Origin of the sequence: Isoptericola sp. NPDC019571, from assembly GCF_044389385.1 — a bacterium.
GTDB lineage: Bacteria > Actinomycetota > Actinomycetes > Actinomycetales > Cellulomonadaceae > Isoptericola > Isoptericola nanjingensis.
This window is the reverse complement of record NZ_JBIRXZ010000012.1, coordinates 56,393-161,107: the sequence shown is the minus strand read 5'-3', so window position 1 is coordinate 161,107 and position 104,715 is coordinate 56,393. Positions and strand designations below refer to the sequence as shown.

Annotated in this window: 73 protein-coding genes (1 of these 73 running past the window's edge); 28 read left to right on the top strand and 45 right to left on the bottom strand. The window is 73.8% G+C overall.

What is annotated here, in order from left to right; translation table 11 throughout:
* Positions 1-156: 156 nt before the first annotated feature.
* The 7 genes from ACH443_RS19050 to ACH443_RS19020 form a co-directional block, all read right to left on the bottom strand.
* On the bottom strand, positions 157-825 hold the full coding sequence (locus ACH443_RS19050) for a response regulator transcription factor (protein ID WP_430591198.1): 669 nt from the start codon (positions 823-825) through the stop codon (positions 157-159).
* A gap of 41 nt (positions 826-866) precedes the next feature.
* Entirely contained in the window at positions 867-2,348 is a 1,482-nt protein-coding gene (locus ACH443_RS19045; protein ID WP_429767106.1) for a sensor histidine kinase, read from the bottom strand.
* Positions 2,349-2,439: 91 nt separating this feature from the next.
* Positions 2,440-3,978: an adenosylhomocysteinase gene (gene ahcY, locus ACH443_RS19040; protein ID WP_429767108.1), complete on the bottom strand. Its 1,539-nt coding sequence runs from the start codon at positions 3,976-3,978 to the stop codon at positions 2,440-2,442.
* Positions 3,979-4,156: 178 nt separating this feature from the next.
* Positions 4,157-4,789, bottom strand: a complete 633-nt coding sequence (locus ACH443_RS19035; protein WP_430591193.1) for a hypothetical protein — start codon at positions 4,787-4,789, stop codon at positions 4,157-4,159.
* Between the two features lie 223 nt (positions 4,790-5,012).
* Positions 5,013-5,915 carry a glycine betaine ABC transporter substrate-binding protein gene (locus ACH443_RS19030; RefSeq protein ID WP_429767112.1) on the bottom strand — a complete coding sequence of 301 codons (903 nt, stop codon included), beginning with the start codon at positions 5,913-5,915 and terminating at the stop codon, positions 5,013-5,015.
* A gap of 56 nt (positions 5,916-5,971) precedes the next feature.
* Positions 5,972-6,901, bottom strand: coding sequence for an ABC transporter permease (locus ACH443_RS19025; protein ID WP_429767114.1), 930 nt, complete (start codon positions 6,899-6,901; stop codon positions 5,972-5,974).
* Positions 6,901-8,172 carry a glycine betaine/L-proline ABC transporter ATP-binding protein gene (locus ACH443_RS19020; RefSeq protein ID WP_430557509.1) on the bottom strand — a complete coding sequence of 424 codons (1,272 nt, stop codon included), beginning with the start codon at positions 8,170-8,172 and terminating at the stop codon, positions 6,901-6,903. Before ACH443_RS19020 ends, ACH443_RS19025 begins: the two co-directional genes overlap by 1 nt.
* Positions 8,173-8,457: 285 nt before the next feature.
* On the opposite strand from ACH443_RS19020, the gene ACH443_RS19015 reads away from it, so the two are divergent.
* Together ACH443_RS19015 and ACH443_RS19010 are read left to right on the top strand one after the other, a co-directional pair.
* Positions 8,458-9,147, top strand: a complete 690-nt coding sequence (locus ACH443_RS19015) for a YoaK family protein (RefSeq protein WP_429767118.1) — start codon at positions 8,458-8,460, stop codon at positions 9,145-9,147.
* The gene (locus ACH443_RS19010) at positions 9,144-11,045 is read left to right on the top strand and encodes a gamma-glutamyltransferase family protein (protein WP_430591192.1); all 1,902 of its coding nucleotides are present in this window, start codon (positions 9,144-9,146) and stop codon (positions 11,043-11,045) included. Before ACH443_RS19015 ends, ACH443_RS19010 begins: the two co-directional genes overlap by 4 nt.
* Positions 11,046-11,114: 69 nt before the next feature.
* Here the strand turns inward: ACH443_RS19010 and ACH443_RS19005 are convergent, their stop codons facing one another.
* Together ACH443_RS19005 and ACH443_RS19000 are read right to left on the bottom strand one after the other, a co-directional pair.
* Entirely contained in the window at positions 11,115-13,166 is a 2,052-nt protein-coding gene (locus ACH443_RS19005; protein ID WP_430591191.1) for a hypothetical protein, read from the bottom strand.
* Between the two features lie 411 nt (positions 13,167-13,577).
* Positions 13,578-15,089, bottom strand: a complete 1,512-nt coding sequence (locus ACH443_RS19000) for a S8 family peptidase (protein ID WP_429764641.1) — start codon at positions 15,087-15,089, stop codon at positions 13,578-13,580.
* A 314-nt stretch (positions 15,090-15,403) separates the two neighbouring features.
* Between ACH443_RS19000 and glf (ACH443_RS18995) the strand changes: the two genes are divergently transcribed.
* From glf (ACH443_RS18995) to ACH443_RS18985, 3 genes are read left to right on the top strand one after another with little or no spacing between them, the layout of a single operon-like run.
* Positions 15,404-16,561, top strand: coding sequence for a UDP-galactopyranose mutase (glf, locus tag ACH443_RS18995; RefSeq protein WP_430591190.1), 1,158 nt, complete (start codon positions 15,404-15,406; stop codon positions 16,559-16,561).
* Entirely contained in the window at positions 16,558-18,519 is a 1,962-nt protein-coding gene (locus ACH443_RS18990; protein ID WP_429764639.1) for a glycosyltransferase, read from the top strand. Before glf (ACH443_RS18995) ends, ACH443_RS18990 begins: the two co-directional genes overlap by 4 nt.
* A 52-nt stretch (positions 18,520-18,571) precedes the next feature.
* On the top strand, positions 18,572-21,148 hold the full coding sequence (locus ACH443_RS18985; protein ID WP_430591189.1) for a polysaccharide pyruvyl transferase family protein: 2,577 nt from the start codon (positions 18,572-18,574) through the stop codon (positions 21,146-21,148).
* A 45-nt stretch (positions 21,149-21,193) separates the two neighbouring features.
* Here ACH443_RS18985 and ACH443_RS18980 read toward each other — a convergent pair whose 3' ends face one another.
* Entirely contained in the window at positions 21,194-23,311 is a 2,118-nt protein-coding gene (locus ACH443_RS18980; RefSeq protein WP_430591188.1) for an acyltransferase family protein, read from the bottom strand.
* A 447-nt stretch (positions 23,312-23,758) separates the two neighbouring features.
* Here ACH443_RS18980 and ACH443_RS18975 point away from each other — a divergent pair, with 447 nt between their 5' ends.
* The 4 genes from ACH443_RS18975 to ACH443_RS18960 are packed head-to-tail and all read left to right on the top strand — an operon-like array spanning position 23,759 to position 30,765.
* The gene (locus ACH443_RS18975) at positions 23,759-25,018 is read left to right on the top strand and encodes a nucleotide sugar dehydrogenase (protein WP_429764636.1); all 1,260 of its coding nucleotides are present in this window, start codon (positions 23,759-23,761) and stop codon (positions 25,016-25,018) included.
* A gap of 51 nt (positions 25,019-25,069) precedes the next feature.
* Positions 25,070-26,140, top strand: a complete 1,071-nt coding sequence (locus ACH443_RS18970; protein ID WP_429764635.1) for a class I SAM-dependent methyltransferase — start codon at positions 25,070-25,072, stop codon at positions 26,138-26,140.
* Between the two features lie 39 nt (positions 26,141-26,179).
* Positions 26,180-28,294, top strand: coding sequence for an acyltransferase family protein (locus tag ACH443_RS18965; protein ID WP_430591187.1), 2,115 nt, complete (start codon positions 26,180-26,182; stop codon positions 28,292-28,294).
* Positions 28,291-30,765, top strand: a complete 2,475-nt coding sequence (locus tag ACH443_RS18960; protein ID WP_430591186.1) for a glycosyltransferase family 2 protein — start codon at positions 28,291-28,293, stop codon at positions 30,763-30,765. Before ACH443_RS18965 ends, ACH443_RS18960 begins: the two co-directional genes overlap by 4 nt.
* Before the next feature lies 1 nt (position 30,766).
* Here the strand turns inward: ACH443_RS18960 and ACH443_RS18955 are convergent, their stop codons facing one another.
* From ACH443_RS18955 to ACH443_RS18925, 7 genes are all read right to left on the bottom strand, one after another.
* Complete coding sequence (locus ACH443_RS18955; RefSeq protein WP_430591185.1) at positions 30,767-31,123, bottom strand: hypothetical protein; 357 nt, start codon at positions 31,121-31,123, stop codon at positions 30,767-30,769.
* A 52-nt stretch (positions 31,124-31,175) separates the two neighbouring features.
* A complete protein-coding gene (locus tag ACH443_RS18950) occupies positions 31,176-33,389 on the bottom strand; it encodes a CDP-glycerol glycerophosphotransferase family protein (protein WP_430591184.1) in 2,214 nt (737 codons plus the stop codon).
* A 44-nt stretch (positions 33,390-33,433) separates the two neighbouring features.
* On the bottom strand, positions 33,434-35,518 hold the full coding sequence (locus ACH443_RS18945) for a CDP-glycerol glycerophosphotransferase family protein (protein WP_430591183.1): 2,085 nt from the start codon (positions 35,516-35,518) through the stop codon (positions 33,434-33,436).
* Positions 35,519-35,757: 239 nt separating this feature from the next.
* The gene (locus ACH443_RS18940; RefSeq protein ID WP_430591182.1) at positions 35,758-36,786 is read right to left on the bottom strand and encodes a sulfotransferase family 2 domain-containing protein; all 1,029 of its coding nucleotides are present in this window, start codon (positions 36,784-36,786) and stop codon (positions 35,758-35,760) included.
* A gap of 16 nt (positions 36,787-36,802) precedes the next feature.
* Positions 36,803-38,116 carry a sulfate adenylyltransferase subunit CysN gene (gene cysN / locus ACH443_RS18935; RefSeq protein ID WP_430591181.1) on the bottom strand — a complete coding sequence of 438 codons (1,314 nt, stop codon included), beginning with the start codon at positions 38,114-38,116 and terminating at the stop codon, positions 36,803-36,805.
* A 3-nt stretch (positions 38,117-38,119) separates the two neighbouring features.
* A complete protein-coding gene (gene cysD, locus ACH443_RS18930; protein ID WP_430546706.1) occupies positions 38,120-39,022 on the bottom strand; it encodes a sulfate adenylyltransferase subunit CysD in 903 nt (300 codons plus the stop codon).
* A complete protein-coding gene (locus ACH443_RS18925; protein WP_430591180.1) occupies positions 39,019-39,894 on the bottom strand; it encodes an inositol monophosphatase family protein in 876 nt (291 codons plus the stop codon). The genes cysD and ACH443_RS18925 overlap by 4 nt, the downstream gene beginning before the upstream one ends.
* A gap of 131 nt (positions 39,895-40,025) precedes the next feature.
* Here ACH443_RS18925 and ACH443_RS18920 point away from each other — a divergent pair, with 131 nt between their 5' ends.
* On the top strand, positions 40,026-41,018 hold the full coding sequence (locus ACH443_RS18920; protein WP_430591179.1) for a sulfite exporter TauE/SafE family protein: 993 nt from the start codon (positions 40,026-40,028) through the stop codon (positions 41,016-41,018).
* Positions 41,015-42,310 (top strand): adenylyl-sulfate kinase, encoded by a 1,296-nt coding sequence (gene cysC / locus ACH443_RS18915; protein WP_430591178.1) that lies wholly within the window; start codon positions 41,015-41,017, stop codon positions 42,308-42,310. Before ACH443_RS18920 ends, cysC begins: the two co-directional genes overlap by 4 nt.
* Before the next feature lie 37 nt (positions 42,311-42,347).
* Here the strand turns inward: cysC and ACH443_RS18910 are convergent, their stop codons facing one another.
* From ACH443_RS18910 to ACH443_RS18890, 5 genes are all read right to left on the bottom strand, one after another.
* Positions 42,348-44,969: a glycosyltransferase gene (locus ACH443_RS18910; RefSeq protein ID WP_430591177.1), complete on the bottom strand. Its 2,622-nt coding sequence runs from the start codon at positions 44,967-44,969 to the stop codon at positions 42,348-42,350.
* Entirely contained in the window at positions 44,962-50,058 is a 5,097-nt protein-coding gene (locus ACH443_RS18905; protein ID WP_430591176.1) for a CDP-glycerol:glycerophosphate glycerophosphotransferase, read from the bottom strand. Before ACH443_RS18905 ends, ACH443_RS18910 begins: the two co-directional genes overlap by 8 nt.
* A 14-nt stretch (positions 50,059-50,072) precedes the next feature.
* Positions 50,073-50,462, bottom strand: coding sequence for a hypothetical protein (locus tag ACH443_RS18900; RefSeq protein WP_430557530.1), 390 nt, complete (start codon positions 50,460-50,462; stop codon positions 50,073-50,075).
* 171 nt (positions 50,463-50,633) lie between these two features.
* Entirely contained in the window at positions 50,634-51,602 is a 969-nt protein-coding gene (locus ACH443_RS18895) for an ABC transporter ATP-binding protein (protein ID WP_429764620.1), read from the bottom strand.
* On the bottom strand, positions 51,595-52,593 hold the full coding sequence (locus ACH443_RS18890; protein ID WP_429764619.1) for an ABC transporter permease: 999 nt from the start codon (positions 52,591-52,593) through the stop codon (positions 51,595-51,597). The genes ACH443_RS18895 and ACH443_RS18890 overlap by 8 nt, the downstream gene beginning before the upstream one ends.
* A 174-nt stretch (positions 52,594-52,767) precedes the next feature.
* On the opposite strand from ACH443_RS18890, the gene ACH443_RS18885 reads away from it, so the two are divergent.
* A complete protein-coding gene (locus tag ACH443_RS18885) occupies positions 52,768-54,027 on the top strand; it encodes a CDP-glycerol glycerophosphotransferase family protein (RefSeq protein ID WP_429764618.1) in 1,260 nt (419 codons plus the stop codon).
* A 97-nt stretch (positions 54,028-54,124) separates the two neighbouring features.
* Here ACH443_RS18885 and ACH443_RS18880 read toward each other — a convergent pair whose 3' ends face one another.
* The 3 genes from ACH443_RS18880 to ACH443_RS18870 are packed head-to-tail and all read right to left on the bottom strand — an operon-like array spanning position 54,125 to position 57,653.
* A complete protein-coding gene (locus tag ACH443_RS18880) occupies positions 54,125-54,820 on the bottom strand; it encodes an NTP transferase domain-containing protein (RefSeq protein ID WP_429764617.1) in 696 nt (231 codons plus the stop codon).
* On the bottom strand, positions 54,817-56,115 hold the full coding sequence (locus ACH443_RS18875) for a CDP-glycerol glycerophosphotransferase family protein (RefSeq protein ID WP_429764616.1): 1,299 nt from the start codon (positions 56,113-56,115) through the stop codon (positions 54,817-54,819). The genes ACH443_RS18880 and ACH443_RS18875 overlap by 4 nt, the downstream gene beginning before the upstream one ends.
* 47 nt (positions 56,116-56,162) lie before the next feature.
* Positions 56,163-57,653, bottom strand: a complete 1,491-nt coding sequence (locus ACH443_RS18870) for a glycosyltransferase (protein WP_430556955.1) — start codon at positions 57,651-57,653, stop codon at positions 56,163-56,165.
* A 160-nt stretch (positions 57,654-57,813) separates the two neighbouring features.
* Between ACH443_RS18870 and ACH443_RS18865 the strand changes: the two genes are divergently transcribed.
* Both ACH443_RS18865 and ACH443_RS18860 read left to right on the top strand, forming a co-directional pair.
* On the top strand, positions 57,814-60,279 hold the full coding sequence (locus tag ACH443_RS18865; RefSeq protein WP_430591175.1) for a glycosyltransferase: 2,466 nt from the start codon (positions 57,814-57,816) through the stop codon (positions 60,277-60,279).
* A gap of 88 nt (positions 60,280-60,367) precedes the next feature.
* Complete coding sequence (locus tag ACH443_RS18860; RefSeq protein WP_430591174.1) at positions 60,368-61,489, top strand: acyltransferase family protein; 1,122 nt, start codon at positions 60,368-60,370, stop codon at positions 61,487-61,489.
* A 1-nt stretch (position 61,490) separates the two neighbouring features.
* On the opposite strand, the gene ACH443_RS18855 is transcribed toward ACH443_RS18860, so the two are convergent.
* Entirely contained in the window at positions 61,491-62,351 is an 861-nt protein-coding gene (locus tag ACH443_RS18855) for a TylF/MycF/NovP-related O-methyltransferase (RefSeq protein ID WP_430591173.1), read from the bottom strand.
* 124 nt (positions 62,352-62,475) lie between these two features.
* On the opposite strand from ACH443_RS18855, the gene ACH443_RS18850 reads away from it, so the two are divergent.
* Positions 62,476-63,492: a hypothetical protein gene (locus ACH443_RS18850; RefSeq protein ID WP_430591172.1), complete on the top strand. Its 1,017-nt coding sequence runs from the start codon at positions 62,476-62,478 to the stop codon at positions 63,490-63,492.
* Between the two features lie 131 nt (positions 63,493-63,623).
* A complete protein-coding gene (locus tag ACH443_RS18845) occupies positions 63,624-65,735 on the top strand; it encodes an acyltransferase family protein (RefSeq protein ID WP_430591171.1) in 2,112 nt (703 codons plus the stop codon).
* Positions 65,736-65,767: 32 nt separating this feature from the next.
* Here ACH443_RS18845 and glf (ACH443_RS18840) read toward each other — a convergent pair whose 3' ends face one another.
* The 4 genes from glf (ACH443_RS18840) to ACH443_RS18825 all read right to left on the bottom strand — a co-directional run bounded on the left by glf (ACH443_RS18840) (position 65,768) and on the right by ACH443_RS18825 (position 72,707).
* Positions 65,768-66,904, bottom strand: coding sequence for a UDP-galactopyranose mutase (gene glf, locus ACH443_RS18840; protein ID WP_429764609.1), 1,137 nt, complete (start codon positions 66,902-66,904; stop codon positions 65,768-65,770).
* A gap of 13 nt (positions 66,905-66,917) precedes the next feature.
* Positions 66,918-68,798, bottom strand: a complete 1,881-nt coding sequence (locus tag ACH443_RS18835) for a glycosyltransferase (protein ID WP_430591170.1) — start codon at positions 68,796-68,798, stop codon at positions 66,918-66,920.
* Positions 68,799-68,808: 10 nt separating this feature from the next.
* Positions 68,809-70,683 (bottom strand): glycosyltransferase, encoded by a 1,875-nt coding sequence (locus ACH443_RS18830; RefSeq protein ID WP_430591169.1) that lies wholly within the window; start codon positions 70,681-70,683, stop codon positions 68,809-68,811.
* A 62-nt stretch (positions 70,684-70,745) separates the two neighbouring features.
* On the bottom strand, positions 70,746-72,707 hold the full coding sequence (locus ACH443_RS18825; protein ID WP_429764606.1) for a peptidoglycan recognition protein family protein: 1,962 nt from the start codon (positions 72,705-72,707) through the stop codon (positions 70,746-70,748).
* Positions 72,708-72,899: 192 nt separating this feature from the next.
* Between ACH443_RS18825 and ACH443_RS18820 the strand changes: the two genes are divergently transcribed.
* Positions 72,900-74,270, top strand: a complete 1,371-nt coding sequence (locus tag ACH443_RS18820; RefSeq protein ID WP_430591168.1) for a SpoIID/LytB domain-containing protein — start codon at positions 72,900-72,902, stop codon at positions 74,268-74,270.
* A gap of 13 nt (positions 74,271-74,283) precedes the next feature.
* Here ACH443_RS18820 and ACH443_RS18815 read toward each other — a convergent pair whose 3' ends face one another.
* Positions 74,284-74,472, bottom strand: a complete 189-nt coding sequence (locus tag ACH443_RS18815) for a Trm112 family protein (protein ID WP_429764604.1) — start codon at positions 74,470-74,472, stop codon at positions 74,284-74,286.
* Positions 74,469-75,911, bottom strand: coding sequence for a phosphomannomutase/phosphoglucomutase (locus ACH443_RS18810; protein WP_429764603.1), 1,443 nt, complete (start codon positions 75,909-75,911; stop codon positions 74,469-74,471). Before ACH443_RS18810 ends, ACH443_RS18815 begins: the two co-directional genes overlap by 4 nt.
* A 104-nt stretch (positions 75,912-76,015) precedes the next feature.
* On the opposite strand from ACH443_RS18810, the gene manA reads away from it, so the two are divergent.
* Positions 76,016-77,224, top strand: a complete 1,209-nt coding sequence (gene manA, locus ACH443_RS18805; protein ID WP_430591167.1) for a mannose-6-phosphate isomerase, class I — start codon at positions 76,016-76,018, stop codon at positions 77,222-77,224.
* Positions 77,225-77,251: 27 nt separating this feature from the next.
* On the opposite strand, the gene ACH443_RS18800 is transcribed toward manA, so the two are convergent.
* Positions 77,252-77,608 (bottom strand): DUF3499 domain-containing protein, encoded by a 357-nt coding sequence (locus tag ACH443_RS18800; protein ID WP_429764601.1) that lies wholly within the window; start codon positions 77,606-77,608, stop codon positions 77,252-77,254.
* 174 nt (positions 77,609-77,782) lie between these two features.
* On the opposite strand from ACH443_RS18800, the gene ACH443_RS18795 reads away from it, so the two are divergent.
* Positions 77,783-78,259 (top strand): metallopeptidase family protein, encoded by a 477-nt coding sequence (locus ACH443_RS18795; protein ID WP_430591166.1) that lies wholly within the window; start codon positions 77,783-77,785, stop codon positions 78,257-78,259.
* A 10-nt stretch (positions 78,260-78,269) separates the two neighbouring features.
* Here the strand turns inward: ACH443_RS18795 and ACH443_RS18790 are convergent, their stop codons facing one another.
* The 3 genes from ACH443_RS18790 to ACH443_RS18780 form a co-directional block, all read right to left on the bottom strand.
* A complete protein-coding gene (locus tag ACH443_RS18790) occupies positions 78,270-79,940 on the bottom strand; it encodes a DUF5719 family protein (protein WP_430591165.1) in 1,671 nt (556 codons plus the stop codon).
* Positions 79,937-83,308: a glycosyltransferase gene (locus ACH443_RS18785; RefSeq protein WP_430591164.1), complete on the bottom strand. Its 3,372-nt coding sequence runs from the start codon at positions 83,306-83,308 to the stop codon at positions 79,937-79,939. Before ACH443_RS18785 ends, ACH443_RS18790 begins: the two co-directional genes overlap by 4 nt.
* Positions 83,309-83,396: 88 nt before the next feature.
* Positions 83,397-83,732, bottom strand: a complete 336-nt coding sequence (locus ACH443_RS18780; protein WP_429733639.1) for a WhiB family transcriptional regulator — start codon at positions 83,730-83,732, stop codon at positions 83,397-83,399.
* Positions 83,733-83,893: 161 nt separating this feature from the next.
* Between ACH443_RS18780 and ACH443_RS18775 the strand changes: the two genes are divergently transcribed.
* Positions 83,894-84,652: a TIGR03089 family protein gene (locus ACH443_RS18775; protein WP_430556941.1), complete on the top strand. Its 759-nt coding sequence runs from the start codon at positions 83,894-83,896 to the stop codon at positions 84,650-84,652.
* A gap of 31 nt (positions 84,653-84,683) precedes the next feature.
* On the opposite strand, the gene ACH443_RS18770 is transcribed toward ACH443_RS18775, so the two are convergent.
* The 5 genes from ACH443_RS18770 to ACH443_RS18750 form a co-directional block, all read right to left on the bottom strand.
* Positions 84,684-85,439: a class I SAM-dependent methyltransferase gene (locus ACH443_RS18770; protein WP_429764596.1), complete on the bottom strand. Its 756-nt coding sequence runs from the start codon at positions 85,437-85,439 to the stop codon at positions 84,684-84,686.
* Between the two features lie 140 nt (positions 85,440-85,579).
* Positions 85,580-86,620 carry a lysylphosphatidylglycerol synthase domain-containing protein gene (locus tag ACH443_RS18765; protein ID WP_430591163.1) on the bottom strand — a complete coding sequence of 347 codons (1,041 nt, stop codon included), beginning with the start codon at positions 86,618-86,620 and terminating at the stop codon, positions 85,580-85,582.
* Positions 86,617-87,765, bottom strand: coding sequence for a glycosyltransferase (locus tag ACH443_RS18760; RefSeq protein ID WP_430591162.1), 1,149 nt, complete (start codon positions 87,763-87,765; stop codon positions 86,617-86,619). The genes ACH443_RS18765 and ACH443_RS18760 overlap by 4 nt, the downstream gene beginning before the upstream one ends.
* Positions 87,762-88,769: a glycosyltransferase family 2 protein gene (locus tag ACH443_RS18755; protein WP_430591161.1), complete on the bottom strand. Its 1,008-nt coding sequence runs from the start codon at positions 88,767-88,769 to the stop codon at positions 87,762-87,764. The genes ACH443_RS18760 and ACH443_RS18755 overlap by 4 nt, the downstream gene beginning before the upstream one ends.
* Positions 88,766-90,457 carry a DUF2142 domain-containing protein gene (locus ACH443_RS18750; protein ID WP_430591160.1) on the bottom strand — a complete coding sequence of 564 codons (1,692 nt, stop codon included), beginning with the start codon at positions 90,455-90,457 and terminating at the stop codon, positions 88,766-88,768. Before ACH443_RS18750 ends, ACH443_RS18755 begins: the two co-directional genes overlap by 4 nt.
* Positions 90,458-90,594: 137 nt before the next feature.
* Here ACH443_RS18750 and ACH443_RS18745 point away from each other — a divergent pair, with 137 nt between their 5' ends.
* The 3 genes from ACH443_RS18745 (at position 90,595) to ACH443_RS18735 (ending at position 94,603) form a co-directional block, all read left to right on the top strand.
* Positions 90,595-91,971 carry an LCP family protein gene (locus ACH443_RS18745; protein ID WP_430591159.1) on the top strand — a complete coding sequence of 459 codons (1,377 nt, stop codon included), beginning with the start codon at positions 90,595-90,597 and terminating at the stop codon, positions 91,969-91,971.
* 13 nt (positions 91,972-91,984) lie between these two features.
* Positions 91,985-93,373, top strand: coding sequence for an LCP family protein (locus ACH443_RS18740; protein WP_430591158.1), 1,389 nt, complete (start codon positions 91,985-91,987; stop codon positions 93,371-93,373).
* A gap of 162 nt (positions 93,374-93,535) precedes the next feature.
* Positions 93,536-94,603 carry a TIGR00341 family protein gene (locus ACH443_RS18735; RefSeq protein ID WP_430591157.1) on the top strand — a complete coding sequence of 356 codons (1,068 nt, stop codon included), beginning with the start codon at positions 93,536-93,538 and terminating at the stop codon, positions 94,601-94,603.
* 27 nt (positions 94,604-94,630) lie between these two features.
* Here ACH443_RS18735 and purE read toward each other — a convergent pair whose 3' ends face one another.
* Genes purE through ACH443_RS18715 form a run of 4 tightly spaced genes read right to left on the bottom strand, consistent with a single transcriptional unit; the run spans position 94,631 to position 98,497 of the window.
* Positions 94,631-95,167, bottom strand: coding sequence for a 5-(carboxyamino)imidazole ribonucleotide mutase (gene purE / locus ACH443_RS18730; protein ID WP_430556935.1), 537 nt, complete (start codon positions 95,165-95,167; stop codon positions 94,631-94,633).
* Positions 95,164-96,420: a 5-(carboxyamino)imidazole ribonucleotide synthase gene (locus ACH443_RS18725; protein ID WP_430591156.1), complete on the bottom strand. Its 1,257-nt coding sequence runs from the start codon at positions 96,418-96,420 to the stop codon at positions 95,164-95,166. Before ACH443_RS18725 ends, purE begins: the two co-directional genes overlap by 4 nt.
* Before the next feature lie 25 nt (positions 96,421-96,445).
* A complete protein-coding gene (locus ACH443_RS18720; RefSeq protein WP_429764586.1) occupies positions 96,446-97,789 on the bottom strand; it encodes an ATP-binding protein in 1,344 nt (447 codons plus the stop codon).
* Between the two features lie 24 nt (positions 97,790-97,813).
* Entirely contained in the window at positions 97,814-98,497 is a 684-nt protein-coding gene (locus ACH443_RS18715; protein WP_079569979.1) for a response regulator transcription factor, read from the bottom strand.
* Positions 98,498-98,730: 233 nt separating this feature from the next.
* On the opposite strand from ACH443_RS18715, the gene ACH443_RS18710 reads away from it, so the two are divergent.
* From ACH443_RS18710 to ACH443_RS18690, 5 genes are all read left to right on the top strand, one after another.
* Positions 98,731-100,110, top strand: coding sequence for a sensor histidine kinase (locus ACH443_RS18710; RefSeq protein WP_429764585.1), 1,380 nt, complete (start codon positions 98,731-98,733; stop codon positions 100,108-100,110).
* Entirely contained in the window at positions 100,107-100,826 is a 720-nt protein-coding gene (locus ACH443_RS18705; RefSeq protein ID WP_430591155.1) for a response regulator, read from the top strand. The genes ACH443_RS18710 and ACH443_RS18705 overlap by 4 nt, the downstream gene beginning before the upstream one ends.
* 249 nt (positions 100,827-101,075) lie before the next feature.
* Positions 101,076-101,870, top strand: a complete 795-nt coding sequence (locus ACH443_RS18700) for an ABC transporter ATP-binding protein (protein WP_429764583.1) — start codon at positions 101,076-101,078, stop codon at positions 101,868-101,870.
* On the top strand, positions 101,867-104,503 hold the full coding sequence (locus ACH443_RS18695) for an ABC transporter permease (RefSeq protein ID WP_430591154.1): 2,637 nt from the start codon (positions 101,867-101,869) through the stop codon (positions 104,501-104,503). Before ACH443_RS18700 ends, ACH443_RS18695 begins: the two co-directional genes overlap by 4 nt.
* Before the next feature lie 57 nt (positions 104,504-104,560).
* On the top strand, positions 104,561-104,715 hold the beginning of the coding sequence (locus ACH443_RS18690) for an FtsK/SpoIIIE domain-containing protein (protein WP_430591153.1). Its footprint extends 4,573 nt past the window's final position; 155 of the gene's 4,728 nt are visible here — the first part of the coding sequence; its start codon is at positions 104,561-104,563; its stop codon lies off the right edge, out of view.

Sequence of the window (104,715 nt, the reverse complement as noted above, 5' to 3'; positions counted from 1 at the left end):
CCAGACCCTCGACTGGGCCAAGCCCGCCGAAGCACTCAACCGCCTACTCTTGGCAGCCTGACGACGCGTGTTGCGACGACCGCTTGAACCCGCCGACTCCTGACGTGTCAGGGCCACACGCACGACTCGCTGCGTGTGGCCCTGACAGGTCCTGGGTCAGGCGTCGACGCCCAGGTAGCGCAGGACGGCGAGCACGCGCCGGTGGTCGGCGGAGTCCTGCGGCAGGTCGAGCTTCGTGAAGATGGCGGCGACGTTCTTCTCCACCGCCCCGTACGACAGGTAGAGCTGCTCCGCGATGGCGCCGTTGGAGCGGCCCTGCGCCATGAGCTCCAGGACCTCCTTCTCGCGCGGCGTCAGGCGGGCCACGTCGTCCTCCGGCGAGCGGTGCGCGCCCATGAGCTGGCGCACCACCTCCGGGTCGAGCACCGTCTCCCCCGCCGCGACGCGGCCGAGCGCGGCGACGAAGTCCCCGACGTCGGCGACGCGGTCCTTGAGCAGGTAGCCGACGCCGCGCGGGTCGCCCTCGAGCAGCCGCGACGCGTAGCGTGTCTCGACCCACTGCGAGAACACGAGCACCGGCAGCCCGGGGTGCGCGGCGCGCAGCGCCTCGGCCGCACGCAGCCCCTCGTCCGTGTGGGACGGCGGCATGCGGATGTCGGCGACGAGGACGTCGGGCAGGGCGCCGGCGGCGGCGAGGGTCGTGACCTCGCGGACGAGGGCGTCGCCGTCGGGCACCGCCGCGACGACGTCGTGCCCACGGCGGGACAGGAGCGCGACGAGGCCGTCGCGCAGGATGGCGGAGTCCTCGGCGACGACGACGCGCAGCGGGCCCGAGCCGGTCGCCGGGCCGGTCGACGCCCCGGGCGTCATCGGCGGGACCCGGGGGCGGGCAGCGGGATGGTCACGGTGATCACCGTAGGCCCTCCCGCGGGGCTGACCACCCGGAGCGTGCCGTCGACGCCCGACAGCCGGTCCGTGAGCCCGGCGAGGCCGCTGCCCCTGCCCGACGGGTCGGGGGCACGCACCGCGGCGCCGCCCACGCCGTCGTCGTGCACGCGCAGCACGAGCGCACGCACGGCGGCCCCGGTCGCGGCGTCCGCGACGGGCTCGACGCCGGCCACGACGTCGACGCCGGTCGCCCGGGCGTGCTTGGTCGCGTTGGCGACCAGCTCGGCGACGGCGAAGTAGGAGATGGCGGTGACGCTGGGCGGGAGGTCCGCCCCGTCGAGCCCGACCGCGTGCACGCGCACCGGCAGGGCGGCGCGCGCGGCGAGCGTCTCGAGGGCGACGGCGAGGCCGGCGTCCAGGGCGGGCGGGCGGATGCCGCGGGCGAGCTCGCGCAGCTCGGCGAGCGTGTCCTTCGTGCTGGAGTGGGCCGTCTCCAGGACGGCGGCGAGCTCCGCGGTGTCGATGCCGTCCGTGCCGTCCGTGCCGTCGCGCAGCAGCTCGCGCGCCTCGCCGATCTGCATGGCGACGGCCACGAGGTGCGCCTGGGTGCCGTCGTGCAGGTCGCGCTCGATGCGGCGCAGGCGCTCGTCGGCGTCCTCGACGGTGACGGCGCGGGCGCGCTCGGCGTACGCCACCCGCAGGCTGGCCCGCGTGGGGCTGAGCAGCCCCTCAGCCAGCATCCGGAAGAGGCCGACGAACAGGGACTGCACCTGCGGCCACAGGTAGAACAGGATCAGGCCGACCGCCGCCAGCAGGAGCTGTCGGGCCGGCGTGTCGACGAACCAGTCCGTGCCGAAGGACGCGCCCCGGTGCCACGTGCCGTCGCCGGCCTGCTGCAGCGGCAGCCAGCGCGACCAGAACCAGTGCGTCATCCCGCCGAGCGCGACGGCGAGGAACACGGTGCTCACCACGAACGCCGCGATCGCCAGGGGGAACGTCACCACCATGTACAGCAGCCCGCGCCAGGCGGTCGCGTCGCCGAGCATCCCGCCGAGGCGCCGCCAGAATCCCTTCCGCGGCTGGCGCGGCGCGGGCTCGGCGATCTCGACGCCGAGGTAACGCACCGCCATCCGCCGGTAGACCGACGCCCAGCCGCGCGCACCGAGCAGCACGCCGCCCGCCACGAACAGGCCCACGACCGTCACCGCGACGCCCGCCATGAACGACACGGTGAACAGGGCGTACGCGAGCGCGAACGGCGCGAGCAGCAGCGCGAGCCACAGGAAGCCGTAGGCGCGCCAGGTCCGGCCGTCGAACGGCGCGAGGAGGAACGGCGGCGCCCCGTCCGACGTCGCCCGTGGGGACACCGCCGGACGCTCGGCGGGCTGCGTGGCCGGCGGCGGGGTCGGCGGGGTCGCGGGCGGCGGCACCTGGCCGTCGGTGGACGTCATGCTGGTCATGCTTCCAGGCTGCCGCCCGCGGCGCCGCGCCGACATCCGGCGTGCCACCCTGCGCACGGGGGCTGTCCCCCGTGCGCAGGGCGACGGGCCGTCAGTAGCGGTAGTGCTCCGGCTTGTACGGGCCCTCCACCGGCACGCCGAGGTACTCGGCCTGCTCCTTGCTCAGCTCGGTGAGCCGCACTCCGAGGGCGTCGAGGTGCAGGCGCGCGACCTTCTCGTCGAGCACCTTGGGCAGGCGGTACACCTGGCGCTCGTACTGCCGCTCCTCGGCCGGCCGGGCCATGTCGGCGAACAGCTCCATCTGGCCGATCACCTGGTTGGCGAACGAGTTCGACATGACGAACGACGGGTGCCCGGTCGCGTTGCCCAGGTTGAGCAGGCGCCCCTCCGACAGCACGATGATCGACCGCTCGGCGCGGCCGTCGCCGGCCGGCAGCGTCCACTCGTGCACCTGCGGCTTGATCTCGGTCTTCACGACGCCCGGGACGGCGGCGAGCCCGGCCATGTCGATCTCGTTGTCGAAGTGCCCGATGTTGCCGACGACGGCCTTGTCCTTCAGCGCGAGCATGTGCTCGACGCGCACGACGTCCTTGTTGCCCGTCGTGGTGATGACGAAGTCGGCCTCGCCGATCGTCTCGTCGAGCCGGGCGACCTGGAAGCCGTCCATCGCCGCCTGCAGCGCGCAGATCGGGTCCACCTCGGACACGATGACGCGCGCGCCCTGGCCGCGGAACGCCTCGGCCGCGCCCTTGCCGACGTCGCCGTAGCCGCACACGAAGGCGACCTTGCCGCCGATGAGGATGTCGGTGGCGCGGTTGATGCCGTCCGGCAGCGAGTGGCGGATGCCGTACTTGTTGTCGAACTTCGACTTGGTGACCGAGTCGTTGACGTTGATCGCCGGGAAGATCAGCTCCCCCGCCTCGGCGAGGTGGTAGAGCCGGTGCACGCCCGTCGTCGTCTCCTCGGTGACGCCGCCGATGCTCTGCGCGATCGTCGTCCAGCGCAGCGGGTCGGAGTCGAGCGCCCGGCGCAGCACGCCGCGCACCACGTTCATCTCGTGGGTGTGGTCCGGCTCGCCCGGCAGCGTGTCGGGCGGCACCACGCCGGCGCGCTCGTACTGCAGGCCGAGGTGCACCAGCATCGTGGCGTCGCCGCCGTCGTCGAGGATGAGGTTCGGGCCGCCCTGGCCGTTCTCCGCGCCGGGCCACACGAGGATCTGCTCCGTGCAGTCCCAGTACTCCTCGAGGCTCTCGCCCTTCCACGCGAAGACGGGGACGCCCTGCGGGTCCTCGGGGGTGCCGTGCGGGCCGACGACGATCGCCGCGGCCGCCTCGTCCTGCGTGCTGAAGATGTTGCAGCTGGCCCAGCGGACCTCGGCGCCGAGCGCGACGAGCGTCTCGATGAGGACGGCGGTCTGGACCGTCATGTGCAGGGAGCCGGCGATGCGGGCGCCCGCCAGCGGCTGCGCCTCGCCGTACTCGGCGCGCAACGCCATGAGGCCGGGCATCTCGTGCTCGGCGAGCCGGATCTGGTGCCGGCCGGCCTCCGCCAGCGCGAGCGAGCGCACCTTGTAGCGGCCGGGAGCCTCGTCGAAGCCGGTCGTGCCGGGTGCCTCAGCGGTCGTGGACATGGTCGCCCTCCTGGGGTCTGCGGTATGAGCCGTGTGCGCTGGGGGCTCCCGTCTGCGCGTGGCCCGCCGTCGGTCGTCGACATGGCGGGCCAGCACCCAGGGTAGACCGCGGCAGGTCCGGGACGCAGCGAGGCCGGCACCCGTCCGGGTGCCGGCCTCGCCTTCGTGTCGAGCTCCGTCAGCGCTTCGACGCGCGGTAACCCGCCTTGCGTGCGGCCGCCTCGGTCGTGAAGCACTCCTCAGGCTTGGTCTTCTTGTAGTACTGACCGCCCGGCACGTGATAGATCCAGTCCGTCGAGTGGGACGTGGTCCGGTTGCCCTTGATCGGCGCCCAGCTGGGGCAGTTGTACTCGCTCACCGGGGTCGTGCGCGACGGCTTCTTGCCCTGCTTGACGACGAGCTTCTGGGTGAGCTTCTTCGTCTTCGTGCCGGACCAGACCTTCTTCTTCGCCGACGTCAGCTTGTAGGTCTTGTAGGTGACCTTCGTCGTCACCGTGTACGTGCCGGCCCTGAGCGCCACGGACGTCTTGTTCTTGGCGACGTACCTGCCCCGCTGGGCCACCGTGAGCGTCTTGGTCTTCACCGAGACCTTCCCCTTGGCGGTGACGCTCGGCTTCACCGTCGCCTTCTTCTTGTAGGGCGCGGTCTTGGTGCCGATCTTCTTGACCGTCACGGACGTGGCGGTCGCCGCCGACGCCGACGGCGCGGACAGCGTCGCGGGGACGACGGCGAGCGGCGCGGCCAGCAGCGTCACGGCGGTGACGAGGGCGACGAGGCGTCCGCGACGACGCGCGGGCAGGGTCGGGTTCACAGGTGTCTCCAGGTGGGTGGCCCCGTTCCCGGGGCAAGGGTCCGCGATGCGATCCGCGGGCACGCCCTCTCGCCGGGCGGTGCGTCGGAATCGCGGGACAAGTATCCCCGAGCAAGCCCGCCGACCCGGCCGTCAGCGGCGGACTTCACCCATCGACGACGAGGCGCCCGCCCCCGACGAGTGTCGGGGGCGGGCGCCCACGGTCCGTGCGGGGCAGGCCCGCTCAGCTCTCCAGCGACGGCACGACGTCCGGGTACTCCTCCAGCCATGCCTCGACGCCGGCGGCCGGGTCGTCCGCGTTCTGGTTGACGACCTGGTCCTCCAGGGCGCCGTACTGCTCGTCGTCCAGCTTGATCTTGCTGATCCAGTCGGCGACCTCGGGGTTCTCCTCCGAGAAGCCCTCGGTGCCCAGGAAGTGCAGCCCCTCGGTCTCGCCGAGCGCGCCCTTCGGGTCCTCCAGGTCCTTCACCGGGAAGGCGGAGTTGGCCCAGAACGGACGCCACAGCGTGACGAGGATGTCCTCCTTCTTGTCCGTGGCCTTCTTGAGCTCCGTCAGCATCGCCTGCGTGGACGACTCCTTCAGGGTGTAGCCGGCCTCGTCGAGCCCGTACTCGGGGATGACCGAGTTCTTCGTGATGTCCGTGAGGCCGGCACCGGGCTCGATGCCGATGATCTCGCCGTTGAACGTGTCGGTGTTGGCCGCGAGCTCGTCGATCGAGTCGATGTCGGTGTACTCCGGCACCGCGAAGGTCAGCTTCGCGTTGTCGTAGTAGGTGTCCAGGTCCTCGATGTCGCCCTCGTACTGCTTCATGTACGAGGCGTGCGTCACCTCGGGCCAGGCGGACGGGTAGATGTCCACGTCGCCGTCGGCCAGGGCGGTGTAGAGGACGCCCGCGTCGCTGATCTCCTTGTGCTCGACGGTGTACCCCGCCTCCTGCAGCTTGGCGTCCAGCAGGTACGCGGTGCTCAGGCCGTCGGTCCACGAGGGGATGTAGCCGAGGGTGATGGTCTTGTCGTCGCCGCCGCTGCCGCCGTCGTCGCTGCCGCAGGCGGCCAGCGTGAGGCCGAGCGCCACGACGGACGTGAGCGCGACGCCCCGGCGGAGATGCTTGCGATGGGTGTTCATCTGAAGAGTTCCTTTCGTCGTCGGGGACGCGAGGCTCCCCGAAATCGGTTCTTCGGTCAGACGCCGGCGCCGACGGCGGACTCCGCCGCCTTCTTGCGGCTCGTGAGCTTCGTCAGGAGGGCCCTGCCGGTGGGCTGACCGATCGCGCCGGTCAGTCGGTCCAGGTAGATGGCCAGGATCACGACGGACAGCCCGGCCTCGAACCCGAGCGCCACGTCGATGCGCGAGATGGAGGTGACGACCTCCTGGCCGAGGCCGCCGGCCCCGACGAGCCCGGCGACGACCGCCATGGACAGCGAGAGCATGATCACCTGGTTGACGCCGGCCATGATCGTCGGCAGCCCCAGCGGCAGCTGGATGCCGCTGAGGATCTGACGCGACGTGCCGCCGAAGGCCTCGCCGGCCTCGACGGTCTCGCGGTCGACCTGCCGGATACCGAGCTCGGTGAGCCGCACCCCCGGCGGCAGCGCGAAGATGATCGTGGCGCAGACGCCGGGCGCGACGCCGATCCCGAAGAAGATGACCACGGGCACGAGGTAGACGAAGGCCGGCATCGTCTGCATGAAGTCGAGCACCGGTCGCACGACGGCGCTCACGGTGTCGTTCTGGGCCGCCAGGATGCCCACGGGCACGGCGATGATCAGGGCGATCAGCGTGGCGACGAGCACGAGGCTGAGCGTCTCCATCGCGGGTTCCCACATGTCCATGCTGATGATCAGCAGCGTGCCGACCAGCGTGAACAGCGCGAACGTCCAGGAGCGCACGAGCAGGGCCAGCACCGCGAAGATCACGGCCATCACCAGCGGCGGGGGTCCCAGCAGGATGCTCGAGATCAGGTCGACGAGGAACGTCAGCGCCGCGCTGATGCCGTCGAGCAGCCCTTCGAGGTTGTCGGTGATCCAGTCGACGGCGTCCGCGACGGCGTCACCGATGTGCAGGTCCGGCAGCGGGTTGCCGTCGGCGGCGGCGAGAAGCGTGGGGGACATCAGAGAGCTCCTGCCGTGTCGGGGGCGGACTGGCCGTCGGCGGGTCGTTCACCCGTGCCGTCGCCGTCTCGGCCGTCGCTCGGGACGGCGTCGACGCTGTCGGGTACGGAGAGCGCGCTGAGCAGCGTGACCCTCGGGATGACACCCTGCAGGCGGCCCTGCTCGTCGACGACCGCCAGCGGGGCGCGGCTCGAGGCCGCGTCCCCGAACAGCTCGATGAGCGGGGTCTCGGGCGTCACCCGGATGACCGGCTCCCCGCTCAGGGGCAGCCGGTCGGCGCCGGTCTTGACCGCGGCGGCGACGTCCTCCTCCCAGACGAAGCCCTCGAGCCGGCGGTTGCGCCCGGTCACGAGCAGGGCGGGGACCTGGTGCTCGCGCAACAGCTTGTGCGCGGCCTTCGGGCCGGTCTCCGCCCCGACGACGGCCACGGGCCGCTCCATGACGGCAGCGGCGGTGAGCACGCGGCTGCGGTCGACGTCGGCGACGAACTGCGCGACGTAGTCGGTGGCGGGCTCGTTGAGGATCTGCTCGGCCGTGCCGACCTGCACGATGCGACCGTCGCGCATCATGGCGATGCGGTCGCCGAGGCGCATGGCCTCGTTGAGGTCGTGGGTGATGAACAGGATGGTCTTGCCCAGCTCGGACTGGAGCTCCAGCAGCTGGTCCTGCATCTCCTTGCGGATCAGCGGGTCCAGGGCGCTGAACGCCTCGTCCATGAGCAGGACGTCGGTGCCCGAGGCGAGCGCGCGGGCCAGGCCGACGCGCTGGCGCATGCCGCCCGACAGCTCGGACGGCAGCGAGCCGCCCCAGCCGGCCAGGCCGACCATGCCGAGGGCTTCCTCGGCGCGCTGCTCGCGCTCGGCCTTGTTCACGCCCCGCAGCTGCAGCGGGTAGGCGGCGTTCTCGCCGACGGTCCGGTGCGGCAGCAGCGCGAAGTGCTGGAACACCATGCTGACCTTGGTGCGGCGGACCTCGCGGAGGCCGGCCTTGGACAGGTGCGTGACGTCCTGCCCGTCGATGCTGATGGATCCGGCGGTGGGCTCGAGGAGGCCGTTCACGGTGCGGATCAGGGTGGACTTGCCGGAGCCCGACAGTCCCATGACGACGAAGATCTCGCCGGGCGCGACGTCGAACGTGGCGTCGATGACCGCGGCGGTGAGGCCTTCCTTGCGCAGCTTGGCGCGATCGGCGCCTTCTTCCAACATGCGGACGCCACGCTGCGGGCGGCGTCCGAAGATCTTCGTCAAACCATTTGCCTGGATGGCTGACACAACTCTCCCGGGGTCGGGGACATGGCCTGCCCGGTGCGACGGCAACGCTCGTCGGCCGGGCGTGGGCGGCATCGGCACGGGATCGCACCGGCACGACACGGCCACACACTGTTCACGACGTTAGGCCATCTCCGGCACGGCTCTGTACGCGGCCCTGGCAAAACCCTCGTGATCTTTATCATGCTGTGACCAACAGGGCCGATGAGGCACGGATCCACCCCGGTGTCATCTGGAACTGTCCAGCGCCCCGGGCATCCACCCCGGACCGGTCGCTACGGTGACCTGGTGCCCTCGCTCCTCGGACCGCTCCGTCGTGACCGCGACCGCCTCCATCTCGCCCTCATGCTCGCCCTGACGTTCTCCACCGGGATCGCGGACGCCGTCGGCTATCTCGGCCTCGACCGGGTGTTCACCGGCAACATGACGGGCAACGTCGTCATCCTCGGGATGGCGCTCGCCGGAGGGGACGACCTCCCCGTCGCCGGGCCGCTGCTCGCGCTGGGCACGTTCATGGCCGGGGCGGCGCTGGCCGGCGTCGTGCTGCGGCCCGTGCAGGTGGGGTGGACGACCCGCACCACCGGGATGTTCGCGACCGTCGGCGCCCTGCTGGCGGCGATCACAGTGCTGCTCGCCGTCTCGGGAGACGACCTGCCGCACGCCGTGCAGCTCACCGTGACCGGGCTGCTGGCCCTCGCGATGGGCATGCAGGCGGCGACGGCGCGTCATCTGTCGGTCAAGGACGTCACGACGGTCGTCGTCACGTCGACCATCACCGGCCTGGCCGCCGACTCCCGCCTCGCCGGCGGGCACGGCACGAACTCCGGGCGGCGCATCGCCGCGATCGCCCTCATCTGCGCCGGTGCCGCCGCCGGCGCCCTGCTGCTGCAGGCCCACCTGGCGTGGGGCGTGGGCGTGAGCGCCGTGCTCACGCTCCTCGTCGCCGCTCTCGGACACACCACGGAGGACCCTCGATGACGTTCACTCCCCCGACCCCCCACCCCACGCGCCCGGACCTGCGCGGCACGTTCGGGATGGCCGCCTCCACGCACTGGCTGGCGAGCGCGAGCGCCCAGTCGGTGCTGGAGCGGGGCGGCACCGCGTTCGACGCGGCCGTCGCGGGCGCGTTCGTGCTGCACGTCGTCGAGCCGCACCTCAACGGCCCCGGCGGGGACATGACGGCGATCCTCGCGACGGCGGACGAGCCCGCGCGACCTCGGGTGCTGGTGGGTCAGGGCCCGGCGCCGGCCGGGGCGACGATCGCGCACTACCGCGACGCCGAGGGCCTGGACCTCGTGCCCGGCTCGGGCGCGCTGGCGGCCGCCGTGCCTGGCGCCGTCGACGCGTGGCTCCTGCTGCTGCGCGACCACGGCACGTGGACCGTGGCCGACGTCCTCGCCCCCGCGATCGGGTACGCGCGCGACGGCCACCCGGTGCTGGCCGCCGTGTGCCGGACGATCGAGGGCGTCGCCGGGCTCTTCCGCGAGCACTGGCCCACGTCGGCGGAGCGATGGCTGCCGGGCGGGCGCGCCCCGCGGCCCGGCGAGCTCCTCACCAACCCCGAGCTCGCGGCCGTGCTCGCGCGCCTCGTCGCCGCCGAGACCGACGCCGCCGCGGACGGTGCCGACCGGGCCGGCGCGGTGGACGCCGCCCGAGCCGCGTGGAGGGCCGTCGTCGGCGAGGCCGTCGAGGAGTTCGTGCGTACCCCGCACCGGCACGCCGACGGCCGCGACCACCCGGGGGTGCTGTCCGCGGCGGACGTCGCGGGGTTCGAGGCGTCGTTCGAGGACGCCACGACTATCGACTTCCGCGGGTACACCGTGGCCAAGACCGGGGCCTGGGGGCAGGGCCCCGCACTGCTGGAGGCGCTGCGCATCCTCGACGGGTTCGACGACGCGCGGCTCGACCCGTCGACCGAGCTCGGGGCGCACACGGTGCTCGAGGCGCTCAAGCTCGCCCTCGCCGACCGCGACACCTGGTACGGGGACGACGACCGCGGAGGCGGCGTGCCCCTCGACGTCCTGCTCTCCGCCGAGTACGCCGCCGCCCGCCGCGCCCTGATCGGCGAGCGCGCGTCCCACGACGTCCGTCCCGGCGACGTCGCGGGCCGCGACACCCCGGTGATGCCTCCCCTGCGCACGTCGTACGCCACGGACGTCCCGGCCGCGGCCCTGCCCGGCGCCCCGGCCGGCGGCCCCGCGGCCGGCGTCGGCGAGCCGACCGTCGTCGTCGGGGCGACCGCGCCCCTGAACGGCGACGGCCTCGAGACCGACGCCACGGGCGCGACCCGCGGCGACACGTGCCACCTGGACGTCGTCGACCGCTGGGGCAACATGATCAGCGCGACGCCGTCGGGCGGCTGGCTGCAGTCCTCCCCCACGGTGCCCGGACTCGGCTTCGCCCTGGGCACCCGGCTGCAGATGACGTGGCTGGACGAGGCGTCGCCGTCCGCGCTGACGCCCGGCCGCCGGCCGCGCACCACGCTCACCCCGACGCTCGTGCTGCGCGACGGCGAGCCCGTGCTCGCGTGCGGGTCGCCGGGCGGCGACCAGCAGGACCAATGGCAGCTCGCGTTCCTGCTGCGCGTGCTGGTGGGCGGGTACACGCCGCAGGAGGCGATCGACGCCCCGGCCCTGCACACGACGTCCGCGCCGGGCTCGTTCTGGCCGCGCACCTGGACGCCCGGCGGCGCCGTCGTCGAGGACCGCCTCGGCGCCGACGTCCTCGCCGGGCTGGCCGAGCGCGGCCACGTGCTCACGCTCGCGGGCGACTGGGCGCTCGGGCGCCTCAGCGCCGTGTCGCGCGACCCCGCCACCGGCGTGCTCGGCGCCGCGGCGAACCCCCGCGGCGCGCAGGGGTACGCCGCGGGCCGCTGACCCGGAGTGCCGACGAGGGCACGGTCCGTGCGCCACGGACCGTGCCCTCGCCCTCGGGTGCGAACGACGTCAGGCGCCGTCGACCCACTGGACGTAGTCCGAGTACCCCGACGAGTCGGTCAGGCGCCACGTGCCGCCGCTGACCGCACCGGACGGGATGACGGCATATGCCGTGAACGACGTGCACCCGCCGTCGTAGAGCTCCGACGTCCCCCAGATGTCGTCGTCGAAGAACTCGTCGCCCTCGTCGTAGACGACGCCGTTGCGGCCCACGTACTCGATGCCGAGGTCGAGCCAGGGCAGCGCGCTGTCGTCCCCGTAGTAGCAGACGGCCATCGGCGCGGAGACGATCTTCTTCGTGCTCGTCCACGTCGACGAAGCGCTCGAACCGATGACCGCGGACCAGTCCAGGGTCGAGAACGCGACGTTCGGCTTGTACGGATCACTGCGGGTGGAGTCGACCCAGAGCCACGCCGACTTGCTCGTGGCGGTGCCGGCGACGTTCTTCACGACGGCCCGGACCTGCGACCCGTCACGGTACGCGCGCGTCGTGAGCTTGAGGGTCGACGACGTCTTGCCCGCGAGGTTCGTCCACTTCTTGCCGTCGGCGGACGTCTGCCACTGGTACGTCAGGCGGCCGCCGGTGGCCTTGACGGTGAAGGTCGCGGTCTTCCCGGACGTCACCCACTGCTGCGCCGGGTTCCCGGTCACCCTGGGCGTGCTGACGCCCACGGGCCAGGCCACCGTGGCGGTGGCCGCGCTGGTCCGGGACGACGTCGCGTACCCCGAGCGGACGCCGGTGACGGTGACGGTGATCTTCTTGCCGTGCAGGGCCGACGTCAGCGTGAACGACGACCTCGTGGCGCCCTTGATGGCGGTGCCGTTCGCCTTCCACTGGTACTTCCACGACGTCGGTGCGGGGCTCCAGGTGCCCTTGCTGCTCACCTTGAGCGTGGAGCCGACGCGGACGGTCCCGGAGACCTGGGGCGCGGAGGTCCTGGAGTAGACGCGCAGCACGGTCGTGCCGGAGCTCGTCACGGTGCGCGTGGTGTAGCCGCTGCGGCTGCCCGTCACGGCGACGGTGAGCGTCCTGCCGGCGTACCTCGACGGGATCGTGTACGTGGAGCGCGTGGCGCCCGGGATCGACCGGCCGCTGATCTTCCACTGGTAGCGGTAGGTCGTCGCCCCGGGGTTCCACGTCCCGCGCGACACGGAGACCGTGCTGCCCGCCTTGACGGTGCCCTTGACGGTCGGCCTCGGCGCCGACAGCACCCCCGGCGCGACCTTCGTGCCGGCGCTCGTCCTCGTGACCGTGGTGTACCCGGTCTTCTTCCCGGTCACCTTGACGGTGAGGGTCCGGCCCTTGGCCGTCGACGGCAGCGTGTAACTCGACCCCGTGGCGCCCGAGACCTTCGTGCCGGACACGTACCACTGGTAGCCCAGCGTGGTCCCGGAGGTCCAGGTGCCCGGCTTGGAGGTGACCTTCGAGCCCACGCGCACGGTGCCGCTGATCGTGGGCGTCCCCGCGGACAGGCCGGCCGCGACGACGACGGCGGTCCGGTCCGACGTGAGCGTCCGGGACGTGTAGCCCTCCGCGGCGCCCGACACCGAGACCGCGATCGTCCTGCCCAGGTCGGCGGCCGTCAGGGTGTACGTCGGCTTCGTGGCCCCGCTGACGGGGTCGTGGCCCCGCCACCACTGGTACGTGAGGGTGGCCGCCGGCTCCCAGGAACCGGCCTTCGCGGTGAGGGTCTGCCCGTACCTCGCCGTCCCGCTGATCGTCGGGGCGTCGGTCACGAGCTCGCCCTCGGCCACCGTGCCGGCGGCGACGACCACGACCGACGCCGAGGTCGCGCCGTCGACGGCGCCCTCGGGAGCCGTGCCGGTGACCTCGACGCTGACCTGCTCGCCGACGGTCGCGGGCCCGAGCGTCAGCGTGGGCTCCGTGCCCTCCGCGACCAGGGAGTCGCCGGCGAACCAGCGGTAGGTGAAGGCGAGCCCGATCCCGGCCGGCGCCCACAGCTCCGGCCGCGGGTCGACCGCGACCTCCTCGCCGACCTGCAGCGTGCCGTCGACGAGGAGCTGCTCCGCCGCCGGGGCGACGACGTCCGTCGGGGCCACCGTGGTTCGTCCGCGGCCTCCGTCGCGACGACGGACGCCGAGGCCGGTGGTGCGACCAGGAGCGGTGTGACGACCAGAGCCAGGGCCGTGACGAGCGCCGCCGCGCGACCGCGACGTCGTCGCGCCGCCGGGTGGAGAGGTTCCACGGGTCCTCCGAGGATCAGCGGCCGGCGGAGCGGCCACGGAAGCACGGCCGTCGTGGCCACGACCGCTCAGGGCCGGTCGCCTCGTCGCGCGGGCGCGGTCCGGCGGTGCTGCACGTCAGTATGGGGAACCGCGAGGGACGTTCTACGACATATCCACCCAGGTCAGCGGTTTTCACCCGGCCGCACCGGGTGAAACTCCGTCGACGACGCAGGGCGGCCCGCAGCACGCTGCGGGCCACCCTCCCCCTGCGGTCGTCGTGCTCGGTCAGCCCAGCGTCACCGCGTCGAGGGCGTCGACGAGGCCGTCACCGAAGAAGCTGTTCTCCTCCGGCGTCCCGACGCACGTCGGCCCGACGGGCGTCGTCCCGCAGGGCCGGTCGTCCGCCTGGTCGCGCACGGCCTGCTCGAGCTGGGCGGGCGTCCAGTCCGGGTGCGCGGACTTCATGAGCGCGAGCACGCCCGCGACGTGCGGCGACGCCATGGACGTGCCGCTCTTGGTGTCCCACGTGCCGTTCAGCTCGGTCGAGACGATGGCGCTGCCCGGGGCGGCGACGTCGATCTTGCCGAGGCCGCGGTTGGAGAAGGAGCTCAGGGCTCCGGTGCTCGTGACGGACGAGACCGTCACGACCCCGTCCGCCTCGGTCGGGATGTCCTCGCAGCCCGAGTTGATGGTGCGGTCCACGGCCGTCGAGTCGTTGGGGCTCGACGTGTCGCGGGTGTTGTTCGCCAGGTCCGTGGACGCGTTGCCGGCCGCCGCGGCGTGCACGGCGCCCCGGTCGGTGGAGAAGTCGATCGCGCGGCGCACGGCCTCCTTCACCGCGGCCTGGTCGGGCTGGTCCTCACACCAGTACATGAACGGGTCGATGTAGTACGAGTTGTTGGTGACGTCCACGCCGTGCAGGCCCGCCCAGACGAAGCCGCAGACGGCGTACTCGGGGTAGATGAAGCCGTCGTCGTTGACGACCTTCACGGACGCCATCTTCACGCCCGGCGCGACGCCGACGATGCCCAGCCCGTTGTCGGCCGCCGCGATCGTCCCGGCCACGTGGGTGCCGTGGTCGGACGTCGTGGGCAGCCAGCCGGTGGCCGACGTGTCGGGGCGCCCCGCCGCGGTGCAGTTCACGGACGCCGCCGTGTCGACCTGCGTCGCGAGGTCGGGGTGCGTGGCGTCGATGCCGGAGTCGAGGACGCCGACCAGCACGTCCGGCGAGCCCGGGTTGATCTCGATCGCCCGGTCGGCCTTGATCATCGCCATGTCCCACTGGGTGGCCTCGCCCGGGTCCGGGACGGCCGTCGCGCCGGCGCCGTCCTCGACGACGGCACCGGGCTTCTTGGTGACCTTCGCCTTCCACGGGCCGCCCTTGGCACCCGGGACGTCGTCGGCGACGGCGGGCGTGCCCTCGCTCACCGGGACGGTCCGGGTGACGCCGACCGACTCGACGGCGTGCCCGCGCGCGAGGCGCACGACGTCGGCGCGGAAGTCCGCGCGTGCCGCGTGCGCGACCACGACGCCGATCTCGGGCCACGACTGGACGACGACGCCTCCCGCCGCCTCGACGGCCCGCTCCGCGAGACGCGTCTGGCCGGGGTTCGCGTGCTTGGCGTTGACGACGTAGGAGAAGGTCTGGCCGTCGGGGGTGGTCACCGGGACCGGCGTGGACGGCGGCTCGGCCGCGGTGCCGCCGGCGACGGCGGCGCTTCCGGCGCCGGCGATCAGGAGGGCCGTGGCGGCGCCGACGGCGACCAGACGCGCGCGATGGGTGGTGCGCAGGCTCATGGTGTCCCCTTCGAAGAGGTGCGGTCGCCTCGTTGCGACCGTCACCAGGTGACGGTAGAGCGCCCGGGCCCCCAGAGCCCGTCGAACGCACCGCCGGGTCGGCGTCGCGGGTTTTCTTGACGTCCGGGTAACGCCCGGGTGAACCCGGATGAACACTGTCCGATCATCAGGAGACGCCGTTCAATTCGGCACTTTTGCGGCCTGTCGTGCCCCTAATCTCGGATCCCGTGACCAGCCCGGCACGCACCCCGGTGGTCCTGCTTCTGCCGTGCATGTTCACGGCACCGATTTCGCATTCTTGAGGAGGTCGTCGTATGACGGACGCTGTCGTGGTGGGCTCGGGGTTCTTCGGCCTGACCGTTGCCGAGAGGCTCGCCGAACAGTACGGCGCGAACGTTCTCGTGATCGACCGGCGCCACCACGTCGGCGGCAACGCCTACAGCGCTCTGGAGCCCGAGACCGGCATCGAGGTCCACCAGTACGGCGCCCACCTGTTCCACACGTCGAACGAGCGGGTGTGGGAGTACGTCAACCGGTTCACGGCGTTCACGGGCTACGTGCACCGGGTGTACACGACGCACCGGGGCGAGGTGTTCCCGATGCCGATCAACCTGGGCACGATCAACCAGTTCTTCCGGTCGGCGCACGGCCCCGACGCGGCGCGGGCGCTCATCGCCGAGCTCGCGGGCGAGCTCGCGGGCAAGGACCCCGAGAACCTCGACGAGCAGGGCGTGTCGCTCATCGGGCGACCGCTGTACGAGGCGTTCATCCGCGACTACACCGCCAAGCAGTGGCAGACCGACCCCACCGAACTCCCCGCGTCGATCATCAAGCGGCTCCCCGTGCGCTACACGTACGACAACCGCTACTTCAACGACACGCACGAGGGCCTGCCGGTGGACGGGTACACCGCATGGCTCGAGCGGATGGCCGACCACCCGCGCATCGAGGTGCGGCTCGAGACGGACTTCTTCGACGAGGGGCAGCCGGTCAACAAGGCCGCGACCGTCGGCCAGGTGCCCGTCGTCTACACGGGCCCCGTCGACCGCTACTTCGAGTTCACCGAGGGCGAGCTGTCGTGGCGCACCCTGGACTTCGAGCAGGAGGTCCTGCCGGTCGGCGACTTCCAGGGCACCCCGGTCATGAACTACGCCGACCTGGACGTGCCCTATACGCGCACCCTCGAGTTCCGCCATTTCCACCCCGAACGCGACTACCAGCGCGAGAAGACCGTCGTCGTACGGGAGTACTCGCGTTTCGCCGAGCGCGGCGACGAGCCGTACTACCCGGTCAACACCTCGGCGGACCGCGATCGGCTGCAGCTGTACCGCAAGCACATGGAAGGCGAGAAGGACGTGTTCTTCGGCGGCCGACTGGGTACCTACCAGTACCTCGACATGCACATGGCGATCGGGTCCGCCCTCTCCATGGTCGACAACAAGCTCGGCGCGGTCTTCGGGGGTGCGGCGTGACTCTCCTGGCACAGCTCGAGACGGCCTCGGAGGCCGAGGTGTCCCGCCGCGTCGTGCACCAGGTGGTGCTGCCGCCGGACGCCGACCCGGACACGCTCCCGCTGTACGTGGACTTCACGATGGCGCGCGCCGCCGAGGAGGCGCACCCGGACGTCGCGCCCGCCGAGGCAGGAGCCGAGGTGCTGGGCCGCAGGTCGCTGCGCCTCGACCACGGCCGCGAGGCGTCGTTCGGCACCTACTTCGGCGCGTTCCCCGCCGGGTACTGGCGGCGCTGGACCGACGTCGCCGAGGTGCGGCTCAGCCTCCGGCTCTCGGGGCCCGCGACCGTCGCGGTGTACAAGTCGAACGCGCGGGGAAACCCGCAGCGGGTGCGGTTGATCCACAGCGTGGACGGCGTCGTCGACGTCGACCTGACGCTCGCGTCCTTCGGCGACGGCGGCTGGTACTGGTTCGACCTGTACGCCTCCGACGGCGCCGTGACCCTCGAGTCCGCGGAGTGGAGCGTCGACGGGTCGTACGCCCGCAAGCACGGCACGGCCTCCATCGCGATCACCACGTTCAACCGCCCCGACTACTGCGTCGCGCAGCTGCACGCGCTCGGCGGCGACGAGGGCCTCCAGGACGTGGTGGACCGGATCTACGTGGTCGACCAGGGCAGCAGGCTCGTCCAGGACCAGCCCGACTTCGCCGAGGCCGCGGCCCGGCTCGGCGGCCGCCTGTCGCTCGTGCGCCAGGGAAACCTCGGGGGCTCCGGCGGCTTCTCGCGCGGCATGGCGGAGACGCTGCAGGCCGGCGAGTCCGACTACGTGCTGCTGCTCGACGACGACGTCGTCTCGGAGCCCGAGGGCATCGCCCGCGCGGTCGCCTTCGGCGACTTCGCCCGGACGCCCACGATCGTGGGCGGCCACATGTTCTCGATGTTCGAGAAGTCGTGCCTGCACACCTTCGGCGAGCGGGTCAACCGCTACTCGTTCTGGTGGGGCAAGATCGAGAACACGTTCGACCGGCACGACTTCTCGCTGCACCCCCTGCGCACGACCCCGTGGCTGCACCAGCGCGTGGACGTCGACTACAACGGCTGGTGGATGTCGCTGATCCCGGTCGAGGCGCTGCGCACGGTGGGCCTGTCGCTCCCCGTGTTCATCAAGTGGGACGACGCCGAGTACAGCTTGCGCGCCACCGACCACGGCATCCCGACGGTCTCCCTCCCCGGGGCCGCGGTGTGGCACGTGCCGTGGGTCGACAAGGACGACGCGATCGACTGGCAGGCCTACTACCACCAGCGCAACCGGTGGCTCGCGGCCATGCTGCACTCGCCGTACCGCGGCGGCGGCGAGCTGCCGCGGGCGAGCTTCGTCGGCGACGTCAAGCACCTGCTGCAGCTGCAGTACTCGGCCGTCGAGCTGCGCCTGCGGGCCCTCGAGGACCTGCTCCAGGGCCCCGAGCACCTGCACGCGACGATCGGCTCCACGCTGCCCGAGGTGCGGGCGCTGCGGGCGCGGTTCCCCGACGCCGTGGTGGAGAAGGACCCGGGGGCCTTCCCGCTCACCCGGCGCCACCGCCCCTCCCGCCGGGGCAAGGTGCCGTCGGCTCCCGGAGGGAAGCCCCGCGCGCTCGCGTCGGCGCTGACCGGGATGGCCAAGCAGCTGCGCGCCGTGCGGCCGGAGGCGCTCGAGGTGCCCGAGGAGAGGGTCTCGACCACCGCCGCCCGGTGGTGGCGCCTGTCGCACCTCGACTCCGCGGTCGTCACGTCGGCCGACGGCACGGGCGCCTCGATGTACGTCCGCGACCCGAGGAAGTTCCGCGCCTACCTGGTCCGCAGCCTGCGGCTGCACCGGCAGCTGCGCAGCCAGTGGGCGCCGCTGAGCCGGCGGTACCGGAAGGCCATGCCGTCGTTCACCTCGGTCGACGAGTGGCGCGCGACGTTCGACACCCACGGTGTCGACGAGAACGAGTGAAGACACGATGCGGGCACCGCGCAGGCATCACGAGCAGGCAGGGACACAGCGCATGACGGATCCGGCGAAGAAGTACGACGTCGCCATCCTCGGATGGTGGTACGGCAAGAACTACGGTTCGATCCTCACCTACTACGGGCTCAACCGCGCCGTCGAGAGCCTCGGCCGCTCGGTCCTCATGGTGCACGAGCCGCTCGGCTACAACGGCTACCGGGTGCACTGGCCCACGGACATCGTCTCCATGGACTTCGCCCGTCGCGTCGGCTACGAGCACACCGATCAGGAGCACCACTCCGCGCTGCCGCGCCTGAACGACGTCGCACGCACCTTCGTCGTGGGCAGCGACCAGCTGTGGAACCCGCTGATCGGCCGGGTCAACGACGACCTGTTCCTGGACTTCGTCGCCCCGGAGAACCGCCGGGTGGCCTACGGCACGTCGTTCGGGAACCGCGGCACCGACAAGTTCAAGGTGCCGTTCGTCGCGAAGCACGCCGCGAACCTGCAGCAGTTCACCGCGATCTCGGTGCGCGAGGAGTACGCGATCGACACCGCGCGGGACGTCTTCGGCGCCAAGGCGGCGCTCGTCGTCGACCCTGTCTTCCTGCTGCCCGAGGAGCACTACGCCGGCCTCGCCGACAAGGCGACGGTGGCTCCCGGGGGCGAGTACCTCGCGGTCTTCTACCTCGACCCCAACCCGGAGAAGGTGTCCGTCGCGCGGGCGATCGCCGACAAGCTGGGCTTCGACAAGATCCTGGTGATCCCCAACCCCGACGAGGGGCGCGAGAAGGTGACGTCCCTGTTCGTGGACGAGCCGCGGGTCGAGGTCCTGGCCGAGGACGCCCCGGAGAACTTCCTGCGCGCGTACCGCGACGCCGGCTATGTCGTCACCGACAGCTACCACGGCTCGGCCTTCGCGGCGATCTTCGAGAAGCCCTTCTCGTCGATCTACAACACCAAGCGGGGCGCCGACCGGTTCAAGAACCTCATGGCGGCGATGGGTTTCGACGACCAGCGCCGCGTCCTGGAGTCCGACACCGCCGAGACGATCTCCGAGAACGAGTACGTCACCCGGGAGATCGACTTTACGAAGGCCCGCGAGTACATCGAGTCCGGCCGGGCCTCGTCGCTGGATTGGCTGAGGACGGCGCTGGACCCCGAGGCCGAGGGCTCCGCCGCGATCCGCCGCTTCCAGCGGTTCGCCCTGGACAACCCCGCGTTCAGCGCCAACGGCAAGGCCTGGCGCGTCTCGCGCAAGGCGCGCGGCACCCGGCTGAAGGTGGCCCGGGACGGCGCGGCGGTCGGCAACCACGCCTGGACCGCCCTGCCGGAGCCGCTGACGCCGGGCTCGGCGTACCAGCTGACGATCGACTGGACCCCCCGGACCGACGCGCCGGCCGTCAACCTCCACCTCCGCAACCCCGAGACCGGGCAGTTCCGCGCCGTCGGCAAGGTGAACGTCGCGCAGGGCTCGGGCACGGCGCGCCGGGACGCGGTCACCTTCACCGTCTCCGACCCGGGATTCTCCGAGATCATGCTGGGCGCGCTGCACTTCACCGGCCGCAACGCGGGCGCCGAGGTGCGTGGCATCGAGGTCGTGGAGGTGCCCGCAGCCGTCGCCGCCGCGGCACGGCGGAAGGCCTCGGGCAGGCCCCCTGCCAAGGGCTTCGCGGGTCAGGCCAGGGCGCTGGCGCTGGCGGACTACGAACGCCAGGTGCGTTCGTACGATCGCGCCCGCTCGGCGGACAGGATCTCGGGTGCCCGGGCGCGGATGATCTTCCACGCCCACGCGATCGAGAAGGGTCTGAGCCGGAGCAACTTCCGCGCGGGCTTCGGCAAGATCGCGGTCCCGGGGCTCGCCAAGGAGATGAACTCCTGGCTGGCGTCCGGGTTCAGCATCGACGACCCCTACCTGCAGAGCTCCGCGGCCGTGATGAAGACCTACTTCGAGCGGCACGCGGCGCTGCAGCACGACGTCTCCGCCTTCCGTCAGCTCTTCTCCGGCGCGGCGCAGGACCTCATCGACACCACCCGGCACCACGAGGGCGGTGTGCTGCCCGCCGAGCAGACGCGCGAGATCCGCCTCGAGACCGACGACTCGCGAGGCTTCCTCGACGTGGTCTACGGGCGGCGCAGCGTGCGGGAGTTCACCGACGAGCCCGTCAGCGACGCGGACGTCAGCAGGGCCGTGCAGATCGCGATGCAGTCGCCGTCGGTGTGCAACCGCCAGGCCGCCCGCGTGCACCAGTTCCAGGACCCGCAGGTCATCAGGTCGGTGCTGGACATCCAGGGCGGGTTCAACGGCTACGAGATGCCCCCGCGCCTGCTGCTGGTCACCGCCGACCTCGACGCCTTCCTCTTCGCCCCCGAGCGCAACCAGCCGTTCGTGGACGGCGGGCTGTTCATGATGTCGCTGCTCCTCGGCCTGACCCAGGTGGGCCTGGGGTCGTGCTCGCTCAACACCGCGATGGGGAGCGCGAAGGACGCCGCGATCCGCAAGATCATCGACGTCCCCGACAACGAGGTGTTCATCTCTTTCGTCGCGGTCGGCCACTACGACCAGCAGGTCCTGGTGCCGCGGTCGAAGCGGACCCACGTCCAGGACGTCCTCGTCCGGCACGCCGCCGGTTGAGTCCGCCGCCCCGCCGTCGGTCGAGCGACCCACGGCGGGGCGGCGTCAGCCTCCCGCGGTACGGAGCGCGGCGCGCACGCCGTCGGTGACCTCGGGGGTGAGGGTGCGGGCGAACGTCGCGGTGAGGTGACCGTGGTCGAAGTACGCGACGACCCCGCCGACGACGGGGTGGCAGACCTCGTCGTCGCACATGAGGTCGGTGACCTCGCGGACCGTCACCAGCCCGGAGTCGTCCGCACGCCCGGCCGCGGCGAGGGGGTCCGGCTCGAGCGCCTGCGACGGCGGCGCCCCGCAGGCGTCCCAGGACACGGGCCCGGCGGCGAGGCAGTCGGGGACGTCGTCCGGCATCGCGGGGGTGTCGCGCAGCACGAGCACGGGGATGCCGGCGTCGGTGAACGTGGACAGCGTGTCGGCGTAGGCGTCCTGCGCGGCGCCGGCCTGCTCGGGCTCCGGGACGCCCGCCAGGAGCTGGTTGGTGCGCGCCGACAGGACCACGAGGTCGTACCCGCCGTCGACGACCGAGTCGACCGCCCAGCGCGTGGTGTCGAGGCAGCCCTGCGCGTCACCGGCCGCGTCGTACTCCAGCAGCCGCTCGACGGGGTAGCAGGACGACTGGAGGTACGTGTCGACCTGCCAGTCCCCCGCGCCCTCCCCCGCCTCCAGGGCTGGAGCCCAGTGGCCCGCGTGCGAGTTGCCGAGCAGCGCGACCCGCACGGGGGCCCCGTCGGAGCCGTACGTGCAGCTGTTCCGGGTCGTGAACGGCGGGTCGTTCCAGCAGTCGTCCGCGTAGACGGCCGGCTTGTCCTGCGCGGCCGCCTCCGGCGGCGTGAGCAGGCCCTGGACGTCGCAGGACGGGTCGCGGGCGGCACCGGCCCCCGCGCACGCACCGGCGTCGGCGACCCGCGCGGGGGCGGACGCGACCGCCTCGCGCACCCGCTGGTCGGAGGCGGACGCCGCCGAGACGCCCCAGACCGCGGAGACACCGACGCACACCGCGAGCAGCCCGAACGTCGCGGCGCGCCGGCGCACCAGCACCGGCTGGCGGCGCAGCGGGTCCTCGACCCACCGCTTGGTCAGGGCGGCCAGCACCAGCGACGCCACCACGACGGCCACCAGCTCGACACCCCCCATCGCGCGGCCGAGCGCGTAGGGCACGACGACGATCAGCGGCCAGTGCCACAGGTACACGCTGTAGGAGACGTCGCCCAGCCACTGCACCGGGCGCAGAGCGAGCAGCCCGCCGGGCCCGCCGCGGGCGCCGTCGGCGGCCGCCGCGATCACCAAGGCCGTGCCCACCGTCGGCAGGGCGGCCGCGACGCCGGGGAACGGCGTCGTCCCGTCGAAGAGGACCACCGCCGCCACGACCGCTGCCAGCCCCGCCCACGCCGCCGCCGCCCGGACCGGAGCCGGCGGCTGCCACGGCCGCACCGTCACCGCCGCGGCGACGAGCCCGCCCAGCGCGAGCTCCCACAGCCGGGTCGTCGTGACGAAGTACGCCGCGGACGGGTTCGTCGCGGTCAGGTGCACCGACCACGCGAGCGACACGACGACGACCAGCCCGACGACCGCCGTCGGCAGCCACGCCGACAGCGACGCCGGACGGCCTGCGCCGCGCCGGCGCCACCGCACCGCGACCCACACGGTGAGTCCGATCAGCACCGGCCACAGCACGTAGAACTGCTCCTCGACCGACAACGACCAGTAGTGCTGCACGGGGGACGCCAGCTCCTCGGCGGCCAGGTAGTCCGTCGCCGACCGCGCCAGCGCCCAGTTCTCCACGTACAGCGCCGCGGCCGCGACCTCCCGCGCCACGCGGGCGTGCATCGTCGACGGCAGCCACAGCAGCGTCGCCGCCAAGGTGGCCACGAGCACCACCGTCGCCGCGGGGATGAGGCGACGCACCCGCCGTGCCCAGAACTCCAGCAGGTCGCCCACCCCGCGCACCGGCCGGCGCAGCAGGTGCGACGTGATGAGGAAGCCCGAGATGACGAAGAAGACGTCCACGCCCACGTAGCCGCCCGTCACCGTGCCCGGCAGCAGGTGGTAGACCAGCACCGCGCTCACCGCCAGCGCACGCAGGCCCTGCACGTCGGTGCGTACCTCGGTGCGCGTCGGCGTGCCCGCCGACGAGCCGGCGGGGACGGGCGGGGACAGGATGGTCACGCAGCGCTCCAGGATCGGGTCGGTCCCGACGCGACGGCTCGGGGCGTGGCGGCCCGACGGGCCGGCGCACACTCCCGCGGGGACCGCCTCGGAGAATAGCCCGCCGACCGGTGACGGGCGCAGTCGGGTCCGGTCGCGGGCACGGCGGGAACCGGGCCTTCACGACACGTCCCGGACGTCTCCACGCCATGTCCGGTCCACCGTCCCGCCGACCACGAGCGGTTCGTCCGCTTGGCGATGTTTCCCGGCGCACGGGGCCGGACGGGCGGTACCCGACGCCCCCGCGGAGGCGGGTATCCTCTCCAACGACATTCAGCCGTTCAGACGGCGTTCACCGGAGCTCCGCCCCCCCGCGGTCCCCCGGCGCACCTCTCACCGCCGTGGCCTGGTCCCGTTCGAGGATGCTTCCTCCCGGGCTCGACCACAGATCGAAAGGACCTGGGCCCCATGCCTCTCGACCTTGCCGTGATCGGCCTTGGTTATGTCGGACTGCCGCTCGCCCGGGAGGCGGTGCGTGCTGGCCTCCAGGTGCGCGGTTTCGACGTCACGACGCCGGTCGTGGACGCGCTCAACGAGGGGCGCTCGCACGTGGACGACATCTCGGACGCGGACGTGGCCTCGATGGTCGAGGCGGGGTTCCGCGCGACCGCCGACGTGGAGGACATCCGTGGTGCGGGCGCCGTGGTGATCTGCGTGCCGACGCCGCTGGGGCAGGACGGCGGGCCGGACCTGGGTGCGGTGATCGCGGCGACCCGCACGGTGGCGGGGGTGCTCGAGCCCGGCATGGTCGTGGTGCTGGAGTCGACGACGTACCCGGGCACCACGGAGGAGGTCCTCAAGCCGATCCTCGAGGAGAGCGGCCTGCGGTGCGGCGAGGACTTCCACCTGGCGTTCTCGCCCGAGCGGATCGACCCGGGCAACCCGACGTACGGCATGAAGAACACGCCGAAGGTCGTGGGCGGGCTGACCCCGGAGGCCACGGAGCGTGCCGCGGCGCTGTACTCGCGGTTCGTGGACACGGTCGTCGTCGCCAAGGGTGCGCGCGAGGCCGAGACGGCGAAGCTGCTGGAGAACACCTACCGGCACATCAACATCGCGCTGGTGAACGAGATGGCGCGGTTCTGCCACGAGCTGGGCATCGACCTGTGGGACGTGATCCGGCTGGCGAAGACCAAGCCGTTCGGGTTCCAGGCGTTCTACCCCGGCCCCGGCGTGGGTGGGCACTGCATCCCGATCGACCCGAACTACCTGAGCCACAACGTGCGCTCGCGTCTGGGCTACCCGTTCCGGTTCGTCGAGCTGGCGCAGGAGATCAACGCGACGATGCCGTCGTACGTGGTGCGGCGCGCCCAGGACATCCTCAACGAGGACGCGAAGGCGATGCGTGGCTCGCGGGTGCTGGTGCTGGGCGTGACGTACAAGCCGAACATCGCCGACCAGCGGGAGTCGCCCGCGGTCGCGGTCGCCCGGGCGTTGGTGGCCCAGGGCGCCGACCTGGTGTTCCACGACCCGCACGTCGCGCAGTGGCACGTCAACGGTGAGGTCCTGGACCGGGTCGCGGACCTCGACACGGCCATCCTCGACGCGGACCTGGTCATCCTGGTGCAGAACCACAGCGCCTACGATGTCGATGTACTGGCGGAGAAGTCGGTGCGCTTCTTCGACACGAAGGGCGCGACGACCCACCCCGACGCCATCCGGCTCTGACCGGCGGGCCGGAACGGACCGGCGCCGAACACCTGACGTCGAAGGAGCCCCATGCGCGCCCGAAGCCTCACGGCCCTCTCAGTGGTCGCCGTGGCAGCAGTCGTGGGCGTCGTCGCCGCCCTCCTGGGCAGCGCCGACGTCGCGCTGGCGGTTCTCGTCGCGCTGGTCGGCGGGGTCGCGGGGGTCGCGGTACTGACCTACCGGCGGGCCGGGACGGCATCCGCTCGCGCGCAGGCTGCCGAGCAACAGCTTCGTGAGCTCCGCAAGGAGCTTGCGCGCGAGCGCAAGGTCACCACGTCGGCGACCGCGCAGCTCCGTCGCCAGGTGGCACGCACCGACACGTCGGTCGCGCGGTGGCGCTCCGACCTCGAGGCGACGGTGCGCGCCGACGTCGTGCCGCCGCTGGGCGAGGTCTCCGCCAGGCTCGACGGTCTGGACGGCGACGTCCGGCACCTCCGGCGACGGGTCGAGAACGTCCGGAGCCTGGTCCATGCGGCGCGGCCGGGGACCCTGCTCACCCAGATGCAGGCGCTCGATCAGCTCCGGTCCAAGTTCGACGTCTCCGGCCCGCTCCCCGACGTCGGGGGCTGGGCCCTCGATCCGACCGCGCTCGTCTGGCTCGTCGACGAGATCGAGCGTCGGCGTCCCGAGCACGTCGTCGAGTGCGGGAGCGGCACCTCCACCTTCTGGATCGCCATGGCCCTGCGCCAGAACGGCCGCGGCCGGGTCACCGCGCTCGACCACCTGGAGGGGTACGCCGCGCGAACCAGGTCGTCCCTCGAGCGGCACGGGCTGTCCGAGGTGGCCGAGGTCCGTCACGCACCTCTGGTGACGACGTCGACCCCGCGTGGCGAGTTCCCCTGGTACGACGTCGACCCCGCGACCCTCGGGGCGATCGACCTGCTCGTCGTCGACGGACCGCCCGAGGCGACCGGCCCGCTCGCCCGCTATCCCGCGCTCCCCGTGCTGCACGGGGCGCTGCTCCCCGACTCTCACGTCCTGGTCGACGACGTGCACCGCGAGGACGAGAGGAAGGCGATCGAGCACTGGCTCGAGGATCTGCCCCGCCTCCGGCGCGCCGAATACAGGAACGATGTCTCCGAGGTGCTGACCTATGAGTAACCTCGGCTGCCCGCCCGCCCCCTGCACGAAAGCCTTCGAATGACCGTCGACTCGCGCGCCGTCCCGGACGTCTCGGCCTCCGCCGAGACCTCCGGCGCTGCTCCGCGCGCCACGCGCTTCCGCCCCGACGTGGAGGGACTCCGCGCGATCGCGATCGGGAGCGTGCTGCTCTATCACGCCGGGATCGTCTTCATCCCCGGCGGCTTCATCGGCGTGGACGTCTTCTTCGTCATCTCCGGATTCCTCATCACGGGCCAGCTCGTGCGCGAGCTGGAGCGGAGCGGCCGGGTGTCCATGATCCGCTTCTACGCCCGCCGAGCACGACGGCTCCTGCCCGCCGCGGCGCTCGTCCTGGCCGTCACCGCCGCCCTGGTGTTCTTCGTGGGCAGCATCGTCGACCGCCGGGTCTTCGGCGGCGACATCGTCGCGGCCGCCGCCTACGTGGAGAACTGGCGTCTCGCAGGTCGCGCCGTCGACTACCTGGCGGAGGGCGTCAGCGTCTCGCCGGTGCAGCACTTCTGGTCGCTGTCCGTCGAGGAGCAGTTCTACATCGTCTGGCCGCTCCTGCTCGTCGTCGTGGCCTTCCTGGCGCGGCGGTTCCACTGGCCCGCGCGGATCGTGATGGCCGCCGGCCTGTGCCTGATCGTGGTCCCGTCGTTCGTCTGGTCCGTCATGATGTCCACCTCGAGCCCGGCCAACGCGTTCTTCGTGACCACGACCCGGCTCTGGGAGCTCGGGATCGGCGGTCTCGTGGCCGTCGGCGTCGCGATCTGGCCCCGCGTGCCGCGAGCCGTCGCTCTGGTCCTCGGCTGGGGCGGTATCGCGGCCATCGTCGCGGGCGCGCTGCTCCTCGACGAGACGGCCGTCTGGCCCGGCTCCCTGGCGCTCGTCCCGGTCCTCGGCACCGCGGCAGTGATCATCGCCGGGGCGAGCAGCTCGGCCCCCGGGTTCCTCGGCAACAAGCTCATGGTGTGGCTCGGCGGCCTGTCCTACTCGCTGTACCTCTGGCACTGGCCGCTGCTCATCGCCGCCACCTGGGTGTGGGGCGAGCTCGGCCAGAAGCGCGGGCTGCTCATCGTGGTGCTCGCCGTCATCCCCGCGTGGCTGTCGTACAAGCTCGTCGAGAACCCCGTGCGGCGGATCGCCCAGGAGCGCTGGTCGCCCCGGATGACCCTTTCGGTCGGGCTCAACCTGACCGCCCTCACCGTGATCGCCGGGCTCCTCCTCATGAGCGGCACCCCCACGAGCGCCCCGGCGAACGCCAGCGTCGAGGGCAAGGGCGCGCAGAGCCTCGAGATGAAGGACGGCGAGGCGACCGGGATCCCGAACCCCGACACGGTCGAGAGCTTCACCCCGCTCCCCCAGGACGCCGCCGCCGACAAGCCCGACGCCTACGACCGCGGCTGCCAGGTGGACCAGAAGGTCGCCGTCCCCAAGCCCTGCGCCTACGGCGACCGGGAGGGCAAGACGCACCTGATGCTCCTCGGCGACTCCAAGGCCCTCCAGTGGATCGACGCGCTCGACCCGATCGCGAAGGACCACGGCTGGAAGCTCGACGTCGCCACCAAGAGCGCGTGCGGCTTCTCGAGCGCGCAGATCAACGACGGGCAGGGCGACCCCTACGTGAGCTGCACGCAGTACAACGAGGCCCTGCTGCAGATGGTGCTCGACGAGAAGCCCGACGCCGTCATGGTCTCGCAGACCACGAGCTACTCCTACGACAGCGCGGGCGAGCGGACGCAGGACGCGATGGTCGAGGCCCTCGAGTCCACGTGGAAGACGCTCGAGGACGCCGGGATCGACGTGATCGCGATCGCGGACAACCCCGACCCGGTCGATCTCCCGGCCGGCGACGGCGAGGTCTACAAGTGCGTCGCCGAGTACATGGACTCCCTGTCCAGCTGCGCCTTCTCCAAGGAGGCCGGGCTCGACAAGAGCGGCACCCCGGCGATGCTGGCGACCGCCGACCTCCTGCCGTCGGTCGACGTCGTCAACATGAACGACCTGGTCTGCACCGACGTCTGCCCGCCGGTGATCGGTGACATCCTCGCCTACCGGCAGGGTTCGCACCTCTCCCGCACCTACGTGAAGTCCACGACCCCGATCCTCGAACGACGCCTGACCCCCGTGATCGAGGAGGCCCGCGCGTCGTGAGCCGGCGGACCGAGCACGGCGCACCCGGGGGCGCGGGTTCCACGACGTTCGTCACGCACCCCGACGTCGTGCTCGCCGCGGCACGGCACGCCGAGGGCCTCGGGGCCTCAGGTGGCCGCGTCACCTCCCTGGCGCTCGACATGCAGGCGCCCACCGCCCGGGAGATCGTCGCGCGGATGATCGACCCGCACGCCGACTACGCCGCGGTCGTCGGGGCGGCTCTCGACCCCTCGTCCGACCTCCTCGGCACGGAGGCCGGACGGACCGGTGAGCTGCTCTGCTCGCTCGCCCGGATGGTCGGGCACCAGCAGGCGACCGAGGACGACGTGCCGCACGCGCTGGCCCTCTTCGCCGCCGCTCGACGGCGCCTCCCCGTCCGCCGCTGGTCCGTCCCCGACCGTCGCGCCCTCGCCCAGCTCCTGTGGGCTCACGGCGAGCACGACACCTTGCGGCGCGACGCGGCCCTGCTGTCGTCTCTCGACGCCGGGACGCGGGCGTTCTTCCGGCTCGACCTCCACGGCGAGGAGCACGGCGTCGCGTCGGAGTCGTGGCTCGCCGAGCTCAACGACAACCTCCGGGCCTTCGGGATCGACCCGGTCGGGCTGACGCCGGAGGGCGCCACCCCCTTCGACCGCCTGCAGCCCGGAACGACCCGGACGGCGGGGCCGGGCCCGCTGATCACCGTGGTGATGCCGGCCTACCGGCCCGGACCGGAGTCGATCACCGCGGTGCGCTCCGTCGTGCAGCAGACATGGCAGGACTGGGAGCTGCTCGTCGTCGACGACGCCTCCGGCGACGAGTTCGAGGCCGTCTTCGCGCAGCTCCAGGGCCTGGACCCCCGGGTGCGCGTCCTGCGTCAGCCCGTCAACCGGGGCACCTACGCTGCGCGCAACCGCGCGCTGGAGGAGGCCCGCGGAGAGTTCGTCACGTTCCAGGACACCGACGACTGGTCGCATCCCGAGCGGCTCGAGCGGCAGGTCCGCCCGCTCCTCGAGGACCCGTCCCTCCTGAGGACGCTCAGCCGCTCCCTGCGGTGCGACGACGACCTCGTCTTCCAGCGCCTGGGGAACGACCCGGTCCACGCCAACGCCTCGTCGCACCTGTTCCGGCGCTCCGTCCTCGACACGGTCGGCCGCTTCGACTGGGTGCGCAAGAGCGCCGACACGGAGTTCGACCTGCGGCTGGAGGCGGTGTTCCCCGGCCGCCGCCTGCAGCTGCAGGAGCCCTTGGCCTTCGTGCGGCTCCAGGTGGACTCGCTCTCCCGCAACGACGTCCGGCCCGGCTGGATGCATCCCACGCGCGTCGAGTACCGGGCCGCGACGATCCACTGGCACCGGCAGATCGAGGCCGGGGCGAGCCCGCGGATCCCCGCGGACGTCACGCAGCGCCCGCTGACGGCGCCGCGCCCGTTCCTGCGGGACGTCGGGCTCCCGGAGCAGGGGGTCGACGTCGCCTTCGTCGCCGACTGGACGATGGACGGCGCCACCCAGCGCACCGCGCTCGCCGAGATGGCGGCCCTCGCGCGCACCGGCCTGCGCGTAGGTCTCGTCCACGTGCGCAGCGCGTTCAGCGAGGCGCCCCGTCGAGCGCCGCTGTCCCTCGCCGCGCGCCGCGCCCTCGCCGACCGGACGCTCACGTTCGTGTCCCTCGAGGAGCAGGACCACGTGCCGACGATCGTCGTCCGGCAGCCCGACGTCCTCGAGTTCCCCACGTCGCGCCCGGTGGCCCTCAGCACGGACCGCGTGGTGGTCGTCGCGGACGCGGGGTCGCGTGCGGCCGGCGGTCCCGGCGTCCGCTGGGTCGCCGAGGACTGCGAGCGGAACGTCGAGACGCTCTTCGGCGTCGCCCCGGAGTGGATCGCCCCGGACGATCCCGCGCATGCGTACCCGCGGGTCCTCGACGTGCCGCGGTGGCCCGGGACGCTGCCGCGCCGGTTCAGGAACGACCGGCCGGTCGTCGGCTGGATCTTCGGCGGCGAGCCGTCCGCGCTGCCCGACGGCGCCGCCCGTCTGCGAGAGGTCTTCCCGGTCGACGGCACGGTCGACGTCCGCCTTCTCGGGAGCCGCCGCGTCCTCGCCGGGGCCCTCCCCGCGGTCCCGGCCGAGTGGCTCGTCTACGAGACGGGCGAGGTCACCGCACGGCAGCTGCTGCACCAGGTCGACGTCGTCGTCGCCTTCCCCCGAGCGGTGACGGCCGAGGCGCTGCGCACGGTGGAGGAGGCGCTCGCCGAGGGCTGTGTGCCGGTCGTCTCGCCAGAGCTCGCCCCGCACTTCGGCGACGCCGTGCTGACGTGCGCACCCGACGAGGTCCCCGGCCTCGTCGGACGGCTGCGGGCCGACGAGGCCGCCTTCCGCGAGCGGTCGCGCCGTGGATGGCGGTGGGCGGACGAGCGGTTCGCGGACTCCGGGCGACGCGTCGTCGACGCACTGGGCCTGGCGGCCCCGTCGTCGAGCCCGACCGGATCGCCGTAGGTCAGCTGGTGGCGCCGGCCTCGCGCTCGGTGGCCTCCAGCCGGACGGCGCCGACGTCGGCGACGACGCGCCGCGCCATCGCGTCGGCGTGCTCCGCGTGCGCGGCGGCGGCCCGGTCGCTCTTCTTCTGACCCGCCAGGACGAGGTCGGCCTTGGCCGCCAGCCGTGCGGTGCCCTCGTCGATCCGCGCGGCCAGGGTGCGGCCGACGCTGTGGACCAGGCCAGCCCCGAGGACGGCGGCCACGCCGAGCGCGGCCCCGCCCAGCTCGGTGCTGGAGGCCGCGAAGCCGACGGCGGCGACCACGCCGGCCAGCGCGGTCAGAGACGTGAGGACGTTGGTCCTCGAGAGCTGGGGCACGATTGCTCCTCGAACTCGGTCGACAGGGATGATGGGGCGCAGACCGCCATGGTCACAGCGGCCGCTCGGGGATCCGTTCCTCGATCGCCGCGACGGTCCGTGCACAATTCTGCCGGTCCCGCCGCGGGAACGCCGCGTCGATGCGTGCCGTGTAGACGGGATCGGGCCGGCAGTCCCGCTCGAGCAGGCTCTCGACGGCGTCGAGCGTGTCGTCGAGGGTCCGCACGACCGGGCCGAACCCGTCCCGGTCGTAGTCGAACCACGTGGGCGACGAGTGCTTGCTCTCGAACTCCTCCTCGTCGAAGCGCGCGTACACGATCGGCGTTCCCAGGTACGCCACGTCGAAGTGCACCGACGAGTAGTCCGTGACGAAGGCGTCGCAGCCACCGATCAGCTCCTGGAACGACACGGCGTCCGTGTCGGCGATCTCGATGCGCTCCCCCGCCACGGGGGCACCCACGAACCTGGACGCCATGTTGTAGTGGGGCACGAACGTCAGCCGGTAGTCGTACCGTTCCAGCATGTCGTGCAGTCGCCGACTCTCCAGGAGGCCCGACATGAACCGCTGGTAGGTCGACCCCTCGTAGGGGACATCGCCGTCCTGCGAGCCCTTGAGCACCGTCGTCGCGAGGTAGTTCCGCCAGGTCGGCATGAAGAGGACGGTCCTGCTGGCCGAGGTGGGCACCAGCGCGTCGTACCGCGGCATCCCCGCCTCGACGAGCTGGCGGTCGTACCCCGACGCGGCGCGCAACGCCTCCGTCTCCCGCGGCATGACGGTCAGGCAGACGTCGTACCCCGTCATGCCGCGCTTCACCGCGTTCGGGCTGAGGTGGACGCCGTGCTTGAGATACACGCGCAGGGCCCCGACCCGCCAGACGATGTGGCGCGTGTAGTCCTTCACGTCCCACCCGTCCGGCACCAGGTAGGCGATCGAGTAGGCGTTGGCCAGGACGGTGGCGTGCAGCAGGAGCAGCTGGTGCTTCCACGACGAGTGGGCGACGACGTGCCCGTACGGGGCCACGCGGTCGTACTGGGGGCTCGACCGGTCGATGACGTAGTAGGCCCGGCGCCGACGGTTCGACTCACGGAGGTGCCGGAACAGGTGGACGCCGTTGTCCTGCGCGGTGTCCTTCCGCTCACCGACCAGCCAGATCTCACGCCCCGCGAAGAACGGCCGGGTCACGAGCCGGAGGAAGCGGAGCCACCGCATCCGGCGGCCTGCCGACCCCCGGGCGATGAACCCCGCGTCCTTCTTGAGCAGCATGCCGGCCCAGCGCAGGCGGGCCCTCAGCCCGGATCCGACCTGGGTGGTGAGGAATGCCGCGGCTCCGTCGCCGACGGTGTGCAGGAGGTACCTGACGGTGGTCGTCCGTGCCTGCCCGGAGGCATCGACCACCTCGGCATGCGTGCCGACCGTCCGCGCGCTGATCAGCGCGCCCACGCGCGGCCGGAGGTTGCGGCGCAACCGCAGTTCGGGCACCTCGGTGTCCAGCTCGACGACGAAGCGCCGGTGGCCGTTCCCTGCGCCCAGGAGCGGGATCCGGGTCCGCAGGCCCGCCCATTGCGCGTCGCCGCGGTTGCCGACCCGCGGGGACAGCGGTACCGGCCCCGACCGGGCGACGTCACCCGACGGGCCGGTCAGCGCGAGGCGGTACCGCCAGGGCGGCTCGGGCATCTCCGGGAAGAACGCCACGGAGAGGAACCCCAGGATCTCGATGTCGCCGTCGCCCGGGTCCACCGCCTCGAGCCACGGGGTCGCCGCGGACAGCGCGAGGCGCCCCAGGAAGTCGGCGAGCAGCGAACCCCGCGTCACGTCGTGCTCCGCGAGCATCCGGTGGACGTACCGGGCCACGCTCAGCTTCGTCCCGTGGTCCGTCCAGAGCAGCAGCGGCATCGGGCTGGTGAGGGACAGCTGGTCCAGCCGCTTGACCTCCTGCCACAGACGCCGGGACCACTCGTCGAGCTTGTCGGGTCGCGGGAGGGTCGCGACGGTGCCGTAGAGGGCACCCGAGGACACCAGCCAGTCGCACGCCGCGTCGTTGTGGTCCCGGCTCAGGTTCGACGCCGACTCCACGGCGGCGGCCTCGTGGCGAGAGACCGCCTTGCTGACGTCCGTGCCGGGGTCGTGCACGACCGCGATCGGGGCACGGCGGAAGCGGGGCATCTTCCGGAGCGCTGCCAGAGCAGGCGCGAGGATCCCCGCCCGGCTCTCACTGACGATGAAGACGAGCGCCATCGTCGGTCTCGGCGCATCCACGTCGCTCACCTGCACGTCGTCCACGGGCCGCTCCGGCTCCCTTCCTCCACGGTTCACGACGCCCCACCGCCTCCCGAAGTCTGCCGGACGCCCCTCCGCCGGTCCACCCATCGCCACCACAGGACACGGACGCCACCGGCCGTGCGGACCGAGCGAGCCACCCGCTCGCAGTTGTGGCGGTCGTGGTAGCGGACCGACCGCTGCGCGCGGGCCCAGTGCTCCTCCGACATCGCGAAGCCGGCGGCAGCCGTCGCCTCGACCTCCTCGACCAGCCGGTCGACGTCGGTGACGATCCTCCCCGGGAGGTCCGCGTCCAGGTCGAGGAACGACCCCTGGTCCCCGAAGAACCGCTCCTGGTCGAACTGGAAGTAGAGGACCGGTCTCCGCTGCAGCGCGAAGTCGAAGGCCACGGACGAGTAGTCGGTGACGAGGCAGGCGTGCTCCCGCAGGAGCGTCTGCACGTCGACCGCCCCCTGCTGCAGCACGCGGACGCCGTCCACGTCGAACAGGTCGACGTAGTGCCGCATGTTCGGGTGGAGGATGAACGTCACGCGGAGGCCGTCGCGCATCGCCTGCGCCAGGCGCGGGTGGCCGAGGAACTCCTGCCACCGCGCGCGGTACTCGCTGTCCAGGAACCGGTCGCGGTTCCCCAGCCACTCGCGCCAGGTCGGGATGACGAGCAGGCCCCCCGGGTCCCGGTCCAGCGGGGCGAGCAGCTGGTCGAACCGCGGCAGCCCCGTCACCCGCACCTGCGCGGGCCGGTACCCGAACGCGTCGACGGCGACCCGGTACTCGCGGTCGGAGCTGACATGGAAGCGATCCGTGGCGAAGCCCGGGGCGAAGCGCCCGTAGTTGGCCGTCATGTTCTTGGTGCCGGAGATCCCGTGGCGCAGGAAGACCCGCACGGCCCGCACCCGGGCGACGACGGCCGGGTGCCGCGACGGCAGGAGGTACTCGGCGTGGTGCGTCCCGGCGAGCCGCGACGCCAGGAACGCCACCCGGACGTGCTCGCGCGAGCCGTGGAGGACGACGTTGCCGAGGCCGTCGAGCCTGGCGCGGTCGGGTGCGTCCTCGGCGACGACGTAGTAGGCGCGTCGCCGCGGCTCGTGCTCGCGGAGCCACCGGAACAGGTGGTAGCCGTTGTCCTGCGCCTTGTACGGCAGCTCCCCGACGAGCCAGATCCCGAGGAACGGCCGGACCAGCGGAAGGAGCCAGGCGAGACGGGTCCACCGCCGCAGGGAGGCGAAGACCTCCGGCGACATCCGCTCGACGCGCACCGACACGTTGGCGCCGCGGAAGGTCTCGTAGGGAAGCAGCTGCGTGACGACGCCCCCGACGACGGCCCGGCCGGGCCGCAGCACGACCTGGTGCGCCCTCGTGCCGACGCGGCGGGTCTGGACCCGGCCCTCCTGGTCCTCGACCTCGATGCTGAGGTCCAGCGTCTCGTCCCGCGGGTCGAGGCGCGCCACGAGCGCGGACACCGGCAGGGCGACGGATCCGCGGTGGACGAACCGCCCTCGGTCCCGACGGGACTCGTCGGGCATCGCCGCGAGGGGCACGTCGACGTCGTATCGCCGCCCGGTCTCGCGGGAGACCGCCACGAGACGGGCCCTGCGTGCGCCTCGGTCGGGCCCGCGGACCCGCAGCCGCAGCGCCACGCCGTCGGCGCCCAGGCGCAGCTCGTCCACGTCGATCAGGAACTTGCGTGCGGGGGCGCCCCCCAGGAGCACGCTGAGGTTGCCGTTCTGCGTCACGGCGAGGCGGTCGTCGGCCGCGGCGGCCCCGGACGACCGCGCGAGGTCGACCCGCGTCGTCGACCGGAAGTTGCCGAGGCGGACGGGCGCGGGTGCCTGGGCGGCGCCCCGGTCCGGGGCCGCGCCACCCTGGGCCGGCACCAGGTGCATCCACAGGTCGGCGACGTCGTCCCCGGGCACGGAGCGCCGACGCAGCTCGTCCAGTGACAGCCGCGCCGAGAACGTCTCGCGCCCGCTCGCAGGCACCCGGACCTCGGCCCCGCTGTCGCGAAGGACCGCGGACACCTCGCCGACCGTCCAGCCGGGGCGCGCCGAGGTCCCCTCGACGACGACCTCACCGTCGCGGATGCCCACCTCGAGGGACGTCTTGTCCGGCCCGACCACCCCGGCCGGGCGCAGCGCACGTGCCGTTCGACGGGCCCATCGGCGGAGCAGCCCTCCTCGCCTCACCGCCGTCGCGCCGCGGGGTCGACGAGCGCAGGCCTGCACGTGCGGGGGGACGACGGTGCGTCGCACCTCCGCTCCAGTCGAACCATCGAAACTCCCCACGAATACCCGCGGACACACCGCGGCGGCCACGACATTCTAGGTCGTCCACGGGCCCCGTCGAGCGCCCCGCACGGCTAGTCGCCGGAGCGCGTCATCATCCGCCTCGCCTTGGAGGCGGCGCGCCTCAGCGGCGTCCTCGTCGCCTGCGCGAGGTTCTGCTCCAGGTCCCTGTTGGCGCGGACCAGCCCGGCCTTCTCCTGCTTCAGGTCCTTGATCGCTGCGCGCTCGTCCTTGGCGATGCCGTACAGCGTGGTGATCCGCTCGCCGAGGCTTCGTCGGGCGGCGATGTCGCGGAAGTCCGACGCCGACCACTGCGCGGGCTGCTGCATCACGGGGTCGAAGTCCCACCGGTCGCCGAACCGGGCGAGGTCGGCGCCGTAGATCTCCTCGAGCGCCTCGCGCACGCCGCCCCCGAACACCTCGGACGCCGCCCGGAGCGGGGTGTCGTTCTCCTTGCCGAGGGACACCTCGTGCGGGCGCCCGACGTCGTCGAGGTGGGCGCTCAGGTCGCCCAGCAGCGTGGAGATCTCGCTGATGTCGTAGATGCGCGAGTACGGGATCGTGTCCTCGTGCAGCCGCGTCGTCTGGGGCGCGAAGTGCGTGTCGCGGACCGGGCCGCGGGGGTCGCGCAGCACCTCGACGAACCGCGCGAAGTCGCGGACCACGTCCTCGACGGAGCCCGGCGCGCCCGGCAGCCACTCGGCCCCGGCGAACTTCCGACCCGTGTAGACGGGGTCGCCCACGAGGAACTTGGACTGCCACGCCGAGAACGCCCGCAGGCGCGGGTCGCGCACGACCGCGAAGACGAACCAGCCGTTCGCCGGGGAGATCTCCGCCCGCTCGGCCGGCTCGAGCTGCTTGAGCGAGCGCACGTCGTGCCAGAGCCGCCGGTGGTGGATCATCATGCGCGGGGTCGCCTCGCAGCTCAGCACGCTGGTGAACTGCTCCGGGTCCTGCCCGCTGAGCTCCGCGACGAGCCACTTCAGGCTCGTGCACGCGTTCTTCGCCAGGTGCGTGAACAGGACCTTGTGCTCCGGCAGCACCCAGGTGTTGGGAGCGGTCGCGTGCTCCGCCGTCAGCGGGGCGGTCCCGGTCACGGCCATGTCGATCACCTCGTCCTCAGGCGGTGTGCGGAAGGGTCCCGACCATCCCCGCCGCCACGGTCTTGTTGGTGGCCTCGTCGACCAGGATGAATGCGCCCGTCCGCCGGTTCTGGCGGTAGGGGTCGACGAACAGCGGCTGCGTGACCCGCAGCTGGATGCGGCCGATCTCGTTGAGCCGGATCTCGGTCGCGTCCTCGTCGCGGTGCAGCGTGTTGACGTCGACGCGGTACTTGACGTCCTTCACCATGGCGCGCGCCCACCGGGTGGTGTGCTTGATCGCGTACTTCTTGCCCTGCACCAGCGGCGCCGTCTCGTCCATCCAGCAGATCTGGGCGTCGATGTCCTGCAGCGCGGCGGGCGAGTTGTTCGGGCGGCAGATCATGTCCCCGCGCGAGATGTCGATATCGTCCGCGAGGCGCACCGTGACGGACATGGGCGGGAAGGCCTCGTCGACCGGGCCGTCGGCGGTGTCGATCCCCTCGATCGTGGTCTCGAGCCCGGAGGGCAGGACCCGGACCTTGTCGCCCTTCTTGAGCACCCCGCCGGCCACGGTGCCCGCGTACCCGCGGTAGTCGCGCGCGTCGTGCGACTGGGGCCGGATCACGTACTGCACGGGGAACCGCACGTCCTGCAGGTTGCGGTCGCTCGCCACGTGCAGGGACTCGAGGTGGCTGAGCAGCGGGCGCCCGTCGAACCAGGGGGTGTTCTCGCTGCGGTTCACCACGTTGTCGCCGACGAGCGCCGAGATCGGGATGAACGTGAGGTCCGGCACCCGCAGGCGCGAGGCGAAGTCCGTGAAGTCGCGCCGGATGCCCTCGAAGACCTCCTCGGAGTAGTCGACGAGGTCCATCTTGTTCACGCACACCACGATGTGCGGGACACCCAGCAGGGTGGCGAGGAACGTGTGCCGGCGGCTCTGCTCGATGACGCCCTTGCGCGCGTCCACGAGGATGACCGCGACGTCCGCCGTGGACGCCCCGGTCACCATGTTCCGGGTGTACTGGATGTGCCCCGGGGTGTCCGCGATGATGAACTTGCGCTTCGGCGTGGCGAAGTAGCGGTACGCGACGTCGATCGTGATGCCCTGCTCACGTTCGGCGCGCAGTCCGTCGGTGAGCAGCGCCAGGTCCGTGTAGTCGTTCCCACGGTCCTTGCTCACCTGCTCCACCGACTCGAGCTGGTCCTCGAAGATCGTCTTGGAGTCGAACAGCAGGCGCCCGATGAGGGTGCTCTTGCCGTCGTCCACGGAGCCCGCGGTCGCGAAGCGCAGCAGGTCGGCCGACGTGTCGATCGCCTGGGAGGCGGTCTCGGTCAAGGTCTCGGTGGTCATGGCTTAGAAGTAGCCCTCTCGCTTGCGGTCCTCCATCGCGGCCTCGCTCACCTTGTCGTCGCCACGGGTGGCGCCACGCTCGGTGAGGCGCACGGCGGCGACCTCCTCGACGATCTCGGCACGGGTCGCCGCCGTCGACGCGACGGCGGCGGTGAGGTTCGCGTCCCCCACCGTGCGGTAGCGGACGGACCGCACCTCGGCGGTCTCGCCGTCCTTGAGCGGCGTGAACTCGTTGACCGCGAACAGCATGCCGCCCCGGTCCACGACCTCGCGCTCGGCCGCGAAGTACAGGTCGGGCAGATCGATGTCCTCGGCCTCGATGTAGGCCCAGATGTCCAGCTCGGTCCAGTTGGACAGCGGGAACACGCGGATCGACTCGCCCTGGTGGACGCGGCCGTTGTACAGGTCCCAGATCTCGGGCCGCTGGTTCTTGGGGTCCCACTGGCCGAAGTCGTCGCGGAAGGAGAACACGCGCTCCTTGGCGCGCGCCTTCTCCTCGTCGCGGCGCCCGCCGCCGAACAGCGCGTCGAAGCCGTTCTTCTCCGCCGCCTCGAGCAGCACCGGGGTCTGGATGCGGTTGCGGGAGCCGTTGGGCTCCTCCTGCACCAGCCCGCGCTCGATGGCCTCCGGCACGGAGGCGACGACGAGCTGGATGCCGAGCCGCTCGACCCAGCGGTCGCGCGTGGCGAGCACGGACGGGAAGTTCAGGCCGGTGTCCACGTGCATGATCGGGAACGGGATCCGCGCCGGGGCGAACGCCTTGGCGGCCAGGTGGAGCATGACGATCGAGTCCTTGCCGCCCGAGAAGAGCAGACAGGGGCGCTGCATCTCCGCGACCACCTCGCGAAAGATGTGGATGCTCTCCGCTTCGAGGCTGCGGAGCTGGCTCAGGACGTGGGACGTCACGGCTGGGCACCTTCCTTGATGTCGACCCCGACCTCCGTCAGCGCCGCACGCAGGTGCGCCGCCACGGCCGGGTGGCTGACGAAGAGATCGGGGAGCCAGGGGTCCTGGCGGTTGTACTCGAGGGGGGTGCCGTCCAGTCGGGTGCACACGAGGCCCGCGGCGAGCGCGACCGCGACGGGCGCCGCCGAGTCCCACTCGTACTGGCCGCCGGCGTGCACGTACGCGTCGACGGTGCCGTCCACGACGGACACGACCTTGACGCCGGCCGACCCCATGGGCACGAGCTCGACGTCGTCGCGGGCGGCGAGGTCCTGCACGAACTGCGGTGGACGGCTGCGGCTCGCGGCGAGGCGCAACGGCCGGCGGCCGGCGAGGACCGCGTCGGTGTCGTCGGCCGGGCTCGGCCCGGCGTCGGTCGTGGCGGTGCTGAGGACGGCGGCGCGGGCCGGCAGACCGACCGCCCCGGCGGCGAGCCCGTCGGAGCGGGCGACGCCGCGGTCCCAGAGGGCCACGTGCACCGCGAAGTCGTCGCGCCAGCCCGCGCCGTCGCCGGCGCGCTCGGCGAACTCGCGGGTGCCGTCGAGCGGGTCGACGATCCACACGCGGTCCGCCGTCAGGCGGGCGGCGGAGTCGGCGGCCTCCTCGGAGAGGACGGCGTCGCCCGGGCGGGCGTGCGCGAGCGCGGCGGCGAGCCACGCCTGGCTGGCCGCGTCACCCGCGTCCTTGAGCTCCCCCGCCACGAACGACCCGCCGGCGGCGTCGACCTCCGCCCGCAGGCCGCGGAGCACCTCGCCGGCCCCCTGCGCGAGCACGACGGCGAGCTCGCCGTCGGGCAGGCCCGGGTCCGGGAAGGACGGGGCGGACGCGGACATACGACTCCTCGGCTTGCAGCTCTGGACGGAGGCCCCGGGCGGGCCGCGGCCGACGCTACCATTCCGAATTGGACGATTCCCTGAGAGTTCACATTGTTGAATTCTGTTTTTCCGATAGGAATGGTGCGCTTTTGAGCCTCGACCTCCCGCTGATCGTCGGCGGACTCGTCGTGGGCTTCGTCGTCGGCCTGACGGGGATGGGCGGCGGCGCCCTGATGACGCCGATGCTCATCTTCGTGTTCCGCGTCGACCCGCTCACCGCGGTCTCCTCCGACGTCGTGGCCAGCCTGTTCATGAAGCCCGCGGGCGCGATCGTGCACCTGCGCCGCCGCACCGTGAACCTGCAGCTCGTGCTGTGGCTGTGCATCGGCTCCGTGCCGGCGGCGTTCTCCGGCGCGCTCCTCATCCGTTACCTCCCGTTCGACGACGGGTTCGACGAGGTGCTCAAGCAGATCCTCGGCGTCGCCCTGCTCATCGCGTCGGCCGGGCTGGTCGTGCGCGCGGTGCTCGGCATGCTGCAGCGCCGCACCGCCCTCGGCGAGGGGCCCGCCGCGCCCAGCAGCCCCGACGTCGTCGTCCGCAAGGTGCCCACGCTGATCCTCGGCGCCGTGGCCGGGCTCATGGTCGGCCTCACCTCCGTCGGCGCCGGCTCGATCATCATCGTGGTGCTGCTCCTGCTCTACCCGGCCCTCAAGGCCTCCCAGCTCGTCGGGACCGACCTGGTGCAGGCGGTCCCGCTGGTCGCGGCCGCGTCGCTGGGGCACATCCTCTACGGGGACTTCGAGCTGGGCCTGACGACGTCCCTGCTCGTCGGCGCCATCCCCGGTGCATGGTTCGGCGCCCACGTCTCGAGCCGCGCCCCCGGCGGCATCATCCGCCGCGCCCTGGCGATCCTCCTGCTGGCCTCCGGCCTCAAGCTGCTGGGCGCCTCCCTCGGCGTGGTGGTCGCCGCCGCCGTCGGCGCGCTCGTCGTCGGCAACCTGCTGTGGATCGTGGTCCGGGAGCGCATCAAGCGGCTCCCGCCCCGGCCGGCCGTGCTCGGCACCGTCCCCGCACCCGACCCCGACCCCGCACCCGCACCCGAACCGGACCCCGACCAGAAGGACACGACGACGCGATCATGACGGAGCCCACGCCCGGCACGGTGCCCTCGGACCTGCCCTCCGACCTGCCCGCCGCGACCCACGTCCTGTCCCCCGACGAGCTGGACCTCCTCGAGCTCGCCCTCGCCGGCGGCCCCTGGGTCCCGCCCGCCGGGCTGCCCGCCGGCCCCGTGACCCTCACGGACGCCGAGAACACGCCGCTCGCCGTCGCCGGTGTCCCCGGCGACGAGGCCCCGCGCGCCGTGCGCCCGTTCGCCCGTGCCGCCGGGCCGCACTGGGACCCCGCGGTGCGTCGCACCGCTCGCGAGGTGCGCGACGGCGCGCAGGCAGGCGTCGAGGCCCTCGCCCTGGTCGTGGCCGAACCGCCCACGCGCTCGGAGGTGGACGCCCTGCCCGGGCTCGTCGGCGACGCGGGCTCGGTGCTCCTGCTCGTGCCCGCCGCACGCCGGACCCCCGCCGCAGGGCACGTGGGGGCCCCGGGACTCGTGCGCATCGCCCAGGACCTCGCCGACCGGCTCGAGGACCGCGCCCGCCGCGCCAGCGTCGTCGTCGTGCCGTGGCCGGCCGAAGCCCCGGACGGGCTGCGCTGGACGGACGTCGGCGCGCGCTACGGCGCCGCGCGGACCGAGACGCTCGTCGCGCACCGCTCCCCCGAGGACCGCGGCGCCGTCGAGGGGCTCGGCACCGTGTGGTCCGGCGCCGTCGCCGCGCTCTACCCGGAGGTGACGGCCGCCGAGGTCGTGCGGGCCGCCGGCACGGCCCGGCCGCGAGGCGCCGTGGTCTTCTTCACGGGCCTGTCCGGCTCCGGGAAGTCGACCGTGGCCCGGGCGCTGGCCGCCGAGCTCGATGACGAGGGCCTGCACACCACCCTGCTCGACGGCGACGAGGTACGCCACCACCTGTCCAAGGGCCTCGGCTTCGACAAGGCCTCCCGCGAGCTCAACGTGGAGCGCATCGGCTACGTCGCGTCGCTCGTGTCCTCGCACGGCGGCGTCGCGGTGGCGGCGCCGATCGCGCCGTTCGCGTCGGGCCGCGCGCGGGTGCGCGAGCTCGCCGAGGCCGCCGGCACCTTCCTGCTCGTGCACGTCAGCACGCCGCTGGAGGTGTGCGAGGCCCGCGACCGCAAGGGCCTGTACGCCAAGGCCCGGCGCGGCGAGATCCCCGAGTTCACCGGGATCTCCTCGCCGTACGAGGCGCCGACCGACGCCGACCTGGTCGTCGACACCTCCCGCATGACCGTCGAGGACGCCGTGGCGCGCGTCCGCGCGGCGCTCGACGCCGCGGGCGGCGAGCCCTCCGGCCCGCTCCGCTGAGCCCGGGCGTCGTGGCGTCCGCGCGGGACGCCGGGCCTCAGCCGCGCAACGCCTCGAGGATCCGCTCGCGCGCCTTGCCGTCCCGGTAGGCGAACGCGCGGTCGATCCGCTCCGCGTACCGGTCGGGCAGGCGCTCGAGGGTGCTGACGACCGCGTTCCAGGCGTCCTCGGGGCTCGTGACGACCGGGCCGAACCCGGACGACTCGAACCCCGCCGCCCGGGATCGCGCGCTGTCGGCAGCGCCGAGCACGGCCTCCCGGTCGACCTGGAGATAGACCGTCGGCCGGCCGAGATAGGCCAGGTCGAGCGCACGCGCGGAGGAGTAGTCGGTGACGAGGATCGCGGCGGAGGCCAGCGCCTCCAGCTCGTCGTCCTGGGGGACGAGCTCCACCCCGGGCGGGGGCGAGAAGACCTCGGGGCCCACCCCCGACGGGAGGATCAGCCGGACGCGGCGCCCCTCCCGGGCGGCGAGAGCGGCGAGCTCGGCGGACCCGAGGAGCTCCCGCCAGGCGGCCACGAACGGCAGGTCGTGGAACTCCTCGATCGCCCTCCCGGCCGCTTCCGGGTCGGACGGCCGCAGCGTGCCGGACCGCCAGCCGGGCGCGACGACGACGTGCTCGGCCGGCGCCCGCAGCTCCTCGAGCCGGTCGTGAGAGGGCAGCCCCGTGAGCGCGACCTCGCTCGGGAGGAAGGCCTGGGTCCCGTAGGGGCCGCCGGCGCGGACGAGCTCGATCGCCGAGGAGACGGTGACGAGGTCGGCCTGCGACGCCCAGGAGTCGCGATGGAGCAGCCTGCCGACCCCGGCGGCGGGCAGCAGCGCCACGCGCCACTCCCGCGGGATCCCGTGCCCCGGGAGCGGGACGTGCGCACGCCGTGTCATGCGGGACGTGACCAGGAGGTCCGCCCGGCGCAGGAGGGAGGCGTGCTCGGCCGACCCTGCGGTCACGCACCGGACACCCGCCCGGCGCAGCCGTGCCTCGGCCTCGGAGCCCGCCTCGGTCACGAAGCGCACCTCGACGTCGGACGCCCGCTCCTGCGCGTACTCGAAGAGCAGCTCGCTCTGCGACGGCACGGCGTCGGCGTCGTCGCCGGTGACGAACACCCAGGTCTCGCCGCGCGCGGCCTGCGGCACGGCGTGCACCGCGGCGCGGGGCGGCGCCGCGGAGCCGGTCACGGCCCGCGCGAGGCGCCGCCAACGGGAGACGACGGACCCGGGTTCGACACCCGGCGACGGCGCGGGGGCCGGCGCGGTGGCGGCGGCCGGTTCGGGCTTCTGCGCCGCGGGCTTGACGTCGATGGGCGGCCGTCTCCCGGCACGCTCGTCGACGTCACCGGCCTTCAGGATCGTGCCGTCGAGCTCGAGCGTGAAGCGCGGCTCCGTCGAGGCCAGGCCGACGGCGTCCCCCCGCTGCATCCGCACGAGGAGCACCAGCTGGTACAACCAGGTCTTCCCGAGGTACTCGACCCCGCGGCTCCTGCGCTCGAGGACCTCGGCCTCGCCCGCGACGACCTGCAGCTCCGGGAAGTCGTGGTCGCTCCCGTAGACGGCCGCGCGCCACGCGCCCCGCTCCGGGTGCCAGCGCAGCCGTTCCACCGGCGAGGACGAGACGTCCTCGACGGCGGAGAGCCACGCGTAACGCATCTCCAGCGGCACCGCGAAGATGTCGAAGCCCCTGATGTTCTCTGCGCCGATCTGCCGCAGGTTCTCGACCAGGCGCTCGCGGATGAGCGCCAGCTGATCCTCGGACGCGAGGTCGACGGGCGTGTTGGCGCGGCGGTTCCGGCGGAACAGCATGAACACGAAGTACAGCAGGAGGTTCGCCAGCCAGGGCGGGCACTCGTCGCCGGCGCGGTCGAGCATGCCGCGGTGCGAGATCCCGAACAGCGACGCGTAGCGGGACATGTTGCCGCTGTGCTTCGACACGATCGAGGACGCGTCGGCACGGCGGAGGTAGAAGTACTCCGCCCCCGGGACGAGCACGTATCGCGCCCGGTTGCAGAGCAGGAAGTGCCCGATCATGTCCGTGTCGGAGGACTGCAGGATCTGCTCGTCGAACCGGAGGCCGTGGCGAGAGATCACGTCGTGGCGGAAGAACGCGACACCACCGAGAGTGTGGATCTTGCGCGGCTGCCGGCGCAGGTCGATGACCGAGCTGACGGCGTCGACGTACCGGGCGTCCAGCGTGTGCCCGATCGTCGAACCGTCGGGCGACGTGAGGATCGCCCGGCCCACGAACATCGTCTCGTCCGGGAACCGCTCCCGTGCCTGCTCGATCTCGAGCAGGTAGCGGGGGTCCAGCCGGTCGTCGGGGTCCGGGTGCGACACCCAGGTGCCGCGAGCCCAGGCGAGGCCCGTGTTCCGGGCCGAGGCCACGCCCCCGTTCGGCTTCGTGACGACGCGGACCGCGTAGTCGGTGGTGGGCATCCAGGCCCGCACGACGTCCTCGGAGTCCTCGGGGCAGCCGTCGATGACGAAGATCAGCTCGTACCCCGCGTGTGCCGCGACCTGCTCGTCGAGCGACCGGAGGAACGCGGGAAGGTACGGGCCGACGCGGTAGCAGGCGATGACGAGGCTCGTGTGGGGCGAAAGCCCGTCCCACTCGCCCTCGGGGCGATTGACGTCGGTCACCTCGATGTCGGTCACCTCGGTGTCAGTCATCACGGCCCTTCCGCTCCTTCAGGCCTTCGAGCTCCAGCCCGACCTCGTAGATGCGCTTCGAGTTGTCGTGGTCGAAGTAGGCGAAGAACGTCTCGACCCGCTCCTCGAACTCCGGTTCCGGTGCGCAGCCCCGCTCCAGGTAGCGCTCCAGCAGGTCGAGCAGGTCCTGCTCCGACTTCGCGACCTCGCCGAACGCGTCGGTCGCGTAGTCGAACGACGCCGCGGGGTAGTGGGGCGGGATCGAGTCGGGCTGGTAGTACAGCACCGGCTTGTGCATCTGCGCGAAGTCGAACTGCACCCCGGAGAAGTCGGTGATCATGAGGTCCGACCCCGTGAGGAGCTCCTCGTAGCTGACGTCCTCCGTGGCGGCACGCACCTCGACGTGCTCGCTCTGCGAGACGAAGTCGGTCAGCTGGGTCCCGGTGTTGGGGTGGAGGAGGAAGAGGAAGCGGTACCCGTGCTTCTCGAGGGCGGTGTGCAGCCTCGGGCTGTTGATGAGCGAGTCGAAGACCCGGAAGTAGTCGGTCTCCCGGAAGGCGCGGTGGCTGAGGGTCTGCTCCACGCCCCGTTGCGGGCTGTGCAGGTACGTCCGCCAGGTCGGCGCGAGGAGGATCGTGCGCTCCGCCCGGGAGCGGAGCCCGTCGTAGCGGGCGAACCCCGTGACCTCGACCTGGTCGGCCTCGTACCCGTAGTTCGCCTGGAGGAGGTTCCGACGCTCGAGCTCGGAGACCACGCAGATCCGTTCGAAGTTCGAGAACCCGATGTTCAGCAGGTTGTCGAGCTTGTCCACGACGAGCCCGTGGTTGATGTAGACGACGCGCGCGTCGAACAGGTCGCGGAAGTACGTCTGGTCGAGCTGGAACCCGAAGGTGTTGCTCGTCCCGATGCGGGTGGCGAAGACGATCGACGCGTGGAGATAGTGCAGCCGCTGCCGGTCCGTCCCGAAGGCGAGGTACTCCACGCCGTCGGCGTCGAGCTGCGCCGCGAGGGCCGTGCCCGGTTGGGCGACGTAGTGCGTCTCGACCCCGTCGCGCTGCGCCTGCGCCTGCGCGTAGCGGTACGCGTACTCGCCGTTGTCCCCACCCTTGACGATGCGGTCCGCGTACATCCAGATCGTGCGGCCGCGGTAGTCGGGCAGGCTCGTGAAGTACTCGCCGCGGAGCCGCGCGGCACCGATCCGTACCGGGTCGCCCGACTCCCGCAGCGCACGCTGCAGGGCCTCTTCCGCCGTGTCCCGTGCCTGTTCCGAGTAGGGGGCGATGTCGATCCCGCGGCGACCCACCGTCAGGATCCCGAGCCCCGGGACGGCCCAGTACGCCCCGGGCTGGTCGCTGAGCTTGGCGGTCGCCCGCGTGAAGCGGAGCGGCAGCGGGGCGGACCACGCGTCCGGCGCCGCGTACCGGAGCTCCAGCCGACCGGTGGCCTCGGCGAACGGGATCGTCGCCGTGAAGGTGAAGGCACGGTGGAGCGCGACCCCGTGCAGCGAGGTGTCGGCGTACCGCTGCCGGTCGGCGAGCGGGACGGAGCGTCCGCCCACGTGCACCTCGAGCCGGTGCCCGGCGTGGCTGAAGACCAGCGGGATCCGGCCCCTGACCGTCAGGATGCCGTCCCGGGCGTCCATCGAGTCGATCGAGACGGTCACGGCGTCCGGGCGTTCCAGCTCCAGGCCGCGGAACTCCGCGTACGGGCCCCGCGCGTCCTGGCCCAGGACCGGCTCGAACGCCGCACCGTGCTTGAGCCGCAGCAGGTGCATGCGCACGGTCGGGGACGGGATCCGGGTGGGGCGGCGAGGGGCCCAGATCAGCTCGTCGGCCGTGTGCCGCAGCGCCCGCGAGAGGACGCGCTCGTAGGCGGCGAGGTCCTCCTCGGTGAAGATGCGCTTCGGCGTGCCGCCGGTGTTGAGCCGGATCCGGCCGGCGAGCAGGTGCACGAACAGGCGCTGGAGGTAGGCGTGGCTCGCGCCGAGGTCGGCCGTCCCCTCGAGGAGGTCCGCCCAGTCCCGCGCGAAGTCGAGGTACCAGGACCGGGTCAGCACCTCGGCGGACTGCTCCGCGCCGTCGTCGAGCACGCCGTGGGAGCGCACCTCGCCGAGCACGCCGAACCCTCCGCTGATCGACAGCGCGGCGGCGAAGGCGACGCCGCGCGTGCGCGCGGCCGGGTACCGCCGGACGGCGGCCCAGAGGATGTCCGCGCGGACGAGCACCGGGCTGGAGCCGACCCACAGCGGGGCGTTCTCGGTGAGGGGCACGCCGCCGCCGAGGTCGGCCTTCGGGTGGAGCGTGTGGCCCACGGACGCGTCGGTGAACACGTGCAGGTCCTCGACCGCGTCGGGGTCCAGGCGGTCGAACGCGTCCGCCTCGAACTCCACCCCGGCGTCGACGAGGCACAGCCGGTCGCCCGGGGCCAGGCCGGCGAAGACCCCTGCCTCGGCGAGCGCGTCGAAGGAGCGGTCGGGCACGGTGCGGAGATCCGGGTCCCGCTCGATCTGCGCGAGGGAGAGCCGGGTCCGCAGGTGCGCCAGCGTCCCGTCCTCGCCGACGACCACGTAGCGGACCCGCGTCGACCGGTCCGACGCCCGGCTCGTCGCGGAGGCCCCGGTCGGCCCCGTCGTCGGGCCGTCGGCACGCTCGTCCATCGAGCCCGCGCCCGGCAGCAGCCGGGCCAGGTCCGGATCGGCGGCGAGGGCCGAGACCACCTCCCCCGCACCGAACGCGGAGTACCGCAGCACCGGGACCTGCTGCATCGTCTCGAGCCCGTCCGGCAGCAGCGGCACCACGTCGTGCTCGCGCGCGAGCCACAGCCAGGACTCGGCGGCGTGGAGCCGCTGGCCGAACATGTCGGGCACGAGGACGTCGACGCTGTCCAGGAAGCCCGCGCGGTCGAGCTGGTCGCTCGGCACCACGGCGACCCCCGCGGCCTCGGCCCGCTCCCCGGCCAGGCGCCTGCCCTCGTCGTAGAACACCACCTCGGAGGCGCCCGAGCCCACGAACACGGACCGCAGCACGCCGAGGTTCCAGCCTGCGCCGTCGACGTGCCGGGGCAGGACGACGCCGATCCTCGGGTGCTCCGGAAGGGTGCTCCGGTCCGCCGCTCGTCCCTGGACGAGCGCGACGTCGGCCCCCTGGCCCTGGAGGTACCGGAACAGCTCCGGCGAGGAGACCCTCCAGCTGACGGGCGCGCCGAAGACGGCCCGGGCCTGCTCCTCGCACCAGGCGACCGGGGGCAGCACGGGCTCGTCCACGCGCCGCACGGTCTCGTCGAGCACGAGGTGCACCCGGTCGACGACGAGCCCGACCTCGGGCTCGGCGGGCAGCGCGAGGAGGTACTCCGGGTCGTCGACGATGAGGTTCTCGACGTGTGTCGTGTCGCGCCAGCTCATCCACCGCAGCTCGCCCTGCTCGACCGCGTCGGTGATCCGGCGCCGCGGCTGCACGGTGCGCTGGTCGCGGCTGGACCGCGGACGGGACCCGCTCAGCAGGCCGACGGGGCCGTCCGTCCCGGTCAGGAGCGTCCGGAGCCGGTGCATTCCGTCCCGGGAGCCCTCCAGGGCGGAGTTCCAGTCGGCCAGCACCGCGTACGAGAGCCGCTCGACCGGCGCCTCGCCGCGAAGGCCCGGGGGCGCCCAGCAGATCGAGGGACGGGAGTCGCTGAGCGCCCAGTCGTCGGACCCCGCGGCCTTGATGCGGCTGTGGGCGGCACCGAACTGCCTGCTGTAGGCGAGCCGCGCCCCCGACCTCCAGTTCGGCCGGAAGTCGGAGCGGGAGAGCGAGCCGCCCTTGAGCTGGACCAGGCCGAGCGGCTCGGGCAGGTTCACCACCGAGGACCTCCCGAAGCACCGCTTCAGGCGCTCGGAGAACTCGCTGTCCCCGGCCTTCCGCACGTCGTCGAACTGCCCGAGCCGCTCGAGCACGGCCTCCCGACGGAACAGGAGCGACGACTCGTTGGTCCGGTGCGGCGAGTAGCCCAGGTAGGTGACCTCGCCGGTGCTCAGCACCCGCTGGCTCCTCGACGTGGACGCGGTCTTGCGCGGGTCTGCCAGCAGCGGGAGGAGCTGCCGCTCGATGCGCTGCGTGTGGGAGACGTCGTCCGCGTCCTGGAAGGTCACGTACTCGCCGCGCGCCTCGCGCAGCCCCGAGTTCCGCGCCTGGTAGGTACCACCGTTGTGCTCCCGCGCGATGACCCGCACCCGGGGGTCCGCCGCAGCACTGCCGTCCAGGTGCTCCCGGCCGCTCGTGGAGCAGTCGTCGACGACCAGGATCTCGAGGTTCGACCACGACTGGCGGACCAGCGAGTCGATCGTGTGCCGGAAGCCGGCGTCCGGGTTGTACGTCGGCACGATGACCGTCACCAGGGGCTGCTCGCCGTCCGGCACGCTGCACGAGTCGGCCTCGGGTGCCTCGACGGCCCCGAAGACCCCGCCGGGTTCGTCCACCTCGTGGGCCGCGAGCACGAACGGGGCGAGCCCCCGGTCGGTGAAGGGCTTGTTGAAGAGCGCCCACCAGCGCTCGAGCCCGTCGCCCACGACCGCGGAGGCCTGGTCCGCCGTCGTGCGCTCCGCCGTGCCGGACGGACGCAGCAGGTCGGCGCGGCCCGCCCACGCGATCCCCTCCTCGGCGGTGGGGAACGAGGCGAGCTCCTCGAACAGCGCCTCGGCACGCGTCAACACCGCGACCTGGGTGGCGAGCCGCAGCGCCGCCGACGCGCCCGGGTCCCACAGCTGCGACCGGTCGAGCGCCGTGATCATGACCCTGGTGGCCGCGTCGAGGTTCCGGCGCTCGGGCTCGAGCACGCAGGCGAGCAACGCCGCGCAGAGCACGCGGGGCACGTCCCAGCGCAGCAGCTGCTCCCGGGAGACGCCGGACACGATCGCCTGGCGCAGCGGCTCCCAGCGGTGGGCGGACCCGGTGCCGTCCAGCGCGAGGAGGTCCAGGTAGGCGGCGGAGCGCATGCGGCTGCCGATGGCGAGCGCGCGCCAGGGCGACTGGCGGTTCAGCAGGAGGAACTCGTCGGGCGTGAGCTCCTGGAACGCCGGCGCGGGCTCGTCGGTGTGGGCGTGCGCGAACGACTGCGGCGCTGCGGGGATGGACATGTCGGTGCCGCGTCCTAGAGGTCGGCCGAGCCCGCGGCGGGGGTGCCGGCCGCGTCCCGCTCAGGCCGCGCGAGCTCGAACGCGATCCGTGCCGCCAGCCGCTCCGGGAGGTGCTCCTCGATCCGCTCGAGACGCGCGTTCACCAGGGCGATCTCGCGCTCCGTCGCCCGGCCCGCCGAGCGCGACGTCTCGGACTCCCTCCGTGCGCCGTTCTGCCCGAGCCGGTAGACGGCCGAGAGCACCTTGCGCAGGAAGAGCAGGACGATCGCCGTGCAGACCCCGACCGTGACCAGCACGGCGATGAGGCCCACCTGCACCGGGGCGAACAGGCACACGAGCACGGCGACGACCATGCACACCGCCATCAGGGCGACGGCGGCGAGCTGGCGAGGCGAAAAGGACATAGTGGAAGACACCTAGCATGCGGTGGACTGTCGACGGTCGCTGGCGCGCCATCCCGGGTCGAGCGGCTCCGAACCGGACCGGCCGGGACCGATCGCGGCGACAGGGGTCGCTCGCCGGCCCATGGTAACGGGTGGGTCGCGGGCCTCGCGGGAGGCCCGGTCCCTACGAGATCACGACGCGGCCTGCTTCTTGGGGCGCTGCTTCGAGCGCGCCCGCGGACCGACCCCGCCGGCACGCGCGGACGACCGCGCCAGGCGGTGCGCGCGGACGAACTTGCGGTACTCCGCGAGCACCTCCTCCGTGCCGCCGTCCATGACCAGCTGCCCCTGGTGCACCCAGAGCACGCGGGTGCACATCGCCTCGACCGTGCTGATCGAGTGGCTGACCAGGAAGATCGTGCCCGCGTTCTTGCGGACCTCGTCGATGCGGGCCTTGGAGCGCGCCTTGAAGGCCGCGTCGCCGGTGGCCAGCGCCTCGTCGATCATCAGAATGTCGGGCGTCGCGGCCGAGGAGATCGCGAACCGCAGCCGGGCCCCCATGCCGGAGGAGTACGTCTTCATCGGCATGTAGACGAAGTCGCCGATGTCGGCGAACTCCACGACCTCGTCGAAGCGCTCCTCGACCTGCTTGGGGGTGAGGCCGAGGGCCAGGCCGCCGATCCAGATGTTCCGCTCGCCCGTGAGCTGCGGCATCAGGGCGGCGTTGACGCCCAGCAGCGCCGGCTCACCCGCCACGTACACCCCGCCCGACCGCGGCGGGATGAGGCCGGTGATGGCGCGCAGCAGCGTGCTCTTGCCGGAGCCGTTGATGCCGACGATGCCGATGGACTCCCCGTGCCGGGCGACGAAGGAGATGCCGCGCACGGCGTGCACCTCGCTCACCGCGCCCACGTGCTGCGACGTCGAGCTCACGAGGCGGCGCAGGAGGGAACGCTTGGGGGCCTTGGCCTCGCGCACGTTCTCGGCGCCCTTGGCGGCGACCTGCTTGGCCTTGCCGCCGAAGACGCGGTAGACGATGTGCAGGTCGTCGACGACGAGCACCGGGTCGCCGACCGTCGCGACCGGCTTCGGGCCCTCGAGGTCCTCGGGCTCGAACTCCTCGTCGAGGTCGACGTCCAGATGGAGATCCGACTCAGTCACGGCCGTACCGCTCCTCTCCGCGCCAGAAGACGATGAACCCGACCACGAACGTCACGACCGCCCAGCCGGCCGCCCACAGCCACATCCACGGGTCCTGCGGCATGGACGGCTCCTGCGTGAGGATCGAGCGCGCCACGTAGAGGAACACGCCGATCGGCTGGTACTCGAGGATCGCGCCGATGACGGGCTGCACCGCCTCCGGCAGACGGTAGACGTAGTGGGTGACCGGGAAGATCACGCCCGAGCCGTACATCACGAGGCGCAGCACGAAGCCGATGATGTTGTCCAGGTCGGGCGTGATCGCCACGGCCCGGGCGACGATGAACGCGACGCCGGTGTTGAACACCCACATCAGGGCCACGATGGCCGGCAGCAGCAGCCAGCTCCAGGTGATGTGCTCCATCGGGTACTTCGGGAGCAGGCCGCTGAGCAGGACGATCGCGCACATGACCACCAGGGCCGGCACGAGGGTGGTGAGCAGCGAGACGACCTGCGCGATGGGCAGCACGGCGCGCGGGAAGTGCAGCGACCGGATGAGGTTCGTCTTCTGCGCGATCGACCGCGACCCGGCGTGCACCGACTGCTCGAAGAACCGGTACAGGAAGGTCCCGATCACGATGAACGCGATCGCGTTCTCCAGCCCGCGGGTCGTGCCCAGCAGGATGCCGAAGATGAGGATGTAGACGGTCGCGTTGAGGATCGGGTTGAGGACGGCCCACAGCTGACCCAGGTAGTTGTTCTGGTTCTTGGAGTAGGCCGTCGCGGTGCCGAGGACGCGGATGAACGCCCAGCGGGAGGCGACGTCGCGGATGTACTTGCCCAGCGGCGGGCGCACGCCCATCTGCTGCAGCCCGAACTGCTCCGCGATCGCCCGTCGCTCCTGCGAGGTGGTGTCCGGCACGACCGGCTCCGGCGGGCGGAGCGGGTCACGACCGGGCTCCGGCTTCCCGCGGTCACCCGAGGCGGCGTCCGTGGTGGTGTCGGTGGTCACGTAACTTGCATACCCGTCTTCCGAGGTACGGCCAGCGGCTGCCGGGCCCTGTCGATAGTACAGCGATAAGGTGCGCGCCCTTCGCGCCGGCGCCCCCTCGGGGACGCCTCAGGGTGCCGTGGAATACTCGTCGCGCCACGGGAACCCGCCACCAGGAAGGCACGGATGTCGCACGTGACGCCACCGCAGCAGCCCACGATCACGGACCGCGCGCGCAAGCTTGCCGCACAGATCTTGCTGACCGCGGGATCGCGCGTCAAGCGGGTCGTGACCAGCACGATCGCCGGTGAGGAGCCCGAGCACTCCCCCGCGCTGGAGGGCCTGCCCCCGTTCCCCGTGGTGGCGTACTTCGCGGACACCCCGAACCAGGGGTACCAGCTGCGGCAGTGGCTGCCCGTGCTCGAGCGGGTCGCCGCGCAGCACCCCGTGGCGATCGTCACCCGGCACTGGGAGCTCACCGAGCAGCTCCGCGAGACCACCGACCTGCCCGTGCTCTTCGTCCGGCGCCTGGACGGTCTGCGCCGGCTCTACGAGCAGATCGACGTCAAGACGGTCGTCTACGTCAACAACGGCTGGCGCAACTTCCAGTCGCTCATCTACCAGCGGGCCCTGCACGTGCACGTCAACCACGGCGAGTCCGACAAGATCTCGATGGTCTCCAACCAGGCCAAGGCCTACGACCACGTGGTCGTCGCCGGCCAGGCCGCGATCGAGCGCCACCGGCGCGCCCTCATCAACTTCGACCTCGACACGCTGGTCGTGTGCGGCCGCCCGCAGCTCGACCTCGACGTGGCGCCGGCGCTCGCGCCGGCCGACGGTCGCCGGACCGTGCTCTACGCCCCCACCTGGTCCGGCGAGGACGACGCCAACAACTACACGTCCGTCGACCTGTACGGCACCGCGATCGTGCGCGCCCTCCTGGACCGCCCGGACGTCCGGCTCGTCTACAAGCCGCACCCCCGCGTGCTCACGGCCGAGGAACCGGCGGTCGCCCAGGCCCACGCCGAGATCGTGCGGCTCGTCACCGCCGCGCGGGAGGCCGGCGCCCCGCACGAGCTGCCGCTCGAGGCCGACATCCTCGGCCTCTTCGAGGACGCCGACCTGCTCGTCACCGACATCTCGTCCGTCGGCCTCGACTTCCTCTACCTGCGCCCCGACGTCCCGATCGTCCTCACCGACCGGCGCACCGACCGCGCCCGGATCGTCGCCGAGGCCCCCGTCGCGAGCGTCGTCGACATCGTGGACCGCGACACCGTGGGCGACGTCGGCACGCTCCTGGCGGCCAACCTCGCCCAGGACCCCCACCACGACGCCCGCGGGCGCGTGCGCGACCACTACTTCGGGTTCGCGCGGGGCGACAGCAGCCGACGCTTCCTGGAGTTCGTGACGGACTGCGTCGCGCGCCGGGACAGGCTGCTGTCCGGGCCGAGATAGAGAGGCTCCTCGCCGAGAGAGAGAGGGGACGGACCGATCATGGATCGGTCCGTCCCCTCTCTCTCTCGGCGAGGAGCCTCTCTATCTCGGCAGGTGCTCAGAGCTCCTGGTTCGCCCGCTCCAGGTCCTCGGCGAAGTCCACCTCGACCGCGTACAGGTCGGAGATGTCCACCGGCAGCACCTTCACGCCGTCGTGCGCGATGGCGAGCTCGAGGCCGCCCTCGAAGTACTCCTGGTCGTCGACCTCGTCGAGACGCTGCAGCAGCTTCGCCTTGTCCTGGGCCGCGACGTAGTTGATCCCCACGGCCTCGCCGAGCGCCCCGGCGCCGACCTTCTTCGACAGCTCGTTGATGTAGCCGTCGTCGTCGACGGTGTACTTGACCTCCTCGTCACCGACGGAGGACGTGTTGACGCACACGAACGACCGGCCCTCGTCGATGAGGGGCTGCACGCGGCGCAGCACGTCCGGGTGGAAGACGACGTCGCCGTTCAGCCAGAGCACGCCGCGGTCCCCGGTGACCCGGAGCGCGCGGAGGAGGCTCTTGGACGTGTTCGTCTGGTCGTAGACCTCGTTGTAGGTGAACGCGACGTTCGGCGCGGCCTCGAGGATCATCTCGAGCTTGAAGCCGACGACGATCAGCACCTCGGCCTCACGGCCGTAGACGGAGCGGAGGTTGCCGAGCTGCTGGGCGAGGATCGTGCGACCGTCGCGCAGCTCCGTCAGCGGCTTGGGGTGCGGCCGGCCGAGGCGGGTCCCCATGCCCGCCGCCAGGATCACTGTCTGGATACTCATCGCGTTCCTCTCTCGTTACCTGTCGGTGCGGCGCTCGGCGCGCCGTGGGCGTCGACCCGGGCGACCTCGCGGTCGCGGATCTCCATGAGGCGCTCGCACGCGGCGACGAACCGCTGCGTGGACGCGCCGGGGGCGGTGTCACCGAGGTAGTGCTCGCGCAGCGCGTGGCGCCGGTCGCGCGTCGGGTCCTCGGTGAGCTCGCGGTCCACCGTGGCCAGCACGTCGCCGAGGGCGGCGACGGGCAGCGACGGCGCGAGCTCCAGCAGCGGGCTCGCCGCGATGATCACGTCACCGACCGGCCGGGTCACGACGATCGGCTCGCCGGTGGCGAGCCAGTCCATCGCCACGCCGGAGACGTCGCAGACCAGGAGGTCGGCCGCCGCGAACGCCGGGGCGACGTCGCCGTGGGTGTCGGTGCCGTGGGCGGGGCCCTCGGCGGGCGCGGGCGCCGCCGCGAGGTACTCCCGGATCGCCTTGTCGGCCTCGCCGTACGCCGCGACGCGGACGCCGGTGAGCGGGTGCGGGCGGTAGAGCACGCGGTAGCGGCCCGAATCCACGAGGGCGCGCACGATCGTGAGCCCGTGCGTGGCCACCGTGCCGTACTCCGCGGACGGCTGGCCGCCCTCCCACGTGGGGGCGTACAGGACGGTGGGCAGGGGCCCGCGGGGTGTCCGCGCGCGCAGGCGCAGCTGGTCGTCGAGCTGCGGGCGGCCCACCGGCACGCACCGCGCGTGCGCGTCGTACAGGGTGCTGAACCGCGCCATGCGCTCGACGGCGGCCTGCCCGGCGACGAAGGAGAAGTCGTACGCCTTGGTCTGGTTCGACACCGTGACGAGCTTGTCGCTGTCGCCGTGCATCAGCGACGCGTGCACGAGCTGCCCGAAGCGCAGGCAGGTGAAGTTCTGCGGGTTGTGGTTGACGTACAGGGCGAGCTTCGTCGGCGATCGGCCGAGGACGTCGTCGAGGGTCGTGTAGTGCGCCACGGTGCGCACGTCCAGCCCGCTGTCGCGGCGGATCGCCCGCGCGGTGCGGGAGTCCTGGGTCACGACGACCACGGGGTGCTCGGCGTGCAGCGCGCGGAACGTGTCGTACCACTGCTCGATCTGGTAGAGCGCGTCGGGGGTGTCGGCGAAGTACACGAGCACCTCGTACGGCCACGAGGTGCCGAGGAGCTCCTGGTCCTCGCCCAGCCCGTCCGGCATGCCGCCGGGCAGCAGCCCGAGCCGACGGATCGCCTTGCCCCCCAGGGACCGGATCCGGCGGCGCCACGTGGCGCCGCGGGGTGTGGCGGTCAAGGCCCCTCCTCAGGGTGGATCTCAGGGTGGATGACGGTCTGGTCCGGTCAGCGACCGGCGCGTCGCAGCATACCGGCCACCCTCCGCGCGGCCCGGGACAGCGAGGATCGCCAGGGCTCCGCGCCGGCCGGCCGGGCGGCGGCCCGCGGAGACACCGGTCGACGACGGGCGACGTCCGCGAAGACCTCCGCCCACCGTCCGACGACCGCCCCGTCGGAGTACCGCTGGGCGGTCGCGACCGCGGCCTCGCGCATGCGACGCACGGCGTCGTCGTCGAGCGACACGAAGCGCACGATCGCCGCCGCCAGCGCGTCGACGTCGCCGTCCGGCACGAGGAAGCCGTCGACGCCGTCGGTGATGATGTCGGCGGGGCCGTAGCGGACGTCGAACGCGATCGGCACGCACCCGCGCGCCATCGCCTCCGCGAACACCAGCGGCAGCCCTTCCGCCCTGCTGGTCAGCAGCAGGAACGAGGCGTCGGCCAGCCGGTCCGCCGCGCCCGGGACGTACCCGTGCAGCGTCACGCCGGGGACCTTCGCCGCACGGGGCTCGAGGCGAGCCCGCTCCGGCCCGTCGCCGTAGACGTCGAGGGTGAGCGGCAGGCCGCTGCGGACCTTCGCCCGGCGCAGCCCGGCGATCGCGTGGCCGACCCGCTTCCGGCGGCTGAGGCTGGCGAGCATCACCCCGCGGTAGCGGTCGGCGTGCGCGGGCATCGCGCCGTCGGGCAGGTCGGTGCTGTTCGGCACCACGTACGTGTTGTCCCGCACGCCGACCCGGTCGTGGACGTCGCGCCGCTGGCCCTCCGTGAGGAGCACCACGGCGTCGTAGTCGCCCACGTGCTCGATCATCGGGGCGCGCGTCCCCGCGAGCGGCCCGTGCGCGTCCTCGGCCGCGGCGGCCAGGTGCGCCCCGTGCACCAGGTGCAGCGTGTAGATCCCCTTGATCTGCAGGTTGGCGAAGAACTTGGTCAGCGCCTTCGAGTCGACCACGAGGTAGGTCGGGCGCTCGGACAGCACGGTGCCGACCCAGTGCCGGTACAGGGCCCACACGGTGGACCACCGGCGCCCCGGGCGCCCGTCGCTGGTGTAGAACCGCACCTCGCGACCGGCCGGGGTGCTCTCGTCCGCGGCGGCGAGGGAACCGTCCGGCCGGAAGTGCAGGTGCCGCGTGGACTCCCCGTCCTTCTCCAGGCGCACCCGCTCCCCCGGAGCCCCGCGCGGGAGGTCCCGCGGAGCGGCGCCGGCGCGCGCCCCGACCTTCTCGTCCGGCATCGCGCGGACGTCGGCCCACAGGTTGTGCAGCGTGACTCCCGGCACGAGCTGGCCACGCTCCTCGAGGGCGGCACGGGCCTTGTCGACGTCGAGGGCCGGGTCGAAGGTGAGCACCCGCACCGGCACCCCGCCCTGGTCCACGAACGCCCGGGAGCGCCGGAGCAGGGCCGACGTCATCCCGCCGAAGTCGGCGGGGATCGACCAGGTCGCGGCGGCGTACGCCCCGTCGGGCAGGCGGGTCGTCGTCGGTCCGTGGCTGTGGGGCACCGGCCCATCGTAGGGTCTGAGGTTCGCCCGGTCCCGCACGCGGCGCCCTCCCGGACACGGGGGTCGCCCGAGGGGTGGACGGGCGAGCCGAGGCCCCCGCAAATCCGAGTCGTCCGATGTAATATCGGCCGGCCCCGTCGACACCGAACCGGAAGCTCTGATGCCCTCTCGCCCGCTGCACCCTGCCACCCTGCTGCGCGGCGCCCGCCGCGCGCTGCGCGCCGCGCTCGGACGTCCGGAACCCTCCGGTCCGGAGGTCCTCGCCCGGACGCACCCCGTGGTGCACGAGGTCCGCGGCCTCCTGCACGCCAAGGACCAGAAGGGCGCGCAGTCGCGTGTCGACGAGGCCCTGGCCAAGCCGGCTCCCGGCGCCGACGCGCTCGTCGCGGGCGGCCTCGTGGCGCACCGCCGCCACCTGCACGAGCGAGCGCTGGACCTCTTCGACCGCGCGGGCGACGACGCCCTGGCTGTCGCGCCCGTGCCCTACGTCGAGTCGCTCTTCCGCGTGGACCCGCAGCGCGGCCTCGCGCTCGTGCGGTCCTGGCTCGACGGCGCGTCACCGGTACCCGCCGCCCGGACCTGGCACACCGCGCTGCGCTACGTCTTCGCGCACGGCGACGACACCCTGCGGCACGCCGTGCACGACCGGTTCGTCGCGGCGTACCGCGGGAACGAGAAGCAGTGGCCCGGGGGCGCCGCCGAGGTCGAGTGGCTCGAGCGCTGGCGCGGGGCCGAGCGCCACACCACCGCCCCGGCGCCCGGCGCCCGCGTGCCCTTCGCGGTCATGGACTACGTGCAGCCGGGCAAGGGGAAGTCGTCGCAGAACATCGGCGACCACGTGCAGACGCTGTCGTCCCTCGGACACGTCGTGCGCCGGCAGAACCTGCGCTTCCACGGCGACGCCGACCTGGTCGGCTTCGCCCAGGAGATGCAGGAGCGGGTGCGACCCGGGCTGCGCCTCGACGGCGAGGCCACCGACGTCGAGCTCTACCGCGTGGACCGCGACGGGTCGTCGTTCCAGTCGTTCCCGGAGGGCACCTGGCTGCTCGAGTTCGGCTGGCACTCCCACGACCTGGCGGGCACCGGCGTCTGGGACTTCCCGATGCACGAGAACCTCCGGCCGCTCTTCGTCTCGTTCCACTGCAACAAGCGCGGTCTGCTGACCCCGGAGGTGCTCGACTACCTGCGCGCCCACGGCCCGGTGGGCTGCCGCGACTGGACCACGGTCGACCTGCTGCTGTCGCTCGACGTCCCCGCGTTCTTCTCCGGCTGCCTCACGACCACCGTCAGCACGGTCTTCCCCGAGCTCGAGCAGCGTCCCGCGCCCGCCACCGTCTACGTGGACGCCGTGCGCGAGCCCGTGCCGGACGGGCAGGACAACGTCAAGCAGAGCTACCGCGAGGTGAAGGACCGCACCTTCGTGGAGAACATGCGCGAGGCGGTGCGGCTGCTCGAGTGGTACCGCACGTCGTTCACCCACGTCGTGACGAAGCGGCTGCACTGCTACCTGCCCACGACGTCGCTGGGGCTGGACGTCGACTTCCAGCCCGCGAACTTCGCCGACGTGCGCTTCAGCGGGCTGCACCCGCTCGACCACGACGGCTTCGAGGCCATCCGCACCGGCATGATCGCGCGGCTCGAACCGGTCCTCACGGCCGTCTTCGAGGGCCGCGACCCCGAGGCCGTGTACGCGCTGTGGCGCGAGACCGTCGCCCCCGAGGTGGAGGCCGCCCGCGCACGGCACGTCGCGACGACGCCGCTGCCGGCGCTCCCCGTCGGTCCGGCGGAGGTGGCCGCCCCCACCGCGGTCACGGCCCCTGCCGTGGACGGCGCCGTCGACGTGGTCCTCCTGCCCCGGCACAGCCAGCTCCCCCACGTGGGCGAGGCCGTGCGAGCGCTCGACGCGTCGGCGTCCGTGCCGCTGCGCGTCTGGCTCGTGGGACCGGGCGTCGGCCGACTCAGCCTGCCCGAGCTCTCCGCGCGCACCTCCGTGCACCGGGTACCGACCTCGGCCCTCGACCTCGAGACGCTCGGGCTGACGACGTCGCAGCGGGCGCACCACGTGCTGCTGCCGCACCTGCTGCCCGGCGTGGACCGCGCCGTGGTGCTGCCCGTCGACGCCGTCGTGCTGGGCGACGTCGCGGAGCTCGCCGCCGCCGACCTGGGCTCCACGGCCGTCGCGGCCAGGCACACCTCGCACGCCGACCCGAGCGGCTTCGGCCTGCTGTACCGGGCGGCCCGCCGCCTGGACGACGCACCGGCGACGGCCTACGACTTCTACCGCCGCATCCACGCCCGGCACGTGTTCGACTTCAACGCGTTCGACACGGGGGTCATGGTGCTCGACCTGGCGCGCCTGCGGGCGGACGGGTACGCGGCGGAGTCGCTCGCCGCCATGCGGGAGTTCCGGATCGACGCACGCGAGGCCCTGCACCTGTTCGTCGGCCCGCACCGCACCGAGCTCGACGCGGCCTGGGACCACGTGCCGACGCGCGACCTGCCGGACGCCCCGGCGCGGCTCGTGCACTGGGCCGACCCCGTCAAGCCGTGGGACGAGGCCTACGTCGCGCGCCAGGACCTGTGGCACGAGCGCGCGGCCAGGCCCGTGTCCCCTGCCGCTCGGTAACCGCGCGCCACCGGCTCGCGGACGGGCTCTCGTCCGAGCCCGTCCGCGATGATCGCCCCGGACACCCGACCGGGTATCGTCGCCGCCCATGATCTCCCCGACGACCACGTCCGCGCCGTCCGTCGGGAGCTCCGCCCCCGCCCGGGTGGGGCCCCGACCACGCCTCCGCGGGCTGGACGGGCTGCGGTTCCTGGCCGCGCTCCTCGTGCTCGGCTACCACTACACGGGGATCGGCATGCCGCACTGGGGTGCCGCGCCGGCCGACGTCTTCCCCGGGCTCAACCAGGTCACCCGGTACGGGTTCCTCGGCGTCCAGCTGTTCTTCATGATCAGCGGGTTCGTCATCCTGATGACGGCGTACGGCCGACCGGTCACCACCTTCGCCGCGTCGCGCGTCGCACGCCTGTTCCCCGCCTACTGGGCCGCCGTCGTGCTGACGGTGATGCTGCACCTCGTGTGGCACGACGGGCGGGACGCCTCGGCGGTGGACTCGCTGCTCAACCTCACGATGATCCAGAACGCCTGGGACGCCACCGACGTGCAGGGCCCGTTCTGGACCCTCTGGTTCGAGATGCTCTTCTACCTGATCGTGGGGGCGTTCATCCTCGTGGGGATCACCCGGCGCCGGGTGATCGCCCTCGCGGTCCTGTGGCCGCTCGTCGCGCAGCTCGCCAGGGCGAACGACGCCGACCTGCTGAGCACGGTGCTGATCCCGTCCTACGCGCCCTACTTCGCCGTGGGCATGCTGCTCTTCCTCGTCTACCGCGACGGCGGCGACCTCGCGGTGTGGCTCGCCATCGCCCTGACGAGCGTGCTGTGCGTGCGCCAGGCGTACCACTACGCCGGCCGGGCCTCCGAGCTGGTGGGCGCGCCCGTCTCGGCGGTCGTCTGCGCCGCCGCGGTGATCGTGATGGTGGGGCTCATCTGGGCGCTCAGCGCAGGGCCGCTGCGGCACGTCGACTGGCGGGTGCTCTCGACGCTCGGCGCGCTCACCTACCCGCTGTACCTGGTGCACGGCCAGTTCGGGTTCGCCGTGATCGACGTGCTCCACGACGACGCGTCCCGCTGGGTGGTGCTGGGGATCGCGACCGCGCTCTCCCTGGCCCTCGCGGCGGTGCTGCACCACCTCGTGGAGAACCGCGTGCACGACCGCCTGCGCCAGGGCGTCCGGTCCGGCCTCGAGAAGACCTTCGACACCGCACGGCGCTGACTCACACGGTGCGCACCAGGTGGAGGCGCGCGTGCATCTCGCGCACCAGCCCGTACCTCGTGCCCTCGCGGGCGAGGAACTCGTCGACCGCCTTGCGGCACCCCGACCAGGCGAAGTAGTCGTCGACGACGAGCCTGCCCGAGGGGACGAGGCGGGGCACCACGCGCTCCAGGCAGGTGCGTGTCGACGCGTACCAGTCGCCGTCCAGGTGCGCGACGGCGACCGGCTCGTCGCCGGTCAGGGTGTCCTCGAACAGCCCCCGGACCAGCGTCACGCCCGAGCTGTCGACGGGCAGGCCGTGCCGGGCGAACGAGTCCCGCACCTCGCTGTACAGGTCGTCGCGGTAGCCGTAGTAGGTCTCCCCGCCACGACCCTTCGCGCGGCCCTCGACGATCGTGGCGTACCGGGCGTGGACGTCCTCGCCGTCCTCCTGCGTGGGCGGCGGGATGAGGCCGAAGACGTCGTGGACGAAGAGCCGACGGCCCGGCGCCTTGGCCTCCGCCATCACGATGGCCGACCCCCCGCGGGCCGTGCCGCACTCCAGCAGCACGCCGGGCAGGTCCCGCGCCTCGGCCTCGAGCACGGCCTGCGCGAGGTCGTGCAGCGGGCGGGGGCCGAGCAGGGTCAGGTGCTCGGCGCGCACCGCGCGCGCGACGGCACCGACCTGATCGGGCAGGTCGTCGAGCAGGCCCGCCTCCAGCTCGCGGACCCGCCTGCGCAGCCGGCGCACCTCGGAACGGCGCGCGTCCAGCTCCGCGCGCAGCGCGGCGGTGTCCTCGTCGTGCCCGGCTCGGTCCGTCCCCGAACGTCCACCCCGGCGCAGCGCGGCCACGAACCGGTCTCGCACGCTCCGTCCGGACATGCGTCCATCGAACCTCAGGAAACGTCGGACGGCCACGGGGCGGTCCCCGCACGACCACCGAGCGTTCATCCCCCGGCCACGCCGACGTCCCCTGCACGTCGCCCGCCCCGGTGACAGTGGAGACGTGACCGCGTTCGTCGAGTCCCCGCTCCAGCTGCTGTCCGCCGTCGAGGCCCACGCCGCCGGGCACGCAGGCGCACGTACCCGGGTGCTGGCGCGCGCCGACGTCCCCGCCCTCACCGGCGACGTGGACGCCGTGCGCGCCCTCGGCCTGCCCCCCGGCCTGGACGTCGACCTGGCACCCGCGCCGCGGCGCCTGCCGCACGACGTCGTGGTGGTCGGGGACCCGTTCGCCGGCACGTTCCAGTCCGCGCTGGTCCGGGCGCTGCGGCCGCCGCAGCGGATCATCGTCGTGGACGACGGGCTCGGCATCCTCGACCTCGCCCACCGCCTGACGTCGGGCAGCTCGCTGGTGCGGATCGGTGCCCCGCCCGGGTCGCTGCGCTTCGGGCTCGGCGCGCTGGCGGCGCTCCGGATGCGTCGCGTGGCCGAGGACGGCGGGCTGAGCCTGTGCACCGCCCTCCCGCTCGACCCGGACCTGCGCGCCTGGCTGCGCCTGCTGGGCATCGACGTGCTCGAGCACGCCTTCGGGTGGCTGCGGGGCCGGCCCGCGGCCGACGCGCCGGCGGAGCCGACGGTGGTGCTCGGGTCGGCGCTGGCGGCGGACGGGTTGCTGCACCCCGACCGGTACGTGGCCTGGGTGCGCGGCGTCGCCGCCGACGGACCCGTCCGGTACGTGCCGCACCGTCGCCACGACCCGCGGATCTCGGCACTCCTCGAGCAGGCGCCGGAGATCGAGGTGGACGCACCCGGAGCGCCGGTGGAGATCCGGCTGCGCGGTCTGCGTCCCGGCCAGCGCGTGGTCACGCTGCCCTCCGCCGCCGCCCTCACGCTCTCGCGGCTGCTCGTGCCGCGCGGCGTGGCCGTCGTCCCGCACGCGGTGCCCGACGCCTGGTGGACCGACCGCGCGACGCCGGAGCTGCGTCATCGCCTCCGTGCGGCGCACGAGCTCGCGGCGCTCGCCGCGGCCTCCCCCGTCGCAGGACCGTCCCTGCGCGAGGTGCGGGCCTCCGCTTCCTGACCCGCCGGACCGGGCGGGCGCGTCGGGCCGTGAGCCGGCGGTCACGTGCGAGTGCCGGTTTGCCCTGGGCAGCGGGTTCATGGTTAGCCTGACCGGCCCTCCGCTCCCGATCTCCACGGTGATCCCTCCGCATGACGACGCTCGTCCGCGACCGCACGTCCGGCACGCCCGCCGCCCCGGACGGCGGCGCCCGCCGCCCGCCGCGGACCTTCCGCCCGGAGATCCAGGCGCTGCGCGCGCTGGCCGTGGCCCTGGTCGTGCTCTACCACTTCTGGCCGGGCCGGCTGCCGGGCGGCTACGTGGGCGTCGACGTCTTCTTCGTCATCTCCGGCTTCCTCATCACGGGCCATCTGCTGCGCGAGGCGGAGTCCATGGGCCGGGTCCGGCTGGCGCGGTTCTGGGCGCGCCGGGCGCGCCGCCTGCTGCCAGCCGCCTACGTCGTCCTCGCCGCGACCGTCGTCGCGACGCTGCTGTTCGCGCCGCAGTCCCTGTGGCAGCAGTGGTTCCGCGAGACGCTCGGCGCCACGCTCTACGTCGAGAACTGGGTGCTGGCCGGCGACGCGGTCGACTACCTGGCTGCCGACGGCGACCCGTCGCCGGTCCAGCACTACTGGTCGCTGTCGACCGAGGAGCAGTTCTACCTCGTGTGGCCGCTGCTCGTCGTGCTCGGGACCGCCGTCGCCGCCCGGCAGGCCGGGACCCTGCGCCGCACGACGACGCTCCTCCTCGGCGCCGCCACCGCCGCCTCGTTCGCGTACTCGCTGTGGTTGACGACGGCGAACCCCGCCCCCGCCTACTTCGCCACCACGACCCGCGCCTGGCAGTTCGGCGCCGGCGCGCTGCTGGCGCTGTGGCTCGCCCGCCCGGGCTTGCGGCCGACGACGGACGGCGTGCGCACCGCGCTGAGCTGGGCCGGCCTGGCCGTCCTCGCCGGCTGCGCCCTCGCGTACACCGACTCGACGCCCTTCCCCGGCACGGCGGCGCTCGTGCCCGTGCTCGGCACGGTCGCCGTCATCGCCGCCGGTGCGCCGGCGGGGCGCCTCTCCCCCACGCCGCTGTTCGCCTGGCGTCCCGTGCAGCAGACCGGCGAGATCTCCTACGCGCTGTACCTGTGGCACTGGCCCGCGATCGTCCTCGCCCCGTTCGTGCTGGGGCGCGAGGCGGGCCTGCTCGAGCGGGTGACGCTGCTGGCCGGCGTCGTGCTGCTGGCCGCGGCGACCAAGCGCTGGGTGGAGGACCCGGCGCGCTTCACGGAGCGCTGGGGGCTGCAGCGCCCGCGCCGCGCCCTCGGCGTCACCACGGCCGCGACCGCCGCGCTCGCCCTCGTCGCGGGGGGCGGCGTCGCCGTGGCGCAGCACCGCGCGCAGGAACAGGCGGCGATCGCCGCCCGGGTCGTCGCCGACCCGCCGTCGTGCTTCGGCGCCGAGGAGATGGACCCCGAGCACCCCTGCGACAACCCCGCCCTCGACGACGTCGTCGTCCCCGCGCCCGTCGCCGTCGCGGACGACGTCGCCGGCCCCCGGGACTGCTTCGTCGACGTCGACGGGACCGCGCTGGCGGACTGCACGTTCGGCCCCGTCGACGACCCCGACGTGCCGCACGTCGTCCTGGTCGGCGACTCGCACGCCCGTGCGCTGCTGCCCGCGTTCCGTCAGCTCGCCGCCGAGGGGCGCGTCAGCGTCACCGCTCACCTGAAGAACTCGTGCGCCTGGACGACCGGACCGGTCGACGCCGACGGCGAGCGCGTCCGCACCTGCGAGGAGTGGCGGGACAAGCTCGAGACGTGGCTGGAGCGGCACGCCGGGTCGACGGACGCGGTCGTGACCACGGGGTCCCTCAAGTTCCTCTCGGGCACGCCGGACCGGCAGGCGTCCGACCTCGCCGCCGCGTGGCGTCCCGTCGCCGAGCGGGGTGTCCCTGTCGTCGCCCTCTCGGACAACCCGCAGCACGACGAGGAGCCGTCGCAGTGCCTCGACGGCGGCCTGGCCGCCGACCCCACCCGCTGCGACCTGCCCGAGGACCAGGCGTTCCCCGACCCGCAGGTGTTCGAGGAGGCCACCGAGGAGGTGCCCGGCGCCTCGTACGTCGACCTCACTCCGCTCTACTGCCGCGACGACACCTGCCCCGCCGTCATCGGCGGCGTCAACGTGTACCGCGACACGCACCACCTCACGGCCACGTACACGCGCACCATGACGCCCTACCTCGAGCGCGAGCTGCGCGACGTCGGCCTCCGCGTCTGACCGACCCGCCGTGCCCCACTGCCGAACAGGCGTCAGGGGGTGAGCTTGTTGTCCACCATGGACAGGGCGGAGCCGATGGCCATGTGCATGTCGAGGTACTGGTACGTGCCCAGCCGGCCGCCGAAGTGCACCTCCGGCTCGTCGGCCATGAGCTCGCGGTAGCGCTTGAGCCGCTCGCGGTCCGCGGGCGTGTTCACCGGGTAGTACGGCTCGTCGCCGCGCTCGGCGAAGCGCGAGTACTCGCGCACGATGACGGTCCTGTCGCTCGTGTACTCGCGCTCGGGGTGGAAGTGCCGGAACTCGAGGATGCGCGTGTACGGCACCTCGGTGTCGGCGTAGTTCATCACCGGCGTGCCCTGGAAGTCCCCGACGGGCAGCACCTCGCGCTCGAAGTCCAGGGTGCGCCACGACAGCGACCCCTCGGCGTCGTCGAAGTACCGGTCCACCGGGCCCGTGTACACGACCGGCACCTGCCCCACGACGGCGCCCTTGCTCACCGGCTGCGAGGCGTCGAAGAAGTCGGTGGACAGCCGCACCTCGATGTTCGGGTGGTCGGCCATCCGCTCCAGCCACGCCGTGTACCCGCCCGTGGGCAGACCCTCGTACGTGTCGTTGAAGTACCGGTTGTCGTACGTGTACCGCACCGGCAGCCGCGAGATGATCGACGCCGGCAGCTCCCGCGGGTCCGTCTGCCACTGCTTGGCCGTGTACCCCTGGATGAACGCCTCGTACAGCGGCCGCCCGATCAGCGACACGCCCTGCTCGTCCAGGTTCGACGGCCGCTTGTCCCCCAGCTCCGCCGCCTGCTCGGCGATGAGCGCCCGCGCCGCGTCGGGGCCGTGCGCCGACCGGAAGAACTGGTTGATCGTGCCCAGGTTGATCGGCATCGGGAACACCTCGCCCCGGCGCGTCGTGTACACCCGGTGCACGTAGCCCGTGAACGCCGTGAACCGGTTGACGTACTCCCACACCCGCTCGTTCGACGTGTGGAACAGGTGCGCGCCGTACCGGTGCACCTCGATCCCCGTGTCCGGGTCCGTCTCGCTGTACGCGTTGCCGCCGAGGTGGTCACGACGGTCGATCATGAGCACCTTGCGCCCCTGCTCGGCCATCCGCTCCGCGACGGTCAGGCCGAACAGCCCGGTACCGACGACGACGAGGTCGGTCATGCTCTCCTCCTGGTCAGGGGGTCGGTCGGTGGGGCTCGTAGCCGCCGCGCAGGCGGGTGTACGCGCGGTACCCGGCCTTGCGCACCGGCTCCGGCACCACGCGGTAGCCGGCGCGCACCACGACGTTGCGCACCATCTGCGGCCCGGTGAGGAAGCCCTCGGCGTGCAGCGTGCGCTGCAGCGCGAGCTCGGACGCCAGCAGACGGCGGCCGCCGCGGCGCGCGTAGGCCCCGGCGCCGACGCGGTACAGCACCAGCGGCTCGACGACGTTCTGCGCGTCCGCGCCGCCCGCGATCATGCGGGCGAAGAGCAGGTAGTCCTCCATGAGGTCCAGGTGCTCGTACCCGCCCGCGGCGGCGACCGCCGAGCGCCGGTACACGACCGACGGGTGGTTGAACGGGTCGCGGAACCGCGCGGTGGTCGCGATGTCGTCGCCCGTCGGCGGCACTCGCACCATGCCGGGCGCGTGCTCGTCGTCGTCGAACTCCTGGATCGCGGAGCCGACGATGTCGCACCCGGCTGCCACGAGGGGCACCTGCGCGGCGAACCGCTCGGGCCGGGAGATGTCGTCCGCGTCGGCGCGCGCCACGATCTCGTGCTTGCACGCCTCCAGCCCGGCCTCCAGCGCGCAGGCGAGGCCGACGTTCTTCTCCAGCGGCACCAGCGTGACGGGCACGGCGGTGAGCTCGTGCAGGCGCCCGAGCACGGCCGCGATCTCCTCGCCGACGGGCCCGTCGCGCACGACGACGACCTCGTCCGGCCGCAGCGTCTGGTCGCGCGTGACGGACAGGAAGCTGCGCTCCAGGTGCGCGGCGTCGTCGCCCGCGTACACGGGCAGCAGCACCGAGAACCGGTGGTCGTCGAGGGGGCCGCGGGCGACGACCGGCGCGGCGGACGCCGCCGCCGGGCAGTCGGCCGGTCGCACGGGCGCGTCCTCGTGCCCCCGCTCGACGCGCGCGACGCTGGCGGCGGCGGGCCCGACGCCGGCGAGCACCTCGCTGTCGGCCCGCGGCCGGCGCACGACGCCGTGCCACAGCCCGCGGCCGCCGGCCTTGAGCAGGGTGCCGCGGTCGGACGAGCGCGCGACGGTGCGCGCCCAGCGGCGCAGCGTGGAGCCGCCGTAGAGCAGGCGCTCGGAGGGCGCGAGCGCGGACGACCGCGTGAACGTCCAGATCTTGTTGCGCACCTCGTAGTAGAAGCGCGGGCCGGGGTCGTGGTCGGTGCCGACCAGCCGGGCGGTGCGGTGCTCGACGACGCTGCCCGGGACGTACAGCCCGGTGCCGCGGCGCAGCAGGCGGGTGGAGTACTCGAAGTCGTCGTTCCAGATGAAGAAGTCGCTGACGGGCAGGCCGTGCTCCCGCACGGCGCGCGCGTCGACCAGCATCGAGACGAACGACATCGACCGCACCGGCATCGCGCCGGCGGCACGCGCCCGGGACAGCTCGGCGGGCGACGCCCCCGGGCGGCTGCGGGGCGTGTTCATCGGGTGGTCGCTCCCGTCGGTCCACACGACGCGGCTCGCCATCGCGGTGACGTCGCCGGCGTAGGCGTCGCGGGCGCCGAGCAGGGCCTCGAGCGCCGTCTCGGTGGGGACCGTGTCGTCGTCCATGAGCCACACGAGGTCGGCGGCAGGTCCGGCGGCACTGTCGGCGACGGCGGTCGCGAGGCCGACGGCGAAGCCGCCCGCGCCGCCGGTGTTGCGCTGGAGCGCCACGACCTCGGGGGCGCTCGGGTGGGACCGCGCGATCTGCAGGGCGTCGTCGGTCGACGCGTTGTCGACCACGACCGTGCGGTCGATCGGCCGGCTCTGGGCGGCCAGCGCGTCGAGGGCCGCGCCGAGCAGCGCGGCCCTGTTGTACGACACGACGACCGCGACGACGGTGGGAGAGGACATCCCGCACATCCTAGTGGTGCTGGGAGGGGCGCCGGACCCCGCCCGGCGCGTCGTGCGGAGCGCCCGCGGAACGGGCGAAGGTCGCGCGCCACGTCTCCGGCGCCGCCAGCGCCGGTGCCGCGGCGCGCCAGCGCCGGGACACCGTGCCCCACCGCGCCGCGAGGCGCAGGTGGGCCACCACGGTCGCGCCGGCGAGGCGCCACACGCGACGCCGCTCGTGGCGCAGCCAGGTCCCGGAGGCCCCGTCGCCGGCCAGCACCAGCACGGAGTCGTGCTCGGGCACCTCCCACCACGTGGCCTGGTCGCGGGTCAGAGCGCCGCGCGGCATCCCGCCGGGCGCCGGGCGCAGGTTGCGTGCCAGGCCGCGCAGCGTGAGCCGCACGAGGGCCTCCGCCGAGGTGGGCTTCGGCCGGGCCGGCGCCGTCCAGCGCCGCGCGACCGCGGCGTCGAACACCGCGTCCCCGGGCCGGTACGTGGTCGTCTCGGGGTAGGCCGCGCCCACCGCGCGCGACGCGGGGACGACGTCGCCGAGCCCCGCGTGCAGGTCGCCCGGCCCGGTGAGCAGGTCGCGCAGCGCTCGGACGTGCAGGTCCACCGGGTAGTACCGCATCCCCAGCAGCAGCTTGAGGTCGGTGGCGAGCAGGTTCGCCAGGAGCAGGCCGCCGCGCGGGCGGCGGGCGTGCAGCAGCGCCGCGACGATCCGGTTGCGCACGTGCACGTACGCCTGCCACTCGACGGTGTCGTCCTTCTCCGTCCACGCCACGTGCCACAGCGCCGCGCCCGGGAAGGACACGGTGGCGTGGCCGGCGTCCCGCGCGCGCAGCCCGAACTCGGCGTCGTCCCACTTGAGGAACAGCGGCAGGGACAGCCCGACGTCGCGCAGCACGGCGGTGGGGATGAGGCACATCCACCAGCCGTTGAAGTCGCTCTCGCCGCGCGCGTGCAGCCAGGGGGTGTCCCGCAGCGGCGCGGCGGCCAGGTCGTGCCACTGCTGGTCGGCCTCGGGCGGACCCCAGTTGAAGGTCCCCTCGTGCACCACCTCGCTGAAGGAGTTGAGCACCGTCGGGCGGTTCAGGTCGAGCATGTGCCCGCCCACGACGACGGGCTCGCGCGCGGCGCGGTGGAACCGGATCGCGCGGAGCAGCGCCTCCGGCTCCACCTCGACGTCGTCGTCGAGGATGAGCACGGCGTCCGCGCCGTCGCGCTCCAGCGTCTCGAGCATGCCGCGCGAGAAGCCCCCGGACCCGCCGAGGTTGCCCTGCTCGACGACCGTGAGCTGGTCACCGAGGGCCGCGGCGACCTCCGGGTAGTCGGGATGGTCGACCAGGCGTCGCGTGCCCTGGTCGATCACGAACACCGTCCCGACCGCGCCCCGGAGCGCCTCCGACGACGCGATCCGCCGCAGCGTCGCGACGCAGTACTCCGGCTTGTCCATCGTGGTGATCGACAGGCACACGTCGCCCGTCCGCCGCGGCGCGACGTCCACGAGCCAGCGCGCGTCGGTGACCAGGACGTCCGCGTCGCCCGCGTCCACCTCGACCCACAGCCAGCCGCCGTCGGCCATGCCCGCGACGTCGGCGTCGAGCGTCACCGTGCCGTCGTCGACCGGCGCGGAGCCCACGACCGACGCGGCACCGCGCGCGTCCGAGCGGACGAGTCGCAGCGTGCCGGCGCCGGCCGCGGCGACCTCCAGCCGTACGGTCCCGGCGCCGGCCCAGCGCACCCAGTAGGAGGCGGGGAACGCGGAGAAGTAGGTGGCGAGCCCCTGGCTCGTGCCCGCACGCACGCGGACCGCGCCGTCGGCGACGACGGCGGGCCCCTCCTCCACGGCCAGGGCTCGGCGGTCGGGTGGGAGCGTCAGGATCAGCTGTTGCGCCAGGTGCACGCGCCCGACCCTAGCGTCCGCCGCCGGTCGTCCCGGCCGACCGGCCTCTCAGGCCCCGTGCGCTACCACCTCGCGAGGACGATCTTGCTGATCCGTACCTGCTTGCCGGAGTCCAGCGTCTTGAGCGTGACCGTGCCGCTCGTCCTCGGCACCCACACCGTGAAGATCCGGTCGCCGTCGGAGGCCCTGCCGAAGTCCAGCGTCTCGATCGCCTTCCCGCCGACCCGCACCTGCAGGCGACCGTCGGAGGGGCTGGTCGCCCCGCGGATCACGACGCGTCGCACCTGCTTCGCGCCGGGGAGCTGGACGTAGGCGCCCTTCGTCGTCGTGCGGTACGCGTAGTCGCCGAAGTAGGACGAGCCGGTGACCTTCTTCCACCCGGACGACTTCTTCCAGCTGGAGGGACTGACCGCCCTGTTGGTCCGCGCCAGGGTGGTGAGCGGTCCGCGGCGATGGTCGGAGTCGACGGCCCGCACGGCGAGCTCGCGGGACTCACCGGTGCTCTGGCTGAGCGTGATCGAGGTCCCGGACGTCAGCTTCACCTCCCGCCAGTAGTACGTGTACGGCATGCCCTCGTTCCACCTCGCGTAGCGCTGCAGCACCTGGTAGCTCGACGCACCCGAGACGGGCTTCCACCGGTAGGTGGAGCTGCCGTTCCACTGCACCGGCGCCTGGTTCGACGTCGGGTCGACGCGCGTGGGCGCCTTGACCTTCGGGACGATCGAGCCGTACTTCTTGATCGCGGCGTCGCGCCGCGAGTCGGCGCCCGCGCGGATCGTGCCCATCTTGGCCGCCAGGTACTGCCCCGGACAGGCCGTCAGGTTGGTGGTGCGGTGCATGAGCACCGTCGGCACCCGGACGTCGGTGCCGGGCTTGGCGCGCGTCCCCGATCCCGTGCTCCCGCCGGTCGGGAGGACCACGGTCCCCCGCGGGTTGATCCCGTACGTGTAGCTCTTCCAGGCGACGACCCTGGCGAGCGCCGTGACGAGCGCGCTCGACGGCCGCGCCGTGTCGAAGTTCCCCATCGCCGAGATCCCGATGGTGCCGGTGTTGTACCCGCCGGCCTGCGCGCCGACCGGGTTGTCCCACCGCGACTTCTTGCGCCCCTCGAAGATGTTGCCGTACTTGTCCACGAGGAACTGGTAGCCGATGTCGGGCCAGCCCCGTGACTTCGTGTGATAGGCGTAGACGCCGCGCACCAGCGCCGCGGACTGGCTCTCCTTGTAGCTGTTGGTGCCCGCCGTGTGATGGATGTAGATGGCCTTGAGCTTGCCGGAGATCTCCGGCCACCTCCCGGACAGGGACTCGTCCGCCCCCCACCCGGAGCGGCTGACGATCTTGGGGCGGATCTCGGTCCCGGTGCCGGCGTCGGCGGACGCCGCGGGGGCCTGGTCGTCGCCCACGTACGCGTCGGCCCGCGAGGTCCCCGGGTCCACGACGTCGACCTTCAGACCGGTGGGCGGCACCCCGCTCTCGGTGCGCACACGGACCTGGACGCCGTCGGCCCCCGCCGTCACGAGCGGCTCGGTCCCGGCCCGGCTCCCGGGCAGCCCGATGTCGTCGATGCCGAGCGACTGCCACTCGCTCCACGTCCCGGACTCGCGCACGCGGACCGCCACCTCGGTCACCGTCGCGGTGGACGTCCCGTCCCACGTCACCCCGGCGACCAGGAAGTCCTGCGTCGTGGTGCGCTCGCTCAGCGCGGCGAGCGCCCCGTCGTCCGGCTCGGGCGTCGGGACGTCGCTGAGCGTCTCGGCACCCTCCACCGCGGCGGTGTTCCCGGCGGCCTCGGCCGCGGCGTCGTGCTCGTGCCCGACGGCGTCGGCGAGCGCCCCCTTCTCGTGCCGGGCGCCGGCGTCGATGCCGCGCACCGGGACGTGCTCCACGTCCGGGGCGACGGCGTGCGCCTTCGGGACGGGGAGGGAGACCGTGGGGAGCACGACCCCCGCGAGGGCCAGCGCCACGACGGTCGACGTCGTGACGGCGGTCCGGGCCGCCCGTCGAGCCCTGCGTGTCGTCGTCATGCTCGTCTCCGCTCGTCCAGCTCTGGTCGATTTTCCGGCGATCTCTGGGGCGATCAAGGCCGCGCATCGTCGCGCCGGGCACCTGACCCGCACGACGATAGGGACGGATCGGTCGGCCAGCACCTCGAACGGGGATCCTTCTCCTCCGGATGCTCGCGCGCCGCCCCTGAGGCACAGTGCAAGAGGGGGTGCATGACCATGACGCACGAGCTCTCGACACTGCCGACCGTGGCCCGACGACCGGGGAGGCCCGGACCACGGCGCCGGCTCCGGCGCGCCATGGCCGCGGCCGTCGCCGGCCTGCTGACGGTGAGCGGCACCGTGGTGGCCGCGACGTCCGCCGAGGCCGCGGTCCCGTCGTCCTTCACGCTGACCGGCTCGGGCTTCGGCCACGGCGTGGGGATGCCGCAGTACGGCGCCTATCAGATGGCGCGGCAGGGATCGGCCAGCTGGAGCATCCTCCAGCACTACTACTCCGGCGGGAAGGTCGCCTGGAAGGACACGACCGGCAACAACATCCTGGTCCAGGTCTACGGCAAGGACCCGCTCGGGCGGTCCGGCTACGGCGACTCGAGGACGACGACCACGGTCACGGTGCGCGGGGGCGACTGGCGCCTCGCCGACGAGGACGGCAAGACCCTGGCCTCCGGCTCCGGCACGGAGACCTTCGCGGTCACGGTCACGGCCGGCGGACGGTCCCGGATCACGGTGAACGACAAGAGGTACTACGACCAGCTGCTGCGCATCACCTGGTCGGGCACCCGGTACTACAAGCCCACCGGGAAGACGGCGGTCGCGACGGTGTCCGGGGCGCACGGCTCGTACAAGCACGGCCGCCTCACGACGACGGCCCACGGCGGCGTCCCGAACATCACGAACGACGTGCTGCTCAACACCGAGTACCTGTACGGCATCGCGGAGATGCCGTCGTCGTGGGGCCTGAACGGGGGGCTGTCCGCCCTGGCCGCGCAGGCCATCACCGCCCGGTCCTACGTCATGACCAAGCCGCTCCTCGCCGCGTGCCGGTGCAACGTCGTCGACGACGTGCGCGACCAGTACTACTCGGGCTGGAAGAAGGAGAGCGAGGGCACGGACGCCAGGTACGGCAAGGTCTGGAAGAAGGGCGTCGACGCCACCACGTCCAGCCGCACCAGGGCCCGGGTGCTGACGTACGGCGGCAACGCGGTGGCCGCGCACTACTACTCGTCCAGCGGCGGGCGGACGGCGAACTCGGAGGACGTCTGGTCGTCGAAGATCGCCTACGAGCGTTCGGTGTCCGACCCGTACAGCAAGGCGGCGCCGGGCAACTCGTACGCGTCGTGGACCCGCACGCTCACCCAGTCGCAGGCCCGCGCCCTCTTCGGCCTGTCGAACGTGCAGTCGATCAAGGTCACGGCGAAGTGGTCGAGCGGTCAGGCCCGCACCCTCACGGCGACGTCGTCGACGGGGAAGACGGCGACGGTCACCGGCAAGGCGGACACGATCCGGTCGACGGTAGGCAAGCGCACGACCGCCGGGTCGATGCCCGCGGCGTGGATCACCAAGATCACCGCGGTGTCCTAGGGCAGGGCCCGGGTCACAGCGGGCGGGCGTCGCTCTCCAGCAGCACGGGGACGCCGTCGCGCACCGGGTACGCCAGGGGCCGCTCGGGGTCGGTCGAGCGCAGCTCGGGCTCGCCGTCCGGCCCGACGGCGTCGACGAGCTCCGCGCCCGTCACCGGGCAGCGCAGGATCGAGCGCACCCACGGGTCGATCGAGCTGGTCATGCGTCCTCCGTCCGCACGAGCGACAGGACGTCGTCGCGCACCTTCACCATGATGTCCTCGTCGGCGGCCTCGACGTTGAGCCGCAGCAGCGGCTCCGTGTTCGACGCGCGCAGGTTGAACCACCACTGCGGGTGGCCGTCCCAGTGCGCCACGGTGAGGCCGTCGAGCCTGTCGACGTCCGCCTGCGGGTAGGCGCTCGCGTAGGCGTCGCGCACGCGCTCGGTCGCCGCGGCCGCGTCCGTCACGGTCGAGTTGATCTCCCCCGACGCCACGTACGGCGAGTACATCTCCGCCAGCGCCGACAGGGGGTGCGGCTGCCCGCCGAGCGCGGCCAGCACGTGCAGCGCCGCGAGCATCCCGGTGTCCGCGAAGAAGAAGTCGCGGAAGTAGTAGTGCGCGCTGTGCTCGCCCCCGAACACGGCGTCGTGCTGCGCCATCTGCGCCTTGATGAACGAGTGGCCCACGCGGGTGCGCACCGTCGTCGCGCCCGCGGCCTGCAGCAGGTCGGGCACGGCGCGGGAGGTGATGAGGTTGTGGATCACCGTGGGCGTGCGGCCCGCCTCGAGCTCCTTGGCCACCTCGCGCAGCCCCACCAGCGCCGTCACCGCGGACGGCGAGACCGGGTCGCCGTGCTCGTCGACCACGAAGCAGCGGTCGGCGTCCCCGTCGAACGCGAGGCCGAGGTCGGCGTCGTGCTCGACGACGGCGGCCCGCAGGTCCTCGAGGTTTTTCGGGTCCAGCGGGTTGGCCTCGTGGTTCGGGAAGCTGCCGTCCAGCTCGAAGTACAGCGGGACGACGTCGAGCGGCAGCGCCGGCAGACCGGCGGCGGTGCCCAGCACCGCGGGCACGGTGTACCCGGCCATGCCGTTGCCGGCGTCCACCACGACCTTGAGCGGCCGGATCCCCGACACGTCGACGAGGCCGCGCAGGAACGCCGCGTAGTCGGCCAGGGTGTCGACGTCGGAGACCGTGCCGGGCGTCGCCACCGCGTCGTCGTCGGAGGGGTCGGTCGACGGGTCGTCGAGCAGGCGCTGCGCGAGCTCGCGGACGTCGGCCAGGCCGGTGTCCTGCCCGACGGGCCGGGCTCCCGCACGGCACAGCTTGATGCCGTTGTAGACGGCGGGGTTGTGGGACGCCGTGAACATCGCCCCCGGGGCGTCCAGCGCGCCCGACGCGTGGTAGAGCCCGTCCGTGGAGCACAGGCCGATCCGCACGACGTCGACGCCGGCCGCGGTGACGCCCGCGGTGAACGCGTCGACGAGCTCCGGCCCGGACTCGCGCATGTCGTGGCCGACGACGACCCGGGTCGCGCCCTCCGGTGCCGCCACCACGCGGGCGAAGGCGACGCCGATCGCGCGGGCCACGTCCGGCGAGAGCTGGTCGGGCACGGTGCCGCGCACGTCGTACGCCTTGATGATGTCGGCCAGGTCGATCGTCACGACCCACAGCGTACGTGCCTGCCGCGCCCCGGGGCGGGTGGTTCTGCGGGCGGACTTCCGGCGCGGGCGGCGCCGCGCGGGCGCACGTGTGGAAGGGTGGTCCCGTGCCTGAGCTCTACCCGCTGGAGAACACGGTCCAGCACGCCGACTGGGGCTCGCGCACGCAGATCCAGGGGCTGCTGGGCACCGAGCCCGACGGCACGCCGGCCGCCGAGCTCTGGCTGGGCGCCCATCCCAGCGCGCCGTCGCGGGTGAACGGCGACGGCTCCCTGCTGGAGCTCGTGCGCTCGGCCCCGGACGCGATGCTGGGCCGCCGGGTCGCGGACGACTACGGGCCCCGGCTGCCCTACCTGCTCAAGGTCCTCGCGGCCGAGCGGGCGCTGTCGCTGCAGGTGCACCCGAAGCCGCACGCCGCCCGCGCGGGGTTCAACCGGGAGAACCGCCAGGGCCTGCCCCCGGGCGACCCGGGCCGCTCGTTCCACGACGACCAGCACAAGCCCGAGATGGTCGTCGCGCTGACCGAGTTCGAGGGGCTCGCCGGGTTCCGGGCGCCGCGCGCCGTCCTCGACCTGCTCGCCGGGCTCGACGGCGACCTCGTGGACGCCGTCCGCGCCGTCCTGCGGGACGACCGCTCCCCCGGCGGCGTCAAGGCCGCGTTCTCCCGGCTCGTCGCCGCGCGTCGCGACCCGGGCGCGCCCGCCGACGTCGCGACCACCGTCGCGTCCGTCACCGCGCGCCTGGCCGGGGGCTCGCCGTCGTCCCGCGCCGACGCGACCGTGCTGCAGCTCGCCCAGCAGCACCCGGGCGACCCCGCCGCCCTCGCGTCGTTGCTGCTCAACCGCGTGACGCTCGACCCCGGCCAGGGTCTCTTCCTCCCGGCGGGCGAGGTGCACGCGTACCTGTCCGGGCTCGGGGTCGAGATCATGGCGTCGTCGGACAACGTGCTGCGGGCGGGCCTCACCTCGAAGCTGGTCGACGAGGCCGCCCTCGTCGAGTGCGCGTCGTTCGTGCCGCGCCCGCCGCAACCGCCGCGCACGCGCTCCGCGGGCGGGCGGGGCCAGGTGACCACCTACCGCGCCCCGGTGCGGGAGTTCGCGCTCACGGTGGCCGACGTCGACCCGGCCGAGGACGTCGAGCTGCCTGCCGAGGGACCCCGGATCGTGCTGTGCCTCTCCGGCGACCTCAAGCTCGCCGCCGAGGGCTGCCCCGCCCCCGCGACCCTGCACCGGGGCGGCTCCGTGTTCGTGCCGCACGACGCCGGGGAGCTCAGGCTGTCGGGTGCCGGGCACGCGGTGTGCGCCTGGGTCCCCTGACCGGGCCGAAGCGACGACCGCGACGCGTCAGTCGGCCTCGCGCAGCACGCGCAGGTGACCGCGACGGGCGGTCTCGGTGACCGACGACGGCTCGCCCGCCGGCTCCTGGCGCACCCGCCCCGCCTCGCGGACGGCCTCCGCCAGCGCGGACAGGTCGTCGGGCGACGGGGCCGGCTCCTCGAACGCGGGGGTGAGGCGCACGACCTCCCACCCGCGGGGCGCCGTCAGCCCTTCGGCATGCTGGGCGCACAGGTCGTAGCTGTGCGGCTCGGCGTGCTGCGCGAGCGGACCCAGCACGGCCGTGGAGTCCGCGTACACGTACGTGAGCGTCGCGACGGCGGCATGCGTGCATGCCGTGCGCGAGCACTGCCTCACCGATCTCACGCGGGGAGAATACGCCGCGGCCGGGGGCGCGTGCGTGGGGCTCGCCGGTCGGTGCGGGTCGTGACCGCACCGTGACCCCGTCAGCGACGACGGGACGGGGCGTCGGGACCGGCCTCGGGACCGGCTTCGGGACCGGCTCGGGGCCGACCTCGCGATCGGCCGTAGGCTCGACGGGTGCAGCACGCCCCCCGCCCCGAGCACCGCCCCGAACCCGCTCCGGCACCCGGCCCCGCCGCCGTCCCCCCGGTCCGTCGCCGCGACCGCCGCGGCCGCGGGGTGCGCGGACCGCTCCTGCCGCCGGGGATGCCGGCGTACCGCACCCGCGCGGAGCAGTTCGACGACCTGGTGCTCGACGTCGTCGAGCTGCTGCAGCGCCGCTGGGGCAGGCAGCTCGCGGGCACGGAGTTCGCCGTCGAGGACGTGCCGCCGTCGGAGCCCGCACCGTGGGAGTCCGACGGCGTCCCGCTGGGCCGCTGCTTCCCTGCCGAGTCCGGCCGGCCGGCGCGCGTCGTGGTGTACCGCCGCCCGGTGGACTTCCGCGCCGCCGACGACGCCGACCGCGCCGACCTGGTGCGCGACGTCGTCGTCGAGCAGGTGGCGCACCTGCTGGCCCGCACGCCCGAGGAGATCGACCCCGGCTACGACTCCTGACCTCGACCTGTCAGCCGGCGTCGACGGTGCGCACCTCGACGGCGCCGGGGGTCGTGACGGCGGCGGTCGGGGCGACGGCGGCCAGCAGGGCCCCGGAGTCGTCCGTGCCGTCGTCGGCGCGCAGCACGGCGGCCCACGTGACCGCCAGGTCGGCGCCGCCCCCGTCGGCGCGGTCGACGCTCACCCCGGCGGCCACGGTGCCCTCCGCGACGACGTCCTCGAGCGCGACGGGCGTCGTCACCCCGGCGGTGAGCTCGACGTCCTCGCTGCCGATCTCGGCGCCCGACGCGTCGTAGACCCGCACCGTGACGCCCGCCGTGCCCTCGGGCTCGGCGTCGGGGCCGCGGTCGGGCGACACGGCGGCGAGCGTGAGGCCCGTCCGCACGCCACCCGGCACGGCCAGCTGGCCCGCGGCTCCGGCGCCGTCCGACGAGCGGACCGGCTGGGCCGCCGACCACGCCACGTCGTACGGGGTGCCGTCCACCACGGAGTCGTCCGGCTGTCGTCCCGGCTGGTCCGTCCGCGCGGCGCCCACGACGGGCACGTCCGCGTCGACGACCATCGTGTACCAGCCGTCGGGCAGCCCTCCGAGGGGCACGTCCGTCACGGCGCCGGCCTCCAGCTCGACCTCGTCGGCGCCGCGCAGCACGACCGGCCCCGACGGCCCGTACACGGTGACCCGCGCCGTCCCGTCCTTCTCGCCGGGAGCCAGGAGCCGCAGCCGTGGGGCGTGCGGGTCGTCCACCGCCTCGCCCCGGCTCCGCACCGCCCCGACCGCGAGCGACTCCCGCGGCGACGCGCCGGCCGTCAGCAGGTCCACCCCGGCGGGCAGCAGGCCGTCGATGGCCTGGGTCTGCATGCTCGCGTTGACCCGGGCCCCGGTCGCGCGCACGTTGACCGCGAGACGGCCCTGCTCCGGCGCCACGGACTCCAGCCGGGTCGTGACCTGCTCGTGGGGCGCGACGGTGAACGTCCCCTGGCCGCCGAGGGCGACAGGGCCGCCCGGCCCGTACACGTCGAGGGCCACCGTGGCGGGCTGCTCCGACGGGTTCTGCACCGTGAGCGTGGCGGTCGAGCCCACCTCCGTGCTGCCGCCCACCAGCCACTGCGACGTCGACGGCGCGGTGCACGCGCCCGCCCCGAGCCCGCGCAGGTCTCCCTGCGTCGTGACCGACCCCATCGTCCCGGCCGCGCGGAACGGCTCGTCGGCCACCGGCGTCGCCCGCAGCACGCGGGTGGCGTCCACGCCACCCTGCCAGGCGGCCGCGGCCTCGCCCGTGGCGAGCTCCTCCGAGTCCTTGCCCCCGAGGGCCGTGGTGCGCGCGCCGTCCTCCGCGCTGCCCAGGACGAACGCCCCGAGGCCGCTGGTCGTCGGCACCGGCGTCGCGTCGAACTGCTGGTCGCCGACGTCGGCACCGTCCGGCAGCGCGACCGGCGTCGGGCAGACGAGCGTGGCGTCCGCCGGCTGCACCCCGACGGTGCGCGTCCCCGCGGCCACGGCCTGCTGCTCCGCACCCGTCCACGACTGCGCCCACTGGTCGCCCAGCACGGCCACGGCCGCCAGCGCACCGACGGCCACCACCCCGGTGACCGCCGCCGCCGTGGCGCGCACGCCGCGCGGCACCCGGGTCGTCCGCACGTCCTCGCCCGCCTTCCCGGCGCCCTTCCGGGGCGCCGTCATCGTCCCCGCCGCCGTCCGACCGGCAGCGCCAGCAACGCGTGCACCAGGAGGACCAGCCCCGCGGCGGCGAGCCAGGCGGTCCGGTGCGGCGCCTCGAACCACACCCGCACGCGGCCCGCCTCGGCGCCGACCGCGAACGCCTGAGTCCCCCCGACGTCCACGGCCGGGAGCCGCCGCCCGTCGAGCGTCGCGTGCCAGCCGGAGTCCGCCGTCTCCGCGATCCGCAGCGTGCGGTCCCCGCCGCCCTGGGCGAGCCGGCCGCCGGCGCTCGTCCCGTCGGACGGCGCCGTGCGCACCGCGTCCTTCGGCGCGAAGAACGGCGTGGGCGCGGCGTCGCCGCCGTCGCCCTCGAGCACGGTCGCCCAGCCCGGCGCGGGGCCGTCGGTCGTGACGCGCCAGACGAGCGCGCCCTCCTCGGTCACGCGGGCGAGGCCCGGGACGAGGTCGAGCGTGGTGGCGAGCTCCGCGTCGCCGCCGGCGGGGACCTGCACGGCCCCGATGCCGAGCGCCGCGAGCCGGTCGACGACGTCGGTGGAGCGTCCGGTCGCGACCTCCGCCACGACCTGGTCCAGCAGCGCGGTGTCGGTGCGCTCGGCGCCGCCCACCAGGCCGGCGGCGCGGGCGCGCACCACCGTGGAGGAGTCCTCGAGCCGGGTGCCGTCCGCGTGCAGCAGCGAGTAGTCGACCACCGCCGCGCCCGACGCGTCGGCGCCGCCCCCCGGCTGCACCCGGTCGAGCTGCAGCACCCGGGCCGACCGTGGGGGCGCCTGCATCTGGGTGCCGACGGCGGGCACCACGGCGGTCTCGGCCGCACTCAGGTCGCCCACCCGGCCGCCGGTGGAGCCGAGCGCCCACGACGCGAGCTGCGCCGCGGGCAGCGCGAGGGCCACGACGGCGACCGCGACGACTCCCGCGGACGCGGCCCTCCGTGTCCCGCGCGCGTCCCGGGCGACGGGCTCCGCCGTGGGCACCCGTCCCGTCGACGGCAGCGCGCAGATCGCGGCGGCGCCCAGCGAGAGCAGCAGGACCGACAGCCCGACGCCGGGCCAGCCGGTCACGCTCGCGGCCGTGCCGTCGCCCGCCGACCCGCTCGCCACCGCCGTCGCGACGGCGAGCACGGCCGTCGTCAGGCCCGCCGCCCCTGCGAGCCACGCCAGGCGCACCCCGCGCACGGCCCGCGGCCGCACCAGCGCGACGGCCGCCAGCACCAGGACGGCGCCGCCCAGCAGGGCCGGACCCACGACGGCGACCCGCCCGAGCGTGCCGTCGGTCCCGAGCCAGGGCTCGAACCACACGGTGTCCCCGGGCAGGCCGAGCAGCAGCTCCACCGCCGTCGGCGTGCCGGACGCGACCAGCGGGGCGCCGGGCTCGGCCAGGAGCAGGCGCCACCCGCCGTCCGACCAGGTGCCGAGCACCTCGCCCCAGAACGGCAGCGGCACGACGACGGCCGGCAGCAGCACCAGCAGCAGCGACCGCCACGCGCGGCGCACCAGCAGCGCGCCGACCCCGATCAGCACCACGGCCACGGGGAGCAGCACCGGGGCGGCGCACACCGCGACCGCGAGCAGCAGCCCGGCGGCACCGGCGGCACCCAGGGACCCGCGACGCCGTCCGGGCGCGAGCGCGACGTCCCGCGCCTGCACCCCCACGGTGCGCAGCACGGCGACGAGCAGCCACGGCAGCGTCAGGTGCACGACGACCGCCCCGAGCCGGCCCGAGTCCAGCGACGCGAGGAAGCCGGGCGCCGCCGCCCAGGCGAGCGCCGCCACCGCGCGCACCACGACCGACCGCGTCAGCGCGCCGGCCGCGAACCAGCCGCCGAGGGCGGCCAGCGGCAGCGCGAGGAGGACCAGCGCGTTCACCGCCGTCTGCAGCCCGCCGCCCGCGAGCGCGGCGAACGCGGTGAGCGGTACGAGCAGCGGGTCGGCGGGCGCACGCACCCCGAGGCCGTCGCGCACCCAGCCCGACGTCGCCGCCTCCCAGACGTCGCCCACGGTGCCGGGCGCCGGCAGCAGCCCGCCGCCCACGACCCGGCCGCCGTCGGCCAGCACGCCCTGCCACGGGCCGAAGAGGGCGACGTCGAGCGCCACCACCGCGACCGCCACGACCGCCAGCACCGTGCGGCGCGTGCGCCCGAGGCGTCGCAGGTCGGCCCGCTCCAGCTCGCTCGGCGCCCACCGGGCGCGCTGCGCCTCCGCGCGGGCCAGGCGCGCGTCGCGGCGTTCGCCGGCCACCTGCCGCCACGTGCCGAGCAGCGGCGTCAGCACGCGGCGCGGAAGGCGGCGGGTGCGCGCCGCGCGGCGTCGGGCACGGTAGAGCGGCACCAGGCGCAGCGTCGTGACCACGGCCGCCACGAGCTCGTCCCGGGCGTGCGCGGGCCGCTTGAGCGCCAGCCGGTACATGGCCGCGAACGGCGCCCACAGGAGGGTGGCGAGCCAGACGAACGGCAGCAGCGGCAGCGGTGTGTCGACGAGGCGCAGGTAGAGCTGGCTGCGGCGGCGGGCGTAGCGGGACGCCTCGAGGTCGGGCGCCAGGGCCCCGCGTCCGCGGAGGCCGAGCAGCGAGGCCTGCGCGTGCTTCACGACGGCGTCGGGCACCACGACCACGCGGTGGCCGGCGAGCCGGGCCCGCCGGCACAGGTCGAGGCCGTCGCCGAACGGGCCGAGCTCCGGGTCGGTGCCGCCCAGCTCGGCCCAGACGTGCGCCCGCACGAGGGCGCCTGCCAGCCCGACGGCGAGCACGTCCTCGCGGGCGTCGTGCTGCCCCTGGTCGATCTCGGTGTCGTCGATGCCGGTCATGCGGCGGCCGAGCGGCGACACGGTGCTGCCGACCTCGATCAGCATGCTCGCGTCGGGCGCGGGCGTGCCGTCGGCGGCCACCGGCCAGCGGCGCTGCTTGCAGCCCGCGACGGCCACGGCGCTCGAGTGCTCGACGGCGCGCAGCAGGCGGGACAGGGCGTCGGGCTCCGGGGCGGAGTCGTCGTGCAGGATCCACAGCCAGCCGGTCTCGGGGACGCCGACGACCTCCTGGGCGCGGTCGACCGCCTCGCCGAGGCTGCGGACCCCGGACGCCGCGACGAAGCGGGCGCCGCCGAGGCGCAGATCGGGATGCGCGGTGGACTCCGACGCGCCGACGTCGACCACCACGACCTCGTCCGCGGCACGCTCCTGGAGCGCGAGCGCGTCGAGGGTGGCGTCGAGGAATCGGGTGCGGCCGCGGGTCACGACCACGGCCGTCACGGTGACGACCAGAGGGACGGCTCCGGTGCCGTCGAGGGTGCGGTCGCCGGCGGGCGCGACGGCGACGGTCGCGCCCGTGGGGGCGACCTCCCCGCCGGGGCGGGCTGGGATCGGGTGCGGAGCAGTCATCCTGCCCGCCATGATGCGACGGGCCCCGATCCGGTCGTGGGATATCCGTCCCGAGCGTGTCGGGCCGGACATCCGGTCGGGCGTCGGGTCAGACGGCGCGGCGCTTCAGCTTGCGCCGCTCCCGCTCGGAGAGCCCGCCCCAGATCCCGAAGCGCTCGTCGTTCGCGAGCGCGTAGTCCAGGCACTCGGCCCGGACCTCGCAGGACGTGCAGACCTTCTTGGCCTCACGCGTGGACCCGCCCTTCTCCGGGAAGAAGGCCTCCGGGTCCGTCTGGGCGCACAGCGCCCGTTCCTGCCACCCCAGGAGCGTCTCGTCGTCGGTCGTAGCGTCGCCGAACAGCGGGAGCACCGGCGCCACGCGCTCGGGCTCACGGCCGACGTCTGACGGGAAGACCCCCCGGTCCCCATCGAGCAAATTCCACATGGCGTGCCCCTCCATGCCGTTCTCTAGGGAAACTGCATACCTGGAATTACACGCGTGTCTTTCGGAGGCGTCAAGTCGAAATGTGCTAGTGATTGCGATCTCCACTGCCCATTCACACGAGTGCGGCCTGAGCTGGTCCGGGCACTCGTAGGCTGACCTGCGTGAACCCGCTCCCCACCGCCGGCCGCACCCCCACGACGATCTCCCAGATGATGGATCTCGTCCTGTCGGACCCGGGGCGTCCCCGCCTCACGTGGTACGGCGACGGCGGCGAACGCGTCGAGCTCTCGGGCGCCGTCCTCCAGAACTGGGTGAGCAAGACCGTGAACCTGCTCGTGGAGGAGTTCGACGCCGCGCCGGGCACGGTCGTGACGCTCGACCTGCCCCCGCACTGGCGCGGCGTGCTCTGGGCGCTGGCCGCCTGGCGCTGCGGCGCCACCGTGGAGCCCGCCGGCGACACCCCCGCGACGGGAGGCGACGTCGTCGTCACCGCGCGTCCCGACGCCTGGGCCAGCGTGCTCGCCGGGCCCGGTGCCGCCGACCTCGTGGCGGTCGCGCTGCCCGCGCTCGCCCGGTCGTTCGACGGCGACCTGCCGCCCGGCGCCGTCGACGCCGCGGGCGCCGTGATGACCTACGGCGACGTCATCGGGTGGGCCCCCGAGACCGACCCGGCCGCCGTCGCGCTGGACGCCCCCGACGGCACGGTCGCGTTCGCGGACCTGGTGCCGGGCACCGGCGTCCCGGGTGCCCGGGTGCTCGTCGACGGCGCCCGCCCGCTGGGGGGTCTGCTGCGCGAGCTGCTCGCCGTCTGGGCCGCCGACGGCTCCGTGGTCCTCGCCTCCGCCGCCACGGCGGCCGAGCTCGCGGCCGACCCGGCCCGCCTCGACCGCCTGCGCGAGACCGAGCGCGTCACCGCCTGACGAGCACCTCGTGCGGACGCTTCCTGGTGGCTCAGGAGGCGGCGCGACCCCAGGCGACCAGCCCGGTGCCGGTGCGCGGGAACGCGCGCTGCGCGACGCGGAACGGCCAGGTCGCGGCGGCCACGAGCGAGCCCTGCGCGGCCGTCGACGGCTGGAACAGCCGCCCGCTGCGGGCGGTGCGGTCCGCCGTGCTGCCCTCCTCGCGCAGTCCGGGCCGACGGCGCGCGAGCTGGTTGCGCGCCGCCTCCAGCGCGTACCCGAGCGGGACGCCGTACAGGCGCAGGCCGACGTCGGTCAGGCCGGCGTCGCGCAGCAGAGCCACGAGTGCGGCGGGGTCGTAGCGGCGGAAGTGCCCGACGGCCTCGTCCATCGGGCCGTACCGGCGCTGCCAGGCCGGGGTGGACAGCAGCAGGGTGCCGCCCGGGCGGAGCCGCGCGGCCCACTCGCGGAGCGCCGCGGCGTCCTCCTCGATGTGCTCGATCACCTCGAACGCGCACACGAGGTCGAAGCGCTCGGCGGCGGGCAGGGAGTCGAGCGGTCCCTGCACGACCGTGCCCGGCACCCCCGCCTCGACGAGGCGCTGCTCGGCGGTGCGCGCGCTGTCGGCGTCGAGCTCGACGCCCGTGTACGCCGCGGCGCGGGCGGCGAGCCGGACGCCGACCGCGCCCTGGCCGCAACCCACCTCGAGCACGCGGCCGGCGGCCCCCGGCAGCAACGGTTCGACGACGTCCCACCGCAGGCTGCCGTACAGCGTGAGCGGTGGCAGGGAGGCGGCGGGGTTCGGCACGGGCATTCCTTCGTCCTCGACGGCTCGGGCAGCGGCACCAGCGGCTTGCAGCCGGTCATGGTCGGCCGGGGCCAGCCTGCCAGCACGGCGGCCGTGGCGGCACCACGCCCCGCCGCGCGAGCGGCGTCTCCTCGGGGCGCCTACCGCGGACGCGCGAGCGCGCCGAGGCCGGCGAGGGCGAGGTCGGCGAGCGTCACCAGCACGCGGCTGACCAGCACCAGCAGCAGCACCGCGGCGTGCGGCAGCGCTCCGGACAGCACCGCGAGCAGCACGAGCTCGCGCGCGCCGGCGCCGGCGGGCACGACGACGACGAGGAACCCGACCACCCACGCCAGCGCGTAGCCGCCGACGGCGAGCGCGACGCCCTGCGCGTCGGGCGGCATCCCGAGGCCGACGGCGAGCACCCACACCTGCGCCCCCGCGAGCAGCCACCCGGCCACCGACCACAGCGTGGCGGCGCCGAGCCCGCGCCAGCCGAGCGGGCGGTCGAGCGGGGGGCGGCGCGCGACCCGCAGCGCCCACGCGACCAGGCGGTTGAGCACGGGCGGCAGCAGGACGACGGCGACGGCGGGCAGCGCCCACAGCACCGGCCCGGCGGCCCCCAGCGCCCCGGTCGCGACGAAGGGCAGCGCGACCAGGCCGACGACCGCGCCGGACACGACGCCGACGAGCGTCGCGACCGCCGTCGTCGTCACGGACGTGCGGCGCGCGATCCCGTGGTCGACGCCGAGCTCCGCTGCCGCGACGACGTTCCACACCCCGCCCGGCACGTACTTGCCCAGCTGGCTCAGGCCGAACACCCGCAACGCGACCCGCAGCCCGGTCGGGGCGCCGAGGTCGGCGAGGACGACGCGCCACGACACGAACGTGCACAGTACGAAGGCCACCGACAGCACGAGCGCGACGGCGAGCCGCTGCCAGGAGAGCTCGGCGGCCGCGCGGGCGAGGTCGTCCCCCGCGGCGACGACGGCGTACACCGCGAGCCCGAGCGCGAGGACGAGGAAGCCCCAGCGCACCCACGGCGACCGCAGCACCGCGAGCACCCGGGCCAGCCGCCCGGACGGCGCCCCGGTCTCGCCCGTCGCATCGCCCGTCGCATCGCCCGTCGCATCGCCCGTCGCATCGCCCGTCGCATCGCCCGTCGCGCCGCCCGTCGCATCGCCCGTCGCATCGCCCGTCATGGCCGGACCCCGCGCGACGCGAGCAGCCGGACCAGCGGGCGGACGACGGTGGCGGGCCGGGCGAGGTCCCGCCCGGCCGCCGCGCGGGCCCTGGCGGCGGCGAGGGCGACCGGGTCGCGCAGGGCGAGCAGCCGGTCCGCGAGCGCCGCCGGGTCGGCGGGCGGGACCAGCTCGAGGTGGTCGCCCAGCAGCCGCCGCTGCGGCTCCGTGTCGGAGGTGACGACCACGCAGCCGGCGGCGAGGCCCTGGAACACCTTGTTCGGCACGACGCGCAGCCCCTTGGGGGTGGCGGAGAAGATCCCGAGGCAGACGTCGTGGGCGGCGGCGACGGCCGGCAGGTCGGCGGGCTCCACCCAGTCGCGCCAGGTGATCCCGGGGGTGCCGCGCAGCCGGTCGCGCACGGACGGGAGGTCCTGGCCGGAGCCGACGAGCGTGACCTCCAGGCCACGCCCGCCGCGGGCGGCGTCCTCGGCCGCCCGCGGCAGCGCGGCGGCCAGCGCCTCGGCGAGCACGTCGGTGCCCTGCAGCGGCGTGAAGAGACCGAAGAAGACGACGCGCAGGGGCCGGGCGTCGTCGGGCGCGGCAGCGTCGGCAGGGGCGGCGTCGAACCACTCCTGCGGCGCCCCGACGGGCACGACGAGCCCGCGGGCGGCGCGGGATCCGGCGAGCTCGCCGAGCATCCGCAGGTGCTCGGTGGTGTCGAGCAGCACGACGTCGGCGCACGACGTGGCGACGCGGTCCAGGCCGCGCAGCAGCGTGACCCGCGCCCCGCGCGCGCCGCGGTCGGTGGCGGTGTCGCCCGCGAAGACGAGGTGGTCCAGCAGCACCGGGGTGCGGCCGAACAGCAGGCGGGCGAGCACGACGTCGAAGTGGCCGAGGTAGCCGACGAGCACCGCGTCCGGGCGCCCGTGCGCGCGGCGGTGCGCCACGACGTCGCCCGTGAGCAGCACCCAGCAGCGCAGCAGCCGCACCAGCAGGCCGGGCAGGCGCCACGGCTGGCGCAGCATCCGCACCCGCTCGGCGGTGCTCAGGCCGAGCGGTCGGTCGAGCTCGCGCACCGTGTACCCGTGGGCGCGCAGCCCGTCGACGAGCACGCCGACGCGCGGGTGCCGGGCGGCGTCGTACGTGCCGAACGCGACGATCACGCGTGCGCGTCCTCGTCGTCCCGCGCCACGGCCGCGGCGCCGCCGCGGGCGCCGTCGTCGGGCCGCGGGCCGTACTGGAGCTCCTTGACCCGCTCGAGGGTCTCCTCCATCAGGGTGCGGTTGGTGCGCAGCAGGTCGGCGACGACGAGCAGCGCGAGGCACAGCAGCGCGCCGACGAGCATCGCGCCGGCGAAGACGAGCGACTGCACGTGGCCGCCGGCGTCCCCCTGGGCGAGGAAGACGAGGAACCGGACGGCGGGCACGGCCGCCGCGACGAAGAACACCGCGAAGAGCGTGAGGAACACCAGGTGCGGGCGGAACATGATCCACGACCGCACGATCGCCTTCCCCGACCGGGCCATGTGCTGCCAGATGTTGGCGAACAGCCGCGACTCGCGCGTCTTCGCGTTGGTGGTGATCGGCAGGCTCGCGATCCGCAGGCGCTTGTTCCCCGCCTGGACGATCGTCTCCATGGTGTAGCTGAACTGGGTCACGACGTTCAGCCGGAGCAGCGCGCCCCGCGAGTACGCGCGGAAGCCGCTCGCGGCGTCGGGCAGCGACGTCCCGGCGGCCGCGCTGACGACGCGGCTGCCGAACCGCTGCATCCGCTTCTTGAACGGGGAGAAGTGCTCGATCGTCGCCGTCTGGCGGTCCGCGACGACGATGTCCGCCTCGCCCGCGACGATCGGCGCGACCAGGTCGCCGATGCGCTCCGACGGGTACTGGTTGTCGCCGTCCGTGTTGACCACGACGTCGGCCCCGTGGGCGAGGGCGTAGTCGACGCCGTCGCGGAACGACCGCGCCAGCCCTCGCGTGCTGGTGTGCCGCACGACGTGCCGCACGCCGAGCCGGCGGGCGACCTCCGCCGTGCCGTCCGTCGACCCGTCGTCGATCACGAGGACCTCGACGCTCTCGAACCCCTCGACCTCGCGCGGGATCGTGGCGAGCACGAGCGGGAGCGTCCCGGCCTCGTCGAGGCACGGGATCTGGACGAACAGCTTCATCGCGCATCCTTCGGGGCGCCGGGAGCCGCCGGCGGCAGCGTGCCGGGGGCCGGGTCGATCGACGACGCCGCGAGTCTACGGGGCCACAGGAGCCCGACGACCAGCCCCCCGAGCAGCACGGCGCCCGCGACGGCCAGCAGGGCGACGAGCGCGGGCTCGGGCAGCGGGCTCCAGGCCAGCCACCGGTCCACGGCGTCGCCGAAGGTCTCGCCGGGCCCCCGGTAGAACGCGTCGAACGCCCACAGCAGGCCGCCGACGGCGGCGGCGAGGGCGAGCGTCACGACGACCGGCACGCCGCGGGCGAGGCGCCGGTCCGAGCGCCGCGCGAGCTGCCAGGCCGCGATCGCCACCGCCGTCGCGAGCGCGACCACGCCGCCGAAGACGTACCGCCCCTGGATCGCGACCAGGCGGCCGGTCTCGGCGTGGAAGTCCCAGGCGTTGTACGCGACGCCCGCCGCGAGCGCGGCGGGGGTGAGCAGCACGACGACGGCGGTCCGGCGCGCGCCGGGCAGGACGAGCGCCACGAGCGACGCGGCCATGAGCGCCACCGTCCCCCAGACGATCCATGCCCCCGCGAGGTGCACCTCGAGCCACGACAGATTCCCGAAGAACGACTGCGCGAGCCGGCCCGCGATGATCGACGGCACGTCGGCGTCGGGCACGGTCGCGAGGATGGTCAGCTCGCGGGGCCGGCCGACGGGCTGCACGGCGCCGAGGGTGATCACGTTGCGCACCCACCACCACCCGCCGACGGCGAGCGTCACGCCCCCGGCGACGGCGAGGAGGCCGAGCCGGCCGGGCCAGCGGCGCCCGCGCGCGAGCGCGTACGCCGCGACCACCATGGGCACCGCGAACGCCAGCATGACCTTGGTGAGCAGGCCGAGGCCGAGCACGACGCCGATCGCCACGGCCACCCGCCACCGCAGGTCCCCCGTGACCACCCGTACGGCGAGGTACGTCGCGGCGGCGCACGCCAGGACGACGAGGGCGTCGTTGTTCACGGCCCCCATGACGTGCCCGAGCTGCGGCAGGAGGAGGGGGAACGCCCCGGCGACCAGGCCCGCGGACGGCGACCCCGTGGCCCGGCGTGCCGACTCGGCGGCGAGGGGTACGACGAGCGCGAGCAGCAGCGCGTCCAGGAACCGCAGCGCCAGCGTGACCTGGTCCCAGCGGGCGTCGGTGAGCCCCGTCGCGTGCAGCACGCCCGCACCCAGGGCGTAGTAGAGCGGCGGGTGCTGCGTCATCTGGTCCACCTCGGTGCCCGACGACGCGTCGCCCAGCGCGTTGCCGGCGTCGAGGTGGGTGCGGTCCTCGCGCGGCACGGGCACGACGTCGACGAACTGGCGGGCGTCCTCGCGGTGCTGCCACCTGCCGGGCAGGTCGGCGGGGTACCCGGCCTCGTCGACCGCTTCCGCGATCGCCGGGGAGAAGTAGGCGTCGCCGGGCGGCGGCCAGCCGCCGCCGTACGCGATCCGCAGCACGCTGTTGACGTGGTTCTGCTCGTCGGGCGACCGGAACAGGGGCGTGACTGCGGCCCACACCACCGTCCACGCCGCGACGACCAGCGTGAGCGCGGCGACGGCACGCCGGTAGCGCCGTCCGGCGGGGGGCCGCGCGGTGCGCGTGCGGGGATCAGGGGTGCCGGTCGCCGCGGGAGCCGGGCGCGCGTGCGGCGTCGTGTCCGTCACGACCACCAGTCTCCCCCAGGATCCCGTTCGACGACGGGCTGCGGACCAGCGCCGACGTTCGACCCACACATTTCCTCTACCGTCCCGGTCCTCGGGCACCGCAGCGGCGTGACACCGACCCTCTATGCTCGCTTCCCGTGACCCGCACCACCCCACGCCACGTCGCCTCGCGCCCCGGCACGACCACGGGGCCCTCGCACGCCCGCGCCCTGCGCCGGCACACGGTCGCGCGCACCCTGGGGATGGGGCTGACCGCGGTCCTGGCGTTCGTCGCCGTCGGCGGCGCGACCGCGGCGGTGAAGCTCACCGGCAACATCACCGCCGTCGACTCCGACAAGCTGCTCGGGGCGGACCGGCCCGAGAAGGTCATGCCGGAGGACCCCAACGCGGACATGCCGCTGAACATCGTGCTCATGGGCTCCGACAGCCGCGGCGGCGACAACGCCGACATCGTGGGCGACGGCACCCAGGGCGCCCGCTCCGACACGACGATGATCATGCACATCTCGTCCGACCGGTCCCGCGTGGAGATGCTGTCGATCCCCCGGGACACGACGATCGACATCCCGTCGTGCCCGACCTCCTCCGGCGGGCAGACCTCGCCCGTGTCCCGCTCGAAGTTCAACGGGGCCTTCGCCCAGGGCGTCCTGACGGGCGGCGACGTGGAGTCGGGCGCGCTGTGCGCGCAGAAGACCATCGAGACCATCACCGACGTGCAGATGGACGGCTTCGTCGTCGTCGACTTCGCCGGCTTCGAGAAGATGGTCGACGCGCTCGGCGGCGTCGAGCTGTGCATCCCGAACGACATCGACGCCCCGAAGGCCGACCACCTCGTGCTCTCCGCCGGCATGCAGGAGCTCGACGGCGACACCGCGCTCAAGTACGCCCGGGCGCGCACGGGCGAGGGGCTGGGCGACGGGTCGGACCTCGGTCGCATCGGCCGCCAGCAGGAGCTGCTGGCCGCTGTCGCCCGTCAGGTGATGAGCGCCGGCACGCTCGCCGACCCGACCAAGTCGCTGAAGTTCCTCGGCGCCGTGACCGGTTCCATGACGATGAGCAGCAACTTCGCGTCCATCCAGGGACTCGCCGGGCTCGCGTACAGCGCGCGCAACGTCCGCCCTGACACCATCGCGTTCATGACCGCGCCGTACATGTACGACCCGAACAACGCGGCGAACGTCCTGCTCACCGACGAGGCGGACGAGGTCTGGGACAACCTCAAGCACGACCGCCCGCTGAGCGACGCGATCGAGACCGAGTCCGACGACGCCAAGGACGGCGACAAGGACGGCGCGACGAAGGACGGCGCGAAGGACGACGCCGGCACGGGCACGCAGGCCGCCGAGGGCACCGACGACATCGACGCCACCCCGGTGGCGGACGACGACCCGGGTACGACGGGGGACGCCGAGGACGGCTCCGGCAAGGGCGAGAAGGACCCCGAGCCGAAGCGGACCCGCGACGCCGGCGAGGAGGCGTTCACGGGCGCCGACGTGACGTCGGTGTGCGGATGAGCGCGGGGGAACCATGAGCAACGACGACCAGCGCATCCCGCCGAGCTTCACGCCGTCCGGCGGCCGGTCCGACCGGCCCAGCGGCTCCGGCGACGCCATCCCCGTGGGCGGCGGGAACCGCCCGTCCGCACCGCCGACGGGCGGCCGCGTGGGCCGGCGCGACGACGCCGCCCCGGTCGAGCCGCGCGTGCGGCGCCAGTCGTCGCGCGAGATCCCGACGACGCCGCCCGAGCGTCGTGGCAGCGCCCAGCAGAAGCCCCGGTCGTACGCGCCGCGCGGCTCCTCGGCGTCGGCCCCGGCCTCCCGTGCGCCCCAGTCGCGCGCTCCGCAGGCCCGGGAGGGCTCGGGCACGCGCGTGATGCCCGCGTCGGCCCAGGGCCAGGCGCGGCGCACTCCCCCGCCCGGCAGCGGCGGGGGCGCCGCGGCGGCGACCGCCGGGGGCGGCGGGTTCCGCGTGCGCAAGGGCCGCGTCGCGGGCCTCGTCCTCGTGCTGCTCCTGGTGCTGCTCCTGGCGTGGCCGATCGGCCTGGTCGTCTGGGCGAACGGCAAGATCCAGCACGTCGACGCCCTGTCCGACGCCAAGGGCACGCCCGGCACCACGTACCTGCTCGCCGGCTCCGACGCGCGCGGCACGGGCAGCGTCGCCGACGACGGCACCGAGGGTGCCCGCACCGACACGATCATGGTGCTGCAGAAGCCGCGGAGCGGGCCGGCCTCCCTCATCTCGATCCCCCGCGACACGTACACGGAGATCCCGGGCCACGACCCGAACAAGATCAACGCGGCGTACTCCTTCGGCGGCGCCCCGCTGCTCGTCGAGACGGTCGAGGGGCTCACGGGCCTGACGATCGACCACTACGTCGAGGTCGGGTTCGGCAGCGTCGAGGAGATCGTCGACGCCGTCGGCGGCGTCGAGCTCTGCTACGACCGCGACGTCGACGACCCGAAGAGCGAGTTGACGTGGGAGGCCGGCTGCCACATGGCCGACGGCGAGACCGCGCTCGCGTTCTCGCGCATGCGCTACTCCGACCCGAAGGGCGACATCGGCCGGGCCGAGCGGCAGCAGCAGGTCATCGCCGCCGTCGCCGCGAAGGTCGTCAAGCCCAGCGTGCTGCTCAACCCGGTCAACCAGGTGCAGCTCGTCAACGCCGGCACCGACGCCCTCACCGTGGACGAGAAGACGGGCATCGTCGACCTCGGCCGCCTCGGCCTGGCCTTCAAGGCCGCCACCGGCCCCGAGGGCGTCACCGGCACCCCGCCGATCGCCAACCCGGGGTACGACCCGGGCACCGGCGTCGGCTCGACCGTGCTGCTCGACGAGGACAAGGTCGACCAGTTCTGGGCCGACGTCCGCGACGGCGAGCTGGAGGCCGGCAGCACCGTCGGGGGCATGCCCGGCTGATCCCGAGGTAGTCCCGAGCTCGCCGAGGTAGTCCCGAGTTCGCCGAGGTCGTTCTCGCGCGCCCTCCCGGAGGCCGCGGCGCGGGGCATACTTTCCTCGCCGCGGTGCACCGTGCCCGGGCTGCCCGGCCGCGCGCCGGGCACGAGCCAGCCCGGAGGCGCCATGTCCGCGACCCCGACCCCTGACACCGCTCCGGCGACGCCCGCCGCGCGGGAGACGTCCCGCGCGCGGTTCCTCGGCGTCGTGGTGCCCCCCGCGCAGCGCCGCGACCTGGGCGAGCTGTCCGACCGCCTCGACCTGTCGTCGGGGGACGTGCGGGCCAAACGGTCCGCGTTCTGGGCGATGCTCGTGCTGTCCGGGATCATCGCGATCTCCGGCGTCGTCACCGACTCCACCGCCACCGTCATCGGGGCGATGATCATCGCGCCGCTGTCCACGCCGATCCTCGGCGTCGGGCTCGGGATCGTCACCGGGCGGGGCGGGCTCGTAGGCCGTTCCGCGCTGTACGTCGTCGGGGGCGTGGTGCTCGTCGTCGCCCTCGGCTGGCTGGTGGCGCTCGTGCTGCCGCAGACGTCGGACGTCGTCACCAACTCGCAGGTCACGGGGCGCACGTCTCCCGGCGTGGGCGACCTCGTCGCGGCGTTCGCCACCGGTTTCGCGGGGGCCATCGCCCTCGCGCGTCGCGACCTTGGCGACGTGCTGCCCGGCATCGCGATCGCCATCTCGCTGGTGCCGCCGCTCGGCGTGGTCGGGGTGTGCCTCGGCGCCGGCGAGCCGGCCCTCGCTGCGGGCGCGCTCCTGCTCTTCGGGTCCAACGTGGTCGCGCTCGTCGTGGCGTCCACGGTCGTGTTCTCCGGCGCCGGCTACGCCGCGGACGCCGCACAGGTGCGGCAGGACGCCGGCGGCCGGCGTCGCCCGCGCCGCGCCGTCCTGGTGGGCGCCGTCGCGGTGCTCGTGGTGGCGGTGCCGATGATCGCCAACACCGCCCAGTCGGTGCTGGCCGAGGTCTGGGCCGGGCAGGTCCGTGCCGCTGCCGAGGCCTGGCTCGCGGACACCCCGGACGCCGACGTCGAGGACGTCTCCTGGCAGGGGACCGACCTGGTGGTCGAGGTCCGCGGGCCGGGCGACGTGCCCGACGTCGCCGAGCTGCAGTCCGCCGTCGACGACCTCGTGCCGTGGGACCCGACCGTCACCGTGGTGCACACGGTGGGCGAGCGCGTGGAGGGCTGAGGACCGCTCTCCGGCCGACCCGCGCCGTCAGGCCGAGAAGCCCGTGCGGCGCGCGCCCTCGCGGGCGGCCCGCAGCGAGTCCCCCTTGGCCCGGGCGACGTCGGCGAGCTCGGCCTGGAACGCGACCATCCGCTCGCGCAGCGCGAGCGACCCGGCGTCGGTCCCTGCGGCGAGGATGCGCGCGGCGAGCAGGCCCGCGTTGCGCGCGCCGCCGATCGAGACGGTCGCGACCGGCACGCCGGCGGGCATCTGGACGATCGACAGCAGCGAGTCCATGCCGTCGAGATACCGCAGCGGCACGGGCACCCCGATCACCGGGAGCGGCGTCACCGAGGCGAGCATGCCCGGCAGGTGCGCGGCGCCGCCGGCGCCCGCGACGATCGCGCGCAGCCCCCGCTCGGACGCCGTGCGGCCGTAGTCGATCATCTCGGTCGGCATGCGGTGCGCCGAGACGACGTCGACCTCGACCTCGACGCCCAGCTCGGCCAGCGCGTCGGCGGCGGCCTCCATGACCGGCCAGTCCGAGTCCGACCCCATGACGATGCCGACGGCGGGCGTGCTCATGCGTGCTCCTTGGTGGTGGGGGTGCTCGGGACGGCGGCGGTGACGGTCTCGCCGCGCAGCAGCGCGGCGGCGTCGAGGGCGCGACGGCGGACCTCGTCGAGGTCGGTGCCGCTGACGTTGACGTGCCCGAGCTTGCGGCCCGGGCGGATGCCCTTGCCGTACAGGTTGACGCGGGCCTCGGGGAACTGCGCGAGCACGTCGGGCAGCGCGTCGGTGAGGGCGTCGAGGCTCGACCCGAGCACGTTGGCCATCACCGTCCAGGGCGCGCGGGCGGCGGTGTCGCCGAGCGGCAGGTCGAGCACCGCGCGCAGGTGCTGCTCGAACTGGCTCGTCACCGCGCCGTCGATGGTCCAGTGGCCGGAGTTGTGGGGGCGCATCGCGAGCTCGTTGACCCACACCGTGGCGGTGCCGTCGGCCTCCCGGGTCTCGAACAGCTCGACGGCGAGCACGCCCGTGACGCCGAGCCCCTCCGCCACCGCGACGGCGATCCGGCGCGCCTCGGCGTCCACGGCCGGGTCGAGGTCGGGCGCGGGCGCGACGACCTCCGCGCAGACGCCGTCGCGCTGGATCGACTCGACGACGGGCCAGGTCCGCACCTCGCCGGACGGACGCCGGGCGACCAGCGCCGCGAGCTCGCGCACGAACGGCACCTTCCGCTCCACCAGCAGGGGCGGGGCACCGTCGGCCGCGGCCTGCAGCCAGTCCGCGACGTCGTCCGGCGACGACACGACGCGCACGCCCTTGCCGTCGTAGCCGCCGCGGGACGTCTTCACCACGGCCTCGTGCCCGGTCTCCTCGGCGAGGAACGCGGCGAGCGCGTCGCGCGCGGCGGCCGGGTCGGTCGGCAGCGCGGCCCAGCGCGGGCACGGCAGACCGAGCTCGGTGAGGCGGCGCCGCATGACGATCTTGTCCTGCGCCTGCACCAGCGCGTCCGGGCCGGGGCGCACGGGCGTGCCGTGGTCGATGAGGTCCTGCAGCAGCGCGTTGGGCACGTGCTCGTGCTCGAACGTGAGCACCGCGGCCGGGGCGCGACCGTCGTCGGGGGTGATGAGCGCACGGATCGCGGCGTCGTCGCTCGCCACGCCGACCGGAGCGTCGGTGACGACCTGCGCGGCCGACGACGCCGGGTCCTCGACCAGCACCCGCAGGCCCACGCCCAGCTCGGCGGCTGCGGGGGCCATCATGCGGGCGAGCTGACCTCCTCCGACGACGGCGACGACAGGGGCGGAGGCAGTGGGTCCGGTCACGGGCATCGAGGATACCGGCCCCGCCGGGGGGTCAGCCGCCCTGGTGGTGCAGCCAGCCCCGCCGGCGGCCGCGCGACGAGATCGTCGTGCCCGGCGGCAGCACCAGGTGCGGGTCGAGCGTGCGCGGCACGCCCGCGAGGAAGAGCGCGAAGACCGGGGGCCGGCGCTGCACCAGGTCGAGCCGCCCGCCGTCGGCGGCGGCCAGGTCGCGCGCCAGGGCGAGGCCGAGGCCCGTGCTGCCGCCCGTCGTCGTGCCGCGCTCGAAGATGCGGGTCGCGACGTCGTCGGCCACGCCCTCCCCCTCGTCGGCGACCTCGATCGCGACCGCGCCGGTCGTGCCCGACGGGCGCGACCGCACCGTCGTCGTCCCGTCGCCGTACTTGAGCGAGTTCTCCAGCAGGGTCGCGATGATCTGCGCCAGGGCTCCCGGCGTCGCGAGCACCTGCATGCCGTCGGGGACCTCGATGACGAGCCGGCGACCGGCCCGCTCGAACGTCGGCGCCCACTCCTCCTCCTGCTGGTGCACGACGTCCGCCAGCACCACGGCCTCCGTCGTGCCGCCCTGCGACCGCCGCGACGCCGCGAGCAGGTCGTCCACGACGGTCACCAGCCGCTCCACCTGCTCGAGCGAGATGCGGGCCTCCTCGACGACCTCGGGGTCGTCGGAGGCGAGCGTGATCTCCTCGAGCCGCATCGTCAGCGCCGTCAGCGGCGTGCGCAGCTGGTGCGACGCGTCCTGGGTGAACTGCCGTTCCGCCGCGAGGCGTCCGGCGAGCCGGTCGGCGGACCGCGCCAGCTCCGCCGCGACGAGGTCGATCTCCTCGACGCCCGACGGCTCGAGGCGCGGGCGCACCTGGCCCGACCCCAGCTGCTCCGCGGACGCCGCGAGGTAGACCAGGGGCGCGGACAGCCGGTTCGCCTGCCACACCGCCACGGCGATGCCGGCCGCGATCGCGACGATGCCCGCGATGATGACCAGCACCACCGTCTGCGCGGACTTCACGTAGGCGCCGATGGCCGACACCGTCATCGACACGCCGACGTTCTTGTCGGTGAGCTTCGCCTTGTCGATCGTCGGCGGGGAGACCGGCTCGCCCGCCGTCAGCTGGGTGCCGTCCGGCAGCGTGACGACGACGTACGCCGGCAGGTCGCCCTCGCTGCCCTCGGCCGCACGCTGCACCGTCGACTCCTCGACGACGTCGCCCCGGTCGAGGCTGTTGTCCACGCTGCGCGCGAGCGTGTCCACCCGGTTGGTGACGCGCTGCTCCTCGGTGGCCAGGACGTACCGGGCACCGAAGATGCCGAGCGGGACGCCGAGCAGGAGCACGGCGACGGCGACCGCGGAGATGGTCGCCAGCAGGACGCGGCGACGCACGAGGTCAGCCCTGTCCCGTCGGCGTCAGCTCGCGCCGAGCTCGAAGCGGAACCCGAGCCCTCGCACGGTGGAGACGTAGCGCGGGGCGTTGGCGTCGTCGCCGAGCTTGCGGCGCAGCCACGACACGTGCATGTCGAGCGTCTTGGTGGAGCCGACCGGGTCGGAGCCCCAGACGTCGCGCATGAGGGTGTCGCGCACCACGACCGACCCGGCGTTCGCGACCAGCACCTTGAGCAGGTCGAACTCCTTGGTGGTCAGGTGCAGCTCGCGGTCGCCCTGGAACGCACGGTGCGCGGAGACGTCGACGCGCACGTCCTGCGCGCGCAGCTCCTCGTCCTCCCCCGTCTCGCCGTGCGTGCGGCGCAGCAGCGCCCGGACGCGGGCGAGCAGCTCCGCGAGGCGGAACGGCTTCGTCACGTAGTCGTCGGCGCCCGCGTCGAGCCCGACGACCAGGTCCACCTCGTCCGCGCGCGCCGTGAGCACCAGCACCGGCACGGTCAGCCCGGAGCCGCGGATCTCCCGTGCCACGTCAAGGCCGTCCATGTCAGGAAGGCCCAGGTCGAGGACGACGATGTCCGCGTTCCCGGCGTTGTCGACGGCTCCTTGACCAGTTCCTTGCACGATGACGTCGTAACCCTCACGCGTGAGAGCCCGCGCCAAAGGCTCGGCAATAGCCGGGTCGTCCTCGGCCAGCAGTACGTGGGTCATTCCCTCATGCTAGCGGCAACGTCGCTGGTCCTGGACCCCTCCCCACGCCGCGTCGGCGCCAGTCCGGTGTGACATGGAGATGACGCGCCGGCAGGTCACCGTCCGCGACGACGGCAGCCGCCGGGGTCGTCGTCGTGCGGTCGGTCCTGTCCCCCTGCGGGACGATGCCTCGCTCCGGCCGTCCGCCCCCGGGCGGACGCGCCGGCTCCCCCCTCCCACCTACCCTGGCGGACATGAGCTGGATCGAGAGGATGGGGCGCTGGTTCGAGGCGCACCGCTTCGGCGTCGACCTGACGACGACCGTGCTGCTCGCCGCGCTCATGCTGACCTCGGCCACCGACCTGTACGCGTCCGACCCGAACCTGTCCCGCACGGAGTCCACCGTGTGGACCGTGGCCCTCCTGGCGCCGCTCCCGTGGCGTCGCACCCGGCCCGTGCCCTCCGCCGTGGCGGTCTTCGCGATCGCGCTGTCCCACATGCTCGCGGGCTACCCCATGATCATGCCGGGCGACCTGCTCGTGCTCGTCTCGCTCTTCTCGGTGACCGTCTACGGCCCGACCTGGGCGCACGTCACGGCGATCTGCTCCACGGCCGTGGGAAGCGTCGTCGTCCTGCCCCTCGCGGTCTCCGTCTTCACGCTGGGCGGGCTCAGCGCCTCCGGCGTCGCCGAGATGCTCCCGGTCGGGATCTTCTGCCTGGTCGCCGGCCTCGCCGTCTGGGCCTTCGCCCTCGTGCGACGGTCCCGCCGCGTCACCATGGACGCCCTGCGCGACCGCGCGCACCGCCTCGAGATCGAGCGCGACCAGCAGGCCCGGATCAGCGCCGCCGCCGAGCGCGCCCGCATCGCCCGCGAGATGCACGACATCGTGGCGCACTCCCTGTCCATCGTCGTCGCGCAGGCCGACGGCGGTCGGTACGCCGCGGCGTCCGACCCCGAGGCCGCCGTGCGCGCGCTGGGCACCATCAGCGAGACCGGGCGCACCGCGCTCACCGACATGCGGCGCCTGCTCGGCGTGCTGCGCTCGCAGGACGACGAGGACGCGGCTCGCGTCGAGGCGGCACCCCGCTCGGCGTCGCCGCCCGCGCTCGCCGCCGGGCCGGGCGGCGCCCCGCGACCGGCGACCGGCGTCGCCGACGAGCCCCGCCAGGCGCGCCCCGCGCCGCAGCCCGGCGTCGAGGAGATCGAGGACCTCGTCGCGCAGGCGCGGGACGGGGGCCAGCGCGTGTCGCTGGTGCGCGTCGGCGAGCCCCGCACCCTGCCCGCCGGCATGGGCCTCACGCTGTACCGCGTGTGCCAGGAGTCGCTGACCAACGTGCGCAAGCACGCCGGCCCCGACCCGGCCGTGACCGTCGCGGTGCGCTGGACGCCGTCGACCGTCGAGCTCGAGGTGCTCGACGACGGCCGGGGCGCCGCCGCCGCCGCGGACGACCCCGGGTTCGGGCTGCGCGGGATGCGCGAGCGGGCCAACCTGTACGGCGGCACGCTCGAGACCGGTCCCCGCCGAGCCGGCGGGTTCCGCGTGCACCTCGAGCTGCCGCTGCCCGGAGCGCCCGTGACCGCCCCGCCCGCGCCGACGACCCCGTCGGCGACCACCGCCCAGGAGGACGCATGACCCCGCCCGCCGACGACGTCGCGCCGCCCGCCCCCGGACCCGCCGGGAGCGGCGTCGTGCGCGTCGCGCTCGTCGACGACCAGCAGCTCGTGCGCGCGGGCTTCCGCATGGTGATCGACTCCCAGCCGGACCTGCAGGTGGCGCTCGAGGCCGGGGACGGCGCGCAGGCGCTGCGGCTGCTCGCCGACCACCGCGTCGACGTCGTGCTCATGGACGTGCGCATGCCGCACCTGGACGGGCTCACCGCCACCGCGCGCCTCACCGCCGCGCCCGACGCGCCGCGCGTCATCGTGCTCACCACGTTCGACCTGGACGAGTACGTCCTCGAGGCCATCCGGTCCGGGGCCTCGGGGTTCCTGCTCAAGGACGCGCCGCCCGAGGAGATGCTCGCCGCCATCCGCACCGTGCACGCCGGGGACGCCGTCATCGCGCCGTCGTCCACCCGCCGCCTGCTGGAGCACCTGGTCACCGCGCTGCCCGCGGACCAGGCGGCACCCCAGCGCGACGCGCTCGCCGGCCTCACCGACCGCGAGCGCGAGGTGCTGGTGCTCATGGCCCGCGGCCGGTCCAACACCGAGATCGCGGCCGACCTGTTCGTCGCCGAGGCCACCGTGAAGACCCACGTCGGGCGCATCCTCGCCAAGCTCGACGCCCGCGACCGCGTCCAGGCCGTCGTGACCGCCTACGAGACCGGCCTGGTCCGCCCCGGCTCCTGACCCCCGACCTGTCGGAGCCAGGTCGGTGCGTTTCCGGCGCGGCTCCGACAACTCGGCGAGGGTGCAGGTCAGGGGCGGTTCAGGGTGCAGGTCAGGGTCGGTGTCATACCGGGGGATGACCTGGGAGCACGCCAGGACCCACCCTCGGACCGATGTCGGCGGCGCGGGCGCTCCGTAGCGTCGGTGATGTCCTGGTCCGAGGCTCTGCGGAGCTCCCGGGCCACCATCCCGAGACACCGGAGAGCTTCCGTGGACACGACCGTGTACGTCCCGATCCCCGACGAGGGCACCGCCGCCCGACCGACCGTCACCCCGGCCGTGCGGGCCCGCGCCCTGACCAAGACGTACGGCCGCGGCGAGGCGCAGGTGCGCGCGCTGGACGGTGTCGACGTCGACTTCACGGCCGGCCGCTTCACCGCGATCATGGGCCCGTCGGGCTCCGGCAAGTCGACCCTCATGCACCTCCTCGCCGGCCTGGACTCGGCCACGAGCGGACAGTCCTTCATCGGCTCCACCGAGGTGACCGGCCTGAACGACAAGGCGCTCACCGCGCTGCGCCGCACCCGCGTGGGCTTCGTGTTCCAGCAGTTCAACCTGCTGCCGATGTTCACGGCGGAGCAGAACATCACCCTGCCGGTCGAGCTGGCGGGCGGCACGGTCGACCAGCAGTGGCTCGGCACCCTCGTCGACACCCTCGGCCTGAGCAAGCGCCTCACGCACCGCCCGAGCGAGCTGTCCGGCGGCCAGCAGCAGCGCGTCGCCATCGCGCGCGCCCTCATCGCCCAGCCCGACGTCGTGTTCGCGGACGAGCCCACCGGCAACCTCGACTCCCGCTCCGGCGCGGAGGTGCTGAGCTTCCTGCGCCGCTCGGTGCGCGAGCTCGGCCGCACCATCATCATGGTCACCCACGACCCGGCGGCCGCCGCCTACGCGGACCGCGTCGTCCTCATCGCCGACGGCAAGATCGCCGGCGACATCACCGACCCGACGCCGGAGTCCGCCCTCGCCGGCCTCGACGCGCTGCGGACGGTGGCCTCGCGATGATCCGCCTCACCCTGTCGCAGATGCGGCGCAGCGCCGGCCGGCTCGCCGCCGCCGGCCTGGCGATCGTCATCGGCACCGCGTTCGTCGCGATCACCCTCCTCGCGGGCAACGTCATCACCCGCACCACCTACGACTCGATCGCCGCACAGTTCACGGGCGCCGACCTCGTGGTCCGCGGCGTCCCCGCCGACGACGCCGCCCTCGACGCGGTGCGCGGCACCGACGGCGTGGCCACGGCCGACCCGCAGCTCATGACGTACCAGCAGCTCGAGGCCGGCGGCCGCACCATCTACCAGGGCGTGCTGGCCGAACCCACGGACACGAGCGTGCTGCCGCTCGAGGTCGCCGACGGCTCCCTCCCCGAGGCGTCGGGCGAGATCGCGCTGCCGACCGACGTCGCGGAGCGCCTCGACGCCGCCCCGGGCGACACGATCACCCTCGTGCGCAACGTCCTCGAGGGCGACCAGAGCTCCGAGGAGGACGCCTGGACCGAGGTCCGCGAGCAGCTCACCGTGTCGGGCACGCTCACCGACCCGTACGGCGCGTACTCGATGCAGGGCGGCGTGGCCGTCGCCCCGGCGGCGGACGTCGCCGGCTGGGAGGACGACCTGGCGGCCCCCGGCGAGGAGCCGGTCGCCCCCACGACCATGCTCGTCACCCTCGACGACCCCACCGGCGTCGAGCAGGCCCGCACGGCGATCACCGGCGCGCTCACCAACGGGGCCGCGGCGTCAGGCGCCGACACCGCCGACCTCAAGGTCGTGACGCCCGAGGAGCACGCCGAGGCCGTCGCCAGCGAGATGACCGGCGGCGAGAACGTCATGTTCACGCTGTTCGTGCTGGTCTTCGCGGCCGTCGCGCTGCTCGTCGCCGCGCTCGTCATCGCGAACACCTTCCAGGTGCTGGTCGCCCAGCGCACCCGCACGCTCGCCCTGCTGCGCTGCGTCGGGGCGGACAAGGGCCAGCTGCGCCGGTCGGTGCTGTTCGAGGCGGCCGTGCTGGGCCTGCTGTCCTCCGCGGTCGGCCTGGTGGCCGGCGTCGGGCTGGGGCAGGCCGCGCTCACGATCGGGCGCGGCATGGACCTGGGGGTCCCGCTGCCGGCGACGGTCACGATCACCCCCGCCGTCGTCCTCATCCCGCTGGCGGTGGGCACCCTCGTGACGCTGGTCGCGGCGCTCTCCCCCGCCCGGGCCGCGACGCGCGTCGCGCCGCTCGAGGCCCTGCGCCCCGCCGACGCGCCGTCCGCGGCCCGTGGTGCCGGTCGCGTCCGGCTGGTGCTCTCGATCCTCGTCTCCGTGATCGGCTTCGCCCTGCTGGGCGGCGGCGTCGCGCTGAGCACCGTCGGCCAGGAGCCCACGACGGGCCTCCTGCTCGCCGTCGCGGGCGGGGCCCTGTCGTTCGTCGGCGTCCTGGTCGGCTCGGTGTTCTGGCTGCCCCGCGTGGTGGCGCTCGCCGGGCGCCTGGTGGGGATGTCCGGCCCGACGGCGCGCCTCGCGGCGGCGAACACCCTGCGCAACCCGCGCCGCACCGCCGCCACGTCCACCGCGCTGCTCATCGGCGTCACGCTCGTCGGCATGATGTCGACCGGTGCCGCGAGCGCCCGGGTGACCATGGACTCCGAGCTGGACTCCCGCTACCCGGTGGACGTCACCGTCTCGACCGACCTGTCGAGCGACCCGACGAGCGTCGCCGCCGGAGACGCCGTCGTGGCGCCCGTCCCGGCCGCGCTCGCCGGCACCGTCAGCGACGTCTCGGGCGTCTCCCGCGTCGTCGAGGCGCGTGCCACGGCCGCCACGGTCACCGGCGACGGCGTGGACGAGGGCCTCGCCGTCACCGTCCGGGGCGTGTCCCCGGACGACGCGGCGTCGGTGCTGCGCAGCACCGAGATGGTCGAGCCGCTCGCGCCGGGCACCGTCGTCGTGCCGGAGGAGGTCTCCGAGAACTGGGACATCACCGACGGCCAGGCACTCACCCTGACCGGCCCGGACGGCACCCTCGACGTGACGGCCGCGGTCACCGACCTCGCGGACACCGGGATGATCGTGGTGCCGGACGACCTGTCCTCCCTCGACCCCGACGCCCCGGTGACCAGCCTGTGGGTGGGGCTCGACGACCCGTCCGACGCCACCTCCGTGGTGCCGTCGATCCAGGACGCGGTCGCCGACACCGAGGCCCCCGCCGACGTCATGGGCGCGGCGGTGGAGCGCGCCGGCTTCCAGCAGGTGATCGACACCGCGCTGGGGATCGTCATCGGCCTGCTGGCGGCGGCGGTCGTGATCGCCCTGATCGGCGTGGCGAACACGCTGTCGCTGTCGGTCATCGAGCGGCGCCGGGAGTCCGCCACCCTGCGGGCGATCGGGCTGTCGAAGGGCCAGCTGCGCGGGATGCTCGCGGTGGAGGGCCTGCTCATCGCGCTGGTGGGCGCCGTCCTGGGCGTGCTGCTCGGGCTCGTCTACGGCTGGGCCGGCGCCGCCGCGGCGCTCGGCTGGGCCGGCACCCCGGTCATCGTGGTCCCGTGGCGCGACGTCCTCGTGATGCTGCTCGTCGCCGCCGTGGCCGGGCTGGTGGCGTCCGTCGCCCCCGCCCGCACCGCGGTGAAGACCTCCCCCGTGGAGGCGCTGGCGAGCGAGTAGCGGGAGTTGTCCACAGGCCGTCCTCGACGGCCGTCCCGGGCGGGCACCCTGGGGGTCATGTCGACCTCCTCGGTGCCCGCCCTCGTCGTCCCCGCGCCCGGCCCCGCCCGGGGGCGGACGGGCGACGTCCGGGTCACCGTGCGTCCGGGGGAGGACGTGCTCCTGCCGGCGGGGCTGCCGTTCGGCGCGTGCCGGGCGGGGCTCGCCGACCT

Coding starts and splice junctions, on each gene's coding strand:
- ACH443_RS19045 (WP_429767106.1), bottom strand. CDS start 2,348: ATGACCAGCATGACGTCCACCGACGGCCAGGTGCCGCCGCCCGCGACC.
- ahcY (WP_429767108.1), bottom strand. CDS start 3,978: ATGTCCACGACCGCTGAGGCACCCGGCACGACCGGCTTCGACGAGGCT.
- ACH443_RS19030 (WP_429767112.1), bottom strand. CDS start 5,915: ATGAACACCCATCGCAAGCATCTCCGCCGGGGCGTCGCGCTCACGTCC.
- ACH443_RS19025 (WP_429767114.1), bottom strand. CDS start 6,901: ATGTCCCCCACGCTTCTCGCCGCCGCCGACGGCAACCCGCTGCCGGAC.
- ACH443_RS19010 (WP_430591192.1), top strand. CDS start 9,144: ATGACGTTCACTCCCCCGACCCCCCACCCCACGCGCCCGGACCTGCGC.
- ACH443_RS19000 (WP_429764641.1), bottom strand. CDS start 15,089: ATGAGCCTGCGCACCACCCATCGCGCGCGTCTGGTCGCCGTCGGCGCC.
- glf (WP_430591190.1), top strand. CDS start 15,404: ATGACGGACGCTGTCGTGGTGGGCTCGGGGTTCTTCGGCCTGACCGTT.
- ACH443_RS18985 (WP_430591189.1), top strand. CDS start 18,572: ATGACGGATCCGGCGAAGAAGTACGACGTCGCCATCCTCGGATGGTGG.
- ACH443_RS18975 (WP_429764636.1), top strand. CDS start 23,759: ATGCCTCTCGACCTTGCCGTGATCGGCCTTGGTTATGTCGGACTGCCG.
- ACH443_RS18970 (WP_429764635.1), top strand. CDS start 25,070: ATGCGCGCCCGAAGCCTCACGGCCCTCTCAGTGGTCGCCGTGGCAGCA.
- ACH443_RS18965 (WP_430591187.1), top strand. CDS start 26,180: ATGACCGTCGACTCGCGCGCCGTCCCGGACGTCTCGGCCTCCGCCGAG.
- ACH443_RS18940 (WP_430591182.1), bottom strand. CDS start 36,786: ATGGCCGTGACCGGGACCGCCCCGCTGACGGCGGAGCACGCGACCGCT.
- cysN (WP_430591181.1), bottom strand. CDS start 38,116: ATGACCACCGAGACCTTGACCGAGACCGCCTCCCAGGCGATCGACACG.
- ACH443_RS18925 (WP_430591180.1), bottom strand. CDS start 39,894: ATGTCCGCGTCCGCCCCGTCCTTCCCGGACCCGGGCCTGCCCGACGGC.
- cysC (WP_430591178.1), top strand. CDS start 41,015: ATGACGGAGCCCACGCCCGGCACGGTGCCCTCGGACCTGCCCTCCGAC.
- ACH443_RS18910 (WP_430591177.1), bottom strand. CDS start 44,969: ATGACTGACACCGAGGTGACCGACATCGAGGTGACCGACGTCAATCGC.
- ACH443_RS18905 (WP_430591176.1), bottom strand. CDS start 50,058: ATGTCCATCCCCGCAGCGCCGCAGTCGTTCGCGCACGCCCACACCGAC.
- ACH443_RS18900 (WP_430557530.1), bottom strand. CDS start 50,462: ATGTCCTTTTCGCCTCGCCAGCTCGCCGCCGTCGCCCTGATGGCGGTG.
- ACH443_RS18880 (WP_429764617.1), bottom strand. CDS start 54,820: ATGAGTATCCAGACAGTGATCCTGGCGGCGGGCATGGGGACCCGCCTC.
- ACH443_RS18865 (WP_430591175.1), top strand. CDS start 57,814: ATGCCCTCTCGCCCGCTGCACCCTGCCACCCTGCTGCGCGGCGCCCGC.
- ACH443_RS18860 (WP_430591174.1), top strand. CDS start 60,368: ATGATCTCCCCGACGACCACGTCCGCGCCGTCCGTCGGGAGCTCCGCC.
- ACH443_RS18855 (WP_430591173.1), bottom strand. CDS start 62,351: ATGTCCGGACGGAGCGTGCGAGACCGGTTCGTGGCCGCGCTGCGCCGG.
- ACH443_RS18845 (WP_430591171.1), top strand. CDS start 63,624: ATGACGACGCTCGTCCGCGACCGCACGTCCGGCACGCCCGCCGCCCCG.
- glf (WP_429764609.1), bottom strand. CDS start 66,904: ATGACCGACCTCGTCGTCGTCGGTACCGGGCTGTTCGGCCTGACCGTC.
- ACH443_RS18835 (WP_430591170.1), bottom strand. CDS start 68,798: ATGTCCTCTCCCACCGTCGTCGCGGTCGTCGTGTCGTACAACAGGGCC.
- ACH443_RS18825 (WP_429764606.1), bottom strand. CDS start 72,707: ATGACGACGACACGCAGGGCTCGACGGGCGGCCCGGACCGCCGTCACG.
- ACH443_RS18820 (WP_430591168.1), top strand. CDS start 72,900: ATGACCATGACGCACGAGCTCTCGACACTGCCGACCGTGGCCCGACGA.
- ACH443_RS18815 (WP_429764604.1), bottom strand. CDS start 74,472: ATGACCAGCTCGATCGACCCGTGGGTGCGCTCGATCCTGCGCTGCCCG.
- ACH443_RS18790 (WP_430591165.1), bottom strand. CDS start 79,940: ATGACGGCGCCCCGGAAGGGCGCCGGGAAGGCGGGCGAGGACGTGCGG.
- ACH443_RS18785 (WP_430591164.1), bottom strand. CDS start 83,308: ATGACTGCTCCGCACCCGATCCCAGCCCGCCCCGGCGGGGAGGTCGCC.
- ACH443_RS18780 (WP_429733639.1), bottom strand. CDS start 83,732: ATGTGGAATTTGCTCGATGGGGACCGGGGGGTCTTCCCGTCAGACGTC.
- ACH443_RS18765 (WP_430591163.1), bottom strand. CDS start 86,620: ATGACGGGCGATGCGACGGGCGATGCGACGGGCGGCGCGACGGGCGAT.
- ACH443_RS18755 (WP_430591161.1), bottom strand. CDS start 88,769: ATGAAGCTGTTCGTCCAGATCCCGTGCCTCGACGAGGCCGGGACGCTC.
- ACH443_RS18740 (WP_430591158.1), top strand. CDS start 91,985: ATGAGCAACGACGACCAGCGCATCCCGCCGAGCTTCACGCCGTCCGGC.
- ACH443_RS18735 (WP_430591157.1), top strand. CDS start 93,536: ATGTCCGCGACCCCGACCCCTGACACCGCTCCGGCGACGCCCGCCGCG.
- purE (WP_430556935.1), bottom strand. CDS start 95,167: ATGAGCACGCCCGCCGTCGGCATCGTCATGGGGTCGGACTCGGACTGG.
- ACH443_RS18725 (WP_430591156.1), bottom strand. CDS start 96,420: ATGCCCGTGACCGGACCCACTGCCTCCGCCCCTGTCGTCGCCGTCGTC.
- ACH443_RS18715 (WP_079569979.1), bottom strand. CDS start 98,497: ATGACCCACGTACTGCTGGCCGAGGACGACCCGGCTATTGCCGAGCCT.
- ACH443_RS18710 (WP_429764585.1), top strand. CDS start 98,731: ATGAGCTGGATCGAGAGGATGGGGCGCTGGTTCGAGGCGCACCGCTTC.
- ACH443_RS18705 (WP_430591155.1), top strand. CDS start 100,107: ATGACCCCGCCCGCCGACGACGTCGCGCCGCCCGCCCCCGGACCCGCC.
- ACH443_RS18695 (WP_430591154.1), top strand. CDS start 101,867: ATGATCCGCCTCACCCTGTCGCAGATGCGGCGCAGCGCCGGCCGGCTC.